The organism is Sulfuricella sp. (assembly GCF_035531155.1).
In the GTDB taxonomy this organism is placed as follows: domain Bacteria; phylum Pseudomonadota; class Gammaproteobacteria; order Burkholderiales; family Sulfuricellaceae; genus Sulfuricella.
The window spans coordinates 1-111340 of the sequence record NZ_DATKTK010000005.1 but is presented as its reverse complement, the minus strand read 5'-3'; the positions used below and the strand labels follow the sequence as shown (position 1 = coordinate 111340).

Below are 111340 nucleotides of genomic sequence, written 5' to 3'. Positions count from 1 at the left end.
TGCCGCATCGCAGGCGGCACTGAGTCTGCCACCATTCCAGATTGACCCCGTTCTTCTGCAGCCCGCTCCCAAGCCCGAACCGGCACCAAGACGCGAACCCGGCGCCGCACAGCCCCCCGCTACCGCTCCCGAGGCAACAAGACCCGTGGTGCTTGCCGCTGAAGACCTGACGGCCCCCATCACGACACCTACCCAAGCAAGTCAGGGCATTCAGGAGAACGGGGAAAAGCTCCAGGATACGTCGAAACCGGTTGCCATTGCGCAACCGGCCGAGGCCGCAGCGGTCGCAGCACCGGCGGTGCGCGTCCAGGAAACGGCAGATACCCCCCTATCGCTCAAGCGAAGCCGGAGCCTGACCTTGAACCCGCCCTCAGGCACGCCACCCACGCCGGTTTTCATCAGCGGAATGCGCATCCAGGGCCATCACGATATCGAGACGGAAGTCATAGGCGAGGCGGAACTGCGCCAATGGGGTCAAATAATCAGCTCCGATCTGCTGCGCTACAACAAACCCGAAGATGAAGTTTTCGCCCAAGGCAATGTGCGCATCGAACAGAAGGGCGACATTACCGAAGGGCCCGAACTTAAACTCAAACTGGAAAGCAAGGAAGGCTACCTGCAACAGCCGGTTTTCCAGATGACCCAGCAGAAGCCGCCGGGGCGGGCCGACGCGAAAATACTGTGGTTCGAAGGAGAAAACAAATATCGGCTGGAGGACGCCCGTTACACGACTTGCCAGGCCGGATCCGACGACTGGTACCTCCATGCCCGCGACCTCGAGATCAACCGCACCACTCAGATAGGAACGGCAAGCCACGCCTACATCGACTTCATGAGCGTGCCTATTCTCTATACGCCGTGGATGAGTTTCTCGCTCAACAGCGAGCGCAAATCCGGCCTTCTCAGCCCGAGCTTCGGCAGCACCGTGAATAGCGGCGTGGAGTTCTCACTGCCCTATTACTGGAATATCGCACCCAACCGCGATGCCACCATCACGCCGCGATTCATGACCAAGCGCGGCTTGCAACTGAAGAACGAACTGCGTTACCTGGACCCGAATTACGTCGGGATTGCAAACCTGGAAATCCTGCCCAACGACCAGGTGGCCAACCGGGATCGCAGCTTCATGTCGCTGAAGCATCAACACAATCTGGGCAGCGGCTGGGCGGGGGCGCTGACCCTGGAGAGAGCCTCCGACGACAATTATTTCAGGGATCTGAGCACCAACATCGGCGTCACCTCGCAAGTCCATCTGTTGCGTGACGGCGTGCTTTCCCATGTCGGTGCCTATGAGGGCATGAACTGGAATTTCTCGGCGCGCTCGCAAAGCTTCCAGACCCTGCAGGATCCGCTGGCACCGATCGTCACCCCTTACCGCCGCACCCAGATGCTGTTGAATGGAACCCGCGTAGTCAACTGGAGCGGAAACAACCTTGGTCAGGGAGCGGTCCTGGCACTGAACAGCGAGTTGGTCAATTTCTCCCACCCCAGCCTGCCAAACGCCAAGCGCCTAACCCTTTACCCCAGCGTCAGCCTGCCGCTGACCCCGATTTACGGCTATATCATCCCGAAGATCGGTCTGCACAGCACCAGCTACAACTTCGACAACGACACCGCCACGCCGGACATCAATCGCACCCTGCCGATTTTCAGCGTCGACAGCGGTCTGTATTTCGAGCGCGACATCAACCTGTTCGGTTCGGATTATCAGCAGACGCTGGAACCCCGACTGTATTATGTTCGCACCCCTTTCCGCGATCAGAGTCAAATTCCGCTATTCGATTCCGGCGACATCGGATTCGGCATTCCCCAGATATTCACTGAAAACCGCTTCGCCGGGGTCGACAGAATCAGCGATGCCAACCAGGTCACACTGGGCGTAACCTCCCGCTTCTTCGAAGAAAGCGGCATCGAGCGCCTGCGCGGCACACTCGCTCAACGCTACTACCTGAGCCTGCCCCAAGTCACGCTACCAGGGGGAACCGCTCCCACCAGAAAGTATTCCGACTTGCTGGCCTCAGTGGGTGGCCGGATCACGAATGCACTGACGCTAGACAGTTTGTGGCAGTACGATCCCGAGTTGAAACAAACCGGCAACTTTTCGCTTACCGGCCGCTACCTGCCCGCACCGGGCAAGATCCTCAATGTCAGTTACCGCTATACCCCGGCCACCCCCCTCGCCCCGATCGGTATCAAGCAGATCGACACCTCCGCGCAGTGGCCCCTGACCGGACGCTGGAACGGACTTGCCCGATGGAACCATTCAATACTGGACAGCAAGAATCTGGAAACCCTGGCCGGTCTGGAATACAATGCCGGCTGTTGGGCGTTCCGGGCGGTCGTGCACAGTTTCACCACCACCACTTCACAACGCAGCGACTCGATTTTCTTCCAGCTGGAGCTGAACGGAATCGGCTCTATCGGCTCGAATCCTTTAGACGTGCTCACACGCAATATCTATGGCTATACCAAAACCACCCAAATCCCCAATGAAAACAACCTATCAGAACCCCGCTAACCGTATTCTGGCAATCCTGCTCGTTTTTTTCCTGGCTTCCGCTCACGCCGCCGGGAACGACCCCGCGCGCCCCGCGGCCCCAGTTCGGTTGGTCGGCCGCATCGTCGCCGTGGTCAACAATGAAGTCATCACCCAGTTCGAGCTCAACGACCGGATGCGGATCGTCATGCAGCAGCTGCAAAAACGGGGTACGCCTCTGCCGCCTCAGGAAGTGCTGGAAAAACAGATGCTGGAACGCATCATCACCGACCGGGTGCAGTTGCAATTCGCCAAAGAAACCGGCATACGCGTCGACGATCTGCAACTCGACAAAACGCTGCAACGCATTGCCCAGGAAAACAACATGACCGTGGAAGCCTTCCGCGGCGCACTGGAGAAGGACGGCGTCAGTTTCGCCAAATTCCGCGAGGAAATCCGCGACGAAATCATACTCGGGCGCCTGCGCGAACGAGAAGTGGAAAACCGCATCACCGTCAGCGAAGGCGAAGTGGAAAGCTTCCTCAGCACCCGCGCCGCTCAAAGCGGCGGAGAAGACGAATTCAACCTGGCGCACATTCTGGTCCGCGTGCCCGAACAAGCCAGCCCGGAACAGATTCAGAGCAAACTCGCACATGCCGAGAAGGCATTGGCTGAACTGAAAAAAATGGACTTTGCCCAAGTATCGGCAAGCTATTCGGACGCGCCAGAGGCCCTGCAGGGCGGCGTGCTTGGCTGGCGGGCCGCCAGCCGCCTGCCGGCCCTGTTCCTGGAAACGGTCAACGGCCTGAAACCGGGTGAAACCAGCGCCGTGCTGCGCAGCCCGAACGGCTTCCACATCCTCAAGCTGCTCGACAAGCGCAGCAAAGGGGGGGCGCTGATCGTGCAAAAAACCCATGCACGCCACATCCTGATCAAGACCAGTGAAATCGCCTCGGAAATCGATGCCAAAAACCGCATGATCCAGCTCAAGGAGCGCCTGGATAACGGCGCGAACTTTGCCGAACTGGCTCGGCTCCACTCCGAGGACGGCTCCGCCTCGAAAGGCGGCGACCTCGGCTGGCTCTCGCCCGGCGAAACCGTACCCGAATTCGAGCGCGCCATGGATGCCCTCAAGCCGGGAGAAATCAGCGTACCGGTCAAGTCGCCCTTCGGCTGGCACCTGATCCAGGTACTGGAGCGCCGCTCGGAAGATGTCAGCAAGGAACGGCAGGCCCTCATGGCGCGCCAGGAAATTCGCGCCCGCAAGGCCGACGAGTCCTACGAGAACTGGCTGCGTCAGCTGCGCGACCAGGCTTTCGTCGAATACCGGCTGGAAGACAAGTTCTAAGCCTGTATCTTAAAAAAACAATTGGACCGCAGAGACGCGGAGGAGCAGAGGAAAAACAATGAGTAATATTATTGTGCGACCTCACCCATTTGGAGTGGCGGAAAGTTGTTGTAACCCATTTATTTCTCAGCGTCTCCGCGCCTCTGCGGTTAAGCAATTGCCGTTTTGAACAATCCCATCATTGCATTAACCGCAGGCGAGCCGGCCGGTATCGGCCCGGATTTGTGCGTGTTGCTGGCACAGCAGAAATCGGCCGGATCCCGCATCGTCGCCATCGCCGACCGCGGCCTGCTTGCCGAGCGCGCCGGACAGCTGGGACTGCCGCTCGATCTGGTGGACTTCAACCCCGCCGCTGCCGCACCGGACCAACCCGGCGTGCTGGAAGTGCTGCACCGCGACCTGTGTGAACCTGCCGTTGCCGGCAAGCTGAATCCGGCCAACAGCCGCTATGTGCTCGACACCTTATCCGCGGCGGCGCACGGTTGCCTGGCCGGCACCTTCGATGCCATGGTCACCGCCCCGGTGCACAAGGGCGTGATCAACGATGCCGGCATCCCTTTCACCGGCCATACCGAATTCCTGGCTGAACTGACCGGAACCCCGCAGGTCGTGATGATGCTGGTCGGCGGCGGCCTACGTGTGGCGCTGGTCACCACCCATCTGCCGCTCAAGGAGGTTCCCGCCGCCATCACCCGGCAAGGCCTGGAGCAGACCATCCGCATCCTGCACCGCGACCTGAAGCAGCGCTTTGCATTGACTAACCCGCGCATCCTGGTCGCAGGGCTCAACCCCCATGCCGGCGAATCCGGCTATATGGGGCGCGAGGAAATCGACGTCATCACCCCAGTCCTGGAAACGCTGCGCGCAGAGGGCATGGACCTCGCCGGGCCGCTCCCCGCCGACACCCTGTTCACCCGCCATCACCTGCAAGGCTCCGACTGCCAGCTCGCCATGTACCACGACCAGGGGCTGCCGGTGCTGAAATACGCCAGCTTCGGCGGTGGCGTCAATGTCACCTTGGGGCTCCCCATCATCCGTACCTCGGTGGACCACGGCACCGCGCTGACGCTTGCCGGCACCGGCAAGATCGAAAGCGGCAGCCTTACGGCAGCGATTCAACTGGCGCTGGAAATGGCGCATAACACTGATGAGTAATGAGTCAGGGGTAAGGAGTAAAACCGGCTACGGTGTTGCTTTTGACCTCGCTCATTACTCATTCCTTATTACTCATCACCGATAATGAAACATATTCCAAGAAAACGCTTCGGCCAGAATTTCCTCACCGACCAGGGCGTCATCCAGGCCATCGTCCGCACCATCCATCCCCAGCCCGGCGACGTCATGGTCGAAATCGGCCCTGGCCTGGGCGCGCTCACCGATCCGCTGCTCAAGATCCTGCCCCGACTCCATGTAGTTGAAATCGACCGCGACATCATTGCCCGGCTGCAGAATAACTACCCGGCGGCAAAGCTGACGATCCATGCCGGCGATGCGCTGAAATTCGATTTTTCCACCTTGGGCGAGCGCATCCGCGTAGTCGGCAACCTGCCCTACAACATCTCCACGCCGATCCTGTTCCACCTCAGCGAATACGTCGGCAACATCATCGACATGCACTTCATGCTGCAGAAGGAAGTGGTGGAACGCATGGTGGCCGCGCCCTCCACGCCGGAATACGGCAGACTGTCGGTGATGCTGCAATACCGCTACGCCATGGAACTGATGTTCATCGTACCGCCGGATGCTTTCCACCCGGCTCCCAAGGTTGAATCCGCCATCGTCCGCATGATCCCCTATGCGGTTCTGCCGCATCCGGCAAAGGATGAAGCCCTGTTCGGCGCCATCGTCACCGCCGCCTTCGGGCAGCGGCGCAAGACCCTGCGCAATACGCTGAAAGCGCATCTGGACGATGCCGGATTTGCGGCGCTGGGAATAGACCCTGGGTTGCGGGCTGAGAATTTGGGGGTGGGGGAGTTTGTGGCGATTGCTAATTACTGCGGGGGGTAGAAAAGGGAGCGGTGCTCGGCTGACAGCTCCGCATCTTTGTGTGCGCTTCGCCCTTCGACTGCGCTCAGGACAGGCTTATTGGCACCCTACATTACGCCTTACGCGAGTTGCCTATCGCTCAATAAACTCAATCTTGTACCCATCTGGGTCTTCGACAAAAGCAATCCACGTCGTCCCACCGTGCAACGCCGGGCCGTACACCACCTTGCCACCCTTGGCCGCAACTGCCTCGCAGGTCTTGCGGATGTCGTCCACCTGGATGGCAACGTGGCCGTAACCTGTCCCCAGTTCATAGCTCGACCCCCCCCAGTTGTAGGTGAGCTCGATCACCGCACCCTCGGATTCTTCACCGTAGCCGACAAAGGCCAGGGTGTACTTTCCGTCCGGGTATTCCTTGCGGCGTAACAGTTTCATTCCCAGTACGTCGGTGTAAAAAGCGATGGATTTGTCCAGGTCGCCAACGCGGATCATGGTGTGCAGAATTCTCATGTTTTTCCTCCTAGAAACGGTGGTAGCGCGCGCCACCCGCCTTGAGCGCCCGCTGTGCCGTCGCGTAATGGGGCAGGATTTCCTCGACGATGGCCCAGAAGCGGGGGGAATGGTTGAGTTCCCGAATATGGGCCAGCTCGTGCACCACGACATAGTCGATCTGGCTGATGGGCGCCTGGATCAGCCGCCAGCTCAGGCGGATATCGCCGCGCGAATTGCAGCTGCCCCAGCGGGTGCGCGCACCGGACAAAGCCACGTTCCGTAGCGCCAGCCCCATCCGACTGGCGTAATGCTCCAGCCGCTGAACGAAATGGCGGAGCGCTTCGGCGCGATACCACTGCTCCAGCTTGCGCCTGACTACTACCGCATCCCCGGTATCCGGCACCCTCACCACCAAGGTATCTTCCTCCAGCAGGTGCGGCTGAGCCCGCGGGCCGCCTTCCATCAGGCGCAACACCAGCTCGCTGCCCAGAAACAGCAGCGTTTCCCCGTCGGCACAATTGAAGGTGGCCGGCTGGCGCTCCTGCCATTCCCGCAGCTTGTCGAACAGCCACCCGGAACGCTCCCGCAGCACCTGCTCCAGGCGGCTATCGGCGGCCCGCTGCGGCGCATTCACGGTCAGTCCGCGATGGTCGATGCACAGACCGATGGTCCGGCGTTTCGGGCTGCGCTTGAGCAGATAGGGGATTTCCCGGCCATAGAGCCGGAGGGTGCGGGTTTCGCTGGCGGCGCGCGGCTTGGCGAAGAGGCCCAAGGCTAGGCCTCCCCGGCGGCGATGCGTGCCATTTCGCCCTCGATCCAGGCTTCCGCCCGCGCGTTCAGCTCGTCGGCCTTGATGCCTTTGGATTCGATCGGCGGGCCGAAGCTGATGGTGATCGTGCCGGGGCGCTTGAGAAAACCGTTCTTGCCCCAGTACTCGCCGGCGTTGTGCGCCACCGGCAGCACCGGGGTTCCGGTATAGGTGGCGAGCCAGGCGCCGCCGATGTTGTATTTGCCTTTCTCGCCGGGCCTGACGCGGGTGCCCTCGGGGAAAACCACGACCCAGAAACCTTTTGCCAAGCGGTCCTTGCCCTGCTCCAGGATCTGCTTCAGCGCGGCGCGGCCAGCCCCCCGGTCGATGGCGATCGGGCTGGCGATGGCCAGCGCCCAGCCGAAAAACGGGATGCGCAGCAGCTCCCGTTTCAGCACCCACACCAGCGGCGGCAGGATATCCTGGAACGCCAGGGTCTCCCATGCCGACTGATGCTTGGACAGCACGACAACCTGAGTTTGGGGAATGTTTTCCCGGCCGAGAATGCGGTAGGAAAGCCCGCAAGTCAGCTTCAGCCAGCGCAGCATGATCTTTGCCCAGTGCGCGATCAAGCGATAGCGAGTGACGGGGTCAAAAGGCAGGGAAAAGAAGGCAACGAAAAAAAACAGCGGGGTGAACAGCCACATCCCCAGAGCAAAGACAAAAGAGCGAAGCCAGATCATTCTAAAAAAGTGCTATTGCCGCGAATGCGCGTGAATAAAAAACCTTATTTAGCCACGGATGAACACGGATGAACACGGATGAACCCTCCATGAATTTATCCGTGTAAATCCGTGTAAATCCGTGGCTGAATTGCTTTATCAAGATCATGTGCTCTTCTGAATCACATGCCTGACCGCTTCGTTGAGGTCGCCGAATATCAGCGTATTTTCCGGCAGGCCACCCGCAGAGCGGGTTTTCTCACCCTTGCCGGTCAACACCAGAATCGGTTGCCCGCCCACTTCCGCTGCGGCCTGCAAATCGCGCAGGCTGTCGCCGATGCAGGGCACGCCAGCCAGACTCATGTTGAAGCGCACGCCGATTTCCTGGAACATGCCGGGCTTGGGCTTGCGGCAGCCGCAATCCGAATCGGCGGCGTGTGGGCAGAAAAAACAGGCGTCGATGCGCGCACCCACCTGTGCCAGCGTCTTGTGCATCTTGTCGTGGATGGCGTTGAGCATGGCCATGTCGAACAGGCCGCGGCCGACGCCGGACTGGTTGGTCGCAAGCACCACCTTGAACCCGGCCTGATTCAGGCGCGCAATCGCCTCCAGGCTGCCGGGTATGGGCTTCCACTCCTCCGGGCTTTTGATGAACTGATCGCTGTCGTAATTCACTACGCCATCGCGATCGAGAATGATCAGTTTTGTTATGGGCATGTGCTTGTCCCGTCAGGCCACCAGTTTAGAAATGTCCGCCACCTGGTTCATCAGGTTGCCCAGGCTCTTCAGCAGGGCCAAACGGTTGTTGCGCAGCTGCGGCTCCTCGGCCATCACCATCACCTGGTCGAAAAAGGTGTCTACCTCGACACGCACTCCGGCCAAGGCGGTCAGAGCCTCGGTATAACCCCCATTCTGCACCCATGAGACCACGCCTGGCGCCAATTCGTTCATCGCCCCGAACAGCGCTTTTTCCGCCTCCTCCGACATCAGCGCCAGATCCGCCCCACCCGCCGGCAATTCGCCGGCTTTTTTCAGGATGTTCTGGATACGCTTGTTCGCCGCCGCCAGCGCCGCCGCCTCCGGCAACTTCTTGAACGCGCGCACCGCCTCCAGGCGCGGAACTACCCGGTCAATGCGGGTCGGCGCCTGGCTCACCACTGCGTCGATCTCGTCCGGCGCGAAGCCCTTGTCGCGCAGATAGCCCTTCAGCCGCTCCAGCATGAAACCGTGGACGTCGAGCGCCACGCTGTCGGCCAGCATTTCCGCCGGGAACAGCGCGCGGGTCTGTTGCAGCAGCTGCAGCAGGTCGAGCGGCAGGCCCATCTCGGCGAGAATGCGCAGCACGCCCAGGGCGTGGCGGCGCAAACCGAAGGGATCCTTGTCGCCGGTCGGCACCAGGCCGATGCCGTAGATGCCGACCAGGGTATCCAGCTTGTCGGCCAACGCTGCCGCCGCACCGATGTTGTCCTGCGGCAGCGCATCGCCGGCGAAGCGTGGCCAGTAATGCTGCTCGATGGCGCGCGCCACTTCCTCGCGTTCGCCGTCGTGCAGGGCATAGTATTGGCCCATGATGCCCTGCAGTTCGGGGAACTCGCCCACCATGTCGGTGAGCAGATCGGCCTTGGCCAGGTGCGCGGCGCGCTCGGCCAGCTCGGCGCTGGCGTTGAGGTGGCGGGCGATCTCGCCGGCCAGCTTGGTGACGCGCTGAGTCCGTTCGAGCTGGGTGCCGAGCTTGTTGTGGTAGACCACGCTGCCCAGTTTTTCCACGCGCGAAGCCAGGGTCTTCTTGCGGTCCTGGTCGAAGAAGAACTTGGCGTCCGCCAGGCGTGGGCGCACCACCCGCTCGTTGCCGCCGATCACCGCACTGGGATCGGCAGGACGGATGTTGGACACGATCAGGAACTGGTTGGTCAGCTTGCCGGCTTGATCCAGCAACGGAAAATATTTCTGGTTCGCCTTCATGGTCAGGATCAGGCATTCCTGTGGCACGCCGAGAAATTCCTGGCCGAAATGTCCGACCAGCACATTAGGGCGCTCAACCAGGCCGGTGACCTCGTCCAGCAGGGCATCGTCCTCGACCGGCTTCACCCCGCCGCCGACTTTCGCCGCCGCGTCATGGAGCTGGCGCACGATGTCGGCGCGGCGCGCCTCGAAGCTGGCGATCACCGCGCCCTCGTTTTCCATCTGCGCCGCATAGCTGTCCGCATCCTTGAGGCTAACCGGGCTGACAGCGGCTTCGAAACGGTGGCCCTGGGTAGCGCGGCCGGCAGTCAGGCCGAGCAAGCTCACCGGCACTACTTCGGCGCCGTGCAGGGCCACCAAGCCGTGCACCGGGCGCACGAAGTTGACGGTACTCCAGCCGGGTTGTTCGCAGTTCTCATGCAGCTGGTAGGCCATCAGCTTGGGGATGGGCAGCTTGACCAGCGCCTCGTCCAGCGCCTTCTGCAACCCTTCCGGCAGGGTCGCGCCCGTGGCCACGGAGTCGAAAAACAGCGCTTCGCTCTTGCCGTCGATGGCGCGCTTGAGGTTCGGAACAATAGACTCATCCAGCCCCAGCGCGGCGAGCCGCTTCAGCAGCGCAGGCGTGGCCTTGCCATTGGCATCCAGCCCCACGTTCACCGGCATCAGCTTGTGCGAAACCGGCTTGTCCGCAGCCTGCGCGGCCACGCCCGCAACCTGCACCGCCAGACGGCGCGGCGAGGCGAAAGGTGTCACGGCGGCATCGGCCGTGGCCAGTCCCTGCGCCTTGAGGGAATCCGCAACGGCAGCAGCAAAGGCCTCGCCCAGCTTCTTCAGCGCCTTGGGCGGCAGCTCTTCGACAAAAATTTCGACCAGCAGGTTTTGCGTGCTCATGCTGCCACCTCATCAACTACCATGCCAGATTTCACCTCATCACGTCGGTGGCCGGCAGCATTCGCGGCCGGTCGCATCCCCACTGCGTGGGGCCCCTGCTTCCTGCTCATCCTGCCACCTTCTTCTCGATCTGAGCCAATACTTCGTCGGCCCACTCCTTGGGCGCCATCGGAAAGCCGAGCCTTGCGCGGCTATCCAGGTAGCTCTGGGCGACGCTGCGCGCCAGGTTGCGGATGCGGCCGATGTAGGCGGCGCGTTCGGTCACCGAAATGGCGCCGCGGGCATCCAGCAGGTTGAAGGTGTGCGCGGTTTTCAGCACCTGCTCGTAGGCGGGCAGGGCAAGCTGGCTTTCCATCAGATGCCTGGCCTGTTTCTCGTGGGCATTGAAGGCGGCGAGCAGGAATTCCACGTCGCTATGCTCGAAGTTGTAGGTGGACTGCTCCACCTCGTTCTGGTGGTACACGTCGCGATAGCTGAGGCCCTTGGTCCAAGTCAGGTCGAACACGTTCTCGACGCCCTGCAGGTACATCGCCAGCCGCTCCAGGCCGTAGGTGATCTCGCCGGTGATCGGCTTGCAGTCGATGCCGCCAACCTGCTGGAAATAAGTGAACTGGGTCACTTCCATGCCGTTCAGCCAGACTTCCCAGCCCAGCCCCCAAGCGCCCAGGGTGGGGTTTTCCCAGTCGTCCTCGACGAAGCGGATGTCGTTGATCTTGAGGTCGAAGCCGAGTTTTTCCAGCGAACCGAGGTACAGCTCCAGGATGTTTTCAGGAGCTGGTTTCAGCACCACCTGGAACTGGTAGTAATGCTGGAGGCGGTTGGGGTTCTCGCCGTAGCGGCCGTCCTTGGGGCGGCGCGAGGGCTGGACGTAGGCTGCACGCCACGGTTCGGGGCCGATGGCGCGCAGGAAGGTGGCGGTATGGCTGGTGCCCGCGCCGACTTCCATGTCGTAGGGCTGCAGCAAGGCGCAGCCGCGTTCAGCCCAGTAATTCTGGAGCGTGAGAATGATTTCCTGGAAAGTCAGCATTATTTCATCGAGCGATTTTTTTGAAAGGGGTTGATTTTACTTCTTTTCCGACTCCGGCAAAACCCCGTTGCGCTGGAACAGCAAAGCCAATTTCGCGCTGCGCGGCAGACGCTTGATCTCGATCTCGCGCCGGCTCGCTGCGGCGCGGTCGGGTTGATCCTCGGTGAACACCAGTTTCACCGGGAGCCGGCTGCGCGTGCATTTCGATGCCGTGCCGCTGTTGTGCGCCGCCAGGCGCTTTCCCAGGTCGTTGGTGATGCCGGTGTAAAGCGTGCCATCGGCACATTCCAGCATGTAGCAATGCCATCCGCTCATCGGCTCCGGCGCCCCGGTTTTTGCATTTCTCTGGCCGTCATTACCTTGCCCGCGATCCAGTTTGCCGCCAGCAGCAGCCCCAGCAACCCGAGTACCGGGAAATTCCCTAACCGGACATACGGCGTCGCCCCGGCAAAGCCCTGAGCCTCGCCCTCCAACCGGGCGGTGGTGAATTCCCGCGCGCGTTTCAGCACTTCGCCGCGCTGGTTGATGATGGCGGTGATGCCGGTATTGGTGGCGCGCAGCATGTAGCGGCCGGTTTCCAGCGCGCGCATCTGGGAAATCTGGAGGTGCTGCCAGGGCGCGATGGTATCGCCGAACCAGGCGTCGTTGCTGACATTCACCAGCAGCGATGCGGCCGGCAGCTGATTGATCAATTCCTCGCCGAACACGTCCTCGTAGCAGATCGCCATCGCCACCTTCTGGCCGGCCACCTGCAATGGCAGCTGGATGGTCTCGCCGCGCGAGAAGTCCGACAGCGGGATATGAAGCACATGGATAATCCAGCCGAATAGCGGCTTGAGCGGGATGAATTCGCCGAACGGCACCAGATGGACTTTGCGGTAAACCTGCATCGGCGAACTGCCGAGACTCAGCACGCTGTTGAAATACTCCTCATTCTCGGTGCGCTCAGGCACGCCCACCAGCACATCGCCACCCCGCTCACGCGCACGCTCAGACAGCATTTCCAGGTAGCTCAACGGCAGGTTGTGCAGCAACATCGGCAGCGCCGTTTCCGGCAGCACGATCAGGCGCCCCGAGCTCGCCAGAGTCATCGCCATATAAGTGTCGAGCGTGGTTTGCGCCTTGTCCTCGCGCCACTTCATCTCCTGCGGAATGTTGCCCTGCAGCAGGCTGACAGGAACCGGCGCGCCCAGCGGCCTGACCCATTCGACCTGCTTCAGGGCAAACCCCGCCACAGCCAACACCAAGATGATCATCCCCGGGAAAACCATGCCCGCCCTGCCGCGTCGGTGCAACTTGGCATCCGCCAGCAGCGCCAGCGCACCGGCACACAAGGCGGAGGCAAGCGACACCCCGTACACCCCGGATAGCGGCGCAAAGCCTGCCAACGGACTGGCTACGGCCTGCGAGTAACCCAGCGCCAGCCAGGGAAAGCCGGTGAAAATCCAGCCCCGCACCCATTCCATCAACACCCACCAAGCCGGGATCAGCAACAGCGCCCGCCGCCGGGTCAGGCCGCCGGGGCCGGCCTGGAGCAAACCCACCGCGGCAGGGAACAGGGACAGCACCAGACAGAACAGGAAGGTCGCCACCACCGCCAGCGGCATCGGCATACCGCCGAACTCGTGAATGCTCACATAGACCCAGCTCACCCCGGCGCCGAAGAAGCCCAGCCCGAAAGCGAAACCGGTGTAGGCCGCGGCCTTGCGCGACGAGGCCCGCGACCAGAGCAAGAACAGCGCCACCAGCGTGAACAGCGGCAGGAAGAACAGGGTGTCCGGCGCGAAGCCGGAAACGGTGATCGCCCCGATCATCAGGGCGACAGCCATCTGGATCGGCAGTAAGCTGAAGAATGCAGCGGCGGGTTTCGTCATCCTGATAACACGACCCCAAGGGGTGAATTTTTCTTGTTGAAAGTCATAGGTTGGCGGCGTTTACATGACAAGCAGGTGCGTTGGCCAACGCTGATTATACGATGCAAGGTGCTGGATTAGATATTCAAACAAAACTGGAGTAGTTGTAGAGTGATCCGTGCGCACGGATCAATTTGGTGTCGGGGCAGCTTGGCGGAGCGCCTGATCGCCAGCCCGGACGAAGATGCCGAAATCGAGCAGGCTTGGGCGGTGGAAGTGGAGCGCCTTTTATCCCCCTATCACCGGCAACCCCGAACTTGGCGCACCCTGGCAACATAATACGCGGCGCATTCCGCTCCGGCGCTTTCCCTTCAATGTGATTTACCAGGAAAGGCCGGATTCTCTTCTGGTCGTCGTCATCGGGCATCGACGCCGACGGCCAGACTACTGGTCGAGCAGGACTCGACTGCTAGCGGCCTGATTTGCGGCATAAAAACTACTTGTTAACAAATACCGGCGCCTTGTATAACATGGCGAAATCAGGTTTAGACAAAGTCTACCTCTCTCGCTTTTATCTTCTTTTTACCGGAAAGAGACACCATGACCGCCGTATCCGACCATTTCAAGGACGCAATTGCCCGCATCGATGCCGCCAACGCGGAAGACCCCAACAAGGAAATGTTCGAGGACAAAGAATACCCCAAGGAACTGCTGTATTCAGAGCGCATGACGGCCTGGCTGCACAAGTTCGAACCCAACGCCTCCGAGGCGTTGCAGCTTGCCGCCCGCGCCCAGCACATTTGCCGCTGGAAGATGCCACGCAGCGAATATCCGATGAACCGCAAGGGTTACAACGATTGGCGCACCACCCTGGCGAAATTCCACGGCGACACCACGGCCGCGATCATGAAAGAAGTAGGCTACGACGATGCGATGTGCGAGCGGGTCAAGGCGCTGCTGCTGAAGGATCGCATCAAGCTGGAAGACCCCGATGGCCAGATGCTGGAAGACGTGATCTGCCTGGTGTTCCTGGCATACTATTTCATCCCCTTCGCCCCGCATTACACCGAGCCGAAGCTGATCAGCATCGTACAGAAGACCTGGAAGAAAATGTCGGAACGCGGGCATGCAGCAGCGCTGGAGCTGGCGCCCGCCTTGCCCGCCGATTTGCTGGCCGTAGTGCAGAAAGCGATAACAACGGCCTGATTGCGGGCCGGCTCAAAGCCGCCACCTCATCGCCTCAGCTTTATCGGTGCGGAGGAGGGGGCGGCGGGGAATAATACGGCGGAGGTATGTAGCGCGGCGGCGCATAGCCTGGAATCTGGTTACCCTTGGCGTACATGCATTGCTGGTAGGCGATATCGTACCGGCGCTGCAGGGTCATGGTGCTCAGGTTCCCTGCATTTGCGCCGACGGCGGAGCCGACTATCAGTCCCGCGCCCGCCATCGACTCGGCTTGGCCGTGTCCGTGTCCGAGGAGAGCTCCCGATGCCGCGCCCACTGCTGCGCCAGCCACCGCTCCCGTCACCACTTGCTCCCGCGCCACTTCGCTTGGATTCACGCCAATCTGTTGGCGCGCGAAATCCATGCACTCTGCATTATCCAGCCGAAACTGGTCAAATGGCTTGCCGGGTCCGGGCATGACCGCAACATTCGGCCCAACCGGGATGGATGCGCAACCGGCAAGCGCAAGACCGAGTGCCGCATACAGCGCTGTCTTACTGAAATTCATCGCCACTCTCCTAGATATTATTGAGCAGGTACGCCGGGTGGGGTTGCGGGCACCATCTGCCACCCCTCTGGGCAGGAGGGCACATAGGGGTAATAAGTTTGGGCCGATGCGCAGTAATACCAATTTTGCGCTTGGGGCGCTGGCGCACCAGGCATTGCGGGGGGTGTCTGCTGAATCACCACGACTGGCGGCGTATAAGCATCGGGATAGGGATAGACCGGTTGGGGATAGAAGTACCACAGGCCCCCGACCACCCACCACCACCCCAAACGACCACCGTGTACGCCATGATGCCAATTCCCGGCGCGCCAGCGGGGAAGATCGCGGGTATGAAATTGCCGTATATCGCCATGCCATTGGCGGCCCCCATCGTGACGGGCCCCATCGTGGCGCCCCCCATCACGAGGGTCGGCATTGGCTGCCATGGGCACTACAGCCACCAGTGTGACGAAGGCAAGTATCAAGCTTTTCATCTTGGTAATCTTCATTTTGGGTTCCTCATAGTTGGAGTTAACCGGGAGGCGTTGCGATCAGACCATAACGCTTACTTCCCAGGTTAATGTTTAGCACAACCGGCGATGGCGGCGAGCCACAGATCAGAATCGCGGATACCCCCCCCATTCCCCCGCCACGCGGCATGCGGCCACCTCTGCTTTCCCTTTTCGCGTCGCCTTCGGGTCTCATCGAAGATTCCTTGGGCGACTCCTTGATTTGATCAAAACGATCAAGCTGTTCACGCAGGAATGCATGGGCGGCCTGTCTCTGTCCATCATCCAGCGCGTCATCGAGCGTGAGCCACAACTCGCGGATTTTCCTGATCTCCTGGTTGCCTAAATCCTCCTCGGCATCGATCTTCTTCGCAAGATCGCGTAATTCGATTTTCCGGTCATCCAGGGATGACTTCAGTTCGGCCTGCAATCGTTCGCGCCTCGCCCGCCGCTCGCGCACCATCTCCCGAGTGCGGGATTCCGCCTGTTGCCAGAGCACTTGCTGGTTGGCCGTAAGATTCAATTTTTGTCGAATCTCGGCGGATTGCTTTAACACCTCTTCGCCTGGAGCATCCATGAGCAGCATGGCGTATGAGGGTAAAGGCCCGGTCATGCCCAAACCGGCGAAGACTAACGTTGCCAATCGCTTTGCAAATTTCATGTCACAGGACCCATCATTTAATTGGATCATGACCAGAGCCATCAGTTCTGGCCATGATCCATTTCTATTTTCAATCCAATAAAAACAGGCAGGCAAGCCAAACTCAACGCCGGCGGTGCTTGGAGAACTGATCGTCAAACAGCTTCTGTTGCTCAGGCGTCAAGACAGCGTAGAATTCCTTGACTGCGGCTACCCGAACGGCCATCTGGCTTTCATGCTCCTTCATCATAGTGAGCATCTTTTCCATGCGCTCAGGCGCGTGGAGTGAGGCCAACTCCGACCGGTCTGGCCGGTTGCGAGCCCCAGTCGGCTTCATCTTTTCACTGAACGACTTCCAGGCGGTTTCCTGTACCGGGGTGAGCTTGAGCTTGTCATGCAACTCGGCCTGGCGCTTCTCAATCCGCTCGGCGAATTTGCCCGACCCGGCACCCATGGGGCCACATCCTGGGTTGGCAAGCGCCAGGACTGGTGCGGTTCCAAGGCCGATGGCGGCAAGCCCGATGAGAAAGATATTTCTGCGAAACTTGGTCATGGTTGAATCTCCTGATGGTTTAGTGCAACTCGCACGATGCCTATTAAACCCGCCTTGTGTATCCGGAATATGTTCGGTTTGTATCGTTCTTTGTCCGTTCTATCCTTCGATACCTCACGCTACAATTCAAGCCACAGACAACCCCCGGGTTTCGGCATAATGGCCACCATGGATACCCCTCCCTGCATTCTTTTTGTAGACGACGATCGCGAGATACGCTCGCTGCTCGCCGAATACCTGGACGCAAACGGCTTTCGCACGCTGACCGCAGCCGACGGAACCGGCATGTGGCGGATATTGGACAGCACCCGTATCGACCTGATCGTGCTGGATCTCACGCTTCCGGGTGAAGACGGACTTACGCTCTGCCGCACCCTGCGGGCACGCTCCAACCTGCCGGTGATCATGCTGACCGCCCGCGGAGAACCGCTCGATCGCATTCTTGGGCTCGAAATGGGTGCCGACGACTACATGGCAAAACCCTTTGAGCCCCGCGAACTGGTGGCGCGCATCCGCAATGTGCTGCGCCGCACGCAAGCGTTGCCCCCGAATCTGGAGCCTCTGAATGCGAAACGTCTGTGCTTTGCAGGATGGGTTCTCGACTTGGCGGCACGGCATCTGATCAGCCCGCAAAGCACGGTGGTGATGCTCTCAGGCGCGGAGTTCCGCTTGCTCAAGATTTTTCTCGAACATCCCAATCGGGTATTGAACCGGGACCAGCTGCTCAATCTCACTCATGGGCGCGACGCCGACCCCTTTGATCGGTCCATCGACCTGCAAGTCAGCCGGCTACGACAGAAACTGGGAGAGGATGCCAAGGCGCCCATGCTGCTGAAGACCGTGCGCAACGAGGGTTACGTGCTGGCAGCGCCGGTAACCGTGGAGAATTGATGTGAAGGCATTTTTCGGCTCGATGGTGGGCCGGGTTTTTCTGATTCTGGTGGGCGGCATTTTTGCCTCCGGCACACTCACTTTCTTCCTTGCCGACAGCGCACGTCAGGCGGATATCTCGCTTATCCGGTCCCTGCACACCGCCGAACGGGTGGAACAACTCGTTCTCATGCTCGACGCAGTACCCCGGGAAGCGAGAGGCACGGTTGCCGCCGCGGCAAGCCGCAACGGCTTTATCGCAGAAATCTCCAACACCGGGATCGGCGAAGGGGAACCGGACCTCGAGCTCACCTCCGCCCTGCTCAATCGCCTGGGAGAAGACCGCCATATCGTGTCGCAGAAAACGGCCTGCGCCGCAAAACCGCAGGCACCGGATGGTTCGCCGCAATACAGACAGCAAGCCGTTTGCCGAACGGTATCCCTCTCCTTGCGCGATGGAACATTTCTCCACCTGGTCCTGCAACCCCGCCGCCCCCCGCCTGCCGCACCGCCCAAGTCGCGGTTGCTGCTTTATGTATTCTTCTTTGCGACCTGCCTCGGCCTGCTCGCCTACGCAGTCGCGCGCATGTCGATCCAGCCGCTCAGGCAACTGGCACAGGCGGCCACCGAACTTGGCCGCAACATCGAACGACCGGCGCTGGCCGAGCGCGGCCCGACCGAGGTTCGCCATGCCGCCTCCGCATTCAACACGATGCAGGCGCAAATTCGCCGCTACATCCAGGAGCGCACCCAGATGCTCGCGGCCATCACGCACGACCTTCAAACTCCGCTAACGCGGATTCGGCTGCGGCTTGAGAAGGTTCAGGACCAGGAATTGCGGGCCAGACTGGTCGAGGATCTTTCGGCAGTGCAAACCATGATCAAGGACGGGCTCGATCTCGCCAGGAGCATGAACTCCGAAGAACCGAAGCAGCGCACGGATTTTGATTCGATCCTGGACAGCGTCTGCGCCGACGCGGCGGAAGCCGGACAGGACGTAACGCTAAGCGGGCGCACGGGAGTTTTCATCACGGCGCAGCCGAACGCCATGCGGCGCTGCCTCACCAACTTGGTCGACAATGCGGTGAAATACGGCGAATACGCGCGGGTTACCGCCAGCCGCGACAACCATAGAGTGATCGTGCAGGTGCGGGATGGCGGGCCGGGAATCCCGGAGAATATGCTGGAAGCGGTGTTCGATCCGTTTTTCCGGCTTGAAGTCTCGCGTTCGCGAGACACCGGCGGCACGGGAATCGGCATCACCATCGCGCGCAATATCGCGGAAAAGCACGGCGGAACGCTTTATCTCCGCAACCATCCGGACGGCGGGCTGATGGCGATCCTCGACTTGCCGATAGGCTGATTGCCTAGACATGTAGGTCGGGCACCCCGTGCCCGACAAACCCAAAATTACCACACCCCCAAATTATTGGTTGGGCACGGGGTGCCCAACCTACAATAGGGGGCATGGAATTTCGCCGGTTTCGCCTCGCGGGGGCAACTTATTTTTTCACCGTGGTCACGTTCGAGCGGCGGCCCCTATTTGCCCATGCCGATAACGTGGCGCTGTTGCGCCAAGCATTCAAAACGGTAAAAGCGCGACATCCCTTCGTCATCGACGCCCTAGTGTTGCTCCCCGATCACCTGCATTGCCTGTGGACTCTACCAGAAGGGGACGACGATTTTTCCAGCCGGTGGATGTCGATCAAGCGCGAATTCACCCGCCATTGTGCGCCGCAGTACAAAGCGCCCATTTCCCCCGCCCGCCGCGCCAAGCGCGAGCAAGCAGTGTGGCAACGCCGCTTTTGGGAGCATTGCATCCGAGACGAAGCCGATTTTCAACGGCATTGCGATTACATCCATTGGAACCCCGTCAAACACGGTTACGCCACCACCCCGGAGGCATGGCCGTATTCGACATTCCAGCGCTTTGTCGAACGTGGCGTGTACCCGCCCGATTGGTGCGGCGCGCCGGACGATATGGAACTCGGGTGACCCCATGATGTAGGTCGGGCACGCTGTGCCCGACGGTTTGAATTTTCATTTTGTTGGGCACAGCGTGCCCAACCTACGTCTACACTTTAATCCTCGGCAGAGACCGCCTCTTCCTTTTCCTGCCTCTCTACCAGCAGGCTATAAAGACGGCGACTGTCGGCGCGCAGCACGTTGAACCTGAGGCCGTCGAAAACAACGTGTTCGCCACGCTTGGGCATATGGCCGAACTTGCTGACGACCAGCCCGCCCACGGTATCGTAGTCCTCGTCGCTGAATTCCGTCCCCATCACCTCATTGAAATCCGCGATCTCGGCCTGCGCCTTGACGCGGAAGCGTCCGTCCGGCACGCGGATGATGTTGTCTTCCTGCTCGTCGTAGTCGTATTCATCCTCGATCTCGCCGACGATCTGCTCCAGCACGTCCTCGATGGTGACGATGCCGGCCACGCCGCCGTATTCGTCCACCACGATGGCGATGTGGTTGCGGTTGCTGCGGAACTCCTTGAGCAGCACGTTGAGCCGCTTCGATTCGGGGATGAACACCGCCGGGCGCAGCATGTCGCGGACGTCGAATTCCTGACCGGCATTGTAGCGCAGCAGGTCTTTCGCCAGCAGAATGCCGAGCACGTCGTCCTTGTCCTTGTCGATCACCGGGAAGCGCGAGTGAGCGGTTTCGATCACGTAGGGGATGAATTTTTCCGGCGAATCGGCGATGTCCACCACATCCATCTGGGCGCGCGGAATCATGACGTCGCGCACCTGCATCTCGGAAACCTGGAGCACCCCCTCGATCATGGCAAGCGCATCCGCATCCAGCAGGTTGCGCTCATAGGAGGAATGCAGCAGCTCGACCAGCTGTTCGCGGTCTTCCGGTTCCCGCAACAGGAGCGTGCTTAATCGTTCAAACCAGGTAGGTTTCGCAGGTTCATCATTCATAATCTAGTAAACGGTAATGGGAAATGGGTGATGGGTAGTCGCAGACCCATCACACATTGCTCATCGCTCATCCCCCCGGTAAGGGTCGGCATAGCCCAGCCTGGTGACAATCTGGATTTCCAGGGCTTCCATCTGCCGCGCCTCTTCGTCGCCTTCATGGTCGTAGCCCTGAAGGTGCAGCACGCCGTGGACGGTCAAGTGCGCATAGTGTGCCTCGACGGGCTTCTCCTGCTGCAAAGCCTCGCGGGCAACCACCGGGGCGCACATCACGATGTCGCCGGCCAGCGGTGACTCCGCGCCGGAAAATTCGTCATCGTATACAAAGGTTAGCACATTGGTTGCGTAGTCTTTGCCGCGGTAATCGCGGTTGAGCGCCCGGCCTTCCTCCTCGTCGACGATGCGCAGCGCGATCTCGGCATCCTGCCGCAACGCCGCCTTCACCCAACGACGAAACTGGGCACGGGTCGGCACCTCTTCCGGTTTCGCCGCATATTGCACTGACAAACTGAGTGCCGGAGGTGGGCTTTTTCGGGTCATGGAGTACTCAGCGCTGTTTCTCGCGCTGCTCATAGGCATTGACGATCTTCTGCACCAGCGGGTGGCGCACTACGTCCTCGGACTGAAAAAAGGTAAAGGCGATGCCGCTGACCTTTTCCAGCACTTGCTGGGCATCCACCAGGCCGCTCTTCTGGCCGCGCGCAAGATCCACCTGGGTCACGTCGCCGGTAATCACGGCCTTGGCGCCGAAGCCGATGCGGGTGAGGAACATCATCATCTGCTCCGGCGTGGTGTTCTGCGCCTCGTCGAGAATGATGAAGGAATGGTTCAGGGTGCGTCCACGCATGTAGGCCAGCGGGGCGATCTCGATCGCGCCGCGCTCGAACAGCTTGCCCACCTTGTCGAAGCCCATCAGGTCGTAGAGCGCGTCATACAGGGGGCGCAGATAGGGATCCACCTTCTGGGCCAGATCGCCGGGCAGGAACCCGAGCCGTTCACCCGCCTCCACCGCCGGGCGCACCAGCACGATGCGTTTCACCAGATCGCGCTCGAGGGCGTCCACCGCGCTGGCCACCGCAAGATAGGTCTTGCCGGTGCCGGCCGGGCCGATGCCGAAGGTGATGTCGTGCTCCTGGATCTTGCACAGGTACACGTTCTGGCGCGGAGTGCGGCCGTGCAGGTCGCTTTTGCGCGTCATCAGCACCGGCATAGCGACGCCTTCCTGCATATCGCGGCTCGCGTTCGCCACCTCGATCAGGCCGAGCTGGACATCCTCGACAGAAAGATGGGTGCGGGAACGTTCGTAAAAATTCTTCAGCGCTTCCACGGCCAGACGCGCCTGGCGCTGGTCTCCATGCACGGAAAAGTGCTCGCCGCGGCGGGAAATGGACACATCGAGAGCGGTGGCGATCTGCTTCAGATTTTCATCCAGCGCGCCGCACAGGTTGGCGAGGCGGGCATTGTCCGCGGGGGCAAAAGAAATATCGAGGGATTTTGGAGTCACGGAAGCAGCCTTATTCGAGGACGACGATCTCGCCGCGCAAAGTATGGGGGGAAACTGCAGTGATGATGACGTTGACGAACTGCCCGATGAGGCGCGGATTGGCCTTGAAATTGGTCACCCGGTTGTTGTCGGTGCGCCCCATCAGTTCGGCGCCGTCCTTTCTGGAAATCCCTTCCACCAGGATGCGCTGCACCGAGCCGACCATTTTCCGGTTGACGATCTGTTCCTGCTCATCGATTTTTTTCTGCAACTGCCGCAGCCGCTCCTGCTTCACTTCGAGCGGCGTGTCGTCGGCCAGCTCCGCCGCCGGCGTGCCGGGGCGCCGGCTGAAAATGAAGCTGTAGCCGGCATCGAAGCCGACATCCTCGAACAGCTTCAAGGTCGCCTCGAAATCGGCATCGGTTTCGCCGGGAAAACCGACGATGAAATCCGAGGACAGCGAAATGTCCGGCCGCACCGCGCGCAGCTTGCGCACCAGGGACTTGTATTCGAGCGCGGTGTAGCCGCGCTTCATCGCCGCCAGCACCCGGTCCGAGCCGCTCTGAACCGGCAGATGCAGGCCGCTGGCGAGCTTGGGCACTTCGGCGTAGACATCGATCATGCGCTGGGAAAACTCGACCGGATGCGAGGTGGTAAAGCGCAGGCGCTCGATGCCGGGCACCTCGGCCAGGTAATGCAGCAGGTCGGCCAGATCGGCGGTTTCCCCGTCGTGCATGGCGCCGCGGTATGCGTTGACGTTCTGCCCCAGCAGGGTGATTTCCTTTACCCCCTGCCCGGCCAGTTGCGCCACCTCGGCGATCACGTCGTCGAAAGGGCGGGAGACTTCGTCGCCCCGCGTATAGGGGACGATGCAGTAGGTGCAGAATTTGCCGCAACCCTCCACCACCGAGACGAATGCGGTCGCGCCATCCACCTTGGCCGCCGGCATGTGGTCGAATTTTTCGATTTCCGGGAAAGACACATCCACCTGGGGTAGCCCGCTCTTGCGTCGGGCATCGATCATCTGCGGCAGGCGGTGCAGGGTCTGCGGGCCGAACACCAGATCCACGTATGGCGCGCGGCTGACGATGGCGCTGCCTTCCTGGCTCGCCACGCAGCCGCCGACCGCGATCAGCAAATCGGGGTTGTTCTGCTTCAGGGGGCGCCACCGGCCCAGCTGGTGAAAAACCTTCTCCTGCGCCCTCTCCCGCACCGAGCAGGTATTCAGCAGGATCACGTCGGCCTCCTCGACGCGCAACGTGATTTCCATGCCCTGAGCGGCATTGAGCACGTCCGCCATCTTCGCCGAGTCATACTCGTTCATCTGGCAGCCGAAGGTTTTAATGAAAAGCTTTTTTGCCACGAGGATATAGCCTAACGCCCCATCCCCGCTTCTTCTTCAGGGGTGGGCAGCCACATCTGGATCAGCAAGCCGCCCGGATCGAGCTGATAGAACACCTTGGCGCTTTGCGGCAGGGAGGTGGGAACAATGATGCGGTTGAAGGTATCGTAAATGCGCACGCCGGGCGCCAGCCGGTAGATTTCTTTACCGATCTTCACTTCCGGGTAGTTATGGCCGTTGATCTGCCCAACTTGCGCGTTTTGCGGCAAGAACCTGCCGGCATAAGCGGCTAGGGCGAACAACATGAGGAAAAGAAATAAAAAATGCTTCAGCATAAACACACGATAGCACACAACTAAGCGGTGGTCTCGGTGGATTGATCGTCGCCGTCAGGTCGCATGAGAGGAAAGTGGTGGTGATAGGTGGATTTGAACCACCGACCCCAGCGTTATGAGTGCTGTGCTCTAACCGACTGAGCTATATCACCGAGATAAATCGAAGGATGCGAATTCTGACTTTTTATCGTCCGTTTGTCAAGATTGATCCGCTATCGTTCATACACGCCCGGAAAATCCAAACTCGCCTTCCCGATTGCCGCGTCGAAAATCTATTTTCAGCCAATGCGGCACAAAGGCCGCCGGGTTCTTGATCTCGAAATCAGCCAACGGCGCTTCCGCAGTGTCGCGCCGAAGTTTTCTGCGCCGACTGTGCAATCCGCACCTGCAAAATACCTTAAACCCAACTTGTTCATTAGGCTCAATTTAACGTCACTTTTCCAGCATCCGTTCGCCCTTAGCCTGTCGAAGGGCTTGCTTACGGTGCATGTGGTTCGACAAGCTCACCACGAACGGCCTAATGAACAATCTGGGTTAAAATCACGCTTCCCGATAACGAAGCAAGAAATGCAAGCATGAGCGAAAACAATCCAGACCCCTACGCCTATATGGCCGATCTGCAAGACGGCTTGACCGAAGCCGAGAAAGCCGAATTCGAGCAACAGTTGAGCGAAAAGAACCTTCAGCTGGAGAGCTGTTCAGGCGCTGATACGATGAAACGCGCCCGGCTGCAACTGGATATCGCCGAACTTCTGGTCTGGCTGGAGCGCAAGGAAGAAGCCTGGAATCTGGCGCGTTCGGCTTTTGACACCTCATTGAAAAACGAATCCTGGCAAGATGCCGTGGAGGCGTGCAACGTGCTTTACCAGACCGAACAAGCCGCCTCGATCCCTGCCCTGGGCATGGGCGTCTGGCTTGCGGTGACCTTCCCGGTCGCACCCGAACTCACCTATGCCATGCTCGACCATGTGGTGACCGAAACGCCCGGCCATTCGGATGGCGCCGCGCTCGCTGCCGTCACCACGCGCTACGTGATCGACTTGCGCGCCGACGATGCCAAGCACGGGGACTGGAGCCTGCTGGCGAATAACCTCATCGCCCGCGTTGCGGCACGCCATAGCAAAGTGCAGGATCAACAGGCTCTTGATGCGTGGATGGACAAGCTGGGCTTACGCGACCCGCAGGTATTTCTGCCCCGGCTGAGCCAGGTGGTTAATGCCATCGTCGGAGACTCATGGTGGTTTGACCGTAATAAGCTGCGGGATAAATTACCGGATTAGTCGCTTACGAGCGCTGGGGGTCGAAGACGGCCAGAAAAAAAACGAAGCTGATCCTTTTAAGCTGAGGGACTGGCGAAGCCCGCTGCAAGCCAGTCCCACTTGACCGCAGTGATAGATTACGACGTTACGAGAGTCAAGAATTCTGGTGACTTAACTAGCTTTTCGATGAGGTTTTGAACCGCAGGAAAGTAGGCTTCTGCTGTTTGCTTACAAGCGGTATCAGCAACGAAACCACTATTGAATTCGTAGTGTTCCGAAACATAGGTTGTTTTTCCATTTGAGGACGTTACACGCAAGCCGATGTCCCATGAACCACCAGTTAAGCCGCGCGAAGAAGAAAAGGATAGTTGTTCAACCACCCCAGAAAGAGTGATTTTTGGTGTCTTCTCGTCGAACTTGCCTGCAACCTTTAATTCATCCGCAAGAGCCTTCTGTATGTACGCCTCAAAACTCATGCTATCGGGCGGCGCAATCGGGCCTGCGGCACGGCAACTATTATCGAAATTTGCCGGCCCCTTAAATGAACCGACGTTGATATTGCCCGCTCCGATCGTCTTTAAGGCCACGTTGGTGTTGGCGGAAATACTATAGCGCTGTGGCATATAGGTGGAACATGCACTCAACGCAAGAATAGAGATAACAGCAGCGATTTGTTTCAAAAGATTAATACTCCCCTGGAAAAATCGAAATCAAACAAGGCGATTTGATGAAGAAACATGGCGCTAAAACCTTCCTTTGTTCTTCACGTTCAAGTGACACTGGAAAACCCGGCTACCTTACCTACAAAAATCCCGCTTTTATATAGGGGTTTCCCTAATTCGTCCGGCGCAAATTCGTCCGACGCACGCAAAGCAACCGCCACCGAGCACCCCGGCATGCGCCGTTGAAGATGTAACCTTTTCCCGCTAAGCTCCAATACCTCAGCAAAGATGGCATACCATCGCTTTATCTATAACTAAATCTTGGCGAGGAAGAAGATCATGGACAGACGGACGTTTATCAAACTGGCGACCGGCGGGGCAAGTATCCTGGCCTTGCCGCAGCTCTTCATGTCGGCTCAGGCAATGGCGGCAGAGCGCATAGAAAAAATCAGCAAGACCGATGCGGAATGGAAAAAACTGCTGACTCCGGCGCAATACGACGTACTGCGCCGGGAAGGCACCGAGGCGCCGTTCACCAGCCCGCTCGATCATGAAAAGCGCAGCGGCACGTATGTTTGCACTGCCTGCGAGTTGCCGCACTTCCCTTCGAAATTCAAGTTCGACAGCGGCACCGGCTGGCCGAGTTTTTACGATGTGCTGCCCGGCCATATCGAGACCAGAACCGACTACAAGTTGGTGCTGCCGCGCACCGAATACCACTGCGCGCGCTGCGGCGGCCACCACGGCCATGTGTTCAAGGACGGGCCGGCACCCACCGGGCTGCGGTACTGCAATAATGGCGTGGCATTGAAATTTATTGCGGACAAGGCTTAAAAAACCGTAGTTCATTAACCGCAAAGGCGCGAAGGCGCAAAGGAAAAGCTATGTGTTTTGAGCTCTTCCCAACCACCGAGCAGATGAATATCAATAGGCTTTGTGTCCTTGTTTACTTTGCGCCTTCGCGCCTTTGCGGTTCAAAATATTATTAAGGCAAACACATGATCATCGACATCGGACTGGCATTTCTCGAAGGTCTGGCGCTGATCGTCTCGCCCTGCATCCTGCCGGTTTTGCCGCTGGTGCTTGCGGCATCGGTCGAGGGCGGCAGGCGCAGGCCTTACGGCATCATCATCGGGTTCGTGCTGGCGTTCAGCCTGTTTGCGCTGGTTTCGCGCCAGATCGTCCAAGCGCTGGGCGTCGATCTCGATATCATCAAGAACGCTTCCCTGGTGCTGCTCGCATTGTTCGGCCTGGTGCTGCTGTCGTCGAAGCTGTCTGACAAATTCAGCTCGCTGACGCAAGGCGCGGCCAACTTCGGCAACCAGCTTGCCTCACGCGGCGGAGAGGGGTTGCTCAGCGGCGTCATGATCGGCTCGCTGATCGGCCTGGTGTGGACGCCCTGCGCGGGGCCGATCCTGGCCGCCGTGCTGGTGCAGGTGATCCGCCAGCAGACCGGACTCGCCGGCAACCTGATCATCGTGTCATTCGCTATCGGCGCCGGCGTGCCGATGCTCATCATTGCCCTGACCGGGAGAAAGGTCATGAAGAAACTGGGCTTCCTCTCCCGCCATGCAGAAGCGGTGCGCCGTGGGTTCGGCGTGCTGATCCTGCTGTCCGTCGCCTATATCGCCTCGGGCGTGGATGCGCAATCCCTGCTGACGACCCGCAGCACAAAAGCCCAACAGCCTGCCGGCGATCTGGTGCTGCGGGAAGGCCTGAGCACGCCCTACGCCGCACCGGAATTCGCCGGTATCGAGGCCTGGCTGAATGAAAACCCGCTCACCATGCAGGACCTGAAAGGCAAGGTCGTGCTGATCGATTTCTGGACCTATTCCTGCATCAACTGCGTGCGCACGCTGCCCTACATCACCGACTGGGACAGTAAATATCGCGACCAGGGGCTGGTGATCGTCGGCGTGCACTCGCCGGAGTTCGAGTTCGAGAAAAAGCTCGACAACGTCAAGGCGGCGATTGCCCAGTACGGCATCCGCTACCCGGTGGCGCTGGACAACAACCTCTCCACCTGGGTGAACTTCAACAACCGCTACTGGCCTGCGCATTACCTCATCGACCGGGAGGGCAAGGTGGTCTACACGCATTTCGGCGAGGGCCAATACAATGTCACGGAAAACAACATCCGCTACCTGCTCGGGCTGAAAACCGGCGGCGAACCCGTCGAGGCGGAGGCGCCCGCCGGCAACCCCGACCAGACGCCGGAAACCTATCTCGGCTATGCCCGGGCAGACAGCTTCGGGGGCGACGAGCCGGTGGTGCATGACGCGGAAAGGGCCTACCGCTTTCCGGATGAGCTTGCCGAAGACGAATGGGCGCTGAACGGCAAATGGAGAGTGGATTCGCAGAAGATCACTGCGGTCGGAAAGGGCGCGGCGCTACGCCTGGACTTCAATGCGCGCAAAGTGTTCCTGGTGCTGGGCACGTCCACCGGCAAGCCGATCCGCGTCTCTATCCGGCTGAATGGCGAGGCCGTCGGCCCCAATGCCGGCAAGGATGCCCCCGGCGGCGTGGTGACCATCGAACGCAACACCCTCTACGAACTGGTCGACCAGAAAACACCGCAGAACGGCCTGCTGGAAATCCTGTCAGACTCTCCAGGGCTGGAGGCCTATGCCTTTACCTTCGGGTAACGGAATCGCCGAATAATTCACGCCGTTCGGGCTGAGCCTGTCGAAGCCCTATCCAACATATTGGATCAATATAGAGCGCCCTTCGACAGGCTCAGGGCGAACGGATTTAATCAGCACTTCTCTAACCGTCAGGAGTGACATCATGCCAACTATCCAGCGTTTCCGCCGCTATTTATTCGGCAGCCTGTGTCTCATGCTCAGCCTGGCTGCGCCACCCAACGCCACGGCCGCACCCGCCGAGCAGACGGCGGTATTTGCCGGCGGCTGTTTCTGGGGCGTGGATGCGGTGTTCAAGCACGTCAAGGGGGTGTCTGAAGTGGTGTCCGGCTATGCGGGCGGCAGCGCGGCCACGGCGCGTTACGAACAGGTCAGCAATGGAAATACCGGACATGCCGAAGCGGTACGCATCCAATTCAATCCGGAGCAGGTTTCCTATCAGCAGCTGCTGCAAGTATTTTTCAGCGTTGCGCACGACCCCACCCAGCTCAACCGTCAAGGCCCGGATGTCGGCAGCCAATACCGCTCGGCGATTTTTTACACCGGTACCGAGCAGCAGAAAATGACGCAAAGCACTATCCAGCAACTCGCCGCCGCGCGCACTTTTTCTGCGCCCGTCGTCACGCAAGTCGTACCGCTGCAGCAGTTCTATCCCGCCGAGGAGTATCACCAGAACTATCTGGCCTTGCATCCCGACCAGCCTTATATCGTCATCCACGACAAGCCGAAGCTGGAGCAATTGCGCAAACGATTCCCCGCGTTGTACATACAAACTGGGGTGGGGCGATAAAGGATATGGTTCGAATTCTCTCAAAACGCCAATAATTCTGCAGGGTGCGTGGGACGCACCCTGCTATTCCACTCTGCGATGAAGCACGCGCATCATTTCCTGATCAACCGCAAATCGGTAATGAACGCCTGTGGCTCGCCGATTTCGATCTTGCTGAAATGGGGATGCAGGGGATTGAGCAGGTAATTGGTTTCGCCGGGGATCACCACGCTGGGCACGGCGAGAACGGCGGTGGATTGCTCTTGGGCCCATGCGCTGCCGATCGCCTGCAACTGCGTTCGGGCCGAGATGGTGCGCCAGTCCGGGGGGAGTTGCGCGAGTTCGATCTGCCTGATTTTCAGGCCCTTGGGAATTCGGGCCGGAATGATCGCGTAACGGGCACGCAGCGGTTCATCCTGCACCAGCATTTCCAGCATTGCCAGGGATTGGCTTTCAGCGGTATAAACCAGCGGCACGCCCTTGCGGTTCCAGCGCCCGCCATAGAGTCGGGCGCCCTCGCCGGAGAAGGCGTTATCCGCGAAACGGGCGGTGACCAGCCGCCAAACGGTGAGCATCAGGCAAATACGCCCTGCTCGATGCGGCCCAGGGTATCCACTACACTTTCCGCGCCGATGTCGGTATCCAGGAGGCTCAACGGGGTAGCGCCGGCTAGCGCGGCGTTGGAAGATTTCAGCCAGTTGAGGGCAACGTCGAAGTCCTCGAACACCTCCTCTGCGCGCTCGACCGCACGGGCCAGCCGCACCAGTTTGGCGGATTCTTCGCTGTTCAACAGGCCTTCCCGCTTGCGGCGGGCGAGAGTGCGCTCAGGAATGCCGAGCGCACCGGCCAGTTCGGCTTGGGTAATTCGAACCGCTCTGGAAAGCGCGTCCACCGCCGCTGATGGCAGGCCATGGCGAACAAGGGCAACCCAATCGAGGGGAGAGCGTGGCGTGGGCTTCAGTACACCCTTGCCACCCAACAGGTCTTCGACCGAGAGGAAAGACCGGTAAGCCGGGGCCGCAACAGTACTCATAACCACACTCCTTTATTTGCCATATGGCTTTCAGTATAGGCAAAAATGGCGTTGATTACCAGAGCATCTCCGAATAATGCCCTGTCGCTCCCGCAAAAGGGGGAGTCACCCAAGGCGGCCAATTTCCCGCTCCTTCCCCCTCGCAGGGGAAAGGAAGGTTGGCACGTGTTCGACTTTCTACACGACCGCCGTAACGGGCTAACCTTTCGGAGTTCCCCGTTACCTGACTGAATTACCCGATTCCAGCTCCGAGATTAAACGTTAAACCTGAAGTGCATCACGTCGCCGTCGTGCACGATGTATTCCTTACCTTCAAGGCGCATTTTGCCGGCTTCTTTCGCGCCCTGCTCGCCCTTGCAGACGACGAAATCGGCGAAGCTGATCACTTCGGCGCGGATAAAACCATGCTCGAAGTCGGTGTGGATCACGCCCGCTGCCTGCGGTGCGGTGGCACCGGCGTGGATGGTCCAGGCCCGCACTTCTTTGACCCCGGCGGTGAAATAAGTCTCCAGACCCAGCAGCTTGTAGGTGGCGCGAATGACGCGGTTCAGGCCCGGCTCGTCCAGCCCCATGTCGGCGAGGAAAGCTTTTTTGTCCTCTTCTTCCAGGTCGGCGATCTCGCCTTCCATCGCGGCGCAGATCGCGACCACCGGCGCATTCTCGCGCTGGGCGAATTCTGCCACCTTGGCCAGCATCGGGTTGTTGTCGAACCCGTTCTCGTCCACGTTGGCAATGTACATGGTGGGCTTGGCGGTCATCAGGCATAGCGGCTTGAGCAGCTCCCGCTCCTCTTCGGACTGCGCCAGCGCGCGCACCGGCTGGCCCTGATCCAGGTGCGCCCGCACTCTTTCCAGCAGGGCCACTACCTGGATCGCTTCCTTGTCGCCGGTCTTGGCCGCCTTGTTGTAGCGCATGAACGCCTTCTCGACGGTTTCCAGGTCGGCCAGCGCCAGCTCGGTGTTGATCACCTCGATGTCGGAAATCGGGTCCACTTTGCCCGCCACGTGCACCACGTTTTCGTTGACGAAGCAGCGCACCACGTGGGCAATCGCGTCGGTCTCGCGGATATTGGCGAGAAATTTGTTGCCCAAGCCCTCGCCCTTGGACGCACCCGCGACCAGGCCGGCGATGTCGACAAATTCGACCACGGCATGCTGCACCTTCTGCGGCTTGACGATTGCCGACAGCGCATCGATGCGCGGGTCGGGCACTTCGACGATGCCGACGTTGGGCTCGATGGTGCAGAAGGGGTAATTCTCCGCTGCAATTCCGGCGCTGGTGATGGCGTTGAACAGGGTGGACTTGCCCACGTTGGGCAGCCCGACGATTCCGCATTTCAAACTCATGAAAATCCTTTAATTATCAATTCACTTCCAAGCAAACCAAACAGCCATTATATCCCTCACACGCCGGGCGCCAGCAATGCCCGCTGCGCTTCGTCCAGGTAACACCATTCGCCTTCTTTCAGCCCCAGCGCATCCAGCGTCAACTTGCCGATCGCCGTGCGACTCAAGGCAGTGCAATGATTGCCGGCGGCAGTCAGCATGCGCTTGACCTGATGGTACTTGCCCTGCTCCAGCACGATCTCCAGCTGGTGCTCGGCCAGCTTGCGGCAGGTCAACGCTGCCAGCGGTGCGGGCTCATCGTGCAGCTTCACGCCGGCCAGCAGCTGCTCGACCAGCTCGGGCGTCACCGGGTCGTGCGTGGTGGCCGCATAAACCTTGGGGACGTGCCGCTTGGGGGATGACTGGGCGTGAATGAAGGCGCCGTCATCCGACATCAGCAAGATCCCGGTGGTGTCGTGGTCGAGGCGGCCCACCGGCTGCACGTCGCGCCAGGTGAACTGTTCCGGCAACAGGGTCAGCACGCCGGGGTGGTGGCTGGGCTTTCTGGAACACTCAAAATTGGCGGGCTTGTTCAGCGCGATATAGACATGCTCGCGGTAAACCCACACCTCGTCGAAAAGCGTGAACTCAAGACCGGTCGTTTCGAAGGCGGCGCGAGGGTCGGTCACCGTTTCGCCGGCGATGGACACCTCACCCTCGCTGACCAGCTGGCGACACCATTTGCGGGTGCCGAAGCCCTGCGATTTGAGGATCAGGTCCAGGCTCAGCTTGCTCAAGAAGCTTCCGATTTCGGTTTGGTGTGCAGCTTGATCATCGCGGCGGGGAAATCCCCTGACAGCAGCTGCGGCAAGCCGGCGAGGCTGGCATCGACGGCGGCCTCGATCAGCTCCCGCTCTGCGCGCTGCGGCGCATTGAGCACGAAATTCACCACGGCGTTGCGGTCGCCGGGATGGCCGATGCCCAGGCGCAGGCGCCAGAAGTCCGGCGTGCCAAGTTGGGCGATGATGTCCTTGAGGCCGTTATGGCCGCCGTGACCGCCGCCTTTTTTCAGCCGCACCGTGCCCGGCGGCAAATCGAGTTCGTCGTGCACCACCAGGATTTCGTCCGGCGTGATCTTGTAAAAGCCGGCCAGTGCGCTGACGGCCCGGCCGCTGAGATTCATGAAGGTTTCCGGCTTCAGCAGCCAGACCTCGCGATTGTTGACGGCGAGCCGGGCGGCCAGGCAATGAAACTTTTTTTCAGGCTTGAAGCTGGCGGATTTTCCCGCCGCCACGGCATCCACCCACCAGAAACCGGCGTTGTGCCGGGTGGCCTCGTACTCCCGTCCCGGATTTCCCAAGCCTACAATCAGGCGGATTCCTGTCGTCATTATCCTAGAAGCGGCAGTTGGACGGGGTGGAGTGTGCATTTTTTGGGGTGCAGGGCAAGGCGCAACGACGCGGAATGGTTGTTCCATTCCAAGGAGTTGCAACGCTGCCATGCGCCGCAAAAAAAGTGCAATCCGCCCCGTAGCGACCTCACCAACCGGGTGAAGCCATGATTCATGAAGAAATTTTTTATCATTGCGTTAAGCGTTAAGCGTCTAGCAAAGCGGTCAACTGCCGTTTCTAGGATTATCCCGTCCTACAATGAAAAAACCCGCCGAGCGCACCCCATAAAGGTCGTATGCTCGACGGGCTCCTTACAAGCAGCCAAGCAGCTGCAAAGTGCTTATGCCTTGACTTCGGCCTCTGCCGCTGCTGCTGCTTCCACAGCACCGCGCGGAATGGTGATCGTCGCTACAGCCAAGTCTTCGCCTTTGGTCAGCGGGATCAGTTCGATGCCCTTGGCCAGCTTCAGCTCGGACAGGTGAATTGAGTGACCGGCAGCCAGGTCAGACAGATCCACTTCGATGAACTCGGGCAGGTCCTTCGGCAGGCAGGCCACGTCCACTTCGGTGATGATGTGGCTGACGATACCGGCAGAAAGCTTCACGCCAGGAGCGTTTTCGGCGTTGGAGAAATGCAGCGGCACCTTCATGTGGATCTTCTCTTTCGGGTTGACGCGCTGGAAGTCCACGTGCATCACCACCGGGCGGAACGGGTGCATCTGGTAGTCACGCAGCAGCACCTGCTCGCTCTTGCCGTCAAGGTTCAACGTCAGGATGGTGGCGTGAAAGGACTCGTTCTTCAGCTTGTAGAACACTTCCTTGTGGTCCAGTTCGATGGCTGCGGCATCCTTGCCACCACCATAAACCACTGCTGGAATGCGACCCGTGCGACGCAGGCGGCGGCTCGCACCCGTTCCCTGTAGCGTGCGCGGGGTTGCGCTGATTTCGATTTTCATGTTGATGCTCCTAAAGGTAAAATGCCGCCCGCGACCAGGCAGCATTCGGTTTGCGCAGAACCAGTATAAAACCGGCTCCGCAAAAAATTATTCCATGAACAGCGAGCTGACCGAATCCTCGTTGCTGATCCGGCGCATCGTTTCGGCCATCAGTTCCGCCACGGAAAGCTGACGGATGCGGCTGCAATTTTTGGCTTCCTCGCGTAGCGGGATGGTGTCGGTCACCACCAGTTCATCCAGATGCGAACCCATGATGCGCTCCACTGCCGGACCGGACAGCACCGGGTGGGTACAGTACGCCACCACTTTTTCCGCGCCGTGCTCTTTCAAGGCCGAAGCCGCCTCGCACAGGGTGTTGGCGGTATCGACCAGATCGTCCATCAACACGCAGGTGCGGCCCCGGACATCGCCGATGATGTGCATCACCTTGGCGACGTTGGGCTTGGGACGGCGTTTGTCGATGATCGCCAGATCCACGTCAAGGCGTTTGGCCAGTGCACGGGCACGCACCACACCGCCGACGTCGGGCGATACCACGATCAGGTTCTCGTAATGCTTCTTCCACACATCGCCGAGCAGAATCGGCGCGGCGTAGACATTGTCCACCGGAATGTCAAAAAAGCCCTGGATCTGGTCGGCATGCAGGTCCATGGTGAGCAGGCGGTCCACGCCGGCGCTGGTGAGCATGTTCGCCACCACCTTGGCGGTGATCGCCACCCGCGCCGAGCGCGGCCTGCGATCCTGGCGCGCATAGCCCAGGTAAGGAATGGCCGCGGTGATGCGTCCGGCCGAGGAGCGCTTGAGCGCATCCACCATCACCAGGACTTCCATCAGGGTGTCATTGGTCGGGGTACAGGTCGACTGCAGCACGAATACATCCTTGCCGCGCACGTTCTCGAGGATCTCGATCATCACCTCGCCGTCGCTGAAACGACCGACCGTCGCTCGCCCAAGGCGAAGATTGAGATGTTTCACCACCTCCTCGGCAAGCCGGGGATTTGCGTTGCCGGTGAAAACCATCATGCTGCCGTATGCCATGACGCGCCCTTAAAAACAAACGTAGGGACGGCGCATGCGACGTCCCTACCGGTTTGGATTACAACTGGCTGGGGAGGTAGGGATCGAACCTACGAATGCTGGAATCAAAATCCAGTGCCTTACCACTTGGCGACTCCCCATTAACTGATAAAACCGTACAAAGGATGCTTATCCAGGCCCTTTGCTACAAAACCGGCCATCTGCGCCGGCTTCATAAAAAACACTTTATTCGCCTCTTCCTCGCTCGAAAACGCGGCAAAAACACACGCTCCCGATCCGGTCATTCTGGCATCGCCGAAGGCCCTGAGCCAATCCAGGCACTCGGCAACCTGCGGGTACTTCCGGCACACCACAGGCTCCAGATCATTTTTCAACTGCTGAACAAGCCTTCCGCAGCCCGTTGAAAAGTCCGACATTTTGATAGGTTTCGTATCGCGTGTCAATTCCCTGCTGGTAAAAATCTCTATCGTGGAAACCACCACCGGTGGCACCAGCACCACATACCAGGCCGGCGGAAGCGCGACCGGCTGGAGCTTTTCGCCCACTCCCTCGGCAAAGGCGCTCTCGCCGAATACGAATACCGGCACGTCGGCGCCGAGGCGCAAACCCAGCTCCTGCAACATTTGGCGGCTGAGATTCAGGTTCCACAAGCGGTTCAGCGCCAGCAGCGTAGTAGCGGCGTCGGAGCTGCCCCCGCCTAAGCCGCCGCCCATCGGCAAACGCTTCTCCAAGACGATATCCGCGCCGAGGCGGCATCCGGTTTCCTGCTGTAGCAGACGCGCAGCGCGCACGGTGAGGTCCTGTTCCGGGTCCAGGCCGGGCAGCGGATTCACCCGCCGGATCACGCCGTCATCACGGATGGTAAAAGAAAGGCTGTCGCCGTAATCGACGAAACGAAACACCGTTTGCAATAAATGGTAGCCGTCCGGCCGCCGGCCCACCACATGCAGGAACAGGTTCAGCTTGGCCGGGGCGGGGAAGGTGGTCATCATCCCAGAAACCTCAATTCATAACCGCAAAGACGCGAAGGCGCAAAGAAAATAAGGACATAAAATCCATCTGATGACTTGGCAAATTACGGCAACACATTGTTTTTACTTTGCGTTCTCTGCGCCTTTGCGGTTCAAATGCTTTTTTTAGGGTCATGGCAACACCCAGTCATCGATCACCAGCCGGACCCGCAGACGCTCGTCCAGCGCCACCTCCAGCTTGGCTGGCAGCAAGGTTCCCTGGACCATCCGGTAACCGAGATAATCGACGCGCCAGCCATCCTGACGCAGGGTACGAAGCTGCAGGTTCTCGTCCAGCTCGCTTTCCGCCGCACCGTCCGGTGCGGGGCGGCCCATCACCCAGTATTGCAGGCCGCGCGCCGGCAGGCGCCAGCCCAGCGCTTCCTCGGTCAGGCTTTCCACGTCCGAGGCATGGTAACTCCGGCCCTCTGCGGTCTCCAGCGAGGCACCGGCGGAATTGCTCAGAATGCGGGCGACACCCTGCCCCAACGGGTTAAGGATGAATATCTCGTCCTCCTCGGCGCCGTGGCTCCACCGCAGCGAACCGGAAAAACTCTCCCCGTTGTGCGATACGCCGATCCGGCCTGCCAGCCGGAACAAGCCATCAGCACCGATGCCGGCCTGTGGGCGGGCGGCTGATTCAAGCTCCGGCGGCGGCACCGGCAGTGCGGCGCAACCCCACAGCAACACGGGGAAACAACAGGCGACGAATAAACCTCTAAAGAAAGGGGTGATGGGCGATGGGTGACGGGTAAGGTCAAAAACGGTGCGGTGGGGTTTTTGACTTTCATCACCCATCACCCATCGCCCATCACCCATTACCTTACCGCGCAGGAATAAATTTCTTGATGACATTCAACAGCGTTTCGTGCCCGGGATTTTCCTTCAAGGCGGCGCGCCAGATTTTTTCTGCCTCTTCGCGCTTGCCCCTGGCCCACAGCACTTCGCCAAAATGCGCCGCGATTTCCGCATCGTGCTGGCCGGCGTAGGCGCGCATCAGGGTGTCCTCAGCCTTTTCAAGTTGCCCCATGCGGTAATACACCCAGCCCAGACTGTCCATGATAAAAAAGTCGTCCGGTGCCAGTTCAAGCGCCTTTTCGATCAGCTGCCGCGCCTCATCCAGACGTTCGGAACGATCCGCCAGGGTATATCCCAACGCATTGTAGGCGTGGGCGTAATCGGGCTTGATCTGGATCAGCTTGCGCAGGTCCTGCTCGAGAACGTCGATCTTGCCCAACTTTTCAGCCGCCATCGCATGGTCGTAGAGCAGATCAGGATAATTCGGCAGCTTCTCCAGCGCCTTGCCCAACAATTCAAATGCCTCACCGTAAGCCTTGGCATCCCGCAGCAACTGCGCCTCCGCCACGACCACCTGAACCCGCTGCTGGTTGTTCTGCACCGGGATCTGCCTGAGGTGCTGACGCGCCTCTGGGAGCTTGCCCTGTTTGGCCAGCATGGCCGCATGACGGATTTGCGCGGGAACATACTGCTCGCCCTGGCCGACCGAACCATACCATTCTGCAGCTTCCTCGTAGCGCCCACGCTCATCGAACAGCTGGCCGAGATACATGCGCACTGAGGCTTCATCGCGGTATTGGCCGGCCAGCGCCTGTTTCAGGTATTTCTCCGCAGCATCGTAATCCTTGAGCTGCATCGCCAGCAATCCGACCGCCACGCTTACCTCGGGATTTCCGGGCAGATCGCCGAGCAGTTTTTCGAACTGGGCGCGCGCTTCGACGTATTGGCGGTCGCTCACCAGTAAACGGGCATAAGCCAAGCGCATATCCTGCATTTTGGGATAATCGCCCAGCTGGCTCCGGTAGAACTCCAGCGCTTCGGAGATAGAGGTGCGCTGCAGCAGCTGGCCCTGGAACAGCGCCGCCGCTTCCCAATCGGAACGGAGCCGCCTTGCCTCGCGAATTTCACTCAACGCCAGTTCATCCTTGCCCGCACTCCATGCCGCATAGGCAATAGTGAAATGCGCTTCGGCGCGATTCAGATAAGGCGCGACCAATTCCTGCACCAGAGCCAGGGTGGCCTGCTTATCCTGTTGCCGCGACAGCATCTGATTCAAATGCAGCAGCGCCCCGCCAACGTTGTCACCTTCTCCTGCCAGCAATTTCTCCAGATGGGGCTTCGCTTCCTGCAGGCGGCCGCTGTTCAGCAGAATCGCCGCCACGGCCTGCCGCGCCAGGGTTTCGTCCGGATCGACCTGCTGCCACAGCGTAGCCGCCTCCAGCGCCTGGGTTTCGCGCCGCGACTGCAGGGCTAACTCGGCAGCCCGTTTTGCCAGGCGCGGATCACGAGTGGTTTTGGCCAGATCCAGCATACCCTCGGTAGCCAGCCCCGGATCGCCACGCTGCCCGGCGACCTCCGAAACCAGGTACTGAAACAGGAGGGGGGCGGTCAAGTCGACCTTGGGCAGCACCGGGATCCGCTCTGCGCGCTCCGGCTCAGCGACGGGCTGAACGGCTTCTTTCGGCGACAGTTGGGCGCACCCGGCAGCAACCAGCGCGGCGGGGGCCAGCAAGAGATATTTAAATTTCATCACAGGGATATAATAACCTTAAGAACCGCCGTTATCCACAGATTAACACGGATTAACACAGATAAAACAACATGTTGCAGCAGATTTTCCATTCACCAGAAAGGTGTAAAAGACAATATGAGCAAGGTAACTCATTGATAATCCGTGTATATCCGTGTTAATCCGTGGCCGAACTGCTTTTTACATCATAATGCGGTTGGCAAATGCGCTCTTTACGCGTTCCCCATATTAGGACATATTTGCTCTTTTTCAAAGCAACCAGGGCATGACCAAGATTACCGTTTCCGCCAAAGACCTTTCCCGTAGCTACGGCGCCCGCTGCGCCGTACGGAACATCGGCTTCGAGCTGCGCCAGGGCGAGGTGCTGGGCCTGCTGGGGCCGAACGGCGCCGGGAAAACCACCACCCTGCAAATGCTGGCCGGATGCCTGGCTCCCAGCACCGGCACGATCGAAATCTGCGGCATCAACTTGCTGGAGCACCCGCGCCAAGCCAAGGCGCTGCTCGGCTACCTGCCGGAAACCCCGCCCCTGTACCGGGAACTGACCGTGGATGAATATCTCCACCTTGCCGCGCGGCTGCACCGCATTCCCAAGCATGAAATCGCCGATGCCGTTAACAAAACCCGGCAGCGCTGCGGCCTGTCCGATGTCGGGAAGCGTCTGGTCGGCAACCTGTCCAAAGGCTACCAGCAACGGGTGGGCATCGCCCAGGCGATCGTGCACAACCCGCGCGTGGTGATCCTGGATGAACCCACCGTCGGCCTCGACCCGATCCAGATCCGCGAGATCCGCAACCTGATCCGCGAGTTGGGCGGCGCGCACAGCGTAATCCTGTCCACCCACATCCTGCCGGAGGTGGAAAGCGTGTGCGACCGCATCCAGATCATGAACCAGGGCAAACTGGTGTTCGGCGGCAACATGGCCGAACTGAAGCAGACCTATCCGGAGCAGGCCAACCTGGAAGAAGTCTTCATCCAGCTGACCCAACAAGCAGAGGAAAACGCATGATCTTCACCATTGCCGCCAAGGAACTGAAAATCCTGTTCAGCGGGCCGATGGCCTGGATTATCCTGGCCGTGCTGGAGATCATCCTCGCCTATTTTTTTCTGGCCCAGGTCGATGCTTTTCTGGTGATCCAGCCGCAACTGACCGCCCTCGCCAACCCCCCTGGCGTTACCGAGCTGGTTGTGACGCCCCTGTTCGGCAACGCCGCGATCATTTTGCTAATGGCGGTGCCGCTCCTCTCCATGCGCCTGATCGCCGAGGAGCGGCGCAACCAGACGCTTAATCTGTTGCTGAGCGCGCCGGTTTCGGTCAGCGAGATCATCCTCGGCAAATTCCTCGGCCTGATGGCTTTCCTCTCCCTGTTTATCGGCCTGGCCGCGCTGATGTCGCTGTCGCTGTACGCCGGCGCAGCGCTCGACTTGGGGCTGCTGGCCGGCAACATCGTCGGCCTGGTGCTGCTGGCGGCCAGCTTCGCCGCGCTCGGCCTGTTCATTTCCAGCCTCACGGCGCACCCGATCGTCGCCGCGATTGGCAGCTTCGGCGCACTGCTTGGCCTGTGGATCATCAACATGTCGGCGCGCGACGCCGACAGCTGGCTGCATACCCTTTCGCTGCTGAAGCATTTCGAATCGTTCAACCGCGGCATCATCGCCAGCGCCGATGCCGCCTACTTCGTGCTGTTCATCGTCTTGTTCCTGGTGCTGGCGGTGCGCCGGCTCGACAACGACAGGACCCATGGCTGACCCTATGAAAATCCGCAATCCATCCCGCTTCCAGTTGCGCCTGCAAAGCGCCATCTTTCTGGTCCTGTTCCTCCTCGCCGTCGGTCTGCTGGTCACCCTTTCCCGTGCATACACGGCGCAGTGGGACATCACCCGCAACAGCCGCAACTCGCTGAGCCAGGCCAGCATCGACGTGCTCAAGAGCCTGCCCGGCCCGGTCACCATCACCGCCTACGCCACCCAGCAGGACCCCCGGCTAGGCGATGTGCGCAAAATCATTCACGAATTCATCCACCTTTACAGCCATGCCAAGCCCGATCTCACGCTCAAGTTCGTCGATCCGGCGGAACAACCTCAGTTGACGCGGGCAGCCGGCATCCAGGCCAACGGCGAAATGGTGGTGGAATACCGGGGCCGCAGCGAGCACCTCACCACCCTGAACGAGCAGATGCTGACCTCTCTCCTGACCCGGCTGGCCCGCGCCGGCAAGCGCATGGCGTTCTACCTGGACGGCCACGGCGAACGCAAGCTCGACGGCATGGCCAACCACGATCTCGGCGATTTCGGCAGGAAGCTGGAAGCCAAGGGTTTCAAGACGGCAAGCCTCAACCTCACCCTGGCCCAGGACGTACCCGACAACGCCAGCCTGCTGATGATCGCCAGCCCGCAAGTGGACCTGATGCCGGGGGAGGTGGAGAAGCTGAAAAAATACCTGGAAAAGGGCGGCAACCTGCTCTGGCTGATCGACCAGGAACCGCTGCACGGCTTGCAACCGCTGGCTGAAACGCTGGGGCTGGTGCTGACGCCCGGCACGGTGGTGGACACCGCCGCCCAGCAGCTAAACGCCGCTCCGACCATCGCCCTGGGCGCCGTTTACGGCCGTCATCCGGCGACACTCGGCTTCAATCTGGTCACGGCCTTCCCCTATGCCCGCACTGTCGGCTCCAGCGAAGGAAAAGGCTGGCAGGCCACCGCCTTGATCGAGGTCGCGCCACAAGGCTGGGTGGAAACCGGCAAGCTCGACGGGACCATCGCCTACGACAAGAACCGCGACACGCCGGGGCCGGCAACCATCGCCATCGCCCTTGAACGCAGCGTGGAAGACAAGAACCAGCGAGTCATCGTGGTCGGAAACGGCGGCTTTCTCTCCAACACCTATCTCGGCAACGGCGGCAACCTCGACCTCGGCCTCAACCTGTTCAACTGGCTGGCCGGGGACGACAGCCTCATTACCATCCCGCCCAAGGCCGCCCAGGACACCCGCCTTGACTTGAGCAAGAGCGCCGCAGCGGTGATCGCCATCGGCTTTCTCCTCGCCCTGCCGCTGGCGTTTATCGCCATCGGCATCGGCACCTGGTGGCGTCGGCGCAAGGCATGAAATCCCGCATCCTGCTGAATCTCGCGCTGGCCGCGCTGATTGCCGTCCTGATCCTGCTGGTCTGGCTCAAGCCCAAGCCCATGGCCCCGACGGAATTCAAGCTCTCCACCCTCGCTAGCGCCAGTATCAACCGCATCGCCATCGAAAGGCCCGGCCAGCCGGCAATCGTGCTGCAAAAAAACTTTGCTGGCTGGCGCCTGAGCGCCCCATTCCAGGCACGCGCGGAGGGGACGGCGGTCGGACACCTGCTGGAAATCCTCGCCGCCGCCAGCCTCCAGCGCTTCCCCGCCACCGATCTTGGCCGCTTCCAGCTCGACCCCCCCCTGCTACGGCTCACGCTCAACGACCAGGAGTTCAGCTTCGGCACGCAGAACACGCTGACCGGCGAGGTCTACGTCGCCACCCATGGCGGCGTCCATCTGGTCGCGCCCAGCTATCTCGCCCATGCGATGAAGATGCCCGCCGATTTCGCCGCCCGCGCCTTATTGACCGAGGAAGAGAAGCCGGCCGGCTTCGAGTTTGCGGATCTGAAACTCAGCCAGAACAGCGATGGCAAATGGTTGACGTCCCCTGCCCGCCCGAACTTGAGCCAGGACGATATCAACCGCTGGGTGGACGAATGGCGCCACACTTCCAGCCTGGTCACCCAGCCCTACGACGGCACACCCCCGCAGGAATCCTTCACCCTGCGCCTCAGCGATGGCAAGCTCATTCCCTGCAAAATCCTGCGCCGCGAACCGGAGCTGGTGCTGCTGCGCGAAGACGAGAAACTGCAGTATCATTTCCCCGCCGAGATTGGGAAACGCTTGCTGCGACCTGGTGAATAAACCTGAAAAAAATCTTTCACCGCAGAGACGCAGAGGCACAGAGAAAACCTGAACCCATTAAACGCAAAGGCACAAAGAAAATCCGAGAATGCCTTTTTGTGTGGGGCTTAATGTGTCATTGCATCACAATGCTTTTGAATTTCTCTGTGCCTCTGCGTCTCTGCGGTAAATATGCCGTTAGGATAAATCATGCCCGAACTGCCCGAAGTCGAAACCACCCGCCGCGGCCTTGAGCCCCATCTGGTCGGCCAGCGCATCCACGCTGCCATCGTCCGCCACACCGGCTTGCGCCATCCGGTACCGGAAACGCTGAAACAAGTCCTGCCCGGCTTAACCCTGCGCAGCATCGAACGACGCGGCAAATACCTGCTGCTGGACTGCGGCGAGGGCTGGCTGATCCTGCATCTCGGCATGTCGGGCAGCCTGCGCATCCTGCCCGCCGCCACGCCGCCGGAGAAACACGACCACTTCGATCTCGTAGTGGAAAGCGGCCAGTGCATGCGGCTGCGCGACCCGCGCCGCTTCGGGGCCGTGCTGTGGACGACGGCGCCGCCGGAAAGCCATCCCCTGCTCGCCAGCCTCGGTGTCGAGCCGCTGACGGCCGCTTTCGACGGCGATTTCCTCTACCGGGTGTCGCGCGGCCGCCGGACCCCGATCAAGCAATTCCTGATGGACGGACACATCATCGTCGGCGTCGGCAACATCTACGCCAACGAAGCGCTGTTTTCCGCCGGTATCAGCCCGAAAACCGCGGCCGGAAGGCTGGGCAAAGAGCGCTGCACCCGGCTGGCGGCTTTGGTGAAGAACATCCTGAATCTGGCGATTGCCGCAGGCGGCAGCACCCTGCGCGATTTCGTCAACAGCGCCGGTAACCCCGGCTATTTCCAGCAGCAATATGGGGTCTATGGCCGCACCGGCCAGCCCTGCCTGCGCTGCGGCGCGACGGTACGCCTGTTGCGCCAGGGGCAGCGTTCCACCTTCTACTGCCCCGGCTGCCAGAAGTGACGCTCAGGGCGCGCCTTAAAATATCGACAGATCGCGCTGATTAATTTAACGGGGTTATGCTATTAATTTAAACCCCGTTGTGACTTGCGGCGCTGATTTCCGGGCTGCGGCTGTTTGCTAGCCGCTGAAAAAGTGTCTGGTGACCAGGGCCATCATCATCCCTTCTACCGCCTGGTCTTCCTGGCCGTTGATCGTGGTGTAGAGCTCTGACGCAATCCCGGTAAACGCATCCGGCAGGCGCGGGTCGAAATGGCTGCTGCGGCCCTCTTGCAGAATGCGCATGGCTTCGTCAAAAGAAAAAGCTTTTTTGTACGGACGCACGGAGATGAGTGCGTCGAACACGTCCGCAATGGCAAAGATCCGGGCATTCAGGGGGATGGCTTCTCCTTTCAGACCTTTCAGGTAACCGCTGCCGTCGAATTTCTCGTGGTGGAATTCGACCACGTCGCGCGCTTCCAGCAGCCAGTCGGATTTGGCCAGGATGTCCACGCCCAGCGCAACGTGGGTGCGCATGACTGCAAATTCCTCATCGGTCAGCTTGCCGGGCTTGAGCAGGATGTTGTCGCTGATGCCGATCTTGCCCACATCGTGCAGGAATGCGCCTGCGATCAGCTGGCGCAACTGGGTGCCGGACAACTTGAGGGTCTCAGCCAGCCGGATGGCGTAAATGGTGACGCGGTAATTGTGTACACTGGTGTCCGAGTCACGCTTGGCGATGGCGTTGCCCAGGACCTCCATCAGCTCGATATTGCCCTTGAGCAGGTCGCGGGAGAGATGTACCAGATTCTTGTTGAGCAAAATGATGATCGGGTAGAGCACCAAGGTGGTTGCCAGAACAATGACGACCACCAGGATCAGGGCGCGCACGACGTCGTTCCTGATGCCTTTCAGCGTCTCTGCATCAACCTGGTAAACCCCCTCGAAGTAGCCGGCAAGAGTGCCATTTTTCTCCTTTAGCGGCTGCAGTACCTGCAGGAATACATTCTCCCCGATGAGCAGCTTGCGGTAGTAAGTGGCATCGGCGAGCGGGAAGGAATGAGGGTTCTGCTTCAGTTCCGCCTCGATCGCATCCTTGCCGGGATCGGTTTCTTCGAGGATTTTCTTCTTGTCGCGGTTGTAAAGTTCGACGATGACGAAGTGGCTTTTCAGGAATTCCGCGGTTTTCTGGCGCAGTCCGCTCAGGTCGGGGTCGGGCTGGTTGAGACGATACAGGTTCTCGCTGGTGAATGATTCGGTTTCCATCACGGCCAGATTCAGGATGCGATCGTCGGTGGACTCAGTTTCCAGATAAAAAACGATGCCGCCCAGCACGATAGACAAGATTATCCAGGCCAGGGCAAGGCGCCGAACTACAAGGTTGTGGATGTTCTTGTTGAGGGGCATGCTGATTCACTTGTCAAGAATGGGGGTATTTTAATGCAGAAATCCGGTCATTCAGCAAACGCTTTTGTCGATCTTGTGCTCACGTCGGAATCCGCGAACTAAAGGGGCAGCTTTGTTGGACACCCCGGCTGCCAGAAGTGACGTTCAATACGCGCCTTAAAATATTGATAAGTCACGTTGATGTGTTGTATTTTGTGATAAAGTTTAACCCACCTGAATAAACCATCCCTCGGGGGAATCATGGCACACGATGATCTGGTCGCGCACTTCGAAGCCTACAGCGCCTGGCGCAGCCGCCTGTCGGACAACGTCGGCGACTTTCGCAACTGGCTCAACGAGCAGGAACTGAACGACGCCCAGACCGACCTGCGCATCCAGCGCTTGCTCGACCGGCTCCATGACGACAAGCTCAATGTGGCTTTCGTCGCGGAATTCTCGCGCGGCAAATCCGAGCTGATCAACGCCATTTTCTTTGCCGGCTACGGCCAGCGGCTGCTGCCTTCGAGTGCGGGGCGCACCACCATGTGCCCGACCGAACTGATGTACGAGGAAGGTCGCGCACCCTGCATCCAGTTGCTGCCCATCGAAACCCGTGCCGCCGACACCACCACCACGGAGTACAAGCGTTACCTAGACGAATGGAAAGTCGTGCCGCTCGACATCGAGTCGAGCGATGCCATGGCCGATGCCTTCCTGCAGGTGAGCCAGACCAAGCGGGTCAGCCTGGACGAAGCCGCGCGCTATGGCCTGTACAATGAAAAGGACGAAAACAACATCGTCACCGTGCATGAAGACGGCACGGTGGACATCCCCTGCTGGCGCCACGCCATCATCAACTTCCCGCATCCGCTGCTGAAGCAGGGCCTGGTCATCCTCGACACGCCGGGTCTCAACGCCATCGGCACCGAGCCGGAACTGACCCTGAACCTGCTGCCCAACGCTCATGCGGTGCTGTTTATCCTCGCCGCCGACACCGGTGTCACCAAGTCCGACATCGAGGTCTGGCGCGATCACATCGGCAACCAGCAGGGACACCAGAAGGGGCGCCTGGTGGTGTTGAACAAAATCGACGGCCTGTGGGACGGGCTGAAAAGCAGCGAGGAAATCGAACGCGAAATCGACAAGCAGGTCAGCACCAGCGCCAGCCTGCTCGGCATCAAGCCCGCCTATGTGTTTCCGGTTTCCGCGCAGAAGGGGCTGCTCGCCAAGATCAATCAGGACCAGCCGCTACTCGAAAAAAGCCGTTTGCTGGCACTGGAAAAATCGCTCAGCGACGAGCTTATCCCCTCCAAGCAGGAAATCGTCCGGGATAATACCCAGGGCGAAATCAAGCACATGGAGGAAAGCATCCGCTCGATTCTGGATGCTCGGCTGGCCGGCGTGCGCGAGCAACTGGACGAACTGCTCGGGCTGCGCGGCAAGAACGAGGATGTGATCGAGCACATGATGTCCAAGGTGAAGAAGGATAAGGAGGACTTCGAAAAAGGCCTGCAACGCTTCCAGGCTCTGCGCAGCGTATTCTCCCAGCAGACCAATATCCTGTTCGCCCACCTCGGCATGGATGCGCTCAAGACCGAGGTCAAGAACACCCGCATCGCCATGGCCGAAGCCCGGTTCACCAAGGGCATGCGCGACGCCATGAACCAATTTTTCAGGGGCGCCAACGAGAACATTGCCCAATCCGCCAGGCAGATCGATGAAATCAAGGGCATGATGGCCGCGATGTACAAGAAATTCAACGAGGAGCATGGGTTAAGCCAAGCCTCTCCCGCCCCCTTCTCGCCCCTGAAGTATCACAAGGAAATCGCCCGACTGGAAAAAGCCTACAACGAGCACTTCAACACCGTGCTCAACATGCTGACCCACGAAAAACTTTCCATCACCACGAAATTTTTCGAAACCCTGGCGAACCGGGTGGTGCATGTGTACGCGGTCGCAAACCAGGATGTGGAAAACTGGCTGAAGGCGATCATGGCACCGATGGAAACCCAGGTGCGCGAACATCAACTCCATTTGCGCCGCCGCCTGGAAAGCATCAAACGCATCCACAAGGCGACCGATACCCTGGAAGACCGGATCACCGAACTGCAGCACATGGAAAAAGGCATCCTCAAGCAGCTGCAGGATTTGTCCCTGTTGCAGCAGCACATTGCCCGCTCACTGGCCTACGAGCAAGAAACACAGCCTGCCGCGGCAAGCGCCTGAGCTTTCCGTCCATAAAAGAACGGCGGCATGGAGTTCCATGCCGCCGTTCTTTTGTCCAGACCCGGGTTGATTTAACCCTGGGCTTGAAGCGCCTCGTACTTGGCCTGCAACTCTTCCTTGGTTTCCTGGTGCGCGGAGTTGACGATGATGCAATCCACCGGGCAAACGCTGATGCACTGCGGTTCGTCGTAATGCCCGACGCACTCGGTGCACAGAGCGGGGTCGATCACGTAGATTTCATCGCCCTGTGTAATTGCACCGTTGGGGCATTCGGGTTCGCACACATCGCAGTTGATGCACTCATCGGTAATCATCAGAGCCATAGCAGTTTCCTTCTACAATATTAAGAAAAAATTTTGTGATGCAGCCTCGCCTTGACCGAGGGTTGCACAAACTGGCTGACATCCCCGCCCAGCAGCGCAATCTCCCTGACCATGCCGGCCGAAATGAACATGTATTGATCCGATGGCGTCAGGAATACCGTTTCGACCTCGGGATACAGGCTCCGGTTCATTCCCGCCAGCTGAAATTCGTATTCAAAATCCGAAACCGCGCGCAAGCCCCGCAGCACGACGCGCGCATCGTGCTCGCGCAAGAAATTCATCAGCAGCCCGGAAAACCCCACCACTGTTACTTTGGGCACATCGGCCAGCACTTCCCTCGCCATGTCCACCCGTTCATCCACGGTAAAATAGGGTTTCTTGCTCTGGCTGTCCGCTACCGCGACGATCACCTCGTCGAACAGGCGAATGGCGCGCCGCACCAAGTCCTCATGACCGAGGGTAATCGGGTCGAACGTTCCGGGGTAAACCACTCTAAGCGCCATCAGGGCCCTTCAGTTTTTCGCTTCAGCAAACAGTAAAACACCTTGCCCGCCCGGCCGCTGCGCCAGACTTCCCATCCTTCTCCCGGCTCAAGCGCCTGCTCGGTTTCGGCGTAAACCAAGCCATCTGGCGCGAGCCGGTCAGAAAGAAGCGGCAATAATAACGGTAAAATCCCGTGGTGGAAAGGTGGGTCGAGAAAAATCACATCGAACACTTCCCCCTCGCGGGAGAGGGTTTTTAACCCATCCCCCGCCACCAGAACCAGCCGATCGGCACCGAGTTTGCGCGCATTTTCCTGCAAGGACTTCAGCACCTGCGGGTTCTGTTCAGCCATCACCACCCGCCGCGCACCGCGTGAAAGCGCCTCGAACCCCAGCGCCCCGCTGCCGGCGAACAGGTCAAGACAGGTCTTGCCATCCAGTGTTTGCCCCAACCAGTTGAACAAGGTTTCCCGCACCCGGTCCGGGGTCGGGCGCAAGCCTTCTGCTTGCGGGAAATTGACCAGGCGGCCGCGCCATTCGCCGGCGATGATCCGGACCTTGCTCTGCTGTGCCATGGTTATGGGTTATGGGTTATGGGTTATGGGTTATGGGTTATGGGTTATGGGTTATGGGTTATGGGTTATGGGTTATGGGTTCTTCATTACCCATAACCCATTACTCATTACCAGGGTTTAGTCCGCGCCGACTACCACAGTCGCCATGTTGTCCGGCTGGATGCGGCGGGTAAAGGCATCCCGGATTTGGGCAACCGTCACTTTTTCAACCTTGCCGGAGAAGTCGTCCAGATAGGTGAGCGGCAACCGGTAATACCCGATCACAGTAAGGTAATCGAGGATTTTCATGTTGCTGTCCAGGCGCAACGGGAAGCCCCCCACGATATTTTGCTTGGCCTTCTTCAACTCGTCCTCGGTCGGCCCCTTGGCAATGAAATCCCGCAAGGTCTTGCGCACCACGGCCAGCGCCTCGTCGGCCTGCTCGCGCTTGGTCTGCAAGCCGATCTGGAACGGCCCGCTCTGCTGCAACGGCAGGAAATAACTGTAGACGCTATATACCAGTCCGCGCTTCTGCCTGACTTCCTCGATCAAACGCGAGGCGAAGCCGCCCCCGCCGAGGATGTAGTTGCCGACATAAAGCGGGAAATAATCCGGGTCGTTGCGCGTCATGCCCGGCTGACCGATGAGGATGTGACTTTGCTTGGCGGGGTGGGCGATTTTGCGGGTTTCCCCCTTGGGCATGACCACCGCCGGCAAGGGCTGGGACCCGCTTTCAGCCCGCGGCAAGACCGCGGTTAGCTGAGCGACAATCTCTCTGGCCTGGGCCGGAGTGACATCGCCAATCACAGCAACGACGGCCTCATCGGCGCGATAATGGGCGCGGTAGAAACCAACCAGATCCTCGCGCCGCAATGCGGCGATCGATTCCGGCTCGACCATGGAGGACAGCGCGTAAGGGTGGGTTCCATAGAGCAGGGCATTGAATGTTCGACCGGCGACAAACTCCGGCTGAGTCATGGCTTCCTTGAGTTCGGCGATGGATCGGGTTTTCTCCCTTTCCAGTATCTGCGCCGGAAAATCCGGGGATTGCAGCGCCTTGGCCATGACGCCCAAGGCTTGGCTACGCTCCCGCTCGCTGCTCAGCGTGCGCAGGCGCAAGCCAGCCCGGTCCTGGTCGAAGCTTCCGCCGAGGTTAGCGCCGACATCTGCCATCCGACGGGAAATTTCCTCTTCCGTCATCCCCCCTGCGCCATGAGTCAACAGGTGCTGGGTCATGCTCGCCAGCCCCGGCCTGGATTTGTCGTCCCGGCCGCTGCCGGCGGGAAACTCGACGCTGACGTCCAGCAAGGGCAGATCATGATTTTCGACGAAATATACGCGCGCCCCATTTTCCATCTGCCAATACTGGATCGGCAAGGCAGCCTGGGCCGAGGCGGCGGCAAGGATCAAACACGCCGCATAGAAGAACCGAATCAAATTAATTTGCATGGCGTCCTCCCGGAACAGGTTTCGCCGGCTTCACGCCATCCAGCGGTTGAGGATCGAGCACAGCCACCGTCAGATGGTCGTCGATCAGGTATTTTCGCGCCACTTCCTGCACCTGCGCTGCAGTCACCTCCTTGAGCTTCGCCAGACGCGTTTCCAGCGTATTCAGTGGCAGCCCTGCGGTTTCCACCTCGCCAATCAGCATTGCCTGGTAGAACATCGAGTCGCGCTGGTAAACTTGGGACGCAATCACCTGTGCTTTCACACGCTGCAATTCCTCCTCGGTCACGCCATCCTGCTTGATCTTCTCAATTTCCCCGCGAATGGCTGTTTCCAGCTCGGCAACGCTCTTGCCTTCCGCTGGCGAACCATCCAGCATGAACATCGCAGGCCCGCGCGAAATCAGGTCATAGCCTGCACCGATCGACACAGCGATCTGCTGCTCCCGCACCAGCGACTGGTTGAGGCGCGCCGACGCGTTACCATCCAATACACCGGCCAGCACCTCCAGCGCATAGGGATCGCTATCCTTGTTGGGCTCGCGCAAAGGGGGGACATGGTAGCCCATCGCAAGATAGGGCAGCTTGGCGGGTGCCTTCACGCTGACACGCTTGATACCGCGCTGTACCGGCTCGACCTGCGGCTTGCGCTGCGGCAGCGCCGCCGGCTTGATCGAGCCGAAATAGCGTTGCGCCAGCTTCAGCGTTGCCTCGGGCTCGACATCGCCCACCACCACCAGCGTAGCATTGTTCGGCGCATACCAGCGGCGGTACCAGTTCCGGGCATCGTTGTCGGTCAGGTTCTCCAGATCGTTCATCCAGCCGATGATCGGATGATGGTAAGGATGGGCCTCGTAGGCTGCCGCCATCAGGTCTTCGTAAACCAGCGCCTGGGGCTTGTCCTCGGTGCGCAGCCTGCGCTCCTCCATCACCACCTTGATTTCCTTGGCGAACTCCTTAGGCGACAGCACCAGGTTATGCATCCGGTCCGCCTCCAGTTTCAACGCCAGATCCAGCCTGGATTTCTGCAACTGCTCAAAATAGGCGGTGTGATCGCGGCTGGTGAAAGCGTTTTCCCGTCCCCCGGCCGCAGCGACGATCTTCGAAAACTCGCCGGCAGGAACCGCCCGGGTGCCCTTGAACATCATGTGCTCCAGCACGTGGGCCACGCCGGTCGTGCCGTTAAACTCATCCATGCTGCCGACGCGGTACCACACCTGAGACACCACCACCGGCGCGCGATGGTCTTCCTTGACGATGACCTTCATCCCGTTGGCAAGCTTGTATTCATGGACAGTCGCCATGGCCTGGAACGGTAGCATCGCCGCCAGCAACCACATGCACCGGATCAATATTTTTTTACGCTGCACAAAACCTCCCAATCGCCTAAAATGACGAAGTTGTGAATTATAGCCCACCTTCAGACTGTGTAACCCCATGCTAAGTTTCTTCAAGTCCGACAAGAAAGCCGACGAAAGCCAGGAACAACCCTTGGGCTGGGCGGCCAGGCTCAAACAAGGGCTGACCAAGACCCGCGACAACCTGGGCCGGCAGCTTACTGGCCTGTTCGGCGGCGGCAAGATCGACGAGGCGCTTTACGAAGAACTCGAAACCGTTCTGCTTTCCGCCGATGTCGGTGTCGCCGCCACTCAATACCTGCTCGACGACCTGAGAAGCCGCGTCAAGCGGGACAAGCTGGAAGATGCGGCGCAACTCAAGCAGGCTTTGCGCGATGGCCTGCAGACGTTGCTCACTCCGCTGGAGGCGCCGCTCGACCTCTCCGGCCACAAACCCTACGTGATCATGATGACGGGCGTCAACGGCGCCGGCAAGACCACCACCATCGGCAAGCTGGCCAAACATTTCCAGGCCCAGGGCAAATCGGTGCTGCTCGCCGCCGGCGACACCTTCCGCGCTGCCGCACGCGAACAGCTGCAGGTATGGGGAGAGCGCAACAACGTCACGGTCATCACCCAGGCAGGGCACGACTCCGCCGCCGTGATCTTCGACGCGATCCAGGCGGCGCGCGCGCGCGGCATCGACATCGTGCTGGCGGATACCGCCGGGCGGCTGCCCACCCAGCTGCACCTGATGGAAGAGCTGAGAAAGATCAAGCGCGTTATCGCCAAGGCCGAACCGAGTGCACCCCACGAGACCATCCTGGTGCTCGACGCCAACACCGGCCAGAACGCCATCGCCCAGGTCAAGTCCTTCGACGATGCGTTGCAAGTGACCGGGCTGGTCCTGACCAAGCTCGACGGCACGGCCAGGGGCGGCGTCATCGCCGCCATCGCCAAGACCCGTCCGATCCCGGTGAGATTCATCGGCGTCGGCGAGCAGCTCGACGACCTGCGACCCTTTGTCGCCCGCGAATTTGTTGAGGCACTGTTTGAATGATCCTAGAAACCTTAGTTGGACGGGGTGGAGTGTGCGGTTTTTGCGAGTTTTCGCCTGACGGCGAAATACCTGCTTACCCCAATTGGGGTGCAGGGCAAGGCGCAACGACGCGGAATGGTCGTTCCATTCCAAGGAGTTGCAACGCCGTCATGCGCCGCAAAAACCGTGCAATCCACCTCGTAGCGGACTCACCAACAGGGCAAAACGGTAAATAATGAATATACCCATTGGAATTAAGGTGTTAAATATTCAGTCGAGCGGTCAACTAAGGTTTCTAGGATGATTTCTTTCAGCCAAGTCTACAAACGTTACCCCGGCGGCCATGAAGCGCTGAAAAACCTCAGCTTCACCATCGAGCCCGGCGAGATGGCCTTCATCACCGGGCCGACCGGCGCCGGCAAGAGCACCTTGCTGAAACTGGTGGCCGCAATCGAGAAACCTTCGTCCGGCAGCGTGGTGGTGAGCGGCCAGAACATCGGCAAGCTGCGCCGCAGCGCTGTCCCCTTCCTGCGCCGCAACTTCGGACTGATCTTCCAGGATCACAAACTGCTCTACGATCGCAACGTGCTGGAAAATGTCATCCTGCCGCTGGATATCGCCGGTCTGCCGCGCGCCGAAAGCATGAAGCGCGCCCGTGCCGCACTCGACAAGGTGAAGCTGCTGGGGCTGGAAAAGGCGAACCCGATTTCCCTTTCCGGCGGCGAGCAGCAGCGCCTGTGCGTGGCTCGGGCGATCGTCAACCGCCCGGCCATCGTGCTGGCCGACGAACCAACCGGCAATCTCGACGCCGATTATGCCGGCGAAATCATGGAAATGTTCAAATCCTTCAACCAGGTCGGCGTCACCCTCCTGATCGCCACCCATGACGAGGCGCTGATCGCACGCTACAGCAGCCGGGTGTTACACCTGAAACAGGGGGAACTCTTGATATGATGAACTGGCTCAGCCAACACCGCCTCGCCCTGGGACTGATCCTCGGCCGCTTCGCCCATGCGCCTTTTTCCAGCCTGCTTGCCTTGATCGTCTTTGGCGTCACGCTCAGCCTGCCGCTTGGCCTGTATACGCTGATCGACAACGTCAAGATTGTTGCCGGCAACGCCAGGCTGGAACCCCAGATCACCGTGTTCCTGTCCCCCAGTGCAGATGCCGACAGCGCCAAGCGGGTCGAGTCGCGGCTGAAGGAGCTCAATGCCATCAAACAATTCCGCTTCATCCAGCGCGACCAGGCGTTGCAGGAACTGTTGCAAAGCACAGGGCTTGTCGACGTGGCGGCGGGACTGGCACGGAACCCGCTACCGGACGCCTTCGTGATCGAACCCAAAAGCATCAACCCTGATGAGCTCGAAAATCTGCGCAAAGAGCTGATGAAGTTGCCCAAAGTGGACAAGGTACTGCTGGACATAGCTTGGGTAGAACGCCTTAACGCCATGGTGCGCCTCGGCCGCGATGTCACCCTGATTCTTGCCGTCCTGCTCGGTTTTGCCCTGGTGGTGATCACCAGCAATACCATCCGCCTGCAAATCCTGTCACAGCGCGAAGAAATCGAGATCAGCACGCTGATCGGCGCGACCGATGCCTTCATCCGTCGCCCCTTCCTTTACCACGGAGTACTTCAGGGCTTGGGCGGCGGCCTCGCCGCCTGGCTCATCATCAGCCTTGGCCTGCAACTGCTCAACGTCGACATCGCCGACCTGGCAAAACTCTATGCCGCGCAATTTCGCCTGCTCCCACTGGGCACTGGCGATATACTCGGCCTGCTGCTGTTCTCCTCCCTGCTCGGCTGGCTCGGCGCATTTCTGGCGGTGGGAAGGCATTTAAGCCGGATCGAGCCCAGAGCGTGAGTTCCAATGCAATAAAATCCGGGAATCGAGCTTCGGACGACCCATGCTTACGGCAAACGGCCCCGAACAAACTGTATAAATATAATTATTGACTAATATAGCCATGAATCAGTATAGTTGACAATATTGATCGGGATTAACTCTGCCGCGCGGCGGAATGCGCGGAACTTTTCCAACTATTTGGCACTCCCATTCCCCGAGTGCTAATATTAAAACATTGGAGGAACAATCTTATGACGAATGCTTTATTAGCCATCTCCATCCCTTCTGCGGTCGGCAGTCTGGAAAGCTATATCCAGTCAGTCAGGGCGATGCCGGTGCTGAGCGCCGAGGAAGAACACGAACTGGCGTTGCGGCTGAAGCGCGACAACGATGTGGAAGCAGCGCGGATGCTGGTGGTTTCGCACCTGCGCGTGGTGGCGAACATCGCACGCGGCTACATGGGTTACGGCCTGCCCCAGGCAGACCTGATTCAGGAAGGCAACATCGGCTTGATGAAAGCCGTGCGCCGCTTCGACGGTGAGCGCGGTGTGCGTCTGGTTTCCTTTGCCATCCACTGGATCCGCGCCGAAATGCATGAATACATCCTGCGCAACTGGCGTCTGGTCAAAGTCGCCACCACCAAGGCGCAGCGCAAACTGTTCTTCAATCTGCGCAGCATGAAAAAGGGTCTTGGCTACCTCGGCCCGGATGAGGTTAACAGCATCGCCAAGGACCTGGGCGTAAAGCCGGAAGAAGTGGTGGAAATGGAAAGCCGCATGGGCGGTCAGGATATCTCCATGGAAACCCACGGCGGGGACGAGGATGAAGGCACCGGCCCGATCGCCTATCTCGCGGCCGACGCGACCAATGAACCCGCGGCCCTGCTGGAGCAGGAGCAAACCAGCCAGTTGCGCGAGCGCGGCCTGTCCAGCGCGTTGCAGGGCCTCGACGACCGCAGTCGCCGCATCATCGAGGCGCGCTGGCTAACCGAGAACAAGAGCGCCACGCTGCATGAGCTCGCTGCGGAATATGGCGTGTCCGCGGAACGCATTCGCCAGATTGAGCAAAAAGCCTTACAGAAAATGAAGACGGCCATTGTGGCCGAGGCCGCCTGACCTCACCGCGATAAAAAAAGCGGGGCGCATTTAGCGCCCCGCTTTTTTTATCTGGGCATTCCGATGCCTGATCAGACCAGAATCACGGAAAAAAAGCTGATCCAGCTCCAAACCATCAAAGTTATCACGAGAGGCATCACAAATTTAGCCATTTACAACTCCTTCAATTAAAAATCCGCCAAAACCCGTTTTTCAAAACGGGGCAATTCTAGTTCAAAGCCCCTTCCCATTCAACCCGCTACGTCAACTTATCGGCTCTTCGATCGCGAATCGGAATAACGCGGAATACGGGGATCGTCATCATCCATCAGGATGCGCTGGGCAGGGCCTTCCATGTCGTCGAACTGGCCATTCTTGATCGCCCATAAAATGCCGATCCCGGCGACGATGATCATCACCGCGGTCATGCCCAGCAAATAGATCAGTATCGGTGTCATTCTTATATCCTCAATCAGCGCAGGCGCAGCGCATTCAGCACCACCACCAGCGAGCTGGTCGACATGCCGATGGAGGCAAGCCACGGCGGTATCATGCCGACTGCGGCAAAGGGCAGCGCGAGCAGATTGTAAACGACTGCCCAGGCGAAATTCTGACGCATCACGGCGATACTCGCATGGCCGGTCTGCAGGGCGCGCTGGATATCCAGCAGATTTTCCGTCAATAATACGATGTCGCTGCTGGCCCGTGCAACCTGGGTGCCGCCGCCCATGGCGATGGACACATCGGCCCCGGCCAGCACCGGCGCATCGTTGACGCCGTCACCCACCATGGCTACGACATTGCCGCGCTGCTGAAGTTCGCGCAGCGCCTTGAGTTTGTCCTCCGGCCGCAACGCGGCCTGCCAGGATTCGATACCGGCCTCGGCGGCAACGTGGGCCACCGCGTCGGCTGCATCGCCGCTCAGGATGGTGACCTGCACCCCTGCCGCCTTGAGCTGCACGACCAGCTCGCTGGCCTGTGGACGTAGACCATCGGACAGCGCAAATACCGCCATGGCGCGCCGCTCGTCACACAACCACACCAGCGTTGCGCCTTCAGGCAAATCGCTCGGCAATGTAGTCGGCTGCAATCCCGACAAGGCGGTATTGCCGATGGTATAGCGCACGCCGGCGATGGAGCCGCTCACTCCCTTGCCCGGCAGGTTCTGTGCCTCCTGAACAGCAATCAAATCCGTGCCGGCGACCCGGCTCAGAAAACTCTGCGCCAGCGGATGCTCCGAAGCCTGTTCCAGGCTGGCCGCAAGCAACAGGCAGCGCTCTTCGTCCACATCAGAAAACGTGATGGTGCGCTGCAGCACCGGCTTACCATAGGTGAGGGTGCCGGTCTTGTCGAAGACGACATGATTGACCCTGGCCAGGGTTTCCAGGGCGTGACCGCGCGTCAGCAATATGCCGTGCCGCAGCAGGTGCGAGCCGGCAGCGGCGAAGGCGGTAGGCGCGGCGAGCGACAATGCGCACGGGCAGGTCACCACCAGCACCGACAGCATGATTCCGAATGCCTGCGCCGGCTCCAGCCACCACCAGACGGCGCCGACTATCACCGTCAGAATCAACAGGCCGACCGTGAAATGTCCCGCCACCCGATCGGCAAGCTGCGCCAGGCGCGGCTTCTCCGCCACTGCCCGGTCGAGCAGACGGACGATACCCGCCAGCACGGTGTTTTCACCCACTCCGGTCACGCGCAGCAGCAGCGGCCCTTCCAGATTGATGCTGCCGGCAATCACCTGCGCCCCGGCGTGCTTCGGCACCGGACGGCTCTCGCCGGTCAACAGCGCCTCGTCCACCGTGCTCTCGCCTTCGATCACTTCGGCGTCGGCGGCGATGGATTCGCCCGGCTTGGCCAGGATGGTGTCTCCCTCGTTCAGTTCCAGCACAGGCACCGGCTGGTGCTGGCCGCCGTCCAATACCTTGGTGGCCATCGCCGGCGCGAGCTTGAGCAGGTTTTCCGCCGCTTCGACCGACTTTTCCTGGGCGCCGTGTTCAAGAAAGCGGCTGGAAAGCAGGAACAGGCTGAACATGGTAATGGCGTCGTAGTACACCACACCGTGGCCCTGTAGCGTGGCCCAGGCGCTGCCGACGAAAGCGCCGATCACGGCCAGGGAAACCGGCACGTCCATGTTCAGGCGCTTCCCGAGCAAGGCATTCCAGGCGCTCTGGTAAAACGGCAGGGCGGCATAGAACACCACCGGCAGCGTCAGCAGCAGGCTGAAATAGCGCAGCAGCGCAGCCGTGCTGTCCTCCATGCCGAATGCGGCGCCAGCGTACAGCGCCACCGCCAGCATCATCACCTGGCCGGAGGATAGGCCGGCAATGGCGATCCTGCGCAGATCTTTTGCCCGCCGCTTTCGGCGCAGGGTTTCCTGGCGTTCGGCGCTGAAGGGGTGAGCGTTGTAGCCGAGCAACTGGATTTCTTCGAGGATCTTGCTGAGATGAATCGCCTGGTCGTCCCAGGTGATACGGGCGCGGTGGGTGGCGTAGTTGACCTGAACCTGCAGCACGCCCGGCAGCTGCTTGAGATGACGCTCGTTGAGCCAGATGCAGGCGGCGCAGGTAATGCCTTCGAGGATCAGGGAGGCTTCCTTGGTGTGCTCGCCTTCCTGCCTGACAAAACTTTTCTGGATGCCGGGATGGTCATAAAGCGCCAGCTTCTGCACTTCCTCCGGCACCACTTCGTGGCCTACGCCGGGCAATGCGGTACGATGCCGGTAATAGTCGATCAACCCGTTGTCGACGATGGTCTGCGCCACTGCCTGACAGCCGCGACAGCACATCTCGTGCGACTCGCCTTCAATGACCACGGGGTAATGCGCGCTGGCCGGAACTGGCAGGGCGCAGTGGTAACAGGTTTTCTCGGCGCTACTCATTCCAATTTGCATTCAATCTAAAATCTTTCACCGCAAAGGACGCAAAGGTTCGCAAGGAAAAACCAAACCCTCAGACATGCCCGCCTGATTGCTTTTCCTTTGCGAACCTTTGCGTCCTTTGCGGTTAGTGCTCTTTTGATCGAGAAATGGGATCATCAGAATGCCGGGACGATAATCTCTTTTGCCGTTTCGAACTTGTCCTGTCCGCGTTCGATCAGCAGCACAGCTACCCACTGACCAGGCCGATCCATACTGACCTGAGCACGGTAGCGCCCCGGCGCGAAAGCGCTCAGGTTAGCCGATTTTCCCGTATCCGCACCGTTGGCCGGGTGCTTGATGGTGAGCGTCACAGTCGCACCCTCGAGCGGCTGCTGCGCGCTGTCGCTGGCACTGACGGTCACTTCTCCGGCCTGGCCGAGCTTGAGCTGATCAAGCCCGGCAACCTCGATCCGCCAACCAAGCTGGCGTTGCCGCTCGGATTTCTTCATGTACTGACTGACGACCTTGGCCGCCGCCTCGTCATGCGGAACCTCTCCGGAAAAAGCGGTATAGACCTGCTTGTTCGCGGCATTCGGCAGGAACCATTGAGCCACGAAAGGCGGCAGGCCACTGATTGAAATCGAGACGAATGCCGCCATCAACAGTGCCAGCGTCAGAAAGAAACCGACGATAATCTTCGGAATCCAGTGCATCGGTTGCCGCGGCGCCCCTGCTTTTCGATCCCCCGTCAGGGTCAGCACGATCGCCGTGGCGACGTACAGCGCCAGATGCAGTGCCACCACGTCGCCGCCGGGCCAGTGGCTCAGGCTGTAGAACATGATCGCCAGAGTCGGCAACGCACCGCTGATCACGCCGCGCCAGTAGTTGGAAACGCCGGCCAGACGCAGGCCGAAATACAACAGGGCGATTAGCGCCGCCCCTCCGAACAAGGTCACTGTCACCTATTTATCCTTCATGTTTGGCGTAAAAGCGGACTTTCTTTATGACTGCCTGATCCGGCGCTTTCAGCGGTGTAATGACGAATTCGATTTCACTCACCCGGTTCGCCATGGCGGGTGGAAGCTTGACGTTCGCCAGCACCATCAAGCTCTTGCCCTGGCGCACGCTGACCTCGCGCATCTCTCCCAAGTCCAGCGCACCCTCCGGAATCCCGCGCACGCCGATGCGGTAACCCTGCACATCCTGCGATTTGTTGGTAATGTGTATCTGGTAGCGGTTGCGGATATCCCCGTTCGACAGCACCACGAACAACGGCTGGCGCACCGGCTGGATGGAAAGCTCGATCTCGGAACGCGTGGCGATATTGTATACCAGCACACTTACCATCACGAGTATCGCCGCGCCATAGCCCAAGGTACGCAAGCGCAGCCAGTCCAGATGCGGCTTGCCCGGATTCTTGCTTTCGATGTTGATTTCCGAATCGTATCGGATCAGCCCACGCGGGAAGCCGACCGAATCCATGATGTTGTTGCAGGCATCAACGCACAAACCGCAGGAAATGCACTGGTATTGCAGCCCTTTGCGGATGTCGATCCCGGCTGGGCAAACCTGCACGCAAAAGCCGCAATCGATGCAATCGCCTATTCCCTTAGCCTGTCGCTCCTCGCGAGTCCTGCTGCCGGCGCGCGGCACGGCTCGCCCTGCCGACCCCTCGCCGCGCTGGAAGTCATAGTAGGGCGCCAGGGTTTCCGGCTCGTACATCACGCCCTGAAAACGCGCGTAGGGACACATGTAAATGCATACCTGCTCGCGTGCCAGCGCAGCCGCCACATAGGTGGTCACAGTTAAAATCAACACGGTGAAATAGGCAACAAAAGGCAGATCGGCAGTGAAGAAACGTCGGGTCAACTCGGGCGCATAACCGTAGTACATGATGAAGCTGTAGGCGGTAATAAAGGCTAGAAGCAGCCACAAGCCGTGTGTGGCGCCATATTTGGCCACCTTTTCCGCATTCCACGGCTGCTTGTAAAGACGAATGCGGGCGGGGCGCTCGCCCTGAACCCATTGTTCGATAAAAATGAAAGCATCCGTCCACAGCGTCTGGAAGCAGAAATAGCCGCAGAATGCCCTCCCTACCAGGCCGGTTGCGAAGAACAACGTAGCTGCGGCAATGAACAGCAGCAGCGCGAGTGAGATCAGATCCTGCGGATAGAACACCAGGTCGAAGATGAAAAAGCGGCGACCCACCATGTCGAACAACACGGCCTGCGCAGGCGCATCCTGGCGCGCCCAAGGCAGCCAGGGGAGGAAGAAATAAACGGCATATGCCAGCACCATTACGGACGTCTTGAAGGTGCGAAAAGCGCCTTTAACCGATCGGGTGTATATCGGAATCCGCTTCTGGAACAACTCTTCGGATTTTTCACCTGCTTGCAAGTTTTGTACTTTCACAATGTTCTCCTGACCACTCACATCTTTCGGCCAGCAATTATCAGAAATGTTCCGCCCGGAGCAGCAGAATATTTTTATATTCTAATGTTTTTTTCACGCGAAAAACCTCATAAATAAAAAGACCCCGTCCACAAGGCCGGGGTCCAGGCGTTCAATTAGAGAACGCTTTATTTCTGACTGCCGCCGCCAAGCACGTCGTGCACGTAAACCGTCAGCAGCTTGATCTGGTCAGCGCTGAGACGGCCACTCCAGGCTGGCATCACGCCCTTGTTCAGGCCGGAGGTGATCACTGCCTTGACCGCAGCAACCTTCTTGTCCGCACTGCCTTGGGCAGGCACGTCCGCCCACAGCCAGATCTTGTCGGTCAGGTTGGCCGAGCCGATGTCCTTGTTGCCCTTACCCTCCGCACCGTGACATGCGACACAGAGACCCTTGCCATGGAACAGTTCATCGCCGGCCGCGATTTTGGCTGCATCCATTTTTTCGCCAGACAGGCTCAGTACATAGTTGGCAAGACTCTCAATTTCGCCCTCGTTGAGGTCAGCCCCCCCCTTGGCCGGCATAATGCCGTGACGGCCATTGGTAATGGATGCCTGGATCTTGTCGTAAGTACCGCCATAGATCCAGTCGTCGTCCGTCAGATTAGGAGCAAACACCATCTTGCCCTGACCACCACTCTGGTGACAAGCCGCACAGTTGTCGGAGAACGACACCTTGCCGGCGGATGCCACGAAGTTGGACAACTCCGGATCCTTGGCAATCTGCTCGTAGGGCGTGGCCGCGACCTTGTCGAAGTAGGGTTTCTGCTTTTCACGGGCATCCTGCAAGTCTTTCATCAGCAGGGCACGGGTGTTCCAGTGCGTGGTTTTCTCCACACCCTTGTCGTTCTTGTAGGTGATGGTAGCAATGCCGGTGGTAAAACCCCTGCCCAGCGGCCAAGCCGGGTAGGCCACCCAGTACACCACAGAGAAAAGGATGGTGGCGTAGAAGGCCCACAGCCACCAGGTGGGCAGCGGATTGTTGAACTCCTGCAAATCTCCGTCCCAGACGTGGCCGGTGGTTTGCACGTTGCTCGATTGCGAGTTTCCCTGACTCATGATTGGTTCCTTTGCGTCAATATTTAATCGTCTTGGAGCGGCATGTTTTTGTAGGATTCCAGGCGCTCGCCGCGCGTCTTGCTGCCAAACACGTAGAACAGGATGGCGCAGAACGTGATGAAGAAAATCAGCAGCGCGAGCGGCTTGGTATTTTCAAACCGGGTAAACCACATCAGCCATTCCATAGTGTTCTCCCGTTTAGCGGAATTTAACGAAGTTGTCGTTGTCGAGCTTGCTGAAGTCAACCATCGTACCCAACACCTGCAGGTAGGCCACCATCGCATCCATTTCGGTCACATCGGCGGCGTTGCCGTCATACTTGCCGGTTTGCGCCTGCTCGATCAGGTTCTTCTGGGCATCGGGGATGTGCAACTGCTTCGCCACCTCCGCGCCGAACTCCTTGACGTTGTTGTCATACTCGGCCTTGTTGATGGAGTATGGCACGCCGGTAGTGCGCAGCGCCTTCATACGGTCCGCCACGTCGGAAGTATCCAGGACAGTGGTCAGCAGCCAGGGGTAATTCGGCATCACCGACTCGGGCACCATCGAACGCGGCGCGATCAAGTGCTGTACCTGCCACTCGTTGGAGTATTTCTTGCCGACTCGCGCCAGGTCCGGGCCGGTACGCTTGGAGCCCCACTGGAACGGATGGTCATACTGCGATTCCGCCGCCAGCGAGTAATGGCCGTAGCGCATGGCCTCATCGCGGAACGGACGGATCATCTGCGAATGGCACAGGTAGCAGCCCTCGCGGATGTAGATGTCGCGGCCGCGCTGCTCCAGCGGGCTATAGGGGCGAACCATCTTGATTCCCTCGGGGGTTTTCACGTCCTCGACGGTACCTTTGATGAAGAACAGCGGCACGATTTCAACCAGGCCGCCGATACTGATGGCGATCATCGTCAGCACCAGCATCAGCCCAAGATTTTTTTCAATTTTTCCGTGATCCATGATGATCTTTCCTTATGCTTAGTGATGCCCCGCGCCGCGGAGCATCGTCTCTCAACCCGAGTCCCGTTACGCTGCGCTCGCTGCCAAGCCACCGGCAGGCATGTTCTTCGCCTGGCGGATGGTCATGAAGCAGTTGTAGAGCATCAGCAACATGCCGGTCAGGAACACAGCGCCGCCCAGAGCACGCATCGCGTAGTAGGGATGCATGGCGGCAACGGATTCGGCAAAGGAATACTGCAGGTTGCCGTAATCGTCGTAGGCGCGCCACATCAGGCCCTGCATGATGCCGGAAATCCACATCGCGGTGATGTACATCAGGGTGCCAATCGTAGCCAGCCAGAAATGCACATTCATCAGCTTGATACTGTGCATCTGGGTATCCCACAGGCGGGGCAGCATGTGATAGATGGCACCGAAGGAAATCATCGCCACCCAGCCCAGCGCGCCAGAATGGACGTGGCCAATGGTCCAGTCAGTGTAGTGGGACAAGGCATTCACGTCCTTCAGCGACATCATCGGGCCTTCGAAGGTGGACATGCCGTAGAACGACAGCGCCACGATCAGGAAGCGCATGATCGGGTCGGTGCGCAACTTGTCCCAGGCACCGGACATGGTCATGATGCCATTGATCATGCCACCCCAGGAAGGCATCAGCAGCATGATGGAGAAAGTCGCCGCCAGGGTGGAAGTCCAGTCAGGAATCGCCGTCCAGTGCAGGTGATGAGAACCGGCCCACATGTACATGAAGATCAGCGCCCAGAAGTGGACGATGGACAGGCGATAGGAATAGATCGGGCGCCCTGCCTGCTTGGGCACGAAGTAATACATCATGCCGAGGAAGGCGGCGGTGAGGAAGAAGCCCACCGCGTTATGACCGTACCACCACTGGGTCATTGCATCCTGCGCACCGGCAAACAGCGGGTAGGACTTGGTCAAACTAACCGGGATCGCCAGGTTGTTGAAGATGTGCAGCAGGGCGGTGGCCAGGATGAAGGCGAGGTAGAACCAGTTGGCCACATAAATATGGGGCTCCTTGCGCTTCATGATGGTGCCGATGTAAACAATGGCGTAGGTCACCCAAACCACCGCAATCAGCAAGTCAACCGGCCATTCCATTTCCGCGTATTCGCGGCCCTGGCTATAACCCATCACATCGCCCAGCGCGGCCAGCACGATGATTGCCTGCCAGCCCCAGAAGGTGAAGCTGGCCATGCCATCCGACAGCAGCCTGGTCTGGCAGGTGCGCTGCACAATATAGTAGGAAGTGGCGAACAGCGCGCTGCCGCCAAAGCCGAAGATCACGGCGCCGGTGTGAACCGGGCGCAAACGGCCGAAGGTGATGTAGGGAATATCGAAGTTCAGAAACGGCCATGCCAGTTGTGAGGCAATAGTCACCCCCACCAACATGCCCACCGCGCCCCAGATCAGGGCCATGATGGTGAATTTGCGAACAATATCGTAGTTGTATTGCTCGCCGCTCCCTATCGCAACCGATGCCATAACTCTCTCCTTGCTGTAAACATAAACCTGCGCACGACCGGCCTCATTACATTCAGACCGATACGCGATATTTAATGCCTCCGCGCCAAAAAACACGCTTTTCAGCCTTTGGCACAGTGATGCGTAATATAGCCGCAAACGCGCCGACTTTCACTGACTTGCGTCAACCAAACTGCAATTAATTAATACCTGCGTATCCGATTAAGCGGGCGGAATGCCGCGAATTTAAATGCAGCTCAGCCGAGAGAGATGGATTTGAGGCGATCCTGATCGAGCAATTGCACCTGCCGCCGCTCGGTGGTCAGCAGGCCGTCATCCTGAAAACGGGTGAACACCCGGCACACGGTTTCCTCGGCCATGCCGAGGTAATTGCCGATATCACTGCGCGACATACTCAAATTGAATTGTGAAGGGGAATAACTGCGTCTCTGAAAGCGACGCGAAAGGCTTAACAGAAAAGTGGCAAGGCGCTCATCGGCATTTTTCTTGCCGAGGAGCAACATCAACTCCTGGTTATCGAGAATTTCCTGGCTCATGATCTTGAGCATCTGCTGGCGGATGGAAGGCATTTCTGCACTGTATGCCTCCAGTACGTCGATAGGCACCTCACACACCATGGTGGTTTCCAGCGCCCGCGCCTCGCTCATATACTGATTGGCAGCCATGGCACCCAGGCCGATCACTTCACCGGTGATGTGGAAGCCGGTAATCTGAACACGTCCATCATTGGTCAGGACATACGATTTGATGGAGCCGCAACGGATCGCGTAGACGGCACGCAAGGGTTCACCAATCCGGTAGAGCAGTTCACCACGCTTGAAAATCTTACGATTTCTGACTATCGTTTCCAGCAGACGCAGGTCTACATCCGGGCCGTTAACTTCGCGGCACAAACCATAAATCCCGCAATCCTTGCAGGTAACCGGGGAGCACACTTCAGGCTCCGCCACACGCGGCGGCGCCGACCGTCTCGGCATCAATCGTGCAACGGCTGTCACGGTTTCTCACCCAGAAGCAGTTTCACATCATGCACAATCGACACCAGTTCAGCATCGTGATTGATCAGCACACGCAAGCGGCCATGAGGATCGAAGCCATAAACGCCTGCGCTGTGATCCAGCAGATAGCCCGCCGCGGAGCCAGAATCATGTTTGGCGTAAGTCACCTTGAACTCCTTGGCGGTTCTGGCGATAGCTGATTCATCGCCGTACAGGGCCAGAAAATCTTTATGAAAATAAGTTACAAAATTCGCCAGTTTTTCCGGCGTATCGCGCGCCGGGTCCAGCGTTACAAATAGCACCTGGACTCGCGCAGCGTCATCGCCCAACCGTTTCTGCACCATGGCCAATCCTGACAGCATGGTCAGACACACGTCCGGACAATTAGTATAGCCAAAAAACAGCAATACCGCCTTGCCCTTGAAATCGGCCAGCGTGCGCGTCTTGCCATGATGGTCGACAAGGCGGAAATCCCTGGCGAAATCAGCGCCGGTAATATCCGTTGCAACAAACGGCTCGGGCGGGACACTTTTATCGGCACAGCCGGATAATAATGTCAGCACGCAAGCTACAGCCGCCACCCACCAGCCGAATCGTTCGAGATCGGGGCGCAATTATATCCCCTTCTGGCCCATTTCATCCATCATCGCCATCGGCAAATCACAAATGCGATACTTCCCGCTTTGTACTGCAATGGCCAACCGATCAAGGGTCTGCTCATGCAGCAGCGCAACAATTTTTTCCTTGATCGGCTTCCATTTCGAATGCACGGGACAGGCCGTTTCGTCGCTGCAAATTTTCAGCCCGAGCACGCAATTTTCAGTAAAGCCGACCCCTTCGATCAGGGTGACGATCTGCATCAGATCGATCTTCTCCCCACCCTCGCGCAAACAGAACCCCCCTTGGCGACCGCGATAGGAATAAAGCAGATTTCCCCGGCACAGGCTTTGCATGATTTTGGCCAGATAGGCCGTGGGAACACCGAGATATTCTGCAACTTTGCGGTTCAGGATCGGTTCACCCGGAGGCCGCGTGGCGATATAAATAAGGGCCTGGATGGCATACTGGCTGGTACGGGATAAAATCATAGCCTAAATCCTAAAATAATCGTTACTAAAAAATTATATAACTTATAGGTCTGAATATCCTAATATAGTTCAATATTATACCGCTTGATTTCTGCCCAGACTTAACCGGAAGTTCAGCATCACCATGGCGCCCAGCAGCAGCGCCGCAACGCCGTTATGAGCAACGGCAACCGGCAGCGGCAAGCTCAACATGACATTGCAAATGCCTAGCGTGAGCTGGGTGAGCAGCAGGGCCATAACAACCCATGCAACGCCCCGCATGCTGCGGATGCGCATCACCCGGAAAGCGAGCCACCCTGTGTACAAGAGGACCAGGTAAGCACCAAGGCGATGTACCCAGTGTATTGCCGTCAGCCCTTCGCGGGGCAGAAAAGAACCGTCGGCCGTCATGCCCAGCTCCCTGACCAACCGGAACGCACGGGAAAAATCCATTTCCGGCCACCAGACGCCATTGCATTGAGGAAACCCGGCACAGGCAAGCGCGGCGTAATTCGAACTCACCCACCCCCCCAGCGCAATCTGCAAAAAGACCAGCAGCAATCCCAGCCCAGCCCACCCACGCAAGCTCCCGACCGACGTCCGATCCATTCGGTATCCGCCAGAAAACTGGCGCATGGCTAGCCAGACAAGTAGCGCCAGCGTCATCATGCCGCCCAGCAAATGCGCACTGACAATAAACGGCTTGAGTCGCTCCGTGACTGTCCACATGCCAAGCAAAGCCTGAAATATGACCAGACCCACCAACACGACGGGCAACACAGGGGACTGAGCGAGCAGGCTACGTTTACGCCAAGCCCACACCGCAATGATCGCAATCAGTAAGCCCAGGGTACCGGCGAAATAGCGATGGGTCATTTCCTTCCATGCCTTGTGCGTCGACACGGGCCCATCCGGGAGAACCGCTACCGCCTGAGCAATCTCCTCAGCCGCGTGATGAGGTGAAATCCTGCCGTAACACCCGGGCCAGTCCGGACAACCCAAACCCGCGTCGGACAGCCTCACGTACGCCCCTAGCACGACTACGCAGAGCGCAAGAAGCGTCGTCATGAGAACAAGTTTTTTATACATAGGGAATGCTGCGTGGCCTTATGCCAACCTGATGAAATGATCCACCAGCAGAATGGCAAACAACACTGTCAGATAGAAAATGGAATAACTGAATGTCTTTTTTGCCAGCGCGTCGCTGTAAGTGCGATACAGCTTGATGGCATGGTAGAGAAAACCGGCATCCAGTACGACCGCTCCCACCAGATAGAGGAAACCGCTCATGCCGATGGTGAAAGGCATGAGACTCACTGTTACCAGAATGATGGTGTAGAGCAGGATATGCAGCCGGGTGAACTCCTCCCCGTGGGTAATCGGCAGCATGGGCAATCCGGATTTGGCATATTCATTCCTGCGATAAAGCGCAAGCGCCCAGAAATGCGGAGGGGTCCAGGAGAAAATAATCAGGAACAGTATCAGCGCTTCGGGTGGGACCGTATTGGCAACCGCAGTCCAGCCCAGTATCGGCGGCATCGCGCCGGACGCTCCTCCGATGACGATATTCAGCGGCGTAGCGGGCTTCAGGAAAACAGTGTAAATCACGGCGTAGCCAAAAAACGTCCCCAGCGTCAGCCACATCGTCAATGGATTGACCAACCCATAAAGCAGGACCAGTCCCAGCGCGCCGAGGAGAGTGGCAAATACCAGCGTTTGCAGCGAGGTGACTTGTCCGGTTGGCAGGGGACGGCCGCGCGTGCGTGCCATCCGTGCATCGATTTTTTGCTCGATCAGGCAATTGAAAGCAGCCGCAGCACCGGTCACCATTGCAATCCCCAGCGTCGCCGCCAGCAAAATCGGCAGAGAAACCATGCCCGGCGATCCCAGAAACATCCCGATCACAGCCGTAAACACGACCAGTGCAGTCACTCTTGGCTTGCACATCAGATAAAAGCTTTGGCAACTACATGCAGCCCGCTGCAAAACCACGGTGGCGCTCATATTCATGCTATCCCCCTTCATCATCCTTATCTTGCCGGTTCGTCGCAACGTTGTGCCGCTACCCGACCCACGAGTATTTCAGCAGACGGGTCATGTCCTTGAGCATGCCGCCGGGATCAGTGCCTGGCGGGTATCGCATGATCAAGTTGCCGAGCGGATCAACCAGATAAATGCCTTGCTGCTGTGCCGGTTGCCCCGCGTTAATTCCAAAACTCTGCAACAATTCCTCCAGTGCCTTCTTTTCTCCTGTCCACACCCACATCTCGGGGTAGTCCGCCAATTTAGCCTTCAACGTTTCCGCCGCACCCCTATCGGTCGCAATAAAAACCCTTTGTACCCGACCAATCTCCTTGGCTTGGGCCGCATGCACCTGGCGCATGGTGTAAATATTTTTCATGCACTCTTCAGGGCAGGATGAGGATCCAAAATGCACCATGATCCATTTTCCACGCAGCTCGCTGAAATGCGCCGGCTTGCCGTCCAGGGTTTGCAGTGACCGGCCTTCGACCTGCCGCGCCGGCTGAATCAATTCGCCATGATTACCGCTGCTGGATGGTCGCCATCCAGTCAGGTACAGCAACGTGGCCAGAACCACCGGCAACACGAACAACAGCACGAGCATGACAAGAACCCATCTGTTTGCAGGGGCGGCTTTGGCCGCCGGGTCGTTTTCATGCATGATCATGGTCGTCATTTACCGCTTTCCTGATACTTGTCACCAGATAGAACACCATCAACACTGCAGCCATCCCGTACCACTGCAAAGCGTAGCCGCGATGCACCTCGATCCGCGCATCCGGCCGCGGCCACTCACGCACATAGCCGCCTGCAGTGCTCGCCGGATCCAGCCGGATCACCACGGGCTGCAGGGGAAACGGCACCGCCTCCGTATAGCGTTTGAGGTCCAGATTTTGCCAAACATTTTGCCAGCCACTCCGTAAATCCTTCGGCTTTTCCAATTCAAAAAATTTGCCGGACGGCGTGACCGCATAACCGCTCACTTCCACCACCCCCTGCGGCACATCGGTCTCGGGTAAAACGTTTCTGTCCCGGCCAACTGGAACCCAACCGCGGTTAACCAGTACATGCATATTTCCACCTTCGATATGCAGAGGGGTCAGAACATGGTATCCCGCCACACCCTCGTGAACCTGATTATCCAGCAGGATCTGATAAGCCGGTTCATAGCGCCCACGAGCGACCACCCTGCTGTAACGGACGGCTTCCGGATTCAGGGGGTGCGCCCCCACTTGCAGAGGCGCCCCCTCTTCACGCCGATCGTAGGTTTCCTGCAACGCCTGCTTCTGCTCGGCCTTGTGGGCCTGCCACTGCCCCAGGCTGATCAGGACCGGCAACAGCAGCAACGTAGCCAGCGTCGGTATCAGCTTCGGCCGAAACCGAAAGGGGTTTGTTTGCATAATCCAGCACCGGGTTGCATAATTTCAGATGACAATTTATGAAAGATTCATATGCTCATCAAAACCGGAATCATCATCCTGCTCGTCCTGATCATCGCCAGCCTGTTCAGTGCCTTAACCTTTCTTTACAAGGACAAGGGGCAAGGTGAACGAACCGCCAGAGCGCTCACGATCCGCATTTCACTTTCCATCCTGCTCTTTGTTTTGTTAATGCTCGGGTTTTACTTCGGCGTTATTCCTGAGCGGGGCTTATAGCCTTATTGCCAAAAGCCCGCGACTCCCCGACTTACAGCCAGTAAACGAGCACGAACAGCAGCAGCCACACCACGTCCACAAAGTGCCAATACCAAGCCACGCCTTCGAAGCCGAAGTGTGAATCCGGCTTGAAATGGCCCTTCATCGAGCGATACAGGATCACCATCAGCATGATCGTTCCAATCGTGACGTGGAAACCGTGGAAACCCGTCAGCATGAAGAACGTCGCGCCATATACCCCTGCGCCCATGGTCAGTCCGAGTTCGGTATAGGCATGGTGGTACTCGTAAGCCTGCAAGCTAATGAACGAGACGCCCAGAACAACCGTCAGGAACAATCCGGCGATCAGTTGAACACGCTTGTTCTTGAGCAAACCCCAATGCGCCCAGGTCACCGTCGCGCCAGATGTCAGCAGGATCAGCGTGTTGATCGCCGGGATACCCCAGGCCCCCATTGGCGTGAAGGCCTTTCCGCCCGGCCCGCTGGTTGGCCATGTCCCGGCATACCCCGGCCACAGGTCCTGGGTTGCTCCCAGCAAGGGAACGGAAAGTTCGCGCACGTAAAAAAGCGCGCCGAAGAAAGCTGCGAAGAACATGACTTCCGATGCAATGAACCAGACCATTCCCCAGCGAAATGAAAGGTCCTCCCACTTGTGATAGAAACCGTTCTCGTTTTCCCTGATGACCCTGCCGAACCAGCCGAACAGGACATACAGAATCAGCAGAAAACCGGCCAGCATGGACCACTGTCCGATGGCGATAGAATTTATTTTGAGGATAAATCCCAGCGCCAGCAGGAACAGGCCTCCCGACACCATAACGGGATAGCGACTCGGCTCCGGCACATAATAATGCTCTCGCGTTTCGGTCATTTTTATTCCCTCAGACAAATGATTACGATCCCTTTACTGCCGGGAAAAATGCGTAAGACAGCGTGACAGTTCCAACCTCTTTGGAAAGCTCCGGGCTGATAATAAAGGTCAGCCCCATTTCTTTCTCAGCCCCCGGTTCCAGGGCCTGCTGCTTGAAACAGAAACAATCCAGCTTGACGAAGTGCTGCGCCGCCTGACCAGGGGTGATGCTGGGCACGGCCTGGCCGACGATGGTCTGGTTAGTCGAGTTTTTTGCGTAATAGCTGGCCCGAGTAATCTCGCCAGGATGCACCCGTATGCTGGCCTGCTGCGGATGAAACTCCCAGCTCAAGCCGGGCATGACCGTACCGGTAAACTGCACCGTCACCCAGCGTGATTTATCCACCTTGACCGCTGCCGGCCTCGCGCTCTCTGCGTTGGTTTTGCCATTCAGGCCGGTCGCCTCGCACAACACGTTATACAAAGGCACCAGGGCGAACCCGAAACCCAGCGCGCCGAGCGCTACGGCACCCAGCTTCATGGCCAGGCGCTTGTTGGCACGCCGTAGCTCTTCGCCGTTCACTTGGCCCTCAGGTAGTAGATGACAAAAACAAAAATAGCTGCCGCTACAACCCCCAAGACCCAGGCCAGCCGCGTATTGGAACGCATCTGGCGGGCCTGTTCATCGTTCTGGTTTATGTTATCCATCCAGCAATTCCCTCACTTCACTACCGGCTGAGTGGTGAAGCTATGGTAGGGCGGCGGGGAGGGAAGAGTGAATTCCAGCCCTTTCGCTCCTTCCCACACCTTGTCACTCGCTTTTTCGCCACCGCGCGCGCACTTGATGACGATGTACACGAACAACAATTGCGACAGCCCCAACGAGAAAGCGCCTACCGTCGAGATCATGTTGAACTCGGTGAACTGCAGCGCGTAATCCGGGATGCGGCGCGGCATGCCGGCCAGGCCCAGGAAGAACTGGGGCATGAAGGTGAGATTGAAGGAAATGGCGGTCAGCCAGAAATGCGCCTTGCCTAATTTTTCGTCGTACATATGTCCGGTAAATTTGGGCAGCCAGAAGTAGATTCCCGCCATTGCTCCCATGATGCCGCCGGCGAACAGGGTGTAGTGGAAATGCGCCACCACGAAGTAGGAATGGTGATACTGGGCGTCTGCCGCGACGTCTGCCAGTACCAGTCCGGTCAAGCCGCCGATGCCGAACAGGATGACGAAGCCGAGGGCAAACAGCATTGGAGTTTCGAACGTCATGGAGCCGCGCCAGATAGTGGCGATCCAGCAGAAAAACAGCACCGCCAGGGGCAGCGAGATCGACATGGTGCTGTACATGAAATAAAGCAGCGCCGGAACCGGCATGCCCGCAGTGAAAAAGTGGTGCGCCCAGACGATGACCGACAGGATCCCGATCACCCAGAACGAGTAAACCTGCGCTTTGTAGCCATAAATCGGCTTGCGAGCGAAGGCCGAAAGAATGTGTGGCATGAAACCCCAGATCGGCAGCAGCAGGATATACACTTCCGGATGCCCGAAGAACCAGAACAAATGCTGGAACAGGATGGGGTCGCCACCGCCGGCCGCATCAAAGAAATGGGTATTGAAGTGACGGTCGGTCAGCAGCATCGTGACAGCGCCGGCCAGAACCGGGATCGTGGCAATCAGCATGAAGGCGGTAATCAGCCAGCCCCAGACGAACAGCGGCATCTTCATCATGGTCATGCCGGGAGCGCGCATATTGAGGATCGTCACGATCACATTGATGGATGCCAGAATCGAAGAGATACCTAGCAGGTGTATGGAGAAAATGGCGAAGTCGACACCTATCCCGCCTTGCACCGAGAGCGGCGCGTACAGCGTCCAACCGGTCGCTACCGCGCCGGTACCTATCCCGAACAGCGCCAAAATAAACGGCATCACCAGCAATGTCGCCGCAGGCGGCAGCAGCCAGAAACTCCAGTTGTTCAAGCGCGGCAACGCCATGTCCGGCGCACCGATCATCATCGGAATCAGCCAGTTTGCCAGCCCGGTGGCGACCGGCATCAGCGCGGCAAAAATCATGATCAGCGCATGCACGCCAATCAGTTGGTTAAAGAACTCCGGTTTCATCAACTGCATGCCGGGCTGGAACAGCTCAGCCCGTACCGCCAGAATCATCATGCCGCCGACCAGGAACATGATCAGCGCAAAAACCATGTACATCGTGCCGATATCCTTGTGGTTGGTTGTAAACAACCAGCGCTGGATACCGCTCGGATGGCCATGATCGTGAGGGTCGGCGTGTGTAGAAACTGTAGCTGTTGTCATAGTTCGCTCCTTACATTTCCCTTATTGATTAACCAGGAGCCTGTCGGACTCATCATGAGTCCGACAGGCTCCTAGCGTAACGCCTTGACTTGCGCCGGCTGAACCATGTCGCCCATCTTGTTGCCGAAAGAGTTGCGCTCGAATGTCACCACCGAGGCAATTTCCGCATCGGAAAGCAGCGTCTTGAATACCTGCATGGCGGTACCCGGTTTGCCATTCATGACGCGATCCAGGTGCCCGTCCTTAATCAAATGTCCGCCGGCATCCAGCATTGGGCCGTTGATCAGCTTGCTGCCAGCCAGCGCGGGGAAAGTCGGTGGCAGACCCTGGCCGTTGGCTTGGTGGCAAACCACACACTGCTTGGCATACACCTCGGCGCCCTGCTTCATCAGCTCATCCTTGCTCCACTGCCTCTCTGCGCTTGCTGCGGCGCTCGCCTGCCTGGCCTTTTGCTGTGCTACCCACGCCTTGTAATCCGGCTCAGAGACCGCTTCCACCACGATAGGCATGAAGCCGTGGCCCTTGCCGCACAATTCGGCACATTGCCCACGGTAGATCCCCGGCTTCTCGATCCTTGCCCAGGTTTCCCGCATGAAGCCCGGAATTGCATCGCGCTTCGCGCCAAACTGCGGGACCCACCAGGTATGAATCACGTCGGTCGAAGTCAGCAGAATTCGGACCTTCTTGTTGACTGGCAGCACAACGTGGTTGTCCACATCCAGCAAGTAGTGCTCGCTCTTGGCTTCCTTGTTATAAATTTGCCCTTCTGGTGTGGCTAGCGTACTGACAAATTTGATGCCTTCGGCAGGGTATTCGTACTGCCATTTCCACTGGCTGCCGGTCACCTTCAGCACCATGTCGGCGTCGGTCTTGGTGTCTTCCATCATGACGACGCTGTGGTAGGCGGGTATGCCCATCACGACGAAATCGATGAAGAGCAGCAGCGCAAACGGAACCAGAGTCCAGAGTACCTGTGACTTCGTGCTGGGGCCTGTGAAATTGGCCGGCTGATGACCTTTGCTTTTGCGGTGGGCGAAGATGGAGTAAATCATGATGGCCAGCACCACAAAGAAGATGGCGATGCTGATCAGCATGAATTTGTTGTGCACATGCAGCGTATCGAGCGCAAGCGGTGTCACCGGTTCCGGGAAATTCCAGGCGTATTCCGCATGGACCAGTCCCGAGCTGAAGATGGCCGCAAACCCTGCCCATGATGCAAATAATTTTTTATATGCCATGCCTCTCCCCTGTTGAACCCATATTTAAACCCTGCATCCCGCCCCCCCCTGCTCCAGCCGTCACACAAACAACCGCGCCATCTCCTGCCAGGGATAACCCTGCGGCGACTTCCTTCAAGGACCAGTAAAAACAGCAAAAATAGTCAGAAAATACGTTTCCCTGGGAGAAAAAGCATGCCGTTGGCAGTAACCATTCATTCCGCCAAGATCAGGTGGCTGCGCGCTAGTTGATGTCGCAACCCGCTCTCGACCGACGAAATGAGCGATAGCCGGTTCCCAACCACCACACCCCATGTAACTATTTCTTATTTTTTATACTAGCAGCAGGTGGCACAATAAATTCAAGGCAAATTTAACATGCGTCACAACCGCCTGACAAGCAGGTTGTTACATAACTACTTGATTTATGTAGGCAATATATAACCACGTAATTATATTAACATGTACTAAATATTAGTTAGTGCACGTTAATATAACGTTTATATTTATTGTGTTGCGGAAGATTTTTTTGGAAAAGCAGGGATTATTTTACTTTACTGGAATTAAGGATATTTAAATCCATTAATCCTGATTCAGGAGCAGAGCTGACTTCAGCTTGATAGGGAATAATGCCGAGCAGTGGTGCCGCAAGTCGGGTTTCGAGTGCATGCAAGTTTTCGTCAAACGCACTCATGTCGGGATCAATCCGGTTGGCCACCCATGCGACCAGACGCAGGCCTTTATGACGGATGGCCTGAGCGGTGAGCAGGGCGTGATTGATGCAGCCAAGGCGCATCCCGACCACAAGGATCACGGGCAACCCGAGCATTTCCGCCATGTCGGCAGTATCCTGGCGGGCATTGAGCGGCACGACGAAGCCGCCGACACCCTCGACCACCGTCACATCGGCCATTTCACGCAACTGCCGAAAAGATCGATCTATCTGTTCAAGGCTAACCTCCACACCGGCCCGCTCCGCAGCGATATGAGGGGCAACAGGTGAAATCAGGGCATAGGGATTAACCAACTCCCGCGAAGCGACGACATTGCCGGCCGCACGCAGGCTTTCCACATCCTCGCAGCACAAGCCCGCGGGGGTTTCCATACAGCCAGCGGCGACCGGCTTCATGCCGACGGCCTTGTCGCCCTGCTTGACGAAGGCCTGCAGCAAAGCGCACGCGACCAGCGTCTTGCCTACGCCGGTATCGGTGCCAGTGATGAAATAAGCTTTTTTCATGATTGATTTGATAAACAACATTTGACCGCAGAGGCGCGGAGACGCAGAGCTTCGCAGAGAACAACATTTTAGAACAACAGGTTAACTCTTTGTTTTCTCTGCGCCTCCGCGCCTCCGCGGTGAAAATTATTTTTTTGCAAACCGCACCACCTGCGCCTCGCCCGGCGCCTGCTTCTTCTCGCCTTTCCAGGCATGGCCGTACACCACTTCGTAGGTCGCCGGCAGCTTGCCGTCGCGGCGCAGTGCTTCATATTGCTGTTGCAGCCGCTGCCATGCGCCCTTGCCCAGCAAGCCGCGGCCCCGCCCCTGATTGGCGTTGTGCGCACCCAGCGCCTTGAGATCGCGCATCAACCCGGCCAAGTCGTCGTAGGTCAGAGTCACCGTCTCCATATCCATCACCGGAGCAGCAAAGCCGGCCCGCATCAGGCCATCGCCGATATCGTGCATATCGAGGAAGCGATTGACGTGGGCATGCGCATCCAGCGTGCCGAAGGTCTGGCGCAGCTCCTTCAGGGTATCCGGGCCAAAGGTGCTGAACATCAGCAGGCCGCCACTTTCCAGCACGCCGTGCATGCCGGCGAAGGTCGCCTCAAGATCGTTGCACCACTGCAGAGCGAGATTGGACCAGATCATGCCGACGCTGCCGGCACGCAAAGGCAGGCTCTCGATATCCGCGCACACCCGCTCTTCGGCGGCGACAAATGGCAGCAGGCGCCTCCACGCGGGTTGGTGGCTGCGCGATGCCTGCAGCATGGCAGGCGCAATATCCAGCTCGATCACGCGGGACTTGGCATAGCGTCCCCTCAGTTGGCGCGATCCGTAACCGGTGCCAGAACCGGCGTCGAGTATGACCCGGGGTTCGAATTTGATGTACTGCAGGCGCTCCGCCATGCGGTCGCAGATCTCCCGCTGCAGCACAGCGACCTGGTCATAGGTGGCGGCGGCACGATCGAATGAGTGGCGCACCCGGCGCTTGTCCAGTGTGAATGGGTCAACCATGCAGAAATCCAGTCATCGTTTCGGTAAATTCCACAGGGTGTGATAAAAATGGCGCATGCGCCGCACCCGGCCACACCTCCAGGCGCGCTGCCGGCATTTGCTCGACAAGCCAGTGCGCGGCACCCGCCGGGGTGAGCATGTCGCGTCCGCCGTGGAGCAGCAAGGTCGGCGTTTTTATCGTCGCGGCACGGGCGCGCAAATCGTTCTCCAGCAGAATGTTGAGTCCTGCCCGCAAGGTCTGCACGTCAGGGCGGCCGCACGTAAACAAAATGTCGCGCAACCGTTTCAGCACCGTTTTTACTTCATCGCCGCCGCGCGCCTGGAGCGCCAGAAAGCGTTTCAGCGTGCCTTCGTAATCGGTTTCCAGGGCAGCCGCGAACTCCAGCAGCACTTCTCGCGGCACCGCCCACGGCCAATCTTCCCGCGCCGTAAAGCACGGCGTGGAGGCTGTCAAAACCAGGCGCTCGACCTGGTCCGGAAACAGCCGCGCCATTTCCAGCGCCACCTGCCCGCCCAAGGACCAGCCGCAGACATGCACCTTTTTTGGCAGTTCGACCGCCACGGCGCGGGCAAGACCCTCCAGAGTGCAAGCATCGGATGCCGGACTTGCGCCATAGCCTGGCAAATCGACGAGATGCAGCCGGAAGCGCCGCGCCAGGGCATCTCGAACTCCATCCCACACCCCACCATGCATGCCCCAGCCGTGGATCAGGGCGAGGTCGGGCCCCTTGCCCACAACTTCGACATGCACGCTCATACGGCACTTTCCAGTTCGTTCAGCGCTCCCGCCAGCTGCGCCACATCTTCAACCGTATGCGCCGCTGACAATGAAATGCGCAGGCGCGCTTCGCCCTTGGGCACAGTTGGCGGGCGGATCGCAGGCACCCAGATGCCACGCTCGCGTAGCGCCTCGCTTACCGCCAACGTTTCCTGGTTGGCACCGATGATCACCGGCTGGATCGGCGTGGTTGAGTCCATCAGGCGCCAGCGCCGCAGCTTCAGACCTTGCCGCAGTCCGGCGATCAACTCAAGCAGGCGCTCGCGCCGCCACGCTTCACCTTCGATCAATTGCAGGCTCGCGGAAAGCGCCGCGGACAGGAGTGGCGGCGTGGCGGTGGTGTAAATATAGGAACGGGCGCGTTGCACCAGGTAATCCGTCAGTTGCACCGGCCCCGCGACGAAGGCGCCGAACACGCCGGCGGCCTTGCCCAGGGTGGCCATGTAGACGATCCGCTCCGAGGTGATGCCGAAATGTTCGAGTATCCCTCGTCCGCCCGTCCCCAATACGCCAAAGCCATGGGCGTCGTCCAGCACCAGCAGCGCGTCGTGGCGCTCGCACAGGGCCAGCAATTCCGGCACCGGCGCCATGTCGCCGTCCATGCTGAATACGGCATCCGTCACCACCAGCTTGCGCTTCGCCCTGGATGCGGCGAGTCGCTTCTCCAGCACAACCAGGTCGAGGTGCGGATAGCGCGTGAATTTGGCGCGGGACAGCAACACCGCATCGTTGAGCGAGGCGTGGTTAAGCTTGTCGGCGAAAACTTCGTCGTCGCGACCGGCCAGCACAGTGATGATGCCGAGATTGGCCATGTAACCGGCGGAAAACAGCAGCGCCGCCGGCAGGCCGGTGAAAGCGGCAAGCGCCGTCTCCAGTTCATGGTGAAGCGCGCTGTGGCCGCTCACCAGATGGGACGCCCCCGCCCCCACGCCGTAGCGCGCTACGGCCGACTGCGCCGCCCCGATCAGAGCCGGGTGGCTGGCAAGGCCGAGATAATCGTTACTGCAAAAGGACAGGCATTCCCGTCCATCCACGACAATCCGGGTGCCCTGCGGGCTTTCCAGAACGCGACGGTGACGGCGCAGGCCGGCCGCTTCCAGGTCTTTCAGTTCATCGGCGAGGTGGGAAAACGGCATAAATCCAATCCGAACCACAGAGACACAGAGACACCGCGAAAAGCCGGTTTTCTCTGTGCCTCTGTGGTAGGTTATTTGGCCTTCAAATCCGACTAAGCCGCCATCACCCGGATGCCGAGTTTGTCGAACAGGGCCATATCCTGATCCGCGGAAGGGTTGGATGTGGTCAACAGCTTCTCGCCATAGAAAATCGAGTTGGCGCCGGCCAGGAAGCACAGCGCCTGCAGCGGCTCATCCATCTGTTCGCGCCCGGCAGAAAGTCGCACCAGGCTCTGGGGCATGAGGATGCGCGCCACCGCGACAGTACGCACGAACTCGATGGGATCAAGCGCCGGCGCGTTTTGCAGGGGAGTTCCTGGCACCTGCACCAGCAGGTTGATCGGCACCGACTCGGGCGGCGGATTGAGACTGGCCAGCTGGGCGAGCAGCGCAGCGCGGTGGGTGCGCGACTCGCCCATGCCGATGATGCCGCCGGAGCACACTTTCATGCCGGCGCCACGCACCTGCTCCAGGGTGTCGAGCCGGTCCTGGTAGGTGTGGGTGGTCACCACCTCGCCGTAATACTCCGGCGCAGTGTCCAGGTTGTGGTTGTAGTAATCCAGGCCGGCCTCGCGCAGTTGCTCGGCCTGGCCTTCCTTCAACATGCCCAGGGTCACGCAGGTTTCAAGCCCCAGCTCGCGTACAGCGGTGATCATCTCCAGCACCGGCTTGAGGTCTTTCTGTTTCGGTCCGCGCCACGCCGCACCCATGCAAAAACGCGTGGCGCCCTTGTCCTTGGCGGCCTTGGCCTTGGCCAGCACGGTCTCCAACGCCAGCAAATTCTCCTGCTCCAAGCCGGTATGGTGGCGCTTCGACTGGGAACAGTAGCCGCAGTCCTCAGAACAGCCGCCGGTCTTGATAGAAAGCAAAGTGCTCACCTGCACTTCATTCGCGTCAAAATGGACTCGATGGACGGTTTGCGCCTGGAACATCAGATCGCTGAAGGGCAACGCAAACAGCGCTTCGGCCTCCGCGACTGACCAGCGCCGACCTTCCCCGGTAACTTTTCCCGCCACACCCTGACCGGGATTGAATAGATCATTCATGAACCTGTACCTCCACCCACATATCCTGCCAATTTTCGCGGCTGATCCTGATCAAATCCCGGATCCCCAGCGGCACGATCACCAACAAACTCACGACCCACACCGTAAACACCAAATTCTTTCCGCCGCCCAGCCAAGCCTGCATCGCGCCGCTGAAATTAAGCACCACCACCAGCGTACCGACCAGGCCATAGAAACGGTATCCCGCCCAGCGCTGGTATTCCCTGACCCGCATATCGGGATGGTGAGCAATGGAAGCGTAGGCGAAGATCGAAGCGGCGATCCAAACCATGAGAAGCGGAGGGACCAGCACGGCAATGATGCTGCCGATGATAAAAATCTGCGCCGAGCGGCGGCATTGTGCCGCGCTAATCAACTTTTCAACTGTTTTCATGAATTCGTCTTTGTTTGATTATTCACAGTAAAATGGGCGCAATCATCAAGGATCGGCCCAAAGTTGTCAAATCTTTCAGCCTACATTTTAAACGGTTGCGTAAAAATTGTGCAGGCAATTTTACCGCATTATTGCGCACTTTGCGGTGCAAGCACTTTAAATCGGCTTTTGTGCACGGGTTGCGACGCCGATCTTTCCCATCATCGCGTACCGGCCTGCCCGGTATGCGCCCTTCCCACCCCGGGCGGCCAAGTCTGTGGCGCCTGCCTGCAGCACCCACCCGCTTTCGACCGCACTCTGGCGGCATTTAGTTACCACTTTCCGATTGATCGCCTGCTGCACGCCTTTAAATATTCGGGCAATCTTGCGCTAATCGAAGTGCTGGCGAAACCGCTGGCTCAGCTCGCCGCTGACCATCCCAAACCGGATTTGCTGATGCCGATGCCGCTCCATCCGGGGCGACTCATGGAGCGTGGCTTCAACCAATCACTGGAAATCGCCAAGCCGATTTCGCGATGGCTGGATATTCCGCTCACTGCCGATGCCTGCCAGCGCACGCGTGACACACCGACCCAGGCCGGGCTGAAATGGAAGGAGCGCCGCAGCAACGTGCGCGGGGCCTTTGCCTGCGATCTTGATCTCTCCGGAAAAAAAATCGCAGTGCTGGACGATGTGATGACCACCGGAGCGACCCTGAACGAAATCAGCCGCGTGCTGCAAAGCCGCGGCGCCGCCGAAGTGAGCGCCTGGGTAGTGGCGCGCACCCTGCCTGAATAATTTATCCCTGCCGACGAGAACCCATGTTTGACATCATCCTTTACCAGCCTGAAATCCCTCCCAACACCGGCAACATCATCCGCCTCAGCGCCAACACCGGCTGCCGTCTGCACCTGGTCAAGCCGCTCGGGTTTTCGCTGGACGACAAACAGCTACAGCGCGCCGGACTGGACTACCATGAGTACGCCACGGTCAAAACTTATGAGAATTTTGAAGAGTGTCTGGGACAGTTCAGCGGGAGGCGAGCGTTTGCCCTGACTACGAAGGGAAGCACGAAATACAGCGAGGTCGCCTTTCGGCGCGATGATGTATTCGTATTCGGACCGGAAACGCGGGGACTACCGGTGGAGGTTTTGGCGCAGTTCGATGAAAACCGGCGCATCCGCCTGCCGATGCTGCCGACCAGCCGCAGCCTGAACCTTTCCAACGCGGTCGCGGTGGTGGTGTTCGAGGCCTGGCGGCAGATCGGGTTTGAAGGCGGGGTGTGAGGGTTTTGCTCAGGACTTTCAACTCAGAACTGACTTTCACTCCGCCCTGGGTTCACGGTTGAGCAAAGCCTCCACCGCCTTGCCCGGCGGCAGCCCCTCAAAGAGCACCTGGCACACTGCGCGGGTGATCGGCATCTCTACATCCATATTCTGAGCAAGGCGCACTACCTCGGCCGCACTATTGACCCCTTCGGCGATATGACCGAGGTCGCCGAGAATTGCCTCAAGCTTCTCGCCCCTGGCCAGCCGCAAGCCCACGGTGCGGTTGCGCGATAGGTCGCCGGTGCAGGTCAGGATCAGGTCTCCCGCGCCGGTCAGCCCCATGAAGGTTTCCGGCCGGCCGCCCATGGCCACGCCGAGCCGGCCGATTTCCGCCAGCCCGCGGGTAATCAGGGCGGCGCGCGCGTTGTAACCGTAACCCATGCCATCGGAAATGCCGGCTGCGATCGCCATGACGTTCTTGACCGCGCCGCCGACCTCGACCCCGACCACGTCCGGGCTTGAATAAACCCGCAGTCTGGGACTGTGCAACTCCAGTGCCATGGCGTGGGCGAAGGGCTCGTCATGGGATGCCAGGGTCAGCGCCGTGGGCAAGCCCTTGGCCACTTCCTGGGCAAAGCTCGGTCCGGACAGCACACCGCATGGCGTCTTGCCGCCCAGCTCCTCTGCCACCACCTGGTGCGGCAACTTGGCCGTTCCCGCTTCGAAGCCCTTGCATGCCCAGACCAGCGGCATCTTCGCGCCCAGTTCGGCCATCTGCCTCACCACCTGCCTGAAGCCCGCGGTGGGCACCACCACCAAGGCCAGATCGGCCTGATCGAGCGCCTGCGCCACTTCCAGATCGATCTGCATGGCATCGGGAAAGGGAAATCCGGGCAGATAACGCCGATTGACGCGTTCTTCCGACATCTCGGCACACTGAGCCGGATTGCGTGTCCACAGATGCACCTCATGGCGTGCCGCGAGGCTGATGGCAAGTGCCGTTCCCCAAGCGCCGGCGCCCAGCACGGCGATCTTCATGCGCCCCAGACCTGAGTAGCCAGGATGAAGCCGACTTGGCCGTCGCGGTGGCGCACTTTCAGCCAGCCGGTTGAGCCGTGCTCAACCAGTTCCAACGCGACATCACGCTCCGCCTGAAACACCAGCGGCGCATTGCTGTCCGCGGCTTGGCGAATATCGGCACGAGCCACCGTCACCACTACCATGCGCGCATCCCTCAGGTGTTTCTTCTCGACCCAGGCCAGGTCACCGAGACTGTCTCGCACCTTGGCCCACTGATCGAGGTTGACGAGAATTTCCATCGGATAATATTTGCCGACCACGAACAGACGCTTAGCCTGCACTGATGGGGCGTCATACAAAATGGCGCGCTCCGAGCCGATGGAACGGTAATCCAGCGCCTGAACCGCGCCCGAAGAGGAGAAAAGCCACAGCAGCCCCAATCCGACGAGGCGAAAAAAACTCCTCAACGTCTGGGTCCTGCCCATCATGGCGATCAGTGAGTCGTTGCTGCAGCAGCAGCGTCCGGTTGCTCAGTGCGCTGCTGCTGATACATCAACTCGAAATTGACCGGATTCAGCAGTACCGGCGGGAATCCGGCGCGCGACACCATATCCGAAATCGTCTCGCGCACGTAGGGGAACAGGATATTCGGGCAGGTGATCCCGAGGATCGGCTCCAGGTCGTCCTGAGGAATGTTGCGTATCTGGAAAATCCCGGCCTGGGCAACTTCCACCAGAAACAGGGTTTTGTCCTCGGCCAGTTTGGCGGTAGCAGTTACCGTCAGCACGATTTCATAGACGCCCTCTTCCACCATCCCGCCCTGATTGTGCAGCTGCACATCAATCTGCGGGGTTTCGCGCTGCATAAAAATTTTCGGCGCATGGGGAATTTCCAGGGACAAATCCTTGACGTAAATTTTTTCGATGGAAAAAGTCGGTTGCTGCTGCTCGTCGCTCATGAAGATCCCTAACAAATAATTAAATAAAGAATTTCAGCCCACCCAAATCAATGCCGCATCAGCCAGCTTTTCAAACTCGCGGCATCGAGAGCCCCGGCGACCCGGTCCGCTTCAACCCCATTCTTGAACAGCGCCAGGGTAGGAATGCTGCGGATGCCGAACTGCTGCGCCAGGGCTTGCTCCTGTTCGGTATTGACCTTGGCGAAGCGCACTCGGGTTTTCAGCTCGGCAGCGATTTGAGTGAATACCGGTGCCATCATTTTACAGGGCCCACACCACGACGCCCAGAAATCCACCACAACCGGCAGCTCGTTCCGGGCAATAAACGGCCCGAAACTGCTGGCCGCCAACTCGACCGGCGCGCCATCGAGGAGGGCCGCGCCGCATTTCCCACACTTCGGATTCTGCTCCAGACGCTCATCCGGCACCCGGTTTGTGGCGAGGCATTTTGGGCAAACAATGTTCATCGTGGCGCCGAGTCCGGCATCACTCGGCCAACAGGGGGACTAGACCGCCGTCTTGGTCGAGCTCGGAGAGGTCGTCAAAACCACCTACATGGGTGCTGCCGATATAAATTTGCGGCACGGTGCGCCGACCGGTTTTTGCGATCATCTCGCCCATTTGGGCTGAATCGAGATCCACGCGAATCTTGTTGATTTCCTTCACCCCCTTGGCCATCAACAACTTTTCCGCCATCGTGCAATAAGGGCACACGGCGGTGCAATACATGGTCACGTTCGCCATCTTCATTTCTCCATAGGCATGTTTGCCCGTTCCCAGGCGGAAATTCCGCCCGCCAGATTGTACACTTGCTCAAAACCGTTCTTGCGCAGCACGCTACATGCCCGACCGGAGCGCATCCCGCTGCGGCAGATGGCGATGATCGGACGGCTCTTGTACTTTCCCAGTTCCGCATGCTTGGCCAACTGGCCGAGCGGAACATGTACCGAATGTGGAATATGCCCGGCGTAGAATTCGCTGTCCTCACGCACATCCAGCACCACGGCATTCTGATGGTTAATCAGCTGCGTCGCCTCCAGCGTCCCGACCTCCCTGACGCCGGATATACGCCGGCCAATCATCGGCCACAACAGCATCAACCCGCTGGCCAGAACCAGCATGATGATCGCGAAATTATTCTGTATGAATTGCACCCGCATGCTCCTTGCGTTTTTTGCATCTAAAAGCGGAGAAGTTTACCAGCAAAAACCTATTGGCGTTCAGCAGGATGCGCAGTCTTCCTTGAAGCCAAACTTTTTGAGGATAGCAACCAGCGGGCAAAGGTTGGTAAATCCGCTCTGGAAAAGATTGGCGCCGACGAAGGCGGTAAACCAGAGGAAGTTGGCGTTGACGAAAATCGGGCTGCCGGAAACACCCAGGCCGAGCGACAGCAGCACAAAAAAGCCGGCGACGATACGAACGATACGGTTGATGGTCATAATTCACTTCTCCAACAAGTTACAAATAAAAAGCTTTAACCGCGAAGGGCGCGAAGATACGCAAAGGAGAACCAATAATTACGGGTTTCCTCGCGCACCTTCGCGTCCTTCGCGGTGAACAAAATCACGCATGCTTGCGATAGTTGGCCGCGTAATACAGCACCGGAATCACCCCCAGCGTCAGCACGGTGGAGACGAAAATACCGAAAATCAGCGAAATCGCCAGGCCGTTGAAAATCGGGTCGTCCAGGATGAACAGCGCGCCGAGCATGGCAGCCAGCCCGGTAAGCACGATCGGCTTGGCGCGTGTACTGGCCGAACGGATCACCGCTTCCTGGAAGGCCATGCCCTGCTCCACCTGCATGTTGATGAAGTCCACCAGCAGGATGGAGTTGCGCACGATGATGCCGGCCAGCGCAATCATGCCGATCATGCTGGTGGCGGTGAACTGGCTGCCGAGCAGGGCATGGCCGGGCATCACGCCGATGATGGTGAGCGGGATCGGCGCCATGATCACCAGCGGCACCACGTACGACTTGAACTGCGCCACCACCAGCAGGTAGATCAACACCAGCCCGACCGCGTAGGCGATGCCCATATCGCGGAAGGTCTCGTAGGTCACCTGCCATTCCCCGTCCCACTTGATGCTGTAGCCGGCGTAGTGGTCGTCCGGTTGCCTGATGAAATAGTCGCCCAGAGCCCCGCCTTCGGCCAGCTTCATGCCGCTGACCGCGGAACGGATCGAGAACATGCCGTAAAGCGGACTGTCCAGCTTGCCAGCCATGTCGCCGACGACGAACACCACCGGCAGCAGATCCTTGTGATAAATAGATTTCTCGCGCGCCGTCGGCGCCACGCTTACCAGTTCGGAGAGCGGCACCAGCGTGCCATCCTGCGCCCGAACGTTGAGCTTGAGCAGTTCGTCCAGACTGCTTTGCCGCTCCGGCGCCAGCGTCAGCCGCACCGGCACTTCGAACTTGGAATCGCCATCGTGCACCGGGGTCACGTCCTCGCCGGACAGCCCTAAGCGCATCACCGCCACCACGTCCTTCTGCGCCACGCCCATCAGCGCCGCCTTGCCTTGCAGGACGCGCAGGACCAGCTTGTTCGCGTCCTCCTCGATGGTGTCGTCGATCGCCACGATATCGGCGGTTTTGGCGAAGTGGGCGCGCACCTGCTTCGCCACCTTGATCTGGCCTTCATAGTCCGGCCCGTACACTTCGGCGACGATCGGCGACATCACTGGCGGGCCCGGCGGCACCTCTACCACCTTGACCTTGGCCTGATGCCGGGCAGCGATGCGCTCGATTTCGGGACGCACGCTGGTCGCGATTTCGTGGCTCTTGCGGTCGCGGCGGTGCTTGTCCACCAGGTTCACCTGGATATCGCCCATTTCACTGCCGCTGCGCAGGTAATACTGGCGCACCAACCCGTTGAAGTTGATCGGCGAGGCGGTGCCGACATAGGCCTCGTAGTCTGTCACCTCCGGCACGGTAGACAGATAGCCGCCGATTTCGCGCATCGCCCGCGCGGTCTGCTCCAGCGGCGTGCCCACCGGCATGTCCACCACCACCTGGAATTCGGACTTGTTGTCGAATGGCAGCATTTTCATGATCACGATCTTGAATACCGCCAGCAGGAGTGCAAAAACGATCATACCGACGATCGCCAGCCAGAGTTTCTTGCGGTTGCCCTTGCCCTGCTCGCGCTTGAGGAAAGGGGTCAGACCTGTGCTGAAGAAACCGAACAACCGGCTCTCCGCGCCGAATTCGCTATGGCTAGTCGCGTCATGCTTGTGCGCCAGGAGCTTGAGCGCCAGCCAGGGCGTGACGGTGAAGGCGATGGCGAGGGAAATCAGCATGCCGATGCTGGCATTGATCGGGATCGGGCTCATGTACGGCCCCATCAGGCCGGAGACGAAAGCCATCGGCAACAGCGCTGCAATCACGGTCAGTGTGGCGAGTATGGTCGGGCCGCCGACTTCGTCGACCGCCTCGGGAATGACTTCGGTCAGCGGCTTGCCGGGTTCCAGTTCGCGACGGCGGTGGATGTTTTCCATCACCACGATGGCGTCGTCGACCAGGATGCCGATGGAGAAAATCAGCGCGAACAGCGACACCCGGTTGAGGGTAAAGCCCCACGCCCAGGAAGCGAACAATGTCGCCGCCAGGGTCAGCATCACCGCCACGCCGACGATCAGCGCCTCGCGCTTGCCCAGCGCCATCAACACCAGCAGCACCACGAAGGCGGTGGCGAAGATCAGCTTGCCGATCAGTTTCTGCGCCTTGTCGTTGGCGGTTTCGCCGTAGTTGCGCGTGACTGTGGCGTGGACGCCATCGGGGATGATGGTGCCGTGCAGCTGCTCGATGCGCTTGATGACGCGCTCGGCGACGTCCACTGCGTTCTCGCCCGGCTTCTTCGAAATCGCCAGAGTCACCGCCGGGAATTCGCCCTTGCCGGCAATTTTCTTGTCGGCCGCCGCCGGGCCGGTGCCCAGCCAGACATAGCGGCCGGGCTGGTCGGGGCCGTCCTCCACCCGCGCCACGTCGGTCATGAATACAGGGCGGCCCTCGGCAACACCCACCACCAGTTGCTTGACGTCCGCACTGCTGGACAGGAATGTGCCGGTCTGGACCAGCATTTCGCGGTTGTTCTCGACCAGCGTGCCGGAAGGCTGGGAAGCGTTGCTGACCTGCAGGGCATCGCGAATGTCCTGAGCGGAAATGCGGTAGGCATTCATCCGCTCGGCGTCCATGATCACCCTCACCACGCGATTCGACCCACCCAGGGTTTTGACTTCGCGCGTGCCCTTGATCCGCTTCAGTTCGATTTCGGCGGCATGGGCCACCTGCCGCAGCTCGTAGGCGCCGCGGGTGGCATCCTCCGTCCACAGGGTGAGGCTGACGATCGGCACGTCGTCGATGCCGACCGGCTTGATGATCGGCTCGCCTACGCCAAGATTGGGGGAGACCCAGTCGCGATGCGACTGGACAGTGTCGTACAGGCGCACCAAAGCCTGGGTACGGTCCTCACCCACCTTGTACTGCACGGTCAGCACCGCCATGCCGGGGCGCGATACCGAGTAAACGTGCTCGATGCCGGTAATCAGCGACAGCACCTGCTCGGCCGGCGTCGCCACCAGGCTTTCCACGTCCTTGGCGGAAGCGCCGGGGAAGGGAATGAACACGTTCGCCATGGTGACGTTGATCTGCGGCTCTTCCTCGCGCGGCGTCACCATCACGGCGAACAGGCCGAGCAGGAAGGCGATGAGCGCGATCAGCGGCGTCATCTGTGACTGCAGGAAGGCTTTGGCGATACGGCCGGAGATACCCATTTTCGGTGATGAGTGGTGAATGATGGGCGATGGGGGGGTGTCTTTACTCATTACCCATTCCCCATCACTGCTTACCCTTCAGATACATCCCCGCCTTGACCGGCTCCAGCGCCACCGTTTCCCCGGCGGAAAGGCCGGCCAGGACTTCGACCATGCCGTCGCCAGCCGGCTCGCCCAGACGGATCTGGCGGAAGGCCACGCCGCCTTTCGCGTCAACCACGTATACGGCGGTCACTTCGCTGCGCCTGACGACGGCCGGCACCGGCACCAGCAGCTTCTTCGCCCGGCCGACGGCAAAGTGAGCACGCGCAAACATGCCGGGGTAGACATCGCGGATATCTTCCGGCAAATCGAGACGCACACGGGTGGTATGGGTTTTAACGTCGGCGGCGGGCAGGAGGGTCACCGCTTTGGCCGTGACCCACTTGTTGAAGGAGGGAAATTCCACCTGGGCGCGAGCAGAGCGGCGCACCTCCGCCAGCTTGTACTGGGGAATGCTCGCCACCACACGCAAATCCTTGGGATCGAAACCGGTCATCAGCGCCTTGCCGGGGCTCGCCATTTCCCCCAGCTCGACATGGCGAACCGCGACCACGCCGCTGTAAGGCGCCATCACGGCAGTGAAGCCCCTGGTGGTGGCGGCCTGCCCCGCACTCGCCTGGGCCGCTGCCAACTGCGCCTCGGCCGCCTTGTAGTCCGCCTGCGCCTTGTCGAGAGCGGCCTGGCTGACGAATTTTTGCGCCAGGAGCTGCCTGGTGCGCTCATAGTGCTGGCGTGCATTCTGCAAATTGGCGCGCGCCTGGGCCACCCCCGCCTCGCTGCCGGCTACCGCCTGACGGGCTTCGCTCTCGTCGATGCGGACCAGCACCTGGCCCTTTTGCACGGTGTCGCCGACATCGAAATGGATTTCGACGATGCGGCCGGAAATCTGGGCCGCCACGGTGGACTGCTTGACCGCCTCGACCAGCGCCTCGGCGGCGTAGGTCTGATCCACCTCACGGTACTCTACCGTCGCAGTGGCAAAAGGCAACGCCGCCTGAGCGAGCGGAGCCAGGAAGATCCCCAACAGTATCCAGACAGATTTCAGCACGCTCGACCCCAAAAAAATGTATTAGTATATGCTAATATACTTTATTATTCAAGCCGCGAAACGAACTTGCCGGGAGTACTGCGCAACACCTTAAGGCAGATTCCACATGACATGGAACCCGATACACTAGATTTGGTTATAGACGCTACTTGGCGAAACCACAAAAAACATCGCGCATCAGGCTGATCAACTTCAGGGTGCGCGGGTCACCGACCCGGTAATACACTCGATTGGCATCCTTGCGCGTGCGCAGTACTCCTTTGTCACGCAAAATCGCCAGATGCTGGGAAATATTGCTTTGGGATGTACCCACGCTTTCGACAATATCCTGCACACTAACTTCCCTGTCACCCAGCACGCACAGGATTTTCAGGCGCAACGGATGCGACATGGCCTTCATGGCGCGGGACGCCTGCTCAATGTGCTCTTCCTTGTCGATCAATTCAACTGGATTGGATTCCATCTGCTCGCCTTCGTTAAGCTATATTTCAGGATACTGAGGTAGGTTAATAAATTAAGTATAATGCGATTATTAGTAAAATATAATAAAATTATGCTACTTAATCTATAAATTCAAAACGAGCCAGAAAATTCCAGCATGAAGGTCACCCCTGTTTTACTCATTATCCTGGACGGATTCGGTTGCAGCGAAAGCCCGGACAACAATGCCATCGCCAGCGCGCACAAGCCCAACTGGGATAAACTCTGGCAGACCTGTCCCCACACCACCATCAATGCATCCGAAGCGTCGGTGGGGTTGCCAAGCGGACAAATGGGCAACTCCGAGGTAGGCCACCTCAACATCGGCGCCGGTCGTGTCGTCTACCAGGAATTCACCCGCATCAACCGCGCCATCAGCAGCGGCAATTTCTTCGCCAATCCCGCCCTGACCCAAGCGGTGGAAACCGCCAGGAGCAGCGGCAAGGCATTGCACATTCTGGGGTTGCTTTCCGATGGCGGAGTTCATAGCCACGAAACACACATCCACGCCATGCTCGAACTGGCAGCCCGCGCCGGGGTGGAGAATATCTACCTGCACGCCTTCCTCGACGGGCGCGACACGCCGCCAAGAAGCGCGCAGGATTACCTGCGCCGGCTCCAGGAAAAGTGCGACCAGTTCAAGGCAGGACGAATCGCCTCGATCATCGGCCGCTACTTCGTCATGGATCGCGATAAGCGCTGGCTGCGCGTCAGGGCAGGCTATGACCTGCTGACCCAGGGCAAGGCGGAATTTCAGGCGGAAAGCGCGGAAGCCGCTTTAGCGGCGGCCTACGCCCGCAACGAAAACGACGAGTTCGTCAAGGCCACGGCCATCGTCCCGCCCGGCACACAGCCGGTGCGCATGGAAGACGGCGACGTGGCGGTATTCATGAACTTCCGCTCCGACCGTGCGCGCGAAATCACCCGCGCCTTCATCGAACCCGGCTTCGACTTGTTCGAGCGCGAGCTGGTGCCGCATCTCGCCGCTTTCTGCACCCTGACCGAATACAGCAAGGATTTCAACGTGCCGGTGGCTTACCCGCCGGAGCAGATCCGCAACGGCTTCGGCGAATACATCTCGAACCTGGGCCTGAAGCAGCTCAGGATTGCGGAAACCGAAAAATATGCCCACGTCACTTTCTTCTTCGATGGCGGCGAGGAACGCATCTACCCGGGCGAGGACCGCGTCCTGGTGCCATCTCCGGACGTTCCCACTTACGATCTGAAGCCGGAAATGAGTGCCTTCGAGGTCACCGACAAGCTGGTCGAAGCCATCGAAAGTCGCCAGTTCGACGCCATCGTCTGCAACTACGCCAACGCCGACATGGTAGGCCATACCGGCGTGATGACCGCAGCGGTCAAGGCAATAGAAACGCTGGACCAGTGTTTGCAAAGGGTAGTCGAGGCCATGCAGCGCAACGGCGGTGAAGTGCTGATTACCGCCGATCACGGCAACGCGGAAATGATGGCGGATGAAAACTCGCATCAGGCCCATACCGCCCACACCTTGAACCGGGTGCCCCTCGTGTACGTCGGCCGCAAGGCTCATCTGGCCGAAACCGGCGCACTCGAGGATGTCGCCCCGACGCTGCTGAAAATCATGGGGCTGCAGCAACCCGCGGAAATGACCGGCCACCCCCTGATCGAATTCGAATAATGGCATCTGCCTGGCCTGCCCGAGCAATTTTCCTTGCCGTCGGGCTAGCCTGCACGTTCTCAACCCAAGCCGCGCCGAAAGACGATCTCTCCGGCCTGCGCGAGCGCATCAAGGCCCTGCAAAAAGACGTCGAAAGCGCAGAAGGCAAAAAAACCGATGCCACCGATGCGTTGAAACAATCCGAGCAAGCGATCAGCACGGCCAACCGGCGGCTGCGGGAATTGGCGCAGAAGCAGGAAAGCGTCGGCGCCACCTTGAACCAGGTGCAGCGTGAAGGCCGCGACACCCAGGGCAAAATCGGCAAGCAGCAGGCGCTGCTCGGCCAGCTGCTCTCCCACTACTACCTGCACGGCCAGCACGACCCCCTGAAAATCCTGCTCAACCAGCAAGATCCCAACCAGCTTGCGCGCCAGCTGCACTATTACACTTACCTATCCCGCGCGCGCGCTGCCCTGATCGAAAGCTTGCGCACCAACCTGGCACATTCCCGGGAGCTCGCTCAGCTTTACCAGGAAAAAAGCGTCGAACTGGCGCAGGTAAAATCGGAGCAGGCGCGTCAGAAATTTCAGCTTGAAAAGGACAAGGAAGCGCGCAAAACAGTGCTGGTCCACATCAACCAGAAAATAACCAGCCAGCGCCATGAAATCGGCCGCCTGCAGCGTGACGAAAAACGCCTGACGCAATTGATTGAACGTCTGAGCAGGCTGGCGGCGCAACCAAAGAAAAAAAAGAGCGTCTCTGTATACAATCGCAACCAACCCACCCCCGAGCCATCCGGCGGCGCGCTCCATCAGCTCAAAGGAAAGCTTCATCTGCCGGTGCGCGGGGAACTTGTCAACCGCTTCGGCAGTCAACGAGAAGACAGTGGCGCAACATGGAAAGGGTTGTTCATCAAATCGACAGCGGGACAGGACGTTAAATGCATCGCCAATGGGCGAGTGGTATTTTCTGACTGGCTGCGCGGCTTCGGCAACCTCATCATCGTCGACCATGGCGACGACTACATGAGCCTCTACGGCAACAACGAAACCCTCTACAAACAGGCCGGCGAAACCGTTCGGGCTGGCGAGGCAGTCGCCGCAGTGGGAAACAGCGGCGGAATTGCAGAAACCGGTTTATACTTTGAAATGCGGCATCGAAGCCGACCTTTCGACCCGCTGGGCTGGATCAAGCTGAACTAAATAATGATTTTTGAGTGAAACGAGGATGAATGTAATGCGCGGCAAAATGCAAAAAACCAGCTTGATCTTCTTTGGCGCCATCATCGGCGTGATGATCAGCCTCAACTTCTCCGCAGTGGCCAACAAGGAAGCCGTCAGTCCGCTACCGATCGATGACCTGCGCGCCTTCACCGAGGTTTTCGGCAAGATCAAAAGCGACTATGTCGAACCGGTGGAAGATAAAAAACTCATCACCGAAGCAATCAATGGCATGCTTACCGGCCTCGATCCCCATTCCGCCTACCTCGACGCCGATGCGTTCAAGGATTTGCGAGTCGGCACCCAGGGCGAGTTCGGCGGCCTCGGCATCGAGGTCAGCATGGAGGATGGCTTCGTCAAGGTGGTGTCACCGATCGAGGATACTCCGGCATTCCTGGCCGGCATAAAAAGCGGCGACCTGATCATCAAGCTGGATGAAACTCCGATCAAGGGACTGACTTTGAATGAAGCGGTCAAACGCATGCGCGGCAAGCCCGGCACCAAGATCACCCTCACCGTGATCCGCAAGGGCGAAGCCAAGCCCATCGTCGTCACCCTTACACGCGCCGTGATCAAAATCCAGAGCGTAAAATCGAAACTGGTCGAACCGGGCTACGGCTATATCCGCATCACCCAGTTCCAGGAGCATACCGGCGAGAACATGGCCCAGGCTCTGGATACGTTCTACAAGCAGAACAAGGCGCCTCTGAAGGGGCTGGTGCTGGATTTGCGCAACGACCCGGGCGGTCTGCTCAACGGCGCGGTCGCAGTTTCCGCGGCGTTCCTGCCGAAAGATGCGCTGGTGGTGTACACCGAGGGTCGCACCGAGGACGCCAAGATGAGGCTGACGGCAAGCAAGGAAAACTACCTGCATAGCGCTGCGGAGGAAGATTATCTGAAAAATCTGCCCGCGGGCACCAAAACCGTGCCCATGGTGGTACTGGTCAACGGTGGCTCGGCCTCGGCCTCGGAAATCGTCGCTGGCGCCCTGCAGGATCACAAGCGCGCCATCATCATGGGCACGCAAACCTTTGGCAAGGGGTCGGTGCAAACCGTCCTGCCGCTGGGCAACAACACCGCCATCAAGCTGACCACGTCACGCTATTTCACCCCCAATGGACGCTCCATCCAGGCCAAGGGCATCAGCCCGGATATCGCCGTCGAAGAGGCCACGATCAACGGGGTCGAACAGCAGGGCGCATTCAACCTGCGCGAAGCCGATCTGGAGCGGCATCTATCCAACGGCAACAAGGATGAGGAAACCAAAAAGCCCGAAGCGCCGTCGATCAAGCTGCCCGCACCGAGCAAACCTGCGCCTAAGGGCAAAGATGACAAAACCGACAGCGGCAAACCGGCTCCCGGTGAAATCGTGTCGAAAAACGACTACCAGTTGAATCAGGCACTCAACCTGCTGAAGGGACTAAATATCCTGCAGAACAAGTAGAGCCTGATGTAGGGTGGGCACGTTTTTGCGCCCACGCGGAATAACCTCCACTGACCGCGTGGGCACAAAAACGTGCCCACCCTACCAAGCTGATGGCTAACTACTGACATCTACTCATGGACGACAACCAACTCCTGCGCTACAGCCGGCATATCCTGCTGCCACAGATCGGCATCGAGGGTCAGGAAAAGCTGCTTGGCGCCCATGCCCTGATCATCGGCGCCGGCGGCCTGGGCTCCCCAGCAGCGCTCTACCTTGCCGCCAGCGGCGTCGGCAGGATCACGATCTGCGACGGCGACAGCGTCGATCTCACCAACCTGCAGCGCCAGATCGTCCACTTCACCCATTCCCTCGGCGCCAACAAGGCGACATCGGCGCAGCGCACGCTCGCCGCCATCAATCCAGAAATCGACATCACAGCCATTCCGCAACGCGTCGAAGGGGCTGAACTCAGCCACCTCATCGCCCAGTCCGATGTCGTGCTCGATGCCAGCGACAACTTCGCCACCCGACATGCCGTCAACCGCGCCTGCGTCGCCCACGGCAAGCCGCTGGTTTCCGGTGCGGCGATACGCTTCGACGGACAGGTAGCGGTTTTTGATTTGCGCGTCCCCTCCAGCCCTTGCTATCACTGCCTGTTTCCGGAAGCGGGGGGGGAAGAAGGCGAGCGCTGTGCGGTGATGGGCGTATTCGCGCCGCTGGTGGGGATCATCGGCTCGACTCAGGCGGCCGAAGCGCTGAAAATACTATGCGGCGCCGGCCAGCCGCTGAATGGCCGGCTGCTTCTGCTCGACGGCTTGCAGATGGAGTGGCGTTCGATCAGGCTGAAGAAGGATCCGGCCTGCCCGGTGTGCGGTGGGTTGAAAAACTAGCTATCCTTAATTTAGAGTAAATCCCCGTGCTCCCCATTCAGGAACTGCTCAACCGGCTTCGCTGGGATAGCGCATTCGCAACAGGGGATTTCGTGATCGGCTATTACGACCGCGTGGAAGGGAAAATCATTCAGGTGCCGTTGCAGCAGGTGCATATCACCCCAGGCGATCATTTTTCTTGCCAGGTCACCGATCAGGACGGCTACGCTCACGACGTTCCCTTTCATCGCATCAAGGAAGTCCGCAAGGACGGTCAGCTGATCTGGCACCGGGAACACTAGCGTGTCAGGTTAAAACCCGATCTACGCTAGCCAATGACGGGAGCGATCCCTTGCAGAAGAACCTGCCCGACCTCATCCTCATCGGCGTAATGCTGACATGGAGCGGAGCGGCCTTGCCGGAGAGCACTCCCGCCATGAATCGCGCAACGAATCCTTCCTCGCCCGCCCTCGCAGACCGCCTGCGCGGTCACGTTACCCATCTTGCCGTTGAGATCGGGCCGCGCAACGTGTTCCGACCCGATGCGCTCCATGCCGCCGCCGACTACATTCGCCGCGAATGGGCCGCCCAGAATTACCCGGTGAACTCGCAGTATTACCAGGCCATGGGTGTGAAAAGCGAAAATCTGGAAGTGCGCCGGATCGGCAAGACCAAGCCCGATGAAATCATCCTGGTGGGCGCACACTACGATACGGTGCAGGGGTCGCCAGGCGCGGACGACAACGCGAGCGGTATCGCGGCCCTCCTTGAGCTCACCCGCCGGTTCGCCACTACGGATACGGCGCGCACCCTCCACTTCGTGGCATTCGTCAACGAGGAGCCGCCCTTCTTTTTTTGGGGCCGGATGGGCAGCGGCGTTTATGCCGAAGCCGCGCAGGCGCGCGGCGAGAATATTCGCCTGATGATTTCCCTGGAGATGCTGGGCTCATACAGCGAGCAGCCAGGCAGCCAAAGTTACCCACCGCTACTCCGGCACTTCTACCCCGACCGGGCAAATTTCATCGCCATGGTTTCAAACCGGGCATCCCGCAAGGAATTGCACCAACTGGTCGCAGCCTTCAAGTCCCGCTCGGACTTCCCCGTGGAATCACTGGCCACCTTCGAATTTATCCCCGGTGTAGCATGGAGCGACCATCTCTCCTTCTGGCGGGCGGGGTATCCGGCAATCATGATCACCGATACCGCTTTCTACCGCAATGCGGCCTACCATACCGCCGATGACACGCCGGAGAAGCTGAATTACCCCGCGATGGCGAGCATGGTAGAAGGATTGTTCCATGCCCTGACGGCATTGGAATTGCCGTAGCGGCTTCTTGAACTGATAAATCAACACCGAAGCAATTCGGCGCATTCGGGCCGCACTAAGGATCGAGCAAAGGAAACCCGAACACGGAGTCACTCTCCACAAATTACGCAGATGAATGTTGGGTTACGTGATAAAGCCGCTAACTCAACCTACACTCTTTGATCAGCGCCCGTCCCTGTGCCGTCCAGAACTCCATCGGCTCGCGCTTGAAACCGCTCTTGGCGAACTGGTGCCAGCGGCCGACCACGAAGCTCATCATCAGGTTGGCCTGAGCGGCGGCATCGATCTCGGTAGAAATTTCCTGCTGGCTCGCGGCAAGCCGCAATGACTGCTTGAGCGTGGCTTCCAGCCGTTCGTGCAACTGGTTGATGCGGGCCTGGAGGCGGCTATCCTCGTTAACCAGCGCCTCGCCGATCAGCACCCGGGTCATGCCGGGATTCTTCTGGGCAAAACCGAGTAGCATGGGCAGCACGCCCTCCAGCTGTTTCACACCGCTGTTCTCTTCGCCGGCGACCTTGTTGATCAGGCCGAACAGGGTCTGCTCGATAAACTCGATCAGTCCCTCGAACATCTGCGCCTTGCTGGCGAAGTGGCGGTAGAGCGCCGCCTCGGATACGCCGATCCGGGCGGCCAGGGAAGCGGTAGTAATTTTCTCGCCCTGCGGTTTCTGCAACATTTCCGCCAGATTTTGCAGGATCTGGAGTTTTCGTTCTCCGGGTTTGGCTGCCATGTTTTCCCCTTGGGTGTGATTCGGCTAAATTGCTAAAAACATTTTAGCCACGGATAAACACGGATTAATAAAGACAAAACAATATGTTGCGGTAGCCATCCATTTACCTGAAAGGTGCCAGATGAAAAATTCAACTCATTGATAATCTGTGTATATCTGTGGAAAAGCGTGACTGAAGCGCTTTATGTAGGATTATACCCGGAAGATCGGCCGTTTTACTTGGGATGGCCGGCGAAAATGCCGGGGCGAAACACTTCCTTGCCGGATTTCGAGAATGCCGAGGTATAGGGGTCGATGGCGGTTTCCAGCTCCTCGCACCAGGACGGGTGACTGTAGCTCATGTCGGTGAAGAACCACAACCCGCGCTCGGACTGGCAGGCGGCCGACATCATGTGTATCTGCTCGCCCGCTTCCGGCCCGACAATACAGCCGCCCAGCAACTGACCGGTCTCGGCATCGTGCACCACCTCGATGAAGCCTTCATAGTTGTGATGCGCGCGAGCCTTGCCGGAGCCACCGAAGTTGGAGCGCGCCACATCGGCATCGAACCCGGCCTGCTCGGCGAGATCTTCGGTCAATCCCACCGTCGCAATTTCCAGGGCGGAATGGATGACCGTCGGCACTTTATGATAATTGCTGCGCAGGACATTGCCGTTGATGGCATTGGCTGCCGCCACCTTGGCATCGTGCAGGGCGGCATTGGCAGTCATCGGGCCGGGCTTGACGTCACCGATGGCGTAAATACCGGGAACGCTGGTTTCCAGGTATTCCGTCACCTCGATGAAACCCTCCGAATTCAGCGCCACCCCAGCTTCTTCCAGGCCCAGGCCGGCCGTCATCGGTCGCCGGCCAACGGCAACCAGCACATGCTCGAAGGTGTCCCGATGTCCATCCGTACAGGTGACTTCCACCCTACCATCGATGATCTGGCTTTGCGCAACTGAAACATTCTTCCGCACTTCGATGCCGATGCGTGCGAACTTGCGCTCCAGCACGGCGCTGGCGCGCTCCGGGATATGAGGCTGATCCAGTAGCCGGCCTCCTTGTTCAACGATACACACGCGGGAACCGAACTGATGCAGCAAAAAACCCAGCTCCACACCTATCGAGCCCCCGCCGACACATAAAATGGATTTCGGCAGGTGATCGAGCCGGTACATGAAATCGGGCGAGTGCATGATCTCCCGAGCATTGCTCGGGCATGTATCGAGTTCGCGCGGCGTCGAACCGGTGGCAATGATGATGCGCCTGGCCTTGAGCTCAAGCGGCGCAGTGACGGTAAGCTTTCCCCTATCGGTAAATGGCGCATCGCATTCCGGCGAGTTCAGGTTGCGCGCCGGATGGACGCTGATCCGGCCATCGCCCAGCAACTTTCCCTCGCCGATAAAAACGCGCACGCCCAGACGCTTGAGCCATACCGTGAAATTATTGCGGATGCCGGTGACGACCTCGTCCTTGTGCGCCATTGCCGCCATGAAATCCCCGCGCACCCGGCCGATCAGGCCGCGGCCCTGCAGGCCATTAACATCCTCGATCAGCGAGGCCAGGTGAATCAGGGTTTTTTTCGGGATACAGCCCTGATTCAGGCAAGTGCCGCCCGGCAAAGCTTTCTCCACCAGCGCCACTTTGGCCCCCAGGTGAGCGGCGGTGATCGCAGCCTTGTATCCTCCCGGGCCGCTGCCGATAATTACGAGATCAAATTCCATCCGCTGAAAAAATGTTGTAACCCTGGATCAGATTAGTGACAACCGCTACCGCAGCCGCCGCAGCCACCACCGCCGCCTGAAGAAGTGCCGCAAGAAGAGCCGCCGTCATCGTTGGGATTGATAAAAATAAAGCGGAAGTCACCGGGATCAAGTTCGACGAAATCCAGCACGGCCCCGTTCAGCAGATCCATATACTCTGGCGACACGATGACGGTGACTCCCTCGGAATTCACCATCACGTCTTCTTCAGTCTGCTCATCGAAACCCATTCCGTACTGGATAGTTCCATCCATCCCGCGACGGGCGGCAATCCGCAGAAACATTCCTTCGGCTTCACTTTGGGTGGCAGCCTGGTGAATCTGCTCGGCAGCTTTGGCTGTTACTGTAATCATCGACTTTCTCCTTTAGATATTAAGCAATTCAGATCAGGGTGCGCGGTCATGGCGCCGCATGCCCCCGTCCACCGGTTGCTCTGCTCCTTGCGCCTTGCTGCGCACAAAGGCAACGAAACGGGCTGCCCAGTTATAAGCTCCAAGGCTACGCAGATGGGCATAGGAGGCCAGCAGGTTTTTGTAGACGATGCCGTCGTGGCGCCCGTCTATCCCATGGCCGCGCTTCACCTCGTAGGCATATTTCAGCCCGCTCGTATCCAGATTGTCCAGGCTGGAATAGTGAAATTCGTGGCCGCGCACTTCGGCCGCCGTGGAGGCTCCGGCAGTCCCGCCCAACGAGGACTCCGGCCAGCCATGAGCCATGAAACCGGCACCGGCGGGATCGTATGTCGGCCATGGACTCTCCCCCGTTTCAGTCAAGCGGATGTAGCCGCGCCCGACCGGTTTTTCGTGCATCACCACATCGCCTGGAATGACACCCACCATATTGCGCTTTTCGCCCTTCCAGGTCAGCGTGCGCGACAGGTACATGAGTCCGCCGCATTCCGCGTATACCGGCATGCCGTTCTCGATGGCACGGCCGATCTCTTCGCGCAGCGGGGCATTGGCTTCCAGTTCGCTCATGAACAACTCGGGGAACCCGCCGCCGATAAACAAGCCATCCACTTCCGGGAGATGCGGGTCATGCAGGGTATCCAGCGGAACCAGTTCAGCTCCGGCGGCACGCATGGCATCAAGGTCGTCGGCATAGTAGAAGCCGAAGGCCTTGTCCTTGGCCCAGCCGATGCGCACTTTCGGTAGAGGAACAGATCTGGGTGCCTCGGCGCTTCGATGAGCGAGTACCGGCAGCAGCGGCGCAGAGGCGGCAATTGCCAGCAACTTGTCGAGATCGACTTGCGCCCCGACTAACTCTCCAATTTCATTCACGCGCCGCATCGCTGCCTCGGCTTCGTTGCTCGGCATCAGGCCAAGGTGCCGTTCCACGATTTCCAGCCGTTTGTCGTGATGCACTGCGCCGATCACCGGCACGTCCGTATAGTGCTCGATCACGGCGCGCAGCTTGCTCTCGTGGCGGGCGCCACCGAGATTATTGAGAATCACCCCGGCAATGTTGATATTCCGGTCAAAGGCCTGGTAGCCCAGGATCAAAGGCGCGATTCCGCGCGTCATGCCGCGTGCATCGATTACCAGCACCACCGGCGCCTGCAGCAGACGAGCCAGCGCGGCATTGCTGTTGCTGCCGTCAAGGTTGAGCCCGTCGTACAGGCCCTTGTTGCCTTCGATCAGGCTGACATCCGCACCTGCGGAGTGCCGCTGGAATTCAGCGACAATCTCATCCTGACCCATCATGAAAAAATCGAGGTTGCGGCAGGGACGGCCGCTGGCAACGGAAAGCCACATCGGGTCGATATAATCGGGGCCCTTTTTGAAGGGCTGAACCTTGATGCCGCGCCCCCTGAATGCGGCGCACAAGCCGATGGAGACGGTGGTTTTTCCAGAGGATTTATGTGCAGCGGAGATTAGCAGGCGGGACATAAGTCGGAATTTGCAGAAGGATAGGGGTACTGTCGGCTATTTTGACAGAAAAGGGTTCAGTGAATTTCCGCCAAGGCAACTTCTTCCGGTGATATCCGGAATGAGTTTCCTACGTGCCCGGAAGCGGCATGCCTCCGGGATCGTAGGTTGACTATTGGCTGACCGGGTGATGCTTGTCATCCGGCATGAAATGCAGCACTTTTGCCGCAATTGCGGTTATCAGCGCCGCTGCCGCGATGCCCCCCATGCCGAGGAGAAACTCGGGCAGGCTGGGGCTGTAAGGATGTATCCTGCCATCGAAGAAGCTGCTGCTTGCCTCCATGCCGGGGAAGAGGTTCAGGGGGAAGGCCTGCCCGCCGATGAGAAAGACATACAGCTGGAAGAATCCCCCGAGAATGATGAGCGCGGAAGCGACCAGAACCGTACCGGATTTCTTCGCCGTGAACAGGAGGAACAGGGGCAATACCCCACCAATCAACACCTGCCCGACCCAGAATAGCGTTGTATAGATGCCACCATCGAGCAGAATGAAGCGCTCGAAATCCGTCTGTTTTGCAAAATAAAGGTTGGTCATGTGGTACACCGCGGTGAAGTAGAGCACCGCAGCAACGAAAACCGCCAGCAGGTTTTTCAAACGATGCAGGATCGCCTCATCCAACACGCGATCGTTCCAGCGGTACATCACCGCCTGCACGATCATGAACACAGCCAGCCCGAATGAAAACGACATGATGATGAACATGGGTGCCAGCAGCGCTGTGCCATAGGCCTGGCGCGCCACCAAAAAGCCGAAGATGGCGCCGGTACCGGTGGTCAGTGCAAGGCGCCAGATGAAGGCGGCAAAGCCGACATACTTGGAATAGCCATGCATCTTGCGATCCATCATCGTCCACAGATAAAGGGCGACAACGGTAAAGAAGATGGTGTACAGGAATACATTGAGCGCAAAGACGGATTTGAGGTTCAAATAGGTCATTGCAATGATGAGCCGGTCGGAGCGACCGAGATCAAGCATCAGTACCATCAAGCCGCCAGCCAGCATGGCGATGGCAAGCAGGCCGGAGAGCGGGGCGCGCGCCTTATACACCGGCTTGCCGAACACCGAACCGATGGATGCCACGTTGAGCACGCCGGAGGCCGCCACGATCAGGAAGATGGCAAACACGTGCGGCAAGCCCCAGACGATCTGGTTGGTCATGCCGGTCACCACGTGACCGTAATGTTCCATGTAGTACGCAGCCCCTAGGCCGGCCAGCATTACCAAGCCGATCACCCCCAGCACAAAGTAAAAGGCGCCGTCTTTGTTCTTGCTAAATACATCGTTGTTCATAGCGTTAAATCCCCTGGTAACGAACGCCGGTGTTCAGCGCCAAATCCGCACGGACTTGGGTGGTGGCATAGGTGGCAATGCGTTTGGATATTTCGCTGTTTGCATCGTTCAGGTCACCGAACAACATCGCACCGTGATTCCCCGCCGAGCAGGCTTCAACGCAGGCGGGTTGCAGGTCCTTGTCTATCCGGTGCACACACAGCGTGCAGGATTCGACGCAGCCCTTGCCACGAGGCACGTCGGGATTCTGGTCGTCGTGCTCTTCATGCACGAAGGAACGAGCCTTGTACGGACAGGCCATCATGCAGTAACGGCAACCGATGCAGATATGGCGATCTACCAGGACGATGCCGTCAGCGCGCTTGAACGACGCTCCGGTCGGACACACGTCCACGCAAGGCGGCTCGGCACAGTGCTGGCACATCATCGGCAGGGAATGGCTCTTGCCGCTTTTGACTTCCTTCAGCTCGATCTTGCGTATCCACTGCGCATCGGTTTCAGGATGACCCGTTGAGCCAAAGCCGTTTTCCTTGCCGCAGGCGGAAACGCAGTCGGTGCAGCCGGTTGCGCACTTGGTGCTATCAATCAGCATGCCCCAGCGCTTGGTGCTGGAAGCAGCCTCACCAGCAGGGCGCGCATTAGCCATATCCAGCAGCGTCACTCCTGGTGCAAGCACCAATCCAGCAGTACCCGCCACCCCTGCTGCGATAAACTTCCTGCGGCTGTTATCTACGTCATTGCTCATTTAACGCCCTCGCCCATGTTCAAGCTCGCCAGTTTTGCCTGCATCTGCCAACGCATTTTTCCGGACAGGCTAGACTGCTTGTCCTTGCCTTCAGACTGCTGCTCCGGCGTAACGATCGGATGCATTCCCCCTGCGGGGGCTTTCGGTTTGCTTGAATGACACTCGAAGCAATCCAGCTTGACGGCGGCGTAGCTGTGACAGCCCATGCAGAAGTCTTCCTTGCTGCTGGCCACGCTGTTGGTCTTGGGGTTGACGTGACACTCAATACAGTTTTTCAAACTGTCCTGAGAACCGCGTATCCCCTTGCGCATGGTCTCGTCACGCTGATGCTTGAGGATATTCATGTGATTGCGACGCATATAATCCTCGTCGCGCACACACTTGTCACCCTTTGCGATCAGCTTGTGCCCGCTGTGCGCGCCGTGCTCGTCAGCTGCAGTGGCGGGCATGACCCCAGCCAGAAGCAGGGCAGACAGGGCGGCGGCCAGCCATCCCCGTACGCTACGCCGTTTCGCTGGATTGATCATATTTAGTCGCCCATCCCCATTTTGATGTAGCCGGTGGGGCAGACGTCTGCGCAGATATGGCAACCGATGCAACGTGAGTAGTCGGTATCCACGTAACGGCCGGTAGTGGCTTGCGTTTTCTTCACCTTGAACACGGCTATTTGCGGGCAGTAAACCACGCAGTTGTCGCACTCGAAGCACAGGCCGCAGCTCATGCAGCGTTTTGCTTCCGAGACCACCGTCTTGTCGTCCAGCGCTTCCAGACGCTCCTCGAAGTGCCCCAGCACCTGCTCTGCGGTCAGAGTCACGAAGTTGCGCTTGTTGCGCGGAGTAAACGGGAAATGACCGAGGAACAGGTCCGTAGACGGAATTACGTATTTGTCGGAGCGATTCTCGAAGTTGTGCACCGCGAACTTGGCCTTGTCGGTACCCCAAGTACCCAGATCGATCTCCTTGGCGAAGCCCTCTTTTTTCTTGATCTCTTCCTTGTTGCTGGTGTGGTACGCCTCTGGAGCCAGACCCACTTCCATTTCCTTGCGCAACAAATCGAAGTAGGCGACGTCCACTTTTGGCCGCTTGCCCAGATCTTCACCATTCAAATAGTGGTCGATACTCTCAGCAGCAATACGACCATGACCAATTGCAGTGGTCAGCAGGTGCGGACGGAGCACGTCGCCACCGACGAAGATGCCTTGCTGCCCTGGCACCTGATAGTGCTTGTCGGCGCTGATCAGGCCCTTGCCGTTATCGAAGCCTTCCAGGCCAGTGAAGTCCACCGCCTGGCCGATCGCGGAGACAATCAGGTCGGCGGGGATATCGTATTCGGTGCCTTCCTTGACGACCTGCTTGCCACCCACAGTTTCCAGTACAGCCACGCGCAGCGCGGTCGCGCGGCCATCCGCACCGACCACAACCGATACCGGAGTAATGTTGCCCTTGATTTCAATTCCCTCGGCCAGCGCTTCTTCGACCTCATGCTTGTTGGCGTTCATCTTCTCGACCGGAGCACGCGAGCACAGCACGACGTCGGCGCCTTCCTTAGCGGAAACCTCGGCGACATCATGAGCCACCTGACCTGCGATGATGTGTTCGGTACGCTCACTGGGGTTCGCCGTCTTGATGTGGCCCAGACGACGCGCAACCGTTGCCACGTCAATGGAGGTGTCGCCACCACCGATTACCACCACGCGCTTGCCGACGTGCTGCAGGCGGCCATCATTGAAGGCGCGAAGGAAGGCCATGGCGGTCACGACGTTGGGCGCTTCCGCACCGGGAACGGGCAGGGGGCGGCCAGCTTGGGCGCCCATGCCCATGAAAATCGCGTCATGGTCTTTTTTGATCTGGTCGAGCGTGATGTCCTTGCCGATGTGCACATTCAGCTTGACCTCGACACCGAGGTCGATGATGCGCTGAATTTCAGTGTCGAGCACTTCACGCGGAGTACGGAAGCCGGGGATACCGTAACGCATCATGCCGCCAAGCAGTGCATGCTCGTCAAAAATCGTGCAGGAGTGGCCTTTCAGCGTCAGATGGTACGCCGCCGACAAACCAGCAGGTCCGCCGCCAATGATCGCCACTTTTTTGCCGGACTTCTGCACGCCTTCCGGCATAGAGAATTTCAGATTGTTCTTGATCGCATACTCGCCGAGATAGTGTTCGACCGAGTTGATGCCAACAAAATCGTCGACTTCATTACGGTTGCAGCCGGATTCGCAGGGTGCCGGGCAAACGCGGCCCATTACCGAGGGGAACGGATTGGCCGAGGTCAGGCGGCGCCATGCGTATTCCTGCATCGGCACGCCGCCGACAGGTTTTTCTACTCCGCGCACGATATTCAGGTAACCGCGAATATCCTCGCCTGCCGGGCAGCTGCCCTGGCATGGAGGGGTACTCAGCACGTATTCCGGGCACTTGTGGGATTTGTCGGCCTCGAAAATCTTGTCCTGCCAACTGCGCCACTGGGTTTTGCCATCCTTGTAACGGCGGAAGGTGCGGGCTTGACTCTTGTTCATCTCTTCAGGTGAAACTGACATAGCTTAATCTCCTAAAAATCAACTTGTAGGGTGCGCTGCGCGCGCACCGTTCCGAACTGTTTGGTGCGTGACGCACCCTACAAAAACTACTCTTCTTCTTTATTTTCCAACAGGATGGCCGTACTCACCAATTGGTGAACGCCACCCACCATGCTCATATCGAAACCGTAAAAAGGGACAACCTTGTTGAACTGAGCCTTGCAGATCGCGCAGATCAACGCCAGGAAATTGACCTGGTGCTCCTGAACCACGTTGTTTAACGCCACCATACGCGGCATCGCACCCTTGACACGGATCTCCAGCAGGTCATCAGTCAGTAGACCGCCACCACCACCGCAGCAAAAGGTGCTCTCGCCGATGGTCTCCTCAGCCATATCGTGGTAATTGTTCACGACGGCCTTGATGACTTCGCGAGGGATGATAAATTGTCCGTCCGGAACATCACCCATGCGTGAACCGCGAGCCACGTTACATGAATCGTGGAAGGTGACGACCCGATGGTCGTTCAGGCTCTTGTCAAACTTGAGCTTGCCCTGCTTGATCAGATCGTTGGTAAACTCGCAGATGTGCTGCGGGGCCGGGTAGCGCGGATCAAGCTGCTTCTGCAGTTCGATCGAGAATGGATCTTCGCCGCCGGCGCCGACACCGATCAGGGTATTCCAGAAGCTATAAGCGACACGCCAGGCATGACCGCATTCGCCCACGACAATACGCTTCACTCCCAATTCCAGAGCCGCCTCGCGGATACGCATGGCGGCGCGACGCGTATTCTCGTAGCTTCCGATGAACATGCCGAAATTGCCGGCCTCGGAGGCCTTGGAGCTCAGCGTCCAGCTGATGCCTGCCGCGTGAAACACCTTGCCGTAACCCATCAGACTTTCGACGTGGGGTTCAGCGAAGAAGTCGGCTGACGGCGTCACCAACAGCACTTCGACGCCTGCGACGTCGAGCGGCAGCTTTACCGCCACACCGGTGGCGTCGAGCATGTCCTCTTCCAGCCCCTCCAGGGTATCGATCAGTGCCGGGCCGGGCAAGCCGAGGTTATTGCCAATCTTGTGCAACTTGCCCATGATCTCATTGGTGTATTTCTGACCGATGCCCACGGTATCCAGGATTTCGCGCCCGGCCATGGTCACTTCGGCGGTATCGATACCATACGGGCAGAATACCGAGCAGCGGCGGCACTCGGAACACTGGTAGTAATAGGTGTACCAGTCGTCGAGAACATCCTTGGTCAAATCCTTGGCGCCCACCAGGGACGGGAAATACTTGCCGGCAAAAGTGAAATGGCGGCGGTAAACGCTGCGCATCAAATCCTGGCGCGCGACCGGCATGTTCTTCGGATCACCGGTACCGAGGAAGTAGTGGCACTTGTCCGTGCACGCGCCGCAGTGGACGCAGGCATCCATGAACACCTGCAACGAGCGGTACTTGCCCAGCAGATCGCCCATCTTGGCGATCGCTTTGTCGTGCCAGTCTTCCACCAACTCGCCAGGAAACCCAATTAGTTCCTGAATCGCTGCATTGGCAGGAAATGACTTAACGTGCGCCGACGCGCCTTCCTTCACCGCTGGGACTTCAATATAGCCCGTGAGCTTGGGTACCTCAAATTGTGGAGCAGCCACTGTCCCTCCTGCTTCTGTTAATTAGCGCGTGCTGCGTTTTGCCGCTTGCCTTGTTTTTTTACGCTATTCCGACTTCGACCCTGGACTCACATCAAACTTGGTTGCCCATGGGGCGATATGGCGTCGCTCGCGTGAATCATCGGTTTGATTACGGGTAGGGCTAAAGAATATTCCCGGCGCATGCAGCAGCTTGCTGATCGGGAAAATCGCCATAAGCAGTGCCACCAAGCTCAAATGCACCAGCAGCACCGGATCGGTCGGGAGTGGCCGCAGATCGAAAACCATCAGGCCAAGGAAGAAATCTTTCACCGCGACAATATCAGTATGCGCGACAAAACTCATCCCCAGACCCGTCAGGCCGATGCCGATCAAGAGCAGCAGCATCAGATGATCGGAAGGCGTCGATATATAACGCACGCGATCCACCAGGAAGCGGCGTGCCCAAAGTCCGCCAAGCCCGGCCACCATGGCGAAGCCGGCATACTTGCCGAACGGTTGAGCCCATACTACCCAGAACCAGACCGGATCGGTGAAATAGCGTAAATGGCGCACAACGACGAGCAGCAGCGAAACATGAAAGAGCCAGCCGAATAACCAGATCCATTTGTTCGCCTTGAACAGGCTCTCAAAGAGCGCCACTTCACGTGCCATCCGAAATACTACCCCGCCCGTCGTAGCTGGTGCAGGCGTAGTCGGGATTTTGAGGGGTGCAGGCGTACGAGCGTAGCGGTTAATTTTAACCACCAGCCCGCCTACCATCATGGCAGTGGCTGCGTAGAAAATGCACGCATACAGCACGGTCAGAAACGACATTAACATCCCCCAGTCTATTGCTCAGGCCTCCGCCTCGGTTAAACCTCTGGCGTCGACATCATTTATCTGGCTGGCGCCAGTCGGGACGAACCGCACATTTACGCGACCCACAGACCCCGACTGCGTCCAGTTTTATTGGTGTTGCTTAGATACAGCCAGTCGGCTTTGGCAAGCCGGCAATCTTACATGCCTGCTTGGCCGGGCCGTAGGGGAACAGCTCGTACAGGTACTTGCTGTTGCCCTTCTCAGGTCCCAACTTCTTGCCAATGGCTTTGGTCAGAACACGAACGGCTGGAGCGATCTGGTAGTCGTTGTAGTATTCGCGCAGGAAGTTGATGACTTCCCAGTGCGACTCGGTCAAGTCGACCTTCTCTTCCACCGCCAGGTACTTGGCAGCTTCCTCATCCCACTCGCTCAGGTTGACCAGGTAACCCTCTTCGTCGGTTTCGTAGGTCTTGCCATTGATTTCAAAGCCCATGTTTCATCTCCTCAAAAAAATCTTAAATTAAAAATTATTAAATCAAAGCCAGGACTGGACGTTTTTGTTTTCCGCTACCAAATCCACAAAACCCGGGTAGTCGACCTGCTTGATGCCGTCGATCACGGTGTCCTGCATGCCGCGCGCTTCCAGATCGGGCCACAAGGCATAAACATGGATGTCTTTTGCCATTGCCGCCTTCATCTTGCTCTCAACTGTGCTGCCCTTGGTCACGGCATACACTGCATCTTCAATCAATAGAATGGCGGAACCCTTCTTGGCCATACGCAGACAAGCATCCAGCGTATTTCTCTCAGAAGGTGATTTATTTACGATATGCAACATTTTCGCCCCCTAATCAGAAACTCATGACGACGTCTTGCTCGTCCATGAGTGTCGCCATTTCTTCGGCAGTCAGCACTTCCACGTCGACTATCAGATCTTCCTCGGTCAGACCGCGGGATTCCAGCGACTCTTTCTCGACGTAGAGCTTCTCGATGTCATAGCCCTCCAGCGCACGGTAGGTAGGCGAGAAATTCTTCATGCCGACTGCCTTGGTGCCTTGGCCCTTTTTAAGCTGGTACACGCCATCGTCCATGAACACCAGGCTGACGTCCTGATCGAAAGCGGCGCTGATCAGCACAACCTCGAGGGATTCCAGCGCGTAGATAGTGCCATACGGCGCTTTACGGTTAATGAATGCGAATTTTTTTACGGTACCAAAGGATTCTTCGTCCATATCGATACCTCCTGTGCTTTCACTCATGACTTCTCCCAATCAATCGCCGAAGGTAACCAGACGATCCGCCTGGATGCCGGATTCAACCAGCTGACCCAGACCGGAAATCCGAAATCCCGACGCCAAATTTTCATTCACGATACCGCGACGCAAAGCAGCAGCCACGCACACCACCAGATCCACGCCATGCTCTTCCGCCAGTTTGCTCCAGCGGTTGACGATATTGCGGTCATCCGCAGGTGGCTCGGTCAGCTTGCTCGCATTGTTCACACCGTCGTGATAGAAAAACACACGATGGATTTCGTGGCCCTTGTCAATCGCCGCCTTGGCGAACTGATACGCAGTATCCGCCGCCTGGTGGTTGTACGGGCCTTCATTCACCAATATTCCGAATTTCATCCCTGAATATCCTGTTATCAGAAAGTTAGAGGATTGCCAATCCCCGGCCGGGAGTTCCGGCAGGGAATTGGCACACCGGTATTAGAACCGGATGTGCGTGGATGCATTCAGCGTCGCACGAGCACCGCGCCAATCATCAATATGGTACTTGGTGAAAGGCAGACCGGTTTTCTCGAAGAACTGCGGCCAGCCGATGCGATCCACCCAGTCGGACATACGCTCCCAAGGCTTGGCATCCGCCTTGTACACGCGCAGGATGTTCTTCACCACTGCGCCCACTTCAGGCCAGCGCGGCGCATTGTTGGGCAGGCCGGAAGCAACCAGCTTGTGGAAGGTCGGACGGATACGGGCGTTGGAGTTCTTGCCGCCAACCCAGATAGCGATCTTGGAATGCTCCGGATCGTTGATCTGCATCGGTGGGCAGGGAGGGAAGCAAGCGCCGCAGCAGATGCACTTGGCTTCGTCCACTTCCAGGGAGGGCTTGCCATTTACCAGGGCGGGGCGGATTGCCGCAACCGGGCAACGCGCAACCACGGTCGGACGTTCGCAAACGTTGGCCACCAGATCATGATTGATCTTTGGCGGCTTGGTGTGCTGCATCACGATCGCGATGTCGGCCTGTCCACCGCAGTTAATCTCGCAGCAGGAGGTAGACAGCTTGACGCGGTTAGGCATCTCTTCGTGGATGAACTCCTCATACAACTCATCCATCAGCGCCTTCACTACGCCAGAAGCATCGGTACCAGGAATGTCGCAGTGCAGGAAACCCTGGGTGTGCGCAATCATGGACACCGAGTTACCGGTACCGCCAATCGGGAAGCCGTGCTTGCCCAGTTCAGCAATCAGCGGGGCCACTTTCGACTCCTCGGTGACCATGTACTCGATATTGCTGCGCACGGTGAAACGGACAAAACCTTCGGCAAACTGGTCGGCGATGTCGCACAGCGTACGAATGGTGTAAACGTCCATCTGACGCTGGGTACCGGCACGCACTGTCCAGATTTGATCGCCGTTGTGGGCGACATGGTGCAGCACGCCTGGACGTGGACGATCATGGTACTTCCAGTTGCCGTAGTTTTTCTTCATCAGCGGGTGCAGGTACTGCACGTGATCTGGTACGCCGCTCTCAATCGGTTCACGCATTTCACTCATTATTTCTCTCCAAACACTTTTATCTAAAGTTTCTGAGGCTAAATGCCAAGCATCAAGCCGCGTTCGCTTTGCGCTGGTTGGCCTTCTCGACTTCTTCATCCCAGCCATCGGTACGCACGTAGGGGTTGGAACGCGGATGGAGAACCATGTTCGCGTCGATATCCACGCCGATACCTTCCAGGAAGTTGACCAGACCGATACGGTCGATCATCTCGCCGGTACGCTCGTGCTCCAGCGCGTTTTCGGCGAAGAAGTCGATGCTGTTCTGGCCGAGCTCGACCAGCTTTTCGAAGTCCTCGTCGGACTCCAGCTTCATGAACGGCACGATCACGGTACCCATGGTGGCGCCGATCTTCAGCACGCTTTTGCCGCCGATCAAGATTGTCACGCCCTTGTCCTTGCCCGGAGCCAGCGCGCCGGTCATGACGTTGATGCAGTGCATGCAGCGCACGCAGCTGTGGTTTTCGATTTGCATCGACTGGGTGTCGTTGATCGCGACGCTGGAGATGCCTTCGGCCTTGGAAACGTCCTGGGTGCTCTTCAGGGACAGCGCCTTGGTCGGGCAGCGGCTGATCACGTCGTTGACCAGTTCGTCCATGCCGTGCTTGGCGAACCACTTCTTGCCCAGCGCATCGTCGGTCTGGATGTTGTCGCGCCAGGTGCCGATGGTGGCCATGTCGGAACGCTGAATCGAGTTGACGCAGTCGTTCGGGCAACCGGAGAACTTGAATTTGAACTTGTACGGCAGGGCCGGACGGTGCATGTCGTCGAGGAAGTTGTTGACCACGGTGCGCAGCGCCTTGGCTTCGTCATAGCAGGACTGCTCGCAGCGCGCGGCGCCGACGCAGGACATGGAGGTGCGTACGGCAGGGCCGGCACCACCCAGGTCGAAGCCTATTTCATTGAAGGCGTCGAAGGCAGGCTGCACATTCGCGGTGGTCGCGCCCTGGAGCATGACGTCGCCGGACTGGCCGTGAAAGGCAATCAGGCCGGAACCGTGCTTCTCCCATATATCACAGAACGTGCGCAGCAGGTCGGAAGTGTAGTGCATGCCGGCAGGCGGCATGATGCGCAAGGTGTGGAACTCGGCCGCATCGGGGTAGATCGGCTTCTCGTTCTCGTCCTTGAGCTCGGTAAACCGGGGGATTACGCCGCCACCATAACCGAACACGCCGACGGTACCGCCCTTCCAGTAACCTTTTCTGGTCGCATAAGAGGTTTCCAGCTGACCCATCAGATCAACCATCATGTCGTTGTCTTTGGCCAGGCGCTTGAGGCCGGTCACAAAGCTGGGCCACGGGCCGCTTTCCAACTGGTCGAGCATAGGCGTGTCGTGTTGTTTCTTAGCCATAGTTTTTTAATCTCCAAAAAAATTGAAA

118 protein-coding genes and 2 tRNA genes (1 of these 120 cut by a window edge) are annotated in these 111340 nt (G+C 58.9%); 32 read left to right on the top strand and 88 right to left on the bottom strand.

Annotated features, from left to right (window positions below; translation table 11 throughout):
- The 4 genes from lptD to rsmA all read left to right on the top strand — a co-directional run.
- Window positions 1-2518 carry the 3' portion of an LPS-assembly protein LptD gene (lptD, locus tag VMV64_RS02300; protein ID WP_325328330.1) on the top strand. It extends 101 nt beyond the left edge of the window, so only the last 2518 of its 2619 coding nucleotides appear in the window; its start codon lies off the left edge, out of view; its stop codon occupies window positions 2516-2518.
- Window positions 2490-3824, top strand: coding sequence for a peptidylprolyl isomerase (locus VMV64_RS02295; RefSeq protein ID WP_325328329.1), 1335 nt, complete (start codon window positions 2490-2492; stop codon window positions 3822-3824). Before lptD ends, VMV64_RS02295 begins: the two co-directional genes overlap by 29 nt.
- A 165-nt stretch (window positions 3825-3989) precedes the next feature.
- Window positions 3990-4979: a 4-hydroxythreonine-4-phosphate dehydrogenase PdxA gene (pdxA, locus tag VMV64_RS02290; protein ID WP_325328328.1), complete on the top strand. Its 990-nt coding sequence runs from the start codon at window positions 3990-3992 to the stop codon at window positions 4977-4979.
- Between the two features lie 84 nt (window positions 4980-5063).
- Entirely contained in the window at window positions 5064-5831 is a 768-nt protein-coding gene (gene rsmA, locus VMV64_RS02285) for a 16S rRNA (adenine(1518)-N(6)/adenine(1519)-N(6))-dimethyltransferase RsmA (RefSeq protein ID WP_325328327.1), read from the top strand.
- A gap of 111 nt (window positions 5832-5942) precedes the next feature.
- Here the strand turns inward: rsmA and gloA are convergent, their stop codons facing one another.
- From gloA to lnt, 8 genes are all read right to left on the bottom strand, one after another.
- The gene (gloA, locus tag VMV64_RS02280) at window positions 5943-6320 is read right to left on the bottom strand and encodes a lactoylglutathione lyase (RefSeq protein ID WP_325328326.1); all 378 of its coding nucleotides are present in this window, start codon (window positions 6318-6320) and stop codon (window positions 5943-5945) included.
- A 10-nt stretch (window positions 6321-6330) separates the two neighbouring features.
- Window positions 6331-7074: a SprT family zinc-dependent metalloprotease gene (locus VMV64_RS02275; RefSeq protein WP_325328325.1), complete on the bottom strand. Its 744-nt coding sequence runs from the start codon at window positions 7072-7074 to the stop codon at window positions 6331-6333.
- 2 nt (window positions 7075-7076) lie between these two features.
- Window positions 7077-7793: a lysophospholipid acyltransferase family protein gene (locus VMV64_RS02270; RefSeq protein ID WP_325328324.1), complete on the bottom strand. Its 717-nt coding sequence runs from the start codon at window positions 7791-7793 to the stop codon at window positions 7077-7079.
- A gap of 144 nt (window positions 7794-7937) precedes the next feature.
- Entirely contained in the window at window positions 7938-8489 is a 552-nt protein-coding gene (gene gmhB / locus VMV64_RS02265) for a D-glycero-beta-D-manno-heptose 1,7-bisphosphate 7-phosphatase (RefSeq protein ID WP_325328323.1), read from the bottom strand.
- A gap of 12 nt (window positions 8490-8501) precedes the next feature.
- Window positions 8502-10625 carry a glycine--tRNA ligase subunit beta gene (glyS, locus tag VMV64_RS02260; protein ID WP_325328322.1) on the bottom strand — a complete coding sequence of 708 codons (2124 nt, stop codon included), beginning with the start codon at window positions 10623-10625 and terminating at the stop codon, window positions 8502-8504.
- Between the two features lie 106 nt (window positions 10626-10731).
- Window positions 10732-11655 carry a glycine--tRNA ligase subunit alpha gene (glyQ, locus tag VMV64_RS02255; RefSeq protein ID WP_325328383.1) on the bottom strand — a complete coding sequence of 308 codons (924 nt, stop codon included), beginning with the start codon at window positions 11653-11655 and terminating at the stop codon, window positions 10732-10734.
- A gap of 33 nt (window positions 11656-11688) precedes the next feature.
- Window positions 11689-11967: a GIY-YIG nuclease family protein gene (locus VMV64_RS02250; protein ID WP_325328321.1), complete on the bottom strand. Its 279-nt coding sequence runs from the start codon at window positions 11965-11967 to the stop codon at window positions 11689-11691.
- Entirely contained in the window at window positions 11964-13526 is a 1563-nt protein-coding gene (gene lnt / locus VMV64_RS02245) for an apolipoprotein N-acyltransferase (RefSeq protein WP_414718813.1), read from the bottom strand. Before lnt ends, VMV64_RS02250 begins: the two co-directional genes overlap by 4 nt.
- 189 nt (window positions 13527-13715) lie before the next feature.
- On the opposite strand from lnt, the gene VMV64_RS02240 reads away from it, so the two are divergent.
- Together VMV64_RS02240 and VMV64_RS02235 are read left to right on the top strand one after the other, a co-directional pair.
- Complete coding sequence (locus tag VMV64_RS02240) at window positions 13716-13844, top strand: hypothetical protein (RefSeq protein WP_325328320.1); 129 nt, start codon at window positions 13716-13718, stop codon at window positions 13842-13844.
- Between the two features lie 261 nt (window positions 13845-14105).
- Complete coding sequence (locus VMV64_RS02235) at window positions 14106-14711, top strand: DUF4202 domain-containing protein (RefSeq protein ID WP_325328319.1); 606 nt, start codon at window positions 14106-14108, stop codon at window positions 14709-14711.
- Between the two features lie 40 nt (window positions 14712-14751).
- On the opposite strand, the gene VMV64_RS02230 is transcribed toward VMV64_RS02235, so the two are convergent.
- The 4 genes from VMV64_RS02230 to VMV64_RS02215 form a co-directional block, all read right to left on the bottom strand.
- Window positions 14752-15237, bottom strand: a complete 486-nt coding sequence (locus VMV64_RS02230; protein WP_325328318.1) for a hypothetical protein — start codon at window positions 15235-15237, stop codon at window positions 14752-14754.
- 17 nt (window positions 15238-15254) lie between these two features.
- Window positions 15255-15725 (bottom strand): hypothetical protein, encoded by a 471-nt coding sequence (locus VMV64_RS02225; RefSeq protein ID WP_325328317.1) that lies wholly within the window; start codon window positions 15723-15725, stop codon window positions 15255-15257.
- 22 nt (window positions 15726-15747) lie between these two features.
- Complete coding sequence (locus VMV64_RS02220; protein ID WP_325328316.1) at window positions 15748-16428, bottom strand: hypothetical protein; 681 nt, start codon at window positions 16426-16428, stop codon at window positions 15748-15750.
- Between the two features lie 61 nt (window positions 16429-16489).
- The gene (locus VMV64_RS02215) at window positions 16490-16918 is read right to left on the bottom strand and encodes a Spy/CpxP family protein refolding chaperone (RefSeq protein ID WP_325328315.1); all 429 of its coding nucleotides are present in this window, start codon (window positions 16916-16918) and stop codon (window positions 16490-16492) included.
- A gap of 168 nt (window positions 16919-17086) precedes the next feature.
- Here VMV64_RS02215 and VMV64_RS02210 point away from each other — a divergent pair, with 168 nt between their 5' ends.
- The 3 genes from VMV64_RS02210 to VMV64_RS02200 all read left to right on the top strand — a co-directional run bounded on the left by VMV64_RS02210 (window position 17087) and on the right by VMV64_RS02200 (window position 19783).
- The gene (locus tag VMV64_RS02210) at window positions 17087-17809 is read left to right on the top strand and encodes a response regulator (RefSeq protein WP_325328314.1); all 723 of its coding nucleotides are present in this window, start codon (window positions 17087-17089) and stop codon (window positions 17807-17809) included.
- A 1-nt stretch (window position 17810) separates the two neighbouring features.
- Window positions 17811-19151 carry an ATP-binding protein gene (locus VMV64_RS02205; RefSeq protein WP_325328313.1) on the top strand — a complete coding sequence of 447 codons (1341 nt, stop codon included), beginning with the start codon at window positions 17811-17813 and terminating at the stop codon, window positions 19149-19151.
- Between the two features lie 104 nt (window positions 19152-19255).
- On the top strand, window positions 19256-19783 hold the full coding sequence (locus VMV64_RS02200) for an REP-associated tyrosine transposase (RefSeq protein ID WP_325328312.1): 528 nt from the start codon (window positions 19256-19258) through the stop codon (window positions 19781-19783).
- Window positions 19784-19869: 86 nt separating this feature from the next.
- On the opposite strand, the gene VMV64_RS02195 is transcribed toward VMV64_RS02200, so the two are convergent.
- The 6 genes from VMV64_RS02195 to VMV64_RS02170 all read right to left on the bottom strand — a co-directional run bounded on the left by VMV64_RS02195 (window position 19870) and on the right by VMV64_RS02170 (window position 24027).
- Window positions 19870-20718 carry an HlyC/CorC family transporter gene (locus VMV64_RS02195; RefSeq protein WP_325328311.1) on the bottom strand — a complete coding sequence of 283 codons (849 nt, stop codon included), beginning with the start codon at window positions 20716-20718 and terminating at the stop codon, window positions 19870-19872.
- A 60-nt stretch (window positions 20719-20778) separates the two neighbouring features.
- Window positions 20779-21255, bottom strand: a complete 477-nt coding sequence (ybeY, locus tag VMV64_RS02190; protein ID WP_325328310.1) for an rRNA maturation RNase YbeY — start codon at window positions 21253-21255, stop codon at window positions 20779-20781.
- A 7-nt stretch (window positions 21256-21262) separates the two neighbouring features.
- Entirely contained in the window at window positions 21263-22219 is a 957-nt protein-coding gene (locus VMV64_RS02185) for a PhoH family protein (RefSeq protein WP_325328309.1), read from the bottom strand.
- Between the two features lie 10 nt (window positions 22220-22229).
- Window positions 22230-23561 (bottom strand): tRNA (N6-isopentenyl adenosine(37)-C2)-methylthiotransferase MiaB, encoded by a 1332-nt coding sequence (miaB, locus tag VMV64_RS02180; protein ID WP_325328308.1) that lies wholly within the window; start codon window positions 23559-23561, stop codon window positions 22230-22232.
- An 11-nt stretch (window positions 23562-23572) separates the two neighbouring features.
- The gene (locus VMV64_RS02175) at window positions 23573-23875 is read right to left on the bottom strand and encodes a hypothetical protein (protein ID WP_325328307.1); all 303 of its coding nucleotides are present in this window, start codon (window positions 23873-23875) and stop codon (window positions 23573-23575) included.
- Between the two features lie 75 nt (window positions 23876-23950).
- Window positions 23951-24027 (bottom strand) — tRNA-Met (locus VMV64_RS02170).
- Between the two features lie 423 nt (window positions 24028-24450).
- On the opposite strand from VMV64_RS02170, the gene VMV64_RS02165 reads away from it, so the two are divergent.
- Entirely contained in the window at window positions 24451-25155 is a 705-nt protein-coding gene (locus VMV64_RS02165) for a hypothetical protein (RefSeq protein ID WP_325328306.1), read from the top strand.
- A gap of 116 nt (window positions 25156-25271) precedes the next feature.
- Here VMV64_RS02165 and VMV64_RS02160 read toward each other — a convergent pair whose 3' ends face one another.
- A complete protein-coding gene (locus VMV64_RS02160) occupies window positions 25272-25814 on the bottom strand; it encodes a hypothetical protein (RefSeq protein ID WP_325328305.1) in 543 nt (180 codons plus the stop codon).
- A 321-nt stretch (window positions 25815-26135) separates the two neighbouring features.
- Here VMV64_RS02160 and msrB point away from each other — a divergent pair, with 321 nt between their 5' ends.
- The 3 genes from msrB to msrA all read left to right on the top strand — a co-directional run bounded on the left by msrB (window position 26136) and on the right by msrA (window position 29228).
- Window positions 26136-26630 (top strand): peptide-methionine (R)-S-oxide reductase MsrB, encoded by a 495-nt coding sequence (gene msrB / locus VMV64_RS02155; protein ID WP_325328304.1) that lies wholly within the window; start codon window positions 26136-26138, stop codon window positions 26628-26630.
- A gap of 164 nt (window positions 26631-26794) precedes the next feature.
- Window positions 26795-28441 (top strand): cytochrome c biogenesis protein DipZ, encoded by a 1647-nt coding sequence (locus VMV64_RS02150; protein ID WP_325328303.1) that lies wholly within the window; start codon window positions 26795-26797, stop codon window positions 28439-28441.
- A 142-nt stretch (window positions 28442-28583) separates the two neighbouring features.
- On the top strand, window positions 28584-29228 hold the full coding sequence (msrA, locus tag VMV64_RS02145; RefSeq protein ID WP_325328302.1) for a peptide-methionine (S)-S-oxide reductase MsrA: 645 nt from the start codon (window positions 28584-28586) through the stop codon (window positions 29226-29228).
- Window positions 29229-29320: 92 nt separating this feature from the next.
- On the opposite strand, the gene VMV64_RS02140 is transcribed toward msrA, so the two are convergent.
- From VMV64_RS02140 to VMV64_RS02090, 11 genes are all read right to left on the bottom strand, one after another.
- A complete protein-coding gene (locus VMV64_RS02140; RefSeq protein WP_325328301.1) occupies window positions 29321-29782 on the bottom strand; it encodes an RES family NAD+ phosphorylase in 462 nt (153 codons plus the stop codon).
- Window positions 29782-30240 carry a type II toxin-antitoxin system Xre/ParS family antitoxin gene (gene parS / locus VMV64_RS02135; RefSeq protein ID WP_325328300.1) on the bottom strand — a complete coding sequence of 153 codons (459 nt, stop codon included), beginning with the start codon at window positions 30238-30240 and terminating at the stop codon, window positions 29782-29784. Before parS ends, VMV64_RS02140 begins: the two co-directional genes overlap by 1 nt.
- A gap of 254 nt (window positions 30241-30494) precedes the next feature.
- Entirely contained in the window at window positions 30495-31586 is a 1092-nt protein-coding gene (gene ychF / locus VMV64_RS02130; RefSeq protein ID WP_325328299.1) for a redox-regulated ATPase YchF, read from the bottom strand.
- Between the two features lie 56 nt (window positions 31587-31642).
- Complete coding sequence (locus tag VMV64_RS02125; RefSeq protein ID WP_325328298.1) at window positions 31643-32362, bottom strand: pseudouridine synthase; 720 nt, start codon at window positions 32360-32362, stop codon at window positions 31643-31645.
- Window positions 32359-32955, bottom strand: coding sequence for an aminoacyl-tRNA hydrolase (gene pth, locus VMV64_RS02120; protein ID WP_325328297.1), 597 nt, complete (start codon window positions 32953-32955; stop codon window positions 32359-32361). The genes VMV64_RS02125 and pth overlap by 4 nt, the downstream gene beginning before the upstream one ends.
- Window positions 32956-33296: 341 nt before the next feature.
- Window positions 33297-33911, bottom strand: a complete 615-nt coding sequence (locus tag VMV64_RS02115) for a 50S ribosomal protein L25/general stress protein Ctc (RefSeq protein ID WP_325328296.1) — start codon at window positions 33909-33911, stop codon at window positions 33297-33299.
- Between the two features lie 87 nt (window positions 33912-33998).
- The gene (locus VMV64_RS02110; RefSeq protein ID WP_325328295.1) at window positions 33999-34949 is read right to left on the bottom strand and encodes a ribose-phosphate diphosphokinase; all 951 of its coding nucleotides are present in this window, start codon (window positions 34947-34949) and stop codon (window positions 33999-34001) included.
- Window positions 34950-35014: 65 nt separating this feature from the next.
- Window positions 35015-35089 (bottom strand) — tRNA-Gln (locus VMV64_RS02105).
- The gene (gene ispE, locus VMV64_RS02100) at window positions 35090-35938 is read right to left on the bottom strand and encodes a 4-(cytidine 5'-diphospho)-2-C-methyl-D-erythritol kinase (protein ID WP_325328381.1); all 849 of its coding nucleotides are present in this window, start codon (window positions 35936-35938) and stop codon (window positions 35090-35092) included.
- Between the two features lie 153 nt (window positions 35939-36091).
- Window positions 36092-36778 (bottom strand): lipoprotein insertase outer membrane protein LolB, encoded by a 687-nt coding sequence (gene lolB, locus VMV64_RS02095; RefSeq protein WP_325328294.1) that lies wholly within the window; start codon window positions 36776-36778, stop codon window positions 36092-36094.
- 4 nt (window positions 36779-36782) lie between these two features.
- A complete protein-coding gene (locus tag VMV64_RS02090; RefSeq protein ID WP_325328293.1) occupies window positions 36783-38507 on the bottom strand; it encodes a tetratricopeptide repeat protein in 1725 nt (574 codons plus the stop codon).
- Between the two features lie 265 nt (window positions 38508-38772).
- Here VMV64_RS02090 and VMV64_RS02085 point away from each other — a divergent pair, with 265 nt between their 5' ends.
- From VMV64_RS02085 to mutM, 5 genes are all read left to right on the top strand, one after another.
- Window positions 38773-39516, top strand: coding sequence for an ABC transporter ATP-binding protein (locus VMV64_RS02085; RefSeq protein WP_325328292.1), 744 nt, complete (start codon window positions 38773-38775; stop codon window positions 39514-39516).
- Window positions 39513-40256: an ABC transporter permease gene (locus tag VMV64_RS02080; protein WP_325328291.1), complete on the top strand. Its 744-nt coding sequence runs from the start codon at window positions 39513-39515 to the stop codon at window positions 40254-40256. Before VMV64_RS02085 ends, VMV64_RS02080 begins: the two co-directional genes overlap by 4 nt.
- Complete coding sequence (locus VMV64_RS02075) at window positions 40249-41613, top strand: GldG family protein (protein ID WP_325328290.1); 1365 nt, start codon at window positions 40249-40251, stop codon at window positions 41611-41613. The genes VMV64_RS02080 and VMV64_RS02075 overlap by 8 nt, the downstream gene beginning before the upstream one ends.
- The gene (locus VMV64_RS02070) at window positions 41610-42440 is read left to right on the top strand and encodes a DUF4340 domain-containing protein (RefSeq protein WP_325328289.1); all 831 of its coding nucleotides are present in this window, start codon (window positions 41610-41612) and stop codon (window positions 42438-42440) included. Before VMV64_RS02075 ends, VMV64_RS02070 begins: the two co-directional genes overlap by 4 nt.
- A 189-nt stretch (window positions 42441-42629) precedes the next feature.
- Window positions 42630-43445 (top strand): bifunctional DNA-formamidopyrimidine glycosylase/DNA-(apurinic or apyrimidinic site) lyase, encoded by an 816-nt coding sequence (gene mutM / locus VMV64_RS02065; protein WP_325328288.1) that lies wholly within the window; start codon window positions 42630-42632, stop codon window positions 43443-43445.
- 117 nt (window positions 43446-43562) lie between these two features.
- On the opposite strand, the gene VMV64_RS02060 is transcribed toward mutM, so the two are convergent.
- The gene (locus VMV64_RS02060) at window positions 43563-44828 is read right to left on the bottom strand and encodes an HD-GYP domain-containing protein (protein WP_325328287.1); all 1266 of its coding nucleotides are present in this window, start codon (window positions 44826-44828) and stop codon (window positions 43563-43565) included.
- Window positions 44829-45068: 240 nt separating this feature from the next.
- Here VMV64_RS02060 and VMV64_RS02055 point away from each other — a divergent pair, with 240 nt between their 5' ends.
- Window positions 45069-47033 (top strand): dynamin family protein, encoded by a 1965-nt coding sequence (locus VMV64_RS02055; RefSeq protein WP_325328286.1) that lies wholly within the window; start codon window positions 45069-45071, stop codon window positions 47031-47033.
- 71 nt (window positions 47034-47104) lie between these two features.
- On the opposite strand, the gene VMV64_RS02050 is transcribed toward VMV64_RS02055, so the two are convergent.
- The 5 genes from VMV64_RS02050 to VMV64_RS02030 all read right to left on the bottom strand — a co-directional run bounded on the left by VMV64_RS02050 (window position 47105) and on the right by VMV64_RS02030 (window position 51177).
- Window positions 47105-47356, bottom strand: a complete 252-nt coding sequence (locus tag VMV64_RS02050) for a YfhL family 4Fe-4S dicluster ferredoxin (RefSeq protein ID WP_325328285.1) — start codon at window positions 47354-47356, stop codon at window positions 47105-47107.
- Between the two features lie 20 nt (window positions 47357-47376).
- Window positions 47377-47859 (bottom strand): pantetheine-phosphate adenylyltransferase, encoded by a 483-nt coding sequence (coaD, locus tag VMV64_RS02045; RefSeq protein ID WP_325328284.1) that lies wholly within the window; start codon window positions 47857-47859, stop codon window positions 47377-47379.
- Complete coding sequence (gene rsmD, locus VMV64_RS02040) at window positions 47859-48413, bottom strand: 16S rRNA (guanine(966)-N(2))-methyltransferase RsmD (protein WP_325328283.1); 555 nt, start codon at window positions 48411-48413, stop codon at window positions 47859-47861. The genes coaD and rsmD overlap by 1 nt, the downstream gene beginning before the upstream one ends.
- 117 nt (window positions 48414-48530) lie before the next feature.
- Window positions 48531-49841 carry a pitrilysin family protein gene (locus VMV64_RS02035; protein ID WP_325328282.1) on the bottom strand — a complete coding sequence of 437 codons (1311 nt, stop codon included), beginning with the start codon at window positions 49839-49841 and terminating at the stop codon, window positions 48531-48533.
- A complete protein-coding gene (locus VMV64_RS02030) occupies window positions 49831-51177 on the bottom strand; it encodes a M16 family metallopeptidase (RefSeq protein WP_414718816.1) in 1347 nt (448 codons plus the stop codon). The genes VMV64_RS02035 and VMV64_RS02030 overlap by 11 nt, the downstream gene beginning before the upstream one ends.
- 97 nt (window positions 51178-51274) lie before the next feature.
- On the opposite strand from VMV64_RS02030, the gene ftsY reads away from it, so the two are divergent.
- From ftsY to rpoH, 4 genes are all read left to right on the top strand, one after another.
- On the top strand, window positions 51275-52234 hold the full coding sequence (gene ftsY / locus VMV64_RS02025) for a signal recognition particle-docking protein FtsY (RefSeq protein ID WP_325328281.1): 960 nt from the start codon (window positions 51275-51277) through the stop codon (window positions 52232-52234).
- 279 nt (window positions 52235-52513) lie between these two features.
- Entirely contained in the window at window positions 52514-53167 is a 654-nt protein-coding gene (gene ftsE / locus VMV64_RS02020; RefSeq protein ID WP_325328280.1) for a cell division ATP-binding protein FtsE, read from the top strand.
- A complete protein-coding gene (ftsX, locus tag VMV64_RS02015; RefSeq protein WP_325328279.1) occupies window positions 53164-54075 on the top strand; it encodes a permease-like cell division protein FtsX in 912 nt (303 codons plus the stop codon). The genes ftsE and ftsX overlap by 4 nt, the downstream gene beginning before the upstream one ends.
- A gap of 233 nt (window positions 54076-54308) precedes the next feature.
- Window positions 54309-55172 (top strand): RNA polymerase sigma factor RpoH, encoded by an 864-nt coding sequence (rpoH, locus tag VMV64_RS02010; protein ID WP_325328278.1) that lies wholly within the window; start codon window positions 54309-54311, stop codon window positions 55170-55172.
- Between the two features lie 248 nt (window positions 55173-55420).
- On the opposite strand, the gene ccoS is transcribed toward rpoH, so the two are convergent.
- The 15 genes from ccoS to VMV64_RS01935 all read right to left on the bottom strand — a co-directional run bounded on the left by ccoS (window position 55421) and on the right by VMV64_RS01935 (window position 69461).
- Window positions 55421-55609, bottom strand: a complete 189-nt coding sequence (gene ccoS, locus VMV64_RS02005) for a cbb3-type cytochrome oxidase assembly protein CcoS (RefSeq protein ID WP_325328277.1) — start codon at window positions 55607-55609, stop codon at window positions 55421-55423.
- A 14-nt stretch (window positions 55610-55623) separates the two neighbouring features.
- A complete protein-coding gene (locus tag VMV64_RS02000; RefSeq protein ID WP_325328276.1) occupies window positions 55624-58047 on the bottom strand; it encodes a heavy metal translocating P-type ATPase in 2424 nt (807 codons plus the stop codon).
- 143 nt (window positions 58048-58190) lie between these two features.
- The gene (locus VMV64_RS01995) at window positions 58191-58976 is read right to left on the bottom strand and encodes a FixH family protein (RefSeq protein WP_325328275.1); all 786 of its coding nucleotides are present in this window, start codon (window positions 58974-58976) and stop codon (window positions 58191-58193) included.
- A gap of 4 nt (window positions 58977-58980) precedes the next feature.
- The gene (ccoG, locus tag VMV64_RS01990; protein ID WP_325328274.1) at window positions 58981-60426 is read right to left on the bottom strand and encodes a cytochrome c oxidase accessory protein CcoG; all 1446 of its coding nucleotides are present in this window, start codon (window positions 60424-60426) and stop codon (window positions 58981-58983) included.
- Between the two features lie 167 nt (window positions 60427-60593).
- The gene (gene ccoP, locus VMV64_RS01985; RefSeq protein WP_325328273.1) at window positions 60594-61523 is read right to left on the bottom strand and encodes a cytochrome-c oxidase, cbb3-type subunit III; all 930 of its coding nucleotides are present in this window, start codon (window positions 61521-61523) and stop codon (window positions 60594-60596) included.
- Window positions 61524-61546: 23 nt separating this feature from the next.
- Entirely contained in the window at window positions 61547-61708 is a 162-nt protein-coding gene (locus VMV64_RS01980) for a cbb3-type cytochrome c oxidase subunit 3 (RefSeq protein WP_325328272.1), read from the bottom strand.
- Window positions 61709-61721: 13 nt separating this feature from the next.
- Entirely contained in the window at window positions 61722-62474 is a 753-nt protein-coding gene (gene ccoO, locus VMV64_RS01975) for a cytochrome-c oxidase, cbb3-type subunit II (protein WP_325328271.1), read from the bottom strand.
- A 66-nt stretch (window positions 62475-62540) separates the two neighbouring features.
- Window positions 62541-63974 carry a cytochrome-c oxidase, cbb3-type subunit I gene (gene ccoN, locus VMV64_RS01970; protein ID WP_325328270.1) on the bottom strand — a complete coding sequence of 478 codons (1434 nt, stop codon included), beginning with the start codon at window positions 63972-63974 and terminating at the stop codon, window positions 62541-62543.
- A gap of 236 nt (window positions 63975-64210) precedes the next feature.
- Window positions 64211-64951 (bottom strand): fumarate/nitrate reduction transcriptional regulator Fnr, encoded by a 741-nt coding sequence (gene fnr, locus VMV64_RS01965; protein WP_325328269.1) that lies wholly within the window; start codon window positions 64949-64951, stop codon window positions 64211-64213.
- 17 nt (window positions 64952-64968) lie between these two features.
- Complete coding sequence (locus VMV64_RS01960) at window positions 64969-65586, bottom strand: SCO family protein (RefSeq protein ID WP_325328268.1); 618 nt, start codon at window positions 65584-65586, stop codon at window positions 64969-64971.
- The gene (locus VMV64_RS01955; RefSeq protein WP_325328267.1) at window positions 65587-66060 is read right to left on the bottom strand and encodes an Rrf2 family transcriptional regulator; all 474 of its coding nucleotides are present in this window, start codon (window positions 66058-66060) and stop codon (window positions 65587-65589) included.
- A gap of 75 nt (window positions 66061-66135) precedes the next feature.
- Window positions 66136-67128, bottom strand: a complete 993-nt coding sequence (locus VMV64_RS01950) for a COX15/CtaA family protein (RefSeq protein ID WP_325328266.1) — start codon at window positions 67126-67128, stop codon at window positions 66136-66138.
- Between the two features lie 18 nt (window positions 67129-67146).
- Window positions 67147-68049, bottom strand: coding sequence for a heme o synthase (gene cyoE, locus VMV64_RS01945; RefSeq protein ID WP_325328265.1), 903 nt, complete (start codon window positions 68047-68049; stop codon window positions 67147-67149).
- 52 nt (window positions 68050-68101) lie between these two features.
- On the bottom strand, window positions 68102-68737 hold the full coding sequence (locus VMV64_RS01940) for an SCO family protein (RefSeq protein ID WP_325328264.1): 636 nt from the start codon (window positions 68735-68737) through the stop codon (window positions 68102-68104).
- Window positions 68715-69461 (bottom strand): SURF1 family protein, encoded by a 747-nt coding sequence (locus VMV64_RS01935; RefSeq protein WP_325328263.1) that lies wholly within the window; start codon window positions 69459-69461, stop codon window positions 68715-68717. Before VMV64_RS01935 ends, VMV64_RS01940 begins: the two co-directional genes overlap by 23 nt.
- Before the next feature lie 51 nt (window positions 69462-69512).
- Between VMV64_RS01935 and VMV64_RS01930 the strand changes: the two genes are divergently transcribed.
- The gene (locus tag VMV64_RS01930; RefSeq protein WP_325328262.1) at window positions 69513-69716 is read left to right on the top strand and encodes a twin transmembrane helix small protein; all 204 of its coding nucleotides are present in this window, start codon (window positions 69513-69515) and stop codon (window positions 69714-69716) included.
- 31 nt (window positions 69717-69747) lie between these two features.
- On the opposite strand, the gene VMV64_RS01925 is transcribed toward VMV64_RS01930, so the two are convergent.
- From VMV64_RS01925 to VMV64_RS01875, 11 genes are all read right to left on the bottom strand, one after another.
- Window positions 69748-70587, bottom strand: a complete 840-nt coding sequence (locus VMV64_RS01925; RefSeq protein WP_325328261.1) for a cytochrome c oxidase subunit 3 — start codon at window positions 70585-70587, stop codon at window positions 69748-69750.
- A 22-nt stretch (window positions 70588-70609) separates the two neighbouring features.
- Complete coding sequence (locus VMV64_RS01920; protein ID WP_325328260.1) at window positions 70610-71149, bottom strand: cytochrome c oxidase assembly protein; 540 nt, start codon at window positions 71147-71149, stop codon at window positions 70610-70612.
- Window positions 71146-71274 (bottom strand): hypothetical protein, encoded by a 129-nt coding sequence (locus VMV64_RS01915; protein WP_325328259.1) that lies wholly within the window; start codon window positions 71272-71274, stop codon window positions 71146-71148. The genes VMV64_RS01920 and VMV64_RS01915 overlap by 4 nt, the downstream gene beginning before the upstream one ends.
- Window positions 71275-71286: 12 nt before the next feature.
- Window positions 71287-72885 carry a cytochrome c oxidase subunit I gene (gene ctaD, locus VMV64_RS01910; RefSeq protein WP_325328258.1) on the bottom strand — a complete coding sequence of 533 codons (1599 nt, stop codon included), beginning with the start codon at window positions 72883-72885 and terminating at the stop codon, window positions 71287-71289.
- Window positions 72886-72956: 71 nt separating this feature from the next.
- A complete protein-coding gene (gene coxB / locus VMV64_RS01905) occupies window positions 72957-74123 on the bottom strand; it encodes a cytochrome c oxidase subunit II (protein ID WP_325328257.1) in 1167 nt (388 codons plus the stop codon).
- 523 nt (window positions 74124-74646) lie between these two features.
- The gene (gene bioD / locus VMV64_RS01900; protein ID WP_325328256.1) at window positions 74647-75360 is read right to left on the bottom strand and encodes a dethiobiotin synthase; all 714 of its coding nucleotides are present in this window, start codon (window positions 75358-75360) and stop codon (window positions 74647-74649) included.
- A gap of 105 nt (window positions 75361-75465) precedes the next feature.
- Window positions 75466-76338, bottom strand: coding sequence for a malonyl-ACP O-methyltransferase BioC (gene bioC / locus VMV64_RS01895; RefSeq protein WP_325328255.1), 873 nt, complete (start codon window positions 76336-76338; stop codon window positions 75466-75468).
- Window positions 76331-77095 carry a pimeloyl-ACP methyl ester esterase BioH gene (bioH, locus tag VMV64_RS01890; protein WP_325328254.1) on the bottom strand — a complete coding sequence of 255 codons (765 nt, stop codon included), beginning with the start codon at window positions 77093-77095 and terminating at the stop codon, window positions 76331-76333. Before bioH ends, bioC begins: the two co-directional genes overlap by 8 nt.
- Window positions 77092-78252: an 8-amino-7-oxononanoate synthase gene (gene bioF, locus VMV64_RS01885; RefSeq protein WP_325328253.1), complete on the bottom strand. Its 1161-nt coding sequence runs from the start codon at window positions 78250-78252 to the stop codon at window positions 77092-77094. The genes bioH and bioF overlap by 4 nt, the downstream gene beginning before the upstream one ends.
- A 92-nt stretch (window positions 78253-78344) precedes the next feature.
- Complete coding sequence (bioB, locus tag VMV64_RS01880; RefSeq protein WP_325328252.1) at window positions 78345-79337, bottom strand: biotin synthase BioB; 993 nt, start codon at window positions 79335-79337, stop codon at window positions 78345-78347.
- Entirely contained in the window at window positions 79330-79731 is a 402-nt protein-coding gene (locus tag VMV64_RS01875; RefSeq protein WP_325328251.1) for a hypothetical protein, read from the bottom strand. The genes bioB and VMV64_RS01875 overlap by 8 nt, the downstream gene beginning before the upstream one ends.
- 108 nt (window positions 79732-79839) lie before the next feature.
- Here VMV64_RS01875 and VMV64_RS01870 point away from each other — a divergent pair, with 108 nt between their 5' ends.
- Together VMV64_RS01870 and trmL are read left to right on the top strand one after the other, a co-directional pair.
- Window positions 79840-80508 carry a ComF family protein gene (locus VMV64_RS01870; RefSeq protein ID WP_325328250.1) on the top strand — a complete coding sequence of 223 codons (669 nt, stop codon included), beginning with the start codon at window positions 79840-79842 and terminating at the stop codon, window positions 80506-80508.
- A gap of 23 nt (window positions 80509-80531) precedes the next feature.
- Window positions 80532-80996, top strand: coding sequence for a tRNA (uridine(34)/cytosine(34)/5-carboxymethylaminomethyluridine(34)-2'-O)-methyltransferase TrmL (gene trmL / locus VMV64_RS01865; protein WP_325328249.1), 465 nt, complete (start codon window positions 80532-80534; stop codon window positions 80994-80996).
- Window positions 80997-81032: 36 nt separating this feature from the next.
- Here the strand turns inward: trmL and VMV64_RS01860 are convergent, their stop codons facing one another.
- The 10 genes from VMV64_RS01860 to VMV64_RS01815 all read right to left on the bottom strand — a co-directional run bounded on the left by VMV64_RS01860 (window position 81033) and on the right by VMV64_RS01815 (window position 89282).
- On the bottom strand, window positions 81033-82016 hold the full coding sequence (locus VMV64_RS01860; protein ID WP_325328248.1) for an NAD(P)H-dependent glycerol-3-phosphate dehydrogenase: 984 nt from the start codon (window positions 82014-82016) through the stop codon (window positions 81033-81035).
- Window positions 82013-82486 carry an SH3 domain-containing protein gene (locus VMV64_RS01855; RefSeq protein WP_325328247.1) on the bottom strand — a complete coding sequence of 158 codons (474 nt, stop codon included), beginning with the start codon at window positions 82484-82486 and terminating at the stop codon, window positions 82013-82015. The genes VMV64_RS01860 and VMV64_RS01855 overlap by 4 nt, the downstream gene beginning before the upstream one ends.
- A gap of 5 nt (window positions 82487-82491) precedes the next feature.
- Window positions 82492-82956, bottom strand: a complete 465-nt coding sequence (gene secB, locus VMV64_RS01850; RefSeq protein WP_325328246.1) for a protein-export chaperone SecB — start codon at window positions 82954-82956, stop codon at window positions 82492-82494.
- A gap of 47 nt (window positions 82957-83003) precedes the next feature.
- A complete protein-coding gene (trxC, locus tag VMV64_RS01845) occupies window positions 83004-83423 on the bottom strand; it encodes a thioredoxin TrxC (protein WP_325328245.1) in 420 nt (139 codons plus the stop codon).
- A 19-nt stretch (window positions 83424-83442) separates the two neighbouring features.
- Complete coding sequence (gene grxC, locus VMV64_RS01840) at window positions 83443-83700, bottom strand: glutaredoxin 3 (protein WP_325328244.1); 258 nt, start codon at window positions 83698-83700, stop codon at window positions 83443-83445.
- A gap of 2 nt (window positions 83701-83702) precedes the next feature.
- Window positions 83703-84116, bottom strand: a complete 414-nt coding sequence (locus VMV64_RS01835) for a rhodanese-like domain-containing protein (protein WP_325328243.1) — start codon at window positions 84114-84116, stop codon at window positions 83703-83705.
- A gap of 60 nt (window positions 84117-84176) precedes the next feature.
- Window positions 84177-84395 (bottom strand): DUF2892 domain-containing protein, encoded by a 219-nt coding sequence (locus VMV64_RS01830; protein ID WP_325328242.1) that lies wholly within the window; start codon window positions 84393-84395, stop codon window positions 84177-84179.
- Between the two features lie 124 nt (window positions 84396-84519).
- Window positions 84520-87780 (bottom strand): efflux RND transporter permease subunit, encoded by a 3261-nt coding sequence (locus tag VMV64_RS01825; protein ID WP_325328241.1) that lies wholly within the window; start codon window positions 87778-87780, stop codon window positions 84520-84522.
- Window positions 87781-87793: 13 nt separating this feature from the next.
- Window positions 87794-88819, bottom strand: a complete 1026-nt coding sequence (locus VMV64_RS01820) for an efflux RND transporter periplasmic adaptor subunit (protein WP_325328240.1) — start codon at window positions 88817-88819, stop codon at window positions 87794-87796.
- A gap of 145 nt (window positions 88820-88964) precedes the next feature.
- Window positions 88965-89282, bottom strand: coding sequence for a metalloregulator ArsR/SmtB family transcription factor (locus tag VMV64_RS01815; RefSeq protein ID WP_325328239.1), 318 nt, complete (start codon window positions 89280-89282; stop codon window positions 88965-88967).
- Window positions 89283-89417: 135 nt separating this feature from the next.
- Between VMV64_RS01815 and gpmI the strand changes: the two genes are divergently transcribed.
- The 6 genes from gpmI (at window position 89418) to VMV64_RS01785 (ending at window position 95777) form a co-directional block, all read left to right on the top strand.
- Entirely contained in the window at window positions 89418-90956 is a 1539-nt protein-coding gene (gpmI, locus tag VMV64_RS01810; protein WP_325328238.1) for a 2,3-bisphosphoglycerate-independent phosphoglycerate mutase, read from the top strand.
- Window positions 90956-92137 (top strand): murein hydrolase activator EnvC family protein, encoded by a 1182-nt coding sequence (locus tag VMV64_RS01805; protein WP_325328237.1) that lies wholly within the window; start codon window positions 90956-90958, stop codon window positions 92135-92137. The genes gpmI and VMV64_RS01805 overlap by 1 nt, the downstream gene beginning before the upstream one ends.
- 34 nt (window positions 92138-92171) lie before the next feature.
- A complete protein-coding gene (locus VMV64_RS01800) occupies window positions 92172-93599 on the top strand; it encodes a S41 family peptidase (RefSeq protein ID WP_325328236.1) in 1428 nt (475 codons plus the stop codon).
- A gap of 116 nt (window positions 93600-93715) precedes the next feature.
- Window positions 93716-94471, top strand: coding sequence for a HesA/MoeB/ThiF family protein (locus tag VMV64_RS01795; protein WP_325328235.1), 756 nt, complete (start codon window positions 93716-93718; stop codon window positions 94469-94471).
- 26 nt (window positions 94472-94497) lie between these two features.
- Window positions 94498-94752 (top strand): DUF504 domain-containing protein, encoded by a 255-nt coding sequence (locus tag VMV64_RS01790; RefSeq protein ID WP_325328234.1) that lies wholly within the window; start codon window positions 94498-94500, stop codon window positions 94750-94752.
- Window positions 94753-94802: 50 nt separating this feature from the next.
- Entirely contained in the window at window positions 94803-95777 is a 975-nt protein-coding gene (locus tag VMV64_RS01785; protein WP_325328233.1) for a M28 family peptidase, read from the top strand.
- Between the two features lie 139 nt (window positions 95778-95916).
- Here the strand turns inward: VMV64_RS01785 and slmA are convergent, their stop codons facing one another.
- The 16 genes from slmA to dsrA form a co-directional block, all read right to left on the bottom strand.
- A complete protein-coding gene (gene slmA / locus VMV64_RS01780; protein ID WP_325328232.1) occupies window positions 95917-96507 on the bottom strand; it encodes a nucleoid occlusion factor SlmA in 591 nt (196 codons plus the stop codon).
- A 215-nt stretch (window positions 96508-96722) separates the two neighbouring features.
- Window positions 96723-98213, bottom strand: coding sequence for an NAD(P)/FAD-dependent oxidoreductase (locus VMV64_RS01775; RefSeq protein ID WP_325328231.1), 1491 nt, complete (start codon window positions 98211-98213; stop codon window positions 96723-96725).
- A 32-nt stretch (window positions 98214-98245) separates the two neighbouring features.
- Window positions 98246-98605 (bottom strand): iron-sulfur cluster assembly accessory protein, encoded by a 360-nt coding sequence (locus tag VMV64_RS01770; protein WP_325328230.1) that lies wholly within the window; start codon window positions 98603-98605, stop codon window positions 98246-98248.
- A gap of 33 nt (window positions 98606-98638) precedes the next feature.
- Complete coding sequence (locus VMV64_RS01765; RefSeq protein WP_325328229.1) at window positions 98639-100141, bottom strand: cobyrinate a,c-diamide synthase; 1503 nt, start codon at window positions 100139-100141, stop codon at window positions 98639-98641.
- A gap of 151 nt (window positions 100142-100292) precedes the next feature.
- Window positions 100293-101471 carry an NrfD/PsrC family molybdoenzyme membrane anchor subunit gene (gene nrfD, locus VMV64_RS01760; protein WP_325328228.1) on the bottom strand — a complete coding sequence of 393 codons (1179 nt, stop codon included), beginning with the start codon at window positions 101469-101471 and terminating at the stop codon, window positions 100293-100295.
- Between the two features lie 4 nt (window positions 101472-101475).
- Window positions 101476-102216, bottom strand: a complete 741-nt coding sequence (gene dsrO, locus VMV64_RS01755; RefSeq protein ID WP_325328227.1) for a sulfate reduction electron transfer complex DsrMKJOP subunit DsrO — start codon at window positions 102214-102216, stop codon at window positions 101476-101478.
- Complete coding sequence (locus tag VMV64_RS01750; RefSeq protein WP_325328226.1) at window positions 102213-102743, bottom strand: hypothetical protein; 531 nt, start codon at window positions 102741-102743, stop codon at window positions 102213-102215. Before VMV64_RS01750 ends, dsrO begins: the two co-directional genes overlap by 4 nt.
- 2 nt (window positions 102744-102745) lie before the next feature.
- Window positions 102746-104755, bottom strand: a complete 2010-nt coding sequence (locus VMV64_RS01745; protein ID WP_325328225.1) for an NAD(P)-binding protein — start codon at window positions 104753-104755, stop codon at window positions 102746-102748.
- Between the two features lie 86 nt (window positions 104756-104841).
- Entirely contained in the window at window positions 104842-106380 is a 1539-nt protein-coding gene (gene dsrK, locus VMV64_RS01740; protein WP_325328224.1) for a sulfate reduction electron transfer complex DsrMKJOP subunit DsrK, read from the bottom strand.
- Between the two features lie 63 nt (window positions 106381-106443).
- Complete coding sequence (locus VMV64_RS01735; RefSeq protein WP_325328223.1) at window positions 106444-107193, bottom strand: respiratory nitrate reductase subunit gamma; 750 nt, start codon at window positions 107191-107193, stop codon at window positions 106444-106446.
- A gap of 145 nt (window positions 107194-107338) precedes the next feature.
- On the bottom strand, window positions 107339-107671 hold the full coding sequence (locus VMV64_RS01730; RefSeq protein WP_325328222.1) for a TusE/DsrC/DsvC family sulfur relay protein: 333 nt from the start codon (window positions 107669-107671) through the stop codon (window positions 107339-107341).
- A gap of 42 nt (window positions 107672-107713) precedes the next feature.
- Window positions 107714-108016, bottom strand: coding sequence for a sulfurtransferase complex subunit TusB (gene tusB, locus VMV64_RS01725; protein ID WP_325328221.1), 303 nt, complete (start codon window positions 108014-108016; stop codon window positions 107714-107716).
- A 13-nt stretch (window positions 108017-108029) separates the two neighbouring features.
- The gene (gene tusC, locus VMV64_RS01720; RefSeq protein ID WP_325328220.1) at window positions 108030-108437 is read right to left on the bottom strand and encodes a sulfurtransferase complex subunit TusC; all 408 of its coding nucleotides are present in this window, start codon (window positions 108435-108437) and stop codon (window positions 108030-108032) included.
- Between the two features lie 12 nt (window positions 108438-108449).
- Complete coding sequence (gene tusD / locus VMV64_RS01715) at window positions 108450-108809, bottom strand: sulfurtransferase complex subunit TusD (protein ID WP_325328219.1); 360 nt, start codon at window positions 108807-108809, stop codon at window positions 108450-108452.
- Window positions 108810-108890: 81 nt separating this feature from the next.
- A complete protein-coding gene (gene dsrB / locus VMV64_RS01710) occupies window positions 108891-109961 on the bottom strand; it encodes a dissimilatory-type sulfite reductase subunit beta (RefSeq protein ID WP_325328218.1) in 1071 nt (356 codons plus the stop codon).
- Window positions 109962-110013: 52 nt separating this feature from the next.
- Window positions 110014-111312 (bottom strand): dissimilatory-type sulfite reductase subunit alpha, encoded by a 1299-nt coding sequence (gene dsrA / locus VMV64_RS01705; protein WP_325328217.1) that lies wholly within the window; start codon window positions 111310-111312, stop codon window positions 110014-110016.
- Window positions 111313-111340 lie beyond the last annotated feature (28 nt).

What these genes read in the sequence shown, in the direction of transcription:
- VMV64_RS01825 (WP_325328241.1), bottom strand. Translation starts at nt 87,780, where the DNA reads ATGAGTAAAGACACCCCCCCATCGCCCATCATTCACCACTCATCACCG.
- VMV64_RS02295 (WP_325328329.1), top strand. Translation starts at nt 2,490, where the DNA reads ATGAAAACAACCTATCAGAACCCCGCTAACCGTATTCTGGCAATCCTG.
- bioF (WP_325328253.1), bottom strand. Translation starts at nt 78,252, where the DNA reads ATGCCGTTTTCCCACCTCGCCGATGAACTGAAAGACCTGGAAGCGGCC.
- VMV64_RS01950 (WP_325328266.1), bottom strand. Translation starts at nt 67,128, where the DNA reads ATGTATAAAAAACTTGTTCTCATGACGACGCTTCTTGCGCTCTGCGTA.
- glyS (WP_325328322.1), bottom strand. Translation starts at nt 10,625, where the DNA reads ATGAGCACGCAAAACCTGCTGGTCGAAATTTTTGTCGAAGAGCTGCCG.
- secB (WP_325328246.1), bottom strand. Translation starts at nt 82,956, where the DNA reads ATGAGCGACGAGCAGCAGCAACCGACTTTTTCCATCGAAAAAATTTAC.
- VMV64_RS01935 (WP_325328263.1), bottom strand. Translation starts at nt 69,461, where the DNA reads ATGCAAACAAACCCCTTTCGGTTTCGGCCGAAGCTGATACCGACGCTG.
- cyoE (WP_325328265.1), bottom strand. Translation starts at nt 68,049, where the DNA reads ATGAATATGAGCGCCACCGTGGTTTTGCAGCGGGCTGCATGTAGTTGC.
- VMV64_RS02150 (WP_325328303.1), top strand. Translation starts at nt 26,795, where the DNA reads ATGATCATCGACATCGGACTGGCATTTCTCGAAGGTCTGGCGCTGATC.
- msrB (WP_325328304.1), top strand. Translation starts at nt 26,136, where the DNA reads ATGGACAGACGGACGTTTATCAAACTGGCGACCGGCGGGGCAAGTATC.
- VMV64_RS02200 (WP_325328312.1), top strand. Translation starts at nt 19,256, where the DNA reads ATGGAATTTCGCCGGTTTCGCCTCGCGGGGGCAACTTATTTTTTCACC.
- VMV64_RS02055 (WP_325328286.1), top strand. Translation starts at nt 45,069, where the DNA reads ATGGCACACGATGATCTGGTCGCGCACTTCGAAGCCTACAGCGCCTGG.
- VMV64_RS01805 (WP_325328237.1), top strand. Translation starts at nt 90,956, where the DNA reads ATGGCATCTGCCTGGCCTGCCCGAGCAATTTTCCTTGCCGTCGGGCTA.
- ychF (WP_325328299.1), bottom strand. Translation starts at nt 31,586, where the DNA reads ATGAGTTTGAAATGCGGAATCGTCGGGCTGCCCAACGTGGGCAAGTCC.
- VMV64_RS01770 (WP_325328230.1), bottom strand. Translation starts at nt 98,605, where the DNA reads ATGATTACAGTAACAGCCAAAGCTGCCGAGCAGATTCACCAGGCTGCC.
- VMV64_RS01830 (WP_325328242.1), bottom strand. Translation starts at nt 84,395, where the DNA reads ATGACCATCAACCGTATCGTTCGTATCGTCGCCGGCTTTTTTGTGCTG.
- msrA (WP_325328302.1), top strand. Translation starts at nt 28,584, where the DNA reads ATGCCAACTATCCAGCGTTTCCGCCGCTATTTATTCGGCAGCCTGTGT.
- ftsE (WP_325328280.1), top strand. Translation starts at nt 52,514, where the DNA reads ATGATTTCTTTCAGCCAAGTCTACAAACGTTACCCCGGCGGCCATGAA.
- ccoO (WP_325328271.1), bottom strand. Translation starts at nt 62,474, where the DNA reads ATGGATCACGGAAAAATTGAAAAAAATCTTGGGCTGATGCTGGTGCTG.
- tusD (WP_325328219.1), bottom strand. Translation starts at nt 108,809, where the DNA reads ATGAAATTCGGAATATTGGTGAATGAAGGCCCGTACAACCACCAGGCG.
- bioB (WP_325328252.1), bottom strand. Translation starts at nt 79,337, where the DNA reads ATGAATGATCTATTCAATCCCGGTCAGGGTGTGGCGGGAAAAGTTACC.
- VMV64_RS02115 (WP_325328296.1), bottom strand. Translation starts at nt 33,911, where the DNA reads ATGAAAATCGAAATCAGCGCAACCCCGCGCACGCTACAGGGAACGGGT.
- gpmI (WP_325328238.1), top strand. Translation starts at nt 89,418, where the DNA reads ATGAAGGTCACCCCTGTTTTACTCATTATCCTGGACGGATTCGGTTGC.
- ispE (WP_325328381.1), bottom strand. Translation starts at nt 35,938, where the DNA reads ATGACCACCTTCCCCGCCCCGGCCAAGCTGAACCTGTTCCTGCATGTG.
- VMV64_RS02140 (WP_325328301.1), bottom strand. Translation starts at nt 29,782, where the DNA reads ATGCTCACCGTTTGGCGGCTGGTCACCGCCCGTTTCGCGGATAACGCC.
- lnt (WP_414718813.1), bottom strand. Translation starts at nt 13,526, where the DNA reads ATGACGAAACCCGCCGCTGCATTCTTCAGCTTACTGCCGATCCAGATG.
- fnr (WP_325328269.1), bottom strand. Translation starts at nt 64,951, where the DNA reads ATGCCGAGACGGTCGGCGCCGCCGCGTGTGGCGGAGCCTGAAGTGTGC.
- ccoN (WP_325328270.1), bottom strand. Translation starts at nt 63,974, where the DNA reads ATGGCATCGGTTGCGATAGGGAGCGGCGAGCAATACAACTACGATATT.
- VMV64_RS02225 (WP_325328317.1), bottom strand. Translation starts at nt 15,725, where the DNA reads ATGAAGATTACCAAGATGAAAAGCTTGATACTTGCCTTCGTCACACTG.
- VMV64_RS01815 (WP_325328239.1), bottom strand. Translation starts at nt 89,282, where the DNA reads ATGGAATCCAATCCAGTTGAATTGATCGACAAGGAAGAGCACATTGAG.
- VMV64_RS02270 (WP_325328324.1), bottom strand. Translation starts at nt 7,793, where the DNA reads ATGATCTGGCTTCGCTCTTTTGTCTTTGCTCTGGGGATGTGGCTGTTC.
- pth (WP_325328297.1), bottom strand. Translation starts at nt 32,955, where the DNA reads ATGACGACAGGAATCCGCCTGATTGTAGGCTTGGGAAATCCGGGACGG.
- lolB (WP_325328294.1), bottom strand. Translation starts at nt 36,778, where the DNA reads ATGGGTGATGGGCGATGGGTGATGGGTGATGAAAGTCAAAAACCCCAC.
- dsrO (WP_325328227.1), bottom strand. Translation starts at nt 102,216, where the DNA reads ATGAGCAATGACGTAGATAACAGCCGCAGGAAGTTTATCGCAGCAGGG.
- rpoH (WP_325328278.1), top strand. Translation starts at nt 54,309, where the DNA reads ATGACGAATGCTTTATTAGCCATCTCCATCCCTTCTGCGGTCGGCAGT.
- ftsX (WP_325328279.1), top strand. Translation starts at nt 53,164, where the DNA reads ATGATGAACTGGCTCAGCCAACACCGCCTCGCCCTGGGACTGATCCTC.
- VMV64_RS02235 (WP_325328319.1), top strand. Translation starts at nt 14,106, where the DNA reads ATGACCGCCGTATCCGACCATTTCAAGGACGCAATTGCCCGCATCGAT.
- VMV64_RS02165 (WP_325328306.1), top strand. Translation starts at nt 24,451, where the DNA reads ATGAGCGAAAACAATCCAGACCCCTACGCCTATATGGCCGATCTGCAA.
- gmhB (WP_325328323.1), bottom strand. Translation starts at nt 8,489, where the DNA reads ATGCCCATAACAAAACTGATCATTCTCGATCGCGATGGCGTAGTGAAT.
- VMV64_RS02090 (WP_325328293.1), bottom strand. Translation starts at nt 38,507, where the DNA reads ATGAAATTTAAATATCTCTTGCTGGCCCCCGCCGCGCTGGTTGCTGCC.
- VMV64_RS01875 (WP_325328251.1), bottom strand. Translation starts at nt 79,731, where the DNA reads ATGAAAACAGTTGAAAAGTTGATTAGCGCGGCACAATGCCGCCGCTCG.
- VMV64_RS02080 (WP_325328291.1), top strand. Translation starts at nt 39,513, where the DNA reads ATGATCTTCACCATTGCCGCCAAGGAACTGAAAATCCTGTTCAGCGGG.
- parS (WP_325328300.1), bottom strand. Translation starts at nt 30,240, where the DNA reads ATGAGTACTGTTGCGGCCCCGGCTTACCGGTCTTTCCTCTCGGTCGAA.
- VMV64_RS02035 (WP_325328282.1), bottom strand. Translation starts at nt 49,841, where the DNA reads ATGCAAATTAATTTGATTCGGTTCTTCTATGCGGCGTGTTTGATCCTT.
- VMV64_RS02210 (WP_325328314.1), top strand. Translation starts at nt 17,087, where the DNA reads ATGGATACCCCTCCCTGCATTCTTTTTGTAGACGACGATCGCGAGATA.
- VMV64_RS02250 (WP_325328321.1), bottom strand. Translation starts at nt 11,967, where the DNA reads ATGAGCGGATGGCATTGCTACATGCTGGAATGTGCCGATGGCACGCTT.
- VMV64_RS01940 (WP_325328264.1), bottom strand. Translation starts at nt 68,737, where the DNA reads ATGACGACCATGATCATGCATGAAAACGACCCGGCGGCCAAAGCCGCC.
- VMV64_RS01915 (WP_325328259.1), bottom strand. Translation starts at nt 71,274, where the DNA reads ATGGATAACATAAACCAGAACGATGAACAGGCCCGCCAGATGCGTTCC.
- bioH (WP_325328254.1), bottom strand. Translation starts at nt 77,095, where the DNA reads ATGAGCGTGCATGTCGAAGTTGTGGGCAAGGGGCCCGACCTCGCCCTG.
- VMV64_RS02175 (WP_325328307.1), bottom strand. Translation starts at nt 23,875, where the DNA reads ATGCTGAAGCATTTTTTATTTCTTTTCCTCATGTTGTTCGCCCTAGCC.
- dsrA (WP_325328217.1), bottom strand. Translation starts at nt 111,312, where the DNA reads ATGGCTAAGAAACAACACGACACGCCTATGCTCGACCAGTTGGAAAGC.
- ftsY (WP_325328281.1), top strand. Translation starts at nt 51,275, where the DNA reads ATGCTAAGTTTCTTCAAGTCCGACAAGAAAGCCGACGAAAGCCAGGAA.
- VMV64_RS02030 (WP_414718816.1), bottom strand. Translation starts at nt 51,177, where the DNA reads ATGTGGTTGCTGGCGGCGATGCTACCGTTCCAGGCCATGGCGACTGTC.
- VMV64_RS02085 (WP_325328292.1), top strand. Translation starts at nt 38,773, where the DNA reads ATGACCAAGATTACCGTTTCCGCCAAAGACCTTTCCCGTAGCTACGGC.
- bioD (WP_325328256.1), bottom strand. Translation starts at nt 75,360, where the DNA reads ATGTTGTTTATCAAATCAATCATGAAAAAAGCTTATTTCATCACTGGC.
- bioC (WP_325328255.1), bottom strand. Translation starts at nt 76,338, where the DNA reads ATGGTTGACCCATTCACACTGGACAAGCGCCGGGTGCGCCACTCATTC.
- VMV64_RS01930 (WP_325328262.1), top strand. Translation starts at nt 69,513, where the DNA reads ATGCTCATCAAAACCGGAATCATCATCCTGCTCGTCCTGATCATCGCC.
- ctaD (WP_325328258.1), bottom strand. Translation starts at nt 72,885, where the DNA reads ATGACAACAGCTACAGTTTCTACACACGCCGACCCTCACGATCATGGC.
- trmL (WP_325328249.1), top strand. Translation starts at nt 80,532, where the DNA reads ATGTTTGACATCATCCTTTACCAGCCTGAAATCCCTCCCAACACCGGC.
- VMV64_RS02230 (WP_325328318.1), bottom strand. Translation starts at nt 15,237, where the DNA reads ATGAATTTCAGTAAGACAGCGCTGTATGCGGCACTCGGTCTTGCGCTT.
- VMV64_RS01775 (WP_325328231.1), bottom strand. Translation starts at nt 98,213, where the DNA reads ATGGAATTTGATCTCGTAATTATCGGCAGCGGCCCGGGAGGATACAAG.
- VMV64_RS02000 (WP_325328276.1), bottom strand. Translation starts at nt 58,047, where the DNA reads ATGCAAATTGGAATGAGTAGCGCCGAGAAAACCTGTTACCACTGCGCC.
- rsmD (WP_325328283.1), bottom strand. Translation starts at nt 48,413, where the DNA reads ATGGCACAGCAGAGCAAGGTCCGGATCATCGCCGGCGAATGGCGCGGC.
- ccoS (WP_325328277.1), bottom strand. Translation starts at nt 55,609, where the DNA reads ATGACACCGATACTGATCTATTTGCTGGGCATGACCGCGGTGATGATC.
- trxC (WP_325328245.1), bottom strand. Translation starts at nt 83,423, where the DNA reads ATGAACATTGTTTGCCCAAAATGCCTCGCCACAAACCGGGTGCCGGAT.
- coaD (WP_325328284.1), bottom strand. Translation starts at nt 47,859, where the DNA reads ATGGCGCTTAGAGTGGTTTACCCCGGAACGTTCGACCCGATTACCCTC.
- VMV64_RS01860 (WP_325328248.1), bottom strand. Translation starts at nt 82,016, where the DNA reads ATGAAGATCGCCGTGCTGGGCGCCGGCGCTTGGGGAACGGCACTTGCC.
- tusC (WP_325328220.1), bottom strand. Translation starts at nt 108,437, where the DNA reads ATGAGTGAAAGCACAGGAGGTATCGATATGGACGAAGAATCCTTTGGT.
- VMV64_RS01800 (WP_325328236.1), top strand. Translation starts at nt 92,172, where the DNA reads ATGCGCGGCAAAATGCAAAAAACCAGCTTGATCTTCTTTGGCGCCATC.
- VMV64_RS02060 (WP_325328287.1), bottom strand. Translation starts at nt 44,828, where the DNA reads ATGCCCCTCAACAAGAACATCCACAACCTTGTAGTTCGGCGCCTTGCC.
- VMV64_RS02215 (WP_325328315.1), bottom strand. Translation starts at nt 16,918, where the DNA reads ATGACCAAGTTTCGCAGAAATATCTTTCTCATCGGGCTTGCCGCCATC.
- VMV64_RS02220 (WP_325328316.1), bottom strand. Translation starts at nt 16,428, where the DNA reads ATGGCTCTGGTCATGATCCAATTAAATGATGGGTCCTGTGACATGAAA.
- VMV64_RS01750 (WP_325328226.1), bottom strand. Translation starts at nt 102,743, where the DNA reads ATGATCAATCCAGCGAAACGGCGTAGCGTACGGGGATGGCTGGCCGCC.
- VMV64_RS01745 (WP_325328225.1), bottom strand. Translation starts at nt 104,755, where the DNA reads ATGTCAGTTTCACCTGAAGAGATGAACAAGAGTCAAGCCCGCACCTTC.
- ccoP (WP_325328273.1), bottom strand. Translation starts at nt 61,523, where the DNA reads ATGAGTCAGGGAAACTCGCAATCGAGCAACGTGCAAACCACCGGCCAC.
- VMV64_RS01855 (WP_325328247.1), bottom strand. Translation starts at nt 82,486, where the DNA reads ATGATGGGCAGGACCCAGACGTTGAGGAGTTTTTTTCGCCTCGTCGGA.
- grxC (WP_325328244.1), bottom strand. Translation starts at nt 83,700, where the DNA reads ATGGCGAACGTGACCATGTATTGCACCGCCGTGTGCCCTTATTGCACG.
- VMV64_RS01925 (WP_325328261.1), bottom strand. Translation starts at nt 70,587, where the DNA reads ATGACCGAAACGCGAGAGCATTATTATGTGCCGGAGCCGAGTCGCTAT.
- ybeY (WP_325328310.1), bottom strand. Translation starts at nt 21,255, where the DNA reads ATGACCCGAAAAAGCCCACCTCCGGCACTCAGTTTGTCAGTGCAATAT.
- VMV64_RS02075 (WP_325328290.1), top strand. Translation starts at nt 40,249, where the DNA reads ATGGCTGACCCTATGAAAATCCGCAATCCATCCCGCTTCCAGTTGCGC.
- dsrB (WP_325328218.1), bottom strand. Translation starts at nt 109,961, where the DNA reads ATGAGTGAAATGCGTGAACCGATTGAGAGCGGCGTACCAGATCACGTG.
- VMV64_RS01980 (WP_325328272.1), bottom strand. Translation starts at nt 61,708, where the DNA reads ATGGAATGGCTGATGTGGTTTACCCGGTTTGAAAATACCAAGCCGCTC.
- coxB (WP_325328257.1), bottom strand. Translation starts at nt 74,123, where the DNA reads ATGGCATATAAAAAATTATTTGCATCATGGGCAGGGTTTGCGGCCATC.
- VMV64_RS01735 (WP_325328223.1), bottom strand. Translation starts at nt 107,193, where the DNA reads ATGTCGTTTCTGACCGTGCTGTATGCGTGCATTTTCTACGCAGCCACT.
- mutM (WP_325328288.1), top strand. Translation starts at nt 42,630, where the DNA reads ATGCCCGAACTGCCCGAAGTCGAAACCACCCGCCGCGGCCTTGAGCCC.
- VMV64_RS02050 (WP_325328285.1), bottom strand. Translation starts at nt 47,356, where the DNA reads ATGGCTCTGATGATTACCGATGAGTGCATCAACTGCGATGTGTGCGAA.
- gloA (WP_325328326.1), bottom strand. Translation starts at nt 6,320, where the DNA reads ATGAGAATTCTGCACACCATGATCCGCGTTGGCGACCTGGACAAATCC.
- VMV64_RS01765 (WP_325328229.1), bottom strand. Translation starts at nt 100,141, where the DNA reads ATGTCCCGCCTGCTAATCTCCGCTGCACATAAATCCTCTGGAAAAACC.
- nrfD (WP_325328228.1), bottom strand. Translation starts at nt 101,471, where the DNA reads ATGAACAACGATGTATTTAGCAAGAACAAAGACGGCGCCTTTTACTTT.
- VMV64_RS01955 (WP_325328267.1), bottom strand. Translation starts at nt 66,060, where the DNA reads ATGATTTTATCCCGTACCAGCCAGTATGCCATCCAGGCCCTTATTTAT.
- rsmA (WP_325328327.1), top strand. Translation starts at nt 5,064, where the DNA reads ATGAAACATATTCCAAGAAAACGCTTCGGCCAGAATTTCCTCACCGAC.
- VMV64_RS02070 (WP_325328289.1), top strand. Translation starts at nt 41,610, where the DNA reads ATGAAATCCCGCATCCTGCTGAATCTCGCGCTGGCCGCGCTGATTGCC.
- VMV64_RS01835 (WP_325328243.1), bottom strand. Translation starts at nt 84,116, where the DNA reads ATGCGGGTGCAATTCATACAGAATAATTTCGCGATCATCATGCTGGTT.
- VMV64_RS02110 (WP_325328295.1), bottom strand. Translation starts at nt 34,949, where the DNA reads ATGGCATACGGCAGCATGATGGTTTTCACCGGCAACGCAAATCCCCGG.
- VMV64_RS02195 (WP_325328311.1), bottom strand. Translation starts at nt 20,718, where the DNA reads ATGAATGATGAACCTGCGAAACCTACCTGGTTTGAACGATTAAGCACG.
- VMV64_RS01730 (WP_325328222.1), bottom strand. Translation starts at nt 107,671, where the DNA reads ATGGGCTTTGAAATCAATGGCAAGACCTACGAAACCGACGAAGAGGGT.
- VMV64_RS01795 (WP_325328235.1), top strand. Translation starts at nt 93,716, where the DNA reads ATGGACGACAACCAACTCCTGCGCTACAGCCGGCATATCCTGCTGCCA.
- tusB (WP_325328221.1), bottom strand. Translation starts at nt 108,016, where the DNA reads ATGTTGCATATCGTAAATAAATCACCTTCTGAGAGAAATACGCTGGAT.
- slmA (WP_325328232.1), bottom strand. Translation starts at nt 96,507, where the DNA reads ATGGCAGCCAAACCCGGAGAACGAAAACTCCAGATCCTGCAAAATCTG.